Consider the following 114,278-nt stretch of genomic DNA (forward strand, 5'->3'; position numbering starts at 1 on the left):
GAACCTGTCTGAAATCTATGATATAATCTATACAAAAAAGGATGTTTCCTAATGATACATGATTATACCAGTAATATTACTCGTAAACAGTTTGAACTGATTCGTGAAGATTTAGAAAATGCACGGAAAACGACGCGCCCACGCACAGTTGATTTGTACGAGGTATTCTGCGGTGTACTATATTTGCTTACGACAGGTTGTCAATGGCGTAATCTGCCAAGGGACTTTCCAAACTGGAAAACCGTCTATTCCTACTACCAGATTTGGCGGAAAGTAGACGAGAATGGCATAAGTCTTCTTGAAAAAGTGCATAAAAAAATTGATCGAAACCTATCGTGAACAAGAGGGGCGAAAAAAACAGACAAGCTTCTGCATCGTAGATGCACAAAGTGTAAAAAACACATGGATAGCGAGTGAAAAAGGCTACGATGCGGGAAAGAAAGTATCAGGAATCAAACGACATATCGCTGTAGACACCAATGGTCTCATTCATGCGATTGAAGTAACAACTGCGAATATAACAGATCGAGAAGGTGCTATCCAAATGTGTGAAAAGCATAAAAAATCATTGGACAAAGTGACAAATATACTTTGTGATGGTGGATATACGGGCCCATCATTTGCACAATCGATAAAAGAAACGATTCATTGTTCAGTTGAAATTATCAAACGCTCGGAACTTCACAAGTTTGTTGTGTTACCCAAACGCTGGATCGTAGAGCGAACTTTTGCTTGGTTGGAAAATTACCGCAGACTGTGGAAAAACTGTGAACGAACACTTGAAAACAGTAGACAAAGTTGCTTATTGGCCGGTGTGGCAATTTTATTAAAAAGATTCTAGACAGGTTCTAAGATAATAATTATTTCTTCACTTTAGAAATTGTCATTCCATCATCAATTGGAACGAGTACAGATTGTAAATGCGGGTCGATTTCTATCATTTCATTAAACTTCTGTATAACGTTTTTGTTTCGCACGCTTATCAGCTACACTACCGCCAATTTTCCCACTTATCACGTAATTTCCTTATACCGTTTATTACGCCTTCTATTATGCCCTCAATTATAATCTCTATTACAAGATATCTCACTAAACTAATAATAGGTTTAATTACGTATCTCCCTATAAATTCAAGAATATCCTCCATCATATTTTCCTCCTTCTTTTAAAAGGAAGCTGCTACTCCTCCGCGTCCAGTTACAATTTCTGCCCTACTGCGGTATATATCAACAAAGATAATACGACAACAACATCCACGATAACGCTATTGAATTTGGAAGAAACTTCGGTAAATACTAATACTGTAGTTAACATGGCTAAGAGAATTATTTTTTCACCTATATTCGGAGATGCTCCCAAAAACTTTATAAAATCAAAGACAACTTTACTACAATTCTTCCCGTAACTAATTTATTATCGTGGTAAACCGTCTTCCACTACATCCGTAACAGTTCCATTCGGTTCAAAGATTACACGTAATGATCCTTCTCCACCATAACCAGTATAGTCATATACTGAATAAGATTTATATTTCTCAATCACATGTGGCTGTCCAATTGCAGCTTTTACCTGATTCGCGGGCATACCTTTTTTGATTTTCAAATAATGATTGTAACTTACTGCTGCCGAATTGTTATTTACATCTTTATACCACGGTACACGATCGTTTTTTTCTTCATATTCCTTTACAGGCTCTTCACTACGTTTCGTAAATACCTGATTCTCTTTATCTGTATCTTTATCTTCATCCTTTATAGCAGTACGTTCAATATTTACAACATAACCATATGTATTTAATTCAACCATAATTTCATATGTACCATCCGTATCTTTTTCAGTATAAAATACGCGTTTTTCATGGTTATTATAATGTTTTATGTTCTCACCACCATAGTCAATCGTATTAAGAATATCCGTATACGTCCTACCTTCCTCAATCTTTTGAGATTCATCATGAGAAATATAACGCTTTTGTGATGATGGTGCATCCTCATTTTTAATACTTTCACGTTTGCTCGTAGTCATAGGTGTTTTCTTCTGATCTTTTAGTACTTCACCTTCCGCCTTCGCTGGTTGCTTTGCTCCTACTTTTGTTAATACGTCTGTATCGCTAGAACAAGCTCCCAAAATCGATACTGTAGTCAACGCCACCCCTACTATAAGTACTTTCTTAAATAACTTCATTCTAATCCCCCCGGTGTTTTTTAATATCTAGTAATCAACGTATTTTAATGAATACGGAACTATTCAGTTCTATACAATTTGCTATAGCCTTCTCCCTCATACACCTTTTTTATATAAAGTGAAACTTTAATCAGCCCTCACCAATCGGGCTTTTATGGGATAAATCTACCTATTAGTAATAACCAATGCAACTACAGCTAGTCCGAACCCGATTGCCAATCATCTTCGTTACAAATATTAACATTAAATATAACTAATAAATAGTATATTTCTGCTATTTATTTACATTTCCGTTCCGAAATCTTATCTTAAAACGAGCAATATGAAAATGGAATTCACAATTTAAATCATATATCCTATATATAATAACATTTAAATCAAATTCTAAAGTAACTTTACATGCATTTTCTGTTGTAACGCCAAAAGAAAAGACCTTTCTAACGATTTTATTCCATCGCTAAAAAGGCCTTTTCTATTTCGGCTAAAAACTTAGCACTCTTCTGGTTTACCAGCATTCGATGCTGTACGGAAAGATGATCCACATCCGCATGATGCGATTGCGTTTGGATTGTCGATTGTGAATCCGCCGCCAAGCATAGATTGTTTATAGTCAATTTTTACTCCTTTAACAATTGGAGCACTTTCTGTATCGATAACAAATTCAACACCGAAAAACTCAAGAACTGTGTCGTCTTCTTTTGGTTCTACTTCAAATCCTAAGCCGTAAGAAAGACCGCTACATCCGCCGCCGTGTACAGCAAGGCGCACATACTTCTCTCCATCTTCAGCATCTTTTAACATATCTTTAATTTGAAAAGCTGCTTGTTCTGTTACTTCAATCATGAAATACACCTTCCTTTCTGTTCTTAGTCCATTATACATCTTTACGCTTCTATCTTGTACTCATACACTCCGCGGCAAATTACTTCCGCAGGTCCTTTCATCAACACGTTTCCTTCTTCAGTCCACGCAATCATTAAATCGCCGCCAGCTAAATGGACTGTAATTTCCTTACCACGTTCCATCTTTCCATTTAAAATAGCAGCTACAACTGCAGCGCACGCTCCTGTTCCGCAAGCTTGCGTTACACCAGATCCACGTTCCCAAACGCGGAAGTTCATCTCGTCATCATTCAAAATTTCGATAAACTCAACATTTACTCGCTCTGGAAACATTTCATGTGTCTCGAGAACTGGTCCAAGTGTTGTAAGAGGTGCTTTTTCTACATCATCAACAAAAATAACCGCATGTGGATTTCCCATTGAAACAGCTGTAAATGCATAACGATGATTATTGTATAAGAAGTTTTCACGAATAAATGGTGTTTCACCTTCACCAAGCATCGGTATTTCTGCACGTGTTAGACGCGGTGCTCCCATATCGATTTTCGCTAATGTCACGACACCATCTTCTACTGTTACTTCAGCCGTTACAATACCAGCCAACGTTTCAATTGTAAAAACTGTTTCTTCTACTAGTTTATGCTCATACGCATATTTCGCTACGCAGCGTAAACCGTTACCACAGCTCTTTCCTTCAGAACCATCATTATTAAACATGCGCATTTTCACCGGAGCTACGTCTGAAGGGCAAATTAAAATCATCCCGTCTGCTCCAATACCAGTATTAATATTTGAAACCTTTTCGGCCACAAGGGCTAAATCTTCTTCAGGAATTTGCTCTTCAAACATATTTACATATATATAACTATTGCCAAGACCATGCATTTTTGTAAAAGAAAATTGGCTCATTTATATTCACTCCAAAAATAATTTGTTATGTTAAGTATAAAATGCATGCTTTTAGAACACAATATGAATGTCCCCCGTTTCTCATATTTGACAACGTTTGGCGATGAGCCACTCTTACACAATTTGTGTAAGAAAAAAGCCCTTCTAAAAAGGGCCTTTTTTTATTTATTCCACTATTTTCGATTGGGGAGAGCTAATAATTAGTATTAGCCCTTCCCCACAAAATAAAGTTTTATCTAATGGAAAAGGTGCTGCTAATTCGCAACACCTTAAAACATTGGATTTTCATCCAAATACTCATATACATTATTAACAAGCTCTTCTACTGTTGCACCTTGTACAACTTCACCATTTACAAGTGCAAACGGTCCTTCAAAACAAATACCACAATATCCTAGACAACCATACTCCATTACATCTAAATTCGGATCTTTTTCTAATTTTTCTAGAGCTGCTTGTGAACCACTTGCAAGGTTACCTACACAAAATTCAATTAATGGTTTAATCAAAATTCTCCCCCCTGTACTACAAAACAAATTACCTTTTCACTTTATCTATAAGAAGAAAACTAAGCTGTTTCTTGTTGTTTTCGTTACACAGTCTAAACTATTTAGTTACTTCATTATTTCACTTCAAAGTAGATGACTTCTTCTATATAACATGCTACTTCCAATGAAATAGTAACTACAAAGGAAAAACAGTTTATTTTACTTTTCTTCTTATTGTACAACAGAGTATTCATTCATGCATTGTTATTTGTTCACAAATTCGATATAATTTGATTGAGTAAAGTCAAAATATTTTATTAATATAAAATTTTATGATTAGGGGATATTTCAACAGAAAAGGGGTAATCCATCATGAAACACCTCGTAATACTAGGTGGCGGCTACGGTGGAATGAGAATTCTGCAAAGGCTACTTCCAAGCAACCAACTTCCAGATGATGTACAAGTGACATTAATCGACAAAGTACCATATCATTGCTTCAAAACTGAATATTATGCATTAGTTGCGGGTACTATTTCAGAAACGCATATTCGTATACCGTTTCCTGAACACCCACGCCTCAATATTCAATACGGCACAGTAACAAATATTGACCTCGAAGAAAAAGCTGTTCATCTCGATGGCGGCGAAGCAATCCAATATGATGACTTAATTATCGGACTTGGCTGTGAAGATAAATATCATAACGTTCCTGGGGCTAGGGAATATACACATAGTCTACAATCAATTGAACAAACACGTAAAACATATGAACAATTAAATAGTCTAGAACCAAATGCAACAGTAGCTGTTGTTGGTGCTGGCTTAAGTGGCGTTGAAGTAGCAAGTGAACTTCGTGAAAGCCGTTCTGATTTAAAAATCTATTTATTTGATCGAAAAGATAGAATTTTATTCCCATATCCAGAGAAATTAAGTAGATATGTAGAAGAATGGTTTGTAAAGCATAAAGTTAACATTATACGAAACTCTAACATTACAAAAGTAGAACCAAATATTGTGTACAACCACGATGAACCACTTGAATGTGATGCAATCGTCTGGACAGCTGGTATTCAAGCAAATGAAGTTGTTCGAAACCTTCCAGTTGAACAAGATGGTAGCGGACGGGTTGTCTTAACGAAATATCACAATATTCCAAACAATGAGCACGTGTATGTTGTAGGAGATTGCGCAGCACTTCCACATGCACCATCTGCCCAACTTGCTGAAGGTCAAGGAGAACAAATTGTCCAAATATTATTAAAACGTTGGAATAATGAACCACTCCCGGATGAACTACCTGTTATTAAATTAAAAGGTGTTCTAGGATCTCTTGGTAAGAAGCATGGATTCGGTTTACTCGCAAACCAACCATTAATGGGACGTGTACCGAGATTATTAAAATCTGGTCTTCTTTGGATGTACAAATATCATAAAGGTTAATACTTTACAGGCTGTCTACTATGTAGGCAGCCTCTTTGCATCAGTTTTTAAAAATTATCAGACACATCTTTCTCAATATTTATAATGATTTATTTTTCATTTTTATATTAAAAAATATTGATAAACATTGTATGCTATTTGTAAGTTGTTTTATTATTTCCTTGAAGACCGAATTCATTCGGTCTTATTTTTTATGTGATAAATACTTTTGTAGGAGGCATTACATTCCACTTATGAACTTATCGAAACTAAACAATCGAATAGAAGCGAAAAAGAAAGAGTTAATCTATCTCGTTGAACGATACGGATTGACTCATGATAAAGTGATTTCTTTCAGCCAAGAATTAGATCGTTTACTTAACTTATTAATAAAACTCAAGACGAAGAAAAAACGTTGCTCTTTATAACCGTTATCTTCTCTTTTTTGATACGATATAACTAGAATCAGAAAGGAGCGATTTATGTTTATATTAAAAAACGTTATATATAAATATATACTATACATTCCTTATTTACAGATTCAAAAAGAAAAGATTACTTGCATTATCGGTGAAAGCGGAAGCGGAAAAAGCACGTTGCTTCGCATGTTAAACGATTTACAATCTCCAACATCCGGCACAATTGAATATAACGGAAAATTAATTTCTGATTATCACCCTATTCAATTACGTCGTGACGTAGTTATGCTTGGGCAAACTCCACCTATTTTTGATGGAACCGTTAAAGACAACCTATTAATGGGACTTCGTCTTTCTGAAAAACCATTACCAAATGATGATGCCCTGCGGAGTGCATTACAAACCGTTAGCTTAGACAAGCAATTAGAAAATAGCGCCTCCTCACTATCTGGCGGTGAAAAACAAAGACTTGCCTTTGCACGTATCGTACTTATGGATCCGCCTGTCTATTTATTAGATGAACCTACTTCAGCATTAGACAGTGATACAGAACGCCGCGTTATGAAACAATTTACTGAACTAGCACGAAAAAAGAAAAAAACAATTATCTTCATCACACACTCACAATAACTTCCAGAAGAAATTGCAGACGACATTATTGAGATTAGTAAAGCAAACGGTGCAACTAGAAAGGAAGTGCTCTCTGTTGAAGGGCGTTATTGAACTCCAAATTTGGCAACTTGCAGCTGCCTATATTTTCATTCTTATTTTAATTGGACTTGTAAAATTAAAAGGAATACCTCGCGAAAAACAAATCGCGCTCGCAACATTCCGTATGACGATTCAGCTCGTACTTGTTGCATATGTCCTTACATACGTATTTGAAAACAGTAATCCATTTTATACAATTGCTCTCATTACTTCTATTACTACCTTTGCAATTTTTAATATTTATAAACGAGTTAACATCCCAATGTCTAAAGAATTAAAACGAGTAGCCGCCCTTTCCATGGTCGCCGGATCAATTGGGCCACTTCTACTATTTATCTTTGTTATTATCGGACATGATCCGTGGTATGCTCCGCAATATATCGTCCCTATTACAGGAATGTTAGTTGGGAATGCCATGACTGGCGTTTCTCTCGGCGCAAATACGTTCTTAAACAATATGAAATCGCAAAGAGGTCAAATTGAAGGTGCACTTATGCTCGGCGCAACACCGAAAGAAGCAGCTGCTCCGCTCATTCGAGACGCTTTTGACTCTGCTATTTTACCGACAATCAATTCTATGGTCGGAATGGGGATTATAAGCTTACCAGGCATGATGACTGGTCAAATATTATCCGGTGTATCACCATTCACAGCCATTCAATATCAAATCGCCATCATACTCGGTATTTCTGGAAGTACTGCCTTTGCTGTCATTATCTTTTTACAGCTTGGATATAAAACGTTCTTTAATAAGCGATGTCAATTGAAAGAAATTGACTATGGTGCACGGTGAATCGTGCGTAGTTCACGATGAATGAAATTATATTAACGATTTTTTCAATATATCTATCATAACTCAGAATATATCAACGATTTTGTACGAAATATCGATTTACCGACAAAAAGTGACATAATAAAAAGAGGAGGCTATTCGCCTCCTCTTCTATTTACTTACGCCTTCTTAACGAACTGTGATTTTAACTTCATAGCTCCGAAGCCGTCGATTTTGCAATCGATATCGTGATCGCCATCAACTAGACGGATACTCTTTACTTTCGTACCAATCTTCACAACTGAAGAAGTTCCTTTTACTTTTAAATCTTTAATAACAGTAACTGCATCGCCGTCTTGAAGAACGTTTCCGTTCGCATCTTTTACAACTTTCGCACCATCATTATTTTCAGCTTCTGCTTCTTGGCCCCACTCATGAGCACATTCTGGACATACGAAAAGAACGCCATCCTCATACGTATATTCTGAATTACATTTTGGACAATTTGGTAAAGTAGCCATAAATTCATTTCCTCCGTTCATTATTTATACGTAAAAATCAAAATTGATGTTTACATCTCGATAAATAAAATTTGTATAGCATTTCTTTATAGTGCCATAGTCTCACGTTATTGACAACCCTACCTCAAATTCTCATTTTTTATTGTATTTTACAAAATTTCAATTTGTATGCCGTTTTTCTATTTGCTCTTCTACTAATTTTAAAAATCTTCGTTGTGCATTTTTATTTTTTACGAGCAATCGAACTCTTAGCTTACTTTTTAAATATGAGCGAACTTTGTAGTTCGTAATAAATAACTTTCGATACTTCTCGTCTTCATATATCATTCGAAACCATTCATACTGCTGCAAGTAACGTATGTTAGCATCAATCTTTTTCATGTGTAAACCCGTACTTAAACTAATCGATCCTATTAGAGCTTCTATTAATGCTGAAATTATTTCTCTCCCCCCTAATAAACAAAAGAAGAACCTTCACAAGATTCTTCTTTTCAAAATGAACGAGTTCCCTCTAGAAACCCAAATTATTTTCTTCAATGTAAATTTGATATTCTTCCACTTCTTCTTCACTTAACTTCTTATTATTTTCATATACCTCTTGCCACTCGAAATCATCTTCATCGAAATAAACAGCAAATTTAATTTTCACGTTTTTCTTCTCTGTATAATCATAACCAGTAAACTCTACTACGTCATAATCTTTTTCTTTCTTCACAAACTTCCAAGTTGGATTATCAGTCATAATCTCTAAAGTAACCCCTTCTCCACTTGAACGAACAACGTTTTTAATATTCGGCTCAGTTGGTAAAAAGGACAGCCCGAACGCAGCTAATCCATACACAATCCCGACTATAATCTGTAAACCAATCATACCAGCAATACTCACGCCGCCCTTTGATTGTAAGAAATACGCCTTCTCATGATCAGACGCATCTTCTCCCTTACGAAAAACACGAACAGCCTGCTTATAATATAAACGGTTTCCTTGCCATCCAGTAAATATCATCATTCCTAATTGAAGAGCTAAACTAAATGTTACATAAATCCCATCTGGAATATCTATAAAAGGGGGTATAACTATACTAGGTATAGCCAATAACGCAAATATAATAAATAACTTATACATTTTACGATAAGCTAACCAAAAAGTTGGGAAGAAAAAGGCTACCCAATTCCATGTATTCCCTTGCGCTGGATTTTCTACTTTACCCCACTTAAAGTCATAATAAGCTGTATTCTTTTGAACAACTTTATGTAATTCTTGTGGAGAAATCGTTTCTTGTAAAACCGTGTCCTTCACGTACATCATCCTTTTCTTATTTCTATATACATTTATTGTATATGGACAAAATGAAGGAATCTAACAAAAAGTACACATATTTCATAAAAGTGAACGGAAATCGAATATATTCCGACAATTATCCGTTTCTTATTTCATTTTACTTTTAAATATATTAAAATAATCGTGTATCATACCTTTAATACACTAAGTTAATTATTTTATATATTCACTAAAAAGGATGCATCAAAATCATTTTTATACATCCTTTTTAGTGAATATATATTACTATTTTAAAACAAACATCTCGACTTAAGAGCGCTCACAAATTAGCCTTCTACTATTTCAAACATATTTCCACTTACACAACTAATGAATAGTCCATTATTACCTTCCTCAATTGATACAATAAAATCTATTACAACAACATTTTTAGGGAGTTTAATTATATCTTTTACTTCACCACATTCAGCATCAAGTATTATCAATTCTAAATTTGAAGTTGCAATGTAAATTTCTCCATCTTTATATAACAGAACCTCTGTAATATCATGTAGAGTAGTATTGTTCCAAAGCACTTTACCTGTTTGAATATTAATACCACAAATTCTGCCTTCTCCTAAGGACAATACCATCATCTCTCCGATAAGAAATGGAGGCAATTCAATTTCAAAAGACATATTTACTTCATATAACTTTTGACCGCTCTTATGATCATAACATTGTATTTGTCTACTTACCCCTTCATATCCATACTCAGTTCTTGTTAATAGTATTTTTGCTTCCTTTGATTCAATGCAAGAGTACCATACCTCATCAAAAGCTTTTTCAAAAATTAAGTTACAGCCTTCTTTTCCATATTCCCACTTTTGTAATACCTCCATTGCTACACATATAAAATGTTCATTAGTTAAAGTAACTGGTTCATTTGGATTACAATCTTCCATCATTTGTTTCCATCGTGTAGAAGCATCTAATAATTGAATGGCAATTGCAACATTACTATATGCATCAACTTCCCCATCTTCATCAAAAGGATTCCCTGCTAATACATAGTAATCTGTGCCAAGATGGCACTGCAATTTTTCTCCTCCGACTCGAACATTCTTTTCCCATACTTTTACTCCACTTTCAAGCTCTAATAAAACATTGTAGCCTTCTTGTGTAATAACTAGTAAACGTGGTAACTCTTCTCCCGTAGTTTTTACATCTTGTATAATATGCCCTTCTATTTCTAAATCCCATAGAAGCTCCCCACAACTTGATGAAATAGCGTACAATTTCGCCATACTTTCTCCAAATCTATTTGCATGCCAAATAATTACGACACCATTCACAGTAATGCAATTACAATCTTCTACTATTGGAATACGGCACTGCCAAATCTCTTCTTTCGTTTCACTATCGAGTTTACGAATTCTGTGGTTATTTTCCTCTACATAAAAGATACTCTTCTTATCATGAGATAGTACCGGAGTAAATATCGGTTCAACCTCTCTCCTTTTTAAATACTTCCATTTTAATTCATACTTGTCGCTTGTAGCATGATAAGTTCGATACATAATTTCGTCATTTCCATTTACAAGTTTAGGAACAAATGGATCAATTTCTAACATTCTATGGTAAGCATCTTTGATTCGAAAAGAATCAACTCCACTCATGTAAATCTGCCCTATCTCCTTTTTAAGAAACGAAAAGAGTACTCGTAAAAATTGCTCGCTATCAACACTAGCTAACTTCTTGTCTCTCTGATTAATAATGAGAAATTCCCCATCTGTCTTCTTAAATTCCATCTTTTTTTCATATTCATTTAAGAAAATTGTAGCGTCATTATATCTAAAGACCTCGATACAAGCGTCAAACAACTGACAAATCGGGTCTATTATGTCTGTTTTTTCTTGAAACACAATACTCTCATCTATACTAAGTACTATTTCTCCGGCATTTTCTGTCGGCAGTTTATTTAGTTCGATTTGAAACTTTTTCATTATTTCCTCCCTCTTAATCACGTTGGAATACTATGTTTATTTACCCCACATTCCCCTTCACTTTCTCAATAATATCTTCTATACGCTCCGCTATACATTCCGGCTCCCATTCTCCCTCACCGTGCATAGCTGTATAAACTGGACAGTTCTCATCATTACTATCTACAAAAATCGGGTCTCCAAGATATGAATCTATGCCGATTACAATCCATCCTTCTTTCCAGTCTCCTTCTTCATCAAAACTATAACCAAGTTGCCCTTCTTCTATTTCTTCACTATTAAACAATTCTATCGTCATAGGTTCAAATTCATACTCTAGCTCAATTTCATTATCCTCAGCACGATCTACATGTGCTAAAAGTTGTTTAATTTTATTATGGTTAATCATGATATCTTCTCCATTCTATCTTTTAAAAATCTAATTTTATTCATAATGAGCTGCCGCAAGTAACATTTGAGCAATAAACTTCCATGTAATATTTTCTGGAAACTTCTCTCCTTGATTTATATAAACCGATTCACAAGAACCTAACCAACTATTTAATGCCTCTAAATAAGTCTCTACCTCTACATTCTCCCATTCATCTTTATTCACTTTAAAATCCTTTTGGAGGTATACAAGAAATTTTAATAAATCTTCTTTAGAATTTACGTGATCGAGGTATTCATACACATCCATACTCCGTCCCTCCCTCTATTGCGTGTTATCTAAACTAACTATAATATATGACATAAGATTCTTAAAACTATTATTTGAGGTGACCGAATATGAAGAGTACAATTTGGGCAGACGATGACTATTTAAAACTAGCACCCATTAACGATGAACTAATCAAAAAAGCAGAAGAAGTACTGAACGTAAAGCTTCCAGAATCATATATAACCCTTCTAAAAGAACAAAATGGGGGAACTCTTCGTCTCGATGTTCACCCTACTTCAAAGCCAAATTCTTGGGCAGACGATCACGTTAATGTATCTGGTTTATATGGTATTTCTTTTGATGAAAATGAATCTAGTATTTTAGAGAGCCGCTATTTAATTCGAGAATGGGAAATGCCTGAGAATATCGTACTTTTATCTGGTGATGGACATACATGGATTGCATTAGACTATCGAAATGTAGCTGAAAATCCTCCAGTTATATTTATCGATAATGAGTTTGAGGAAATTATTGAATTAGCACCTAACTTTGAAAGTTTCTTACAAAACTTAACTACTTATGAATATGACGAAGAATAAGCCTGGCTCTAAAAAGGAGCAAGATTTTATTACAAATTTACACGCCACTTTAAAACCACTCGGCTTTAAGAAAAAAAGACATACATTTTTCAAAGCTGAAAACGGATTTTATAAGCTCATTAACATACAAAAAAGCCAGTTTGGAGATGATTTTTATATAAATATAGGAGTTCACCCTATCGGTCTCCCGCAGCTTATTACGAACCAATTACAAATAAAAGAAAACATTTCAATATTCGCTTGCATTCTACAAACAAGAATAGAGCCTATACATATCAAACAGAACCAGCTATTGCACAATGTTTCACATGAAACTATCAACATTCCGAATTACCTTTCTACTATTTTCGACTGGTTTCAAACGTGGGCATCTTATGAAAATTTAGTGGAAATAAATATACATTCCATTACTCCGGTACTAGCTGTCGTTCCAATATTAGAAGAAAAAGCGTTTCTACTTCTTACCTGTTTTTCTTTCTACAAATTAAAACAGTACGAACAAGCTAATCGCTACTTACAGCAATATTTACATTGCACCGTGCATCTGAATACCGAGGAAAAAGAGCCCATATTCTTTCACGAAGTTGATATGTATATGAAAAAACTAGTAGAAAGTACAATGTAATTTCACATTGTACTTTCTACTAGTGCTTTATATTCCTCTTGTAACTTTTTAAATCGTTCTTCATACTTTTGCATCTTCACAGTATCCGTTTTTGAATTAAGGACTGGCCTTCTTCTCCCAGTCACCATTATATTTTTCCCATCTATTGCATCGTTCATATATACGTAAGGTTTAAAAGACTCGCATACCGTATATGACAATGCTACAGAGAGTTTTGCATACTCTTCCACTTTAAATTGATTAGATAAGCTTAACTCCTTTAAATTTTTCAATTGCATTAACGGTTCTAATAAATCATCTTTAACCTTTAAATTCATCAAAGTAAGCTTTTGCAACTGCTGTAATTCAGCGAGTGGTTTTAAAGTTTGTACTTTCATCGCTGTATTTATTCCACCACCCATATAGAAGGTATTAAGTTGTGTGCACTTACTTAAAGCACTTAAATCTTCTAACTTAGAAAAATCATCAATTAGTAAGGATTTGAGTTTTTTATTATAATCAATGTCCCATAACGTCTTCGCTTTTGTATTCCAGCACATATACAACTGTTGTAAATTGGACAATTTCTGAAGGCTACTTAAATCCTCGACCCTCATTTTGTAAACGTATAATATATCGGGACAAACATACGTAAGAATATGATCAAACTGCTTTTGATTTACTGTGAACACCCATAATTTTTTAACTTTCAAAGATGCTAGTCGTTCTATATTTTTTGTTTTCCCCTCAATCGCTACTTCTTCTAAATCACCAGCTATACTTGCTAAGTCTTTCATAATCTTCGGCTGATCACCAATCGGAAACATGTTATCCCTCCTACAACTCCCAAGTAATATTCATTTCTTCAAATGAGTCCTTACTAACTTCCAATCCTTCGCTATCTTCCGTTCCAATCATTGCTACTTCTTCTTTAGACAACTTAATTTCCTCATTTGGCCTTTGGATTTTTTTCTCATACACGAGTTGTAAAAGCTCTATTTGTTCCTCTGTCAGTTCATACTCTTCTTCTAGTCTTTCCATTGCTGATTCTGTATCAAGTAATGGAATTTCTAATAAGAATCCGCCGTGCTCTTCCATCTCTTCAAATGAATCAATTGAATACGCACCGCTATCCTCAATCCAAAATGCAGTTGTAATAAAAGGAACTGTTTCGCCTTCTACTTCTTCTAATACGTATTGAAGTGCTTCTTCTTTCGCAATATCTATTACTTCCGAAGGTGCCCCTTCAAAATAATTTTTCGCATCAATCCACTCATCAATTCTCTCGCTATTCACATCTTGAAGACATACAATCGTGTAATTCGGATGAAACGTAATTGTCCCTTGTCCCCCTTGGCTATCTTGCATACTATAGTTAAATCCATCCCATGAACTTTCATGTGAGAAATCTGGACAATGCGCTACATTAATTGCATGGGCAATCGAATTTAAAACGCAGCCTTTCCATAGTTGTTCTTTATCTATATGTAATTTATATTTACTCATCATCTTCCCCCATGCGCATATTTTTTTCTATTATCTTTCCTCTACACAATGCTTGTAAATACTTTTCTATCTACTACAAAATAAAAAAGACAATACCCCCCACTGTATTGTCCATTTTCTTTCCTACCATTTCTCTCTACACGTCTCAATTAAATGCAATAAGTACCTCTTCGTCATATCTGCTCTTCTCCACCTTGAGAGCATTCGCTTTTCTTTTGGGTTCTGCCGTATTCTCGCTACTTCTTTTAATAAAAGCTCCCATTCTTCCGCTGAACGTTCTGACAAGTATTGCAATCCTCTATCTTTTGAAACGATTGTTTTATGATCTAGTGTATATAAAATACGTCCCATCGTAACGACAGCTGATTCTACCCACTCTTCTATAAAAAATAAATATGGCTTCTTCGCCTTTTCACTCCAGTACTGTTCTACGTTATATTTCATTGTATTTACTACATCATTCCATTTTATTTGCAGCGGAAGATCTTCTGCTTCTTTTCCGGTAACTGTAATGCCTTGATTTTTCAACGTCCACCATGTGACCGCATTAATGTCCCAATGACCAACATTAGCTTTACCATCTGCACAATACACGTACTCGTTCATTTCATCATTGTATTTCCCTAAGTCAGCAAGCGGAATATACATACCGTCCATTCTTTTACCTAGCGTATTATCACTAAGTTTATTATGTAGTTCCACAAGCTGCTGTTTTTCAGCTTCATTCACGGAATCATTTATCACTGTAACAAAATCAACATCGCTCGTTTCCTTATGAAATGCACCTAGTGCGATGGATCCGTAAATATATACCCCGACTATTTTTTCATCCAAAAAAATTTCTTTTAATTCTACTGTGTACCGCTCCATTAACTGTTGTACTTCCGTTGGTAACGCATGCTTCACTCCATTTTTCATATCTATCCCTCCAATAAAAAAGCCTTTGCAAATTCGCAAAGACTTCTTGTTTTATAAATATTTCTCGATTTCTTCGTAAACATCCTTCAAACGAGGATTTCCTTCTCCAACAATTTCTCCATTTACAAGAACGACCGGATAAAATAAATCTTCTTCCACTACGCGCTCTGCGAATGCTTTTTTATCTTCATCTTCTTGTTCTTCTTGGAAATCAATATACTCGAAATTAAATTTATTTTCTTGTCCTTCATATTTACGACCAATTGCCGCTTGTAACCATTCAAACGTTTCTGTTGAAGATGGCATTCCGACGCAGCTCGCACAAATTACTTTCGTCCCATACACTTGCACATTAACCATTTCTTCTCCCCCACTTCTTGTTCCAACAGTATATTCAGATGTCTTATTACATAAGCACATCATTTTACAAACTTATTCCATACCCCTATACTGAAAAAACACGATACAATATTTCGACAATAAAACAAGAAGAGAAAAAATAGATTTTCCCCTCTATCTTGATTATAATAAAACTGATGAAAGGAGTCGATAAAAATGGAAAACCCACATATGCAAGAACAAGTATTAGAAGTATTAGATAAATTACGTCCATTCTTACTTCGCGATGGCGGAGACGTTGAATTAGTAGACATTGAAGAAGGTATCGTAAAATTACGCCTTATGGGTGCATGCGGAAGCTGCCCAAGTTCTACAATCACACTAAAAGCTGGTATCGAGCGCGCGTTACTTGAAGAAGTACCAGGCGTTATCGAAGTAGAACAAGTATTTTAATTAAAAGCGGAAGCGGCTCGTTCAGAACAGGAGGTCATTGGAGCTCCTGACGAAGAGGCGCTTTTTGCCTCACAGGAAGGCGCGAAATGGCCGACTGTTCTAGCCGCTGGAGCTGGATATTAATTAAAAGCGGAAGCGGCTCGTTCAAAATGTGAGGGGGATGGAGCTTCTGACATAGAGGCGCTTTTTGCCTCGGCGGAAGAAGCGAAGCCACCGAACATTTTAGCCGCTGGAGCTGGATATTAATCTAAAAGCAGAAGCGGCTCGTTCAGAATCGCCTTCTAAAAGGAGACCAAATTTGGTCTCCTTTTTTTATTCAAATCACATTTATCCGTTAACATCATAAAACAAAATTGGAAATCCTTCTCAAAAAATGCGATAATTAATACTATATAGTGAATCGTTCACACATATACAGTAAAAAAACATAGGGGGACGACAGATGCCAAAAATGGGGAACACTTTTGTAACAATTCAAGAACTAGAAAAGAAAAAAAAGTATTTATTAGGCCTTTCATCCGTTATACCAACATGGAATACAAGCTATCAATTTTTATTTAAAGAAATCCAGCAAGAATTATTGGGTAAAGTAAATGAAAAGCTCGAAAGGCATCAATTCGTTTTAAATATATGTACAGATCAACAGGTAGGGGCATAATGTATTACATAAAATTGTGGTATATAAAAAAGAGACCTCACTCGGTCTCTTTTTTATATTTTTAAGATAACCAATCTAATTTTCTAATCCCGAGCTTATCTACCGGTAAACGAAGTGAGCCATAAAAATGCTTCATAAATTGCTCTGAGCGGTTCACATCGTGTAAAATGGCTTCTAAGCGATCTCTATATATGCCTTTTTGTTCTTCGTTTCCAGTTTGGTAATATCGTTCGACCGTTTCAAAATAGTGAAGCGGGAACAGGAGCCTTGCAAATAATAAGCGCCAACCAAATGAGGACAGCGAGTAATTTCGTTCATAATCTGTAACAAATTGAACGATTGTTTGATCCCAGTCTTTCTTTTTTTCAATCATCATATAGCGAATCCATTCTGCTATATCTCGAGTTGGGTGATCATACACCCAATCAAAAGGAAGTTTGAGACGCTTCGTTTGATGCCATAATAAAGGTGTGAATCGTTCTTGGCAAATTGTCGCTGCATCCGTTAGTTGCGGCGTATCATCCATTTCTGTATCAACAACATATTGAATGGCATTTTCTGCAACTCCTAAGTAATACGGGAAGGATTCAATAAACAATTGATCGAATACGTCTGTAGGGTGGTTCATCACTTGTGATTGCCAAAACTTTTCTAACTGATCGAGTCTCTTTTCCCATAACGCTTTCCATTCACCAATGCGGCTTAATTGCTCGATTTCTTCTGGAAAGAATGCACCTCGTTTATGGAATATAGAAAGTTCACTTCCTAATGACGTAGCATGTCGTTCTAACGCTCGCATACCTTTTAATAAGCAGTAATTTTGTTCTTCTATCTCACTTACATAGTAGCCGTGTATAGTTGGAACGAAAGTCGCTACAGTTATATCCCCTTGCTGGTTCATATAGTCACTGAGCTTTTTCATCTCTACAAGTACTTCTTCCTCCATTTCTCCAATTGGAACAAGTACATAAATTTTGTTGCGAATCCAAAAGCTTTTATAGGGGCCAAGGGGGATTAATTCTTTAACATGCATGTGATAATGCTCATAAATATGCTGAATCATCGCAGTCGCCACCTATGGTTTTTCTTTATATATATGAGCTTGTGCTCGCCTTTCATTCCTATGCACAGGATAAAGCAACGAAACGTATACAAATACTAAAAAGAAAAAAAGGTGATAAACATGAAAGAATCAAATCAACTACAAGAAAGAGCATTACAACTATTACAAGAACGTGGTGTAACAATTGACGATATTGCTGAACTTGTTCATTTTCTTCAAAAAAAATATCATCCAAATTTAGAGATGTCAGAATGCCGTTACAATGTAGAACGTGTACTATCAAAACGTGAAGTACAAAACGCACTGATTACTGGTATCGAACTTGATGTCCTTGCTGAAAAGGGAATGCTAAGTGAACCGTTACAAGATATTGTAAAACGTGATGAAGGCTTATACGGAATTGATGAAGTTATCGCACTTTCTATCGTAAACGTGTACGGCTCTATCGGTTTCACGAACTTTGGATATATTGATAAATTAAAACCTGGTATTTTAGAATACTTAAATGATAAATCAACTGGAAAAGTGCACACATTCCTTGACGATATCGTTGGCGGAATTGCTGCCGCAGCTTCAAGCCGTTTAGCGCACCGAGCTGAGCACTCAGAATAATAATGTTTTCTAGGCCGTCAGTTTCATGCTGACGGCCTTTCGTATTCCATAAGCATAAATTCTCTTCCGCGACTCAAAAAAATAGTCCCTTGTTTAAATCCGATATTTTTATATACCGTAATCGCTCTTGTATTAAATGTTGCTACGCTTAATCGAAACATTTTTGCATTAAACTCTTTCGTGGCAAACGCTATTCCAGCTTGGAAGAATTCTTTCCCTATTCCCTTCCCAGTTAACGCCGGCTTCATGCCAAGTCCGATATCAATCACATCTTCTCCACCATATAAATTAGCATCTCTTCCACCTGGCACTTGTGCATTTGCTCCAAAACAAAAATAACCGATGAGGTCTCCTTGATCGTCACAACAGCCATAATACGTTCCATCTAATAGCTCTTCTATTACTTCTTTCTCGCCTGAAAAACTATATAAACTATAAGGTTCCTCGTACGTCCAAGTATTTATCTCATTTGCTTCTTCCTCTGTTAACTTATGTATATCCACTTTCTCTTTCCCCCTATTATATTTCTATTAACAATATTCGATATTCATCTTATAATTCATCTTTCTCAATATATTTTTTAATTTCTCGCTTTATTTTTATGGAAGATTTTTCTTATTATGTTACGATTAAACAGAATCATTACAAATAAGGTGGTGACAATTTGAATTACTTTTCTTATCTCTCCTCGGAAGAACGGCAAAATTTTTTCTATAAAGAACCCCTTAGTTTTTCAAAAAATATAGGGAAAGAACAACTAGCTTACGCACTAGGTGCCACACTATATACTCCCGGCACGAAAGAAACGATTGCGGAAGATATAATTAGAAAGAAACATGTGGATGCTACCTCAATTATTCTTTGTCTAGAGGACGCTATCAGCGATGAGGAAGTAAAACTTGCAGAGCAAAACATCGTCGTTCAAATACAGCAAATCGCTAACTTAGTCAGTGCCAACATACTAAACCAAGCAGACATCCCACTTCTTTTTATTAGAGTTCGACAGCCAAGTCAAATGAAGACAATTGTTACTGAATTAGGTAGTGCTGTTCATTGTTTATGTGGTTTTGTCTTTCCAAAATTCACACCGATTAACGGAAAGACTTATATCGATCAGCTTGCATATATAAACGAGTTATACTCATTATCGCTATATGGCATGCCGATTTTAGAATCACCCGAAATTATGTATAAGGAAACACGGGCAGAATCATTATTACAAATAAAAAATTTACTAGATTCTTATCACGATTACATCTTAAATGTACGTATTGGTGCTACTGATTTTTCAAGTATATTTAGTATTCGGCGCAATAAATACACACCTATCTATCATATTACTGTTGTCCGTGATTGTATTTCAGACATTATTAACGTTTTCTCAAGGGCAACAAATGAATATATTATTTCAGGATGTGTATGGGAATATTTTTCTAATGATCATGAAGAAGGGCTTATTCAAGAGGTATCACTTGACCATGCAAATGGCTTAATCGGAAAGACAGTTATTCACCCATCTCATATTAAAGTTGTACAGGCAATGCACATTGTCACAATGGAAGATTATTTAGATGCGAGATCAATTTTACAAAATGCAGATACGTATAATGGAGTGCTAAAAAGCAGTTTTTCTAACAAAATGAATGAAGTAAAACCTCATTATAGCTGGGCTCGCAAAACCATTTTAAAATCTAATATTTACGGGGTGCTACATGAAAACAAACAATTCACCGATCTCCTTATTACAAACGCAAAGCAACACGTATAACGTTTTAAATAATATACAAGTCCATGTAGAAGTACGTGATAATCCATATAATTTAGCGCTAGACAATCTTTTTCAAATGGCTGCGAGAATAAATAAGAAACGTAGTTTTTTATTTGTGAGTACAATCCTTGGAAAGCATCTTCCTATTAAACCTGCAGTCTCTCTATCAAGTGGAGTTGCTCTCGCTGCAAGATATATGGAAATACTACATAATATTTCTCATCCATTTCGAAAAGAAATTTTAAATCTCATTTCATTAGAAATTGATGAAATCCCAGAGGAAGTATTTCGTTATCAATATCCTCTGCAAGAAGAAGTTTTGTTCATCGGATTCGCTGAAACAGCGACAGCACTTGGTCATTCTATGTTTCAATGCTTTCAAAATGCAAAGTATGTGCATACAACTAGGGAATCGATACCCCACCTAGAATCTGTCATTACATTTGAGGAAGAACATTCTCATGCAACATCGCACCGTTGTTATGTAGATGAAAGCTTTTTTCAAAACAACAACCCGATTGTTCTCGTAGATGATGAGATGACAACAGGAAAAACAGCATTAAATATTATTAGATCTATTCAAAATAAATTCCCACGAGAAGAATATATAATTGCTTCTTTATTAGACTGGCGTTCTCATACTAATAGAAAACAATTTAAACAATTAGAAGAAGAACTTCAAATTAAGGTTCATGTTATTTCTTTATTAGAAGGCAGTATTCATACAACTGGCCAACCATTAAATATTGCAAAAAAAGAGATTCAAATTGAAGAAACAAAACCTGATTTCAAAAAACATACCCTTACCTGCCTAAAATCACCCTATACATCAAATTATATAAAATATACTGGGCGATTTGGCATTTCAGCATATGAACAAAAGCACATTCATTCTTTCGCCCAAGAAGCAGGAAAAACTTTAAAAAGAGAAAGAATGGGAAAACGAACACTCTGTCTCGGAACGGGTGAATTTATGTATATCCCAATGAAAATTGCTGATGAAATGGGTGAAAATATTTTATATCAATCTACAACAAGAAGCCCTATCCATTCTGTTTCAAATGATGTGAACTACGCCATTCATAATCATTTCTCATATCCAAGTCCTGAAGATTCTACTATTACAAATTACTTTTATAATATTTCACCTCATGATTACGATGAAGTATTTGTTTTCATTGAGCGTGATTTAGGGGAAGAAGCCCTATCTCCTCTTCTACAGCAGTTACAAACAGTTATTCCTTTTATTCATATCGTCTCATTTTCAAATAGCATAGAAAAGGAAGGTTGATAATTATGGTAAAATTAAATTCTCATATTAGTAGTTACAATCCAAATGATGCTATTTTTCTATTAAAAGATATTAGTGATTTAATGAAAGAAAGTTCCACGGAAACTAGAGAACAAGCAATTCAAGCTGGCACACATTATTCCGAAATGTTACCAATGGAATATAAACCCTCTAAAGCGTATATGGATTTATTCTTTTCTTCCCTGCAACAATACAAACACAAACTAGCCATCGCTGTTGGAGTTGTCGCCGAACAGATTATACAAACTAAAGGAACTAACCTTGTCCTCGTTTCATTAGCTCGTGCTGGTACACCTATTGGCATTCTTATCAAACGCTACATACGCTATCAATACAACCTTGATGTACCTCACTATTGTATTTCTATTGTTCGCGGACGCGGTATTGATGAAAATGCACTCCATTATATTTTGGAACATCACCCTAAAGAAACAATTCAATTCATTGATGGGTGGACTGGAAAAGGTGCAATAAAAAAAGAATTAGAATATGCCGTACACACATTTAACGAACGAAATAATACACACATTTCTCATTGTATGGCTGTGCTTGCTGATCCCGGTTACTGTACTTCAATTTACGGTACACGTGAAGATTTTCTTATTCCTAGCGCTTGCTTAAATGCAACAGTCTCTGGACTCATTAGCCGCACTGTACTAAATGACACCTATATCGGTCCAAATGATTTTCATGGTGTTAAATATTATAAAGAGCTAGAACAAGAAGACTTATCAAATTTATTCATTGATGAGGTAACAGATTTATTCCCTTCTGTTCATTCTCATATAGATAATCAATTACGTTATATTACTTCAACTTACACTGATCCCTCTTGGCAAGGATTAAAAGATATACAGTCTATCCAAAATCACTTTGAAATTGACGATATTAACTTAATCAAACCAGGAGTGGGCGAAACAACTCGTGTATTACTCCGGAGAATACCATGGAAAATTTTAATACGGAAGCAAAACAATCCCGATTTAAAGCATATTTTACTTCTTGCTAAAGAAAAGAATGTCCCTATTGAAATCTATGAGAATATGGCTTATTCATGTTGCGGGCTCATTAAGCCTCTTAAGAGGGAAACGATATGATTTTCGCCAGTGATCTTGATCAGACGCTTATTTATTCCCGGAAATCGTTTCGTGCCCCTATAGAAGATGAATCAATTCAACTCATTGAAACTTTAGATGGGAAAGAAATTTCTTTCATATCACATAAAACCATTTCACTACTAAAAAAATTGCAACTGCACTCACATTTCATCCCAGTTACAACAAGAACTATTGAGCAGTTTCAGCGTATTTCTTTATTCCAAGACGAAATCATTCCCGAATACGCCATTACAAGTAACGGCGGTAATATCCTTCATAACGGTAAACAAGATGGTACTTGGAACAGGATAGTAAAAGAAAGACTATCGTTTGAATGTATAGAGGGAAACGACATACTAAAGGAATTTGGACAAATAGCTCATAAAGATTGGGTTATATCACAAAAAACAGCTGATGATCTATTCCATTATTGCATTATTAAACGGGAGAACATTCCTTATGATGAATTATCATCCTTCACTTCCTGGTTAGACAAACAAGGCTGGAATCATTCACTTCAAGGTAGAAAGCTATACTTTGTACCAAAACCAATTAACAAATGGGACGCCGTGCAATATATAAAAGAAATTTTGCAAATAGATACGATTATTACAGCTGGGGATTCTTTACTTGATTTATGCATGCTTGAAAAGGCGAACCATGCCTTCGCACCACTTCATGGTGAGTTAGGGGCAATGCATGATAACTTACAACCTCATATTTTAAAAACAGACGCAATCGGCATATATGCCGCAGAAGAAATCGTAAATAAATCACTTCAAATTATTCACAGTTCATTACCTACCTCATGATCATCATATGCACAATTGCATACGCACCGCGGTTAAACAGATGGTACAATTTATTTGAATCGCTGTTGCTACACTTCTTGATTAGAGAAAAGGCGTTAACACGGAAATTAGCGTCTTATCAACCTCAAGCAATTGGCACATTTTGTCATCTTAAAAGACACTCCAACGAGTGTCTTTTTTTCTATATCTCACAAGGACTTACTCATTTCAAAGCATAAATACATAAAATAATGTAAATCATTACACGAATGAATCACTTTCTAAAAGTTATAAAGTAGATTCAAAATAAAAAGCACTCTTAACTAGAGTGCTTTTTACTTTCAAATAAGGAGGCTACATATATGGATAGTACCCTCGTATTTAACTTCGGTATTGGTATTGTTATCATTTTATTTGTTTTCTTTGTACTTTGTATGAGCGGGGTATAAAAAGGCGATTTTCGGGCGTCTTTTTATACATACATATGTATTACTTGACTTCTATAAAGGCAGTAACCATAATAGTTACAGAAATACAAATAGCTATTCACATATCCACAAATAGGAGGAAGAAAAATGAAACATGTAATCGTTTATGCACACCCGAATACAGAAAGCTTCAACCATGCGATTTTAGAAACGGTAAAAAGTGAATTAGAAGGAAAAGGTCACGAAGTACGCGTTCGCGATCTATACGAATTAAACTTTAATCCAGTATTAGGCGCTTCCGATTTCATCTCATTTTCTCAAGGAAATACACCAGAAGATATTAAAGAAGAACAAGAGCATATCTCTTGGGCTGATAGCATTACATTCATTTATCCAGTGTGGTGGGCGGGACTTCCTGCTATTTTAAAAGGATACGTTGACCGTGTATTTAGCCACGGATTCGCTTATGCTTACGGTGAAAACGGCATTGAAAAGTTATTAAGCGGTAAAAAAGGATTGTTATTATCTACAATGGGCAATACGAAAGAAGCATACACAGCAGGCGGCATGTTTGATGCAATGAAGAAAACAGCGGATGTTGGTATTTTTGAATTTACAGGCATTGAAACAATTGAGCATACATTCTATACAAGTGTCCCTTCTGTGGATGACAGTGTGCGTAAACAATATCTTGAAGAGGTTAAAGACGTTGTGAATCGTGCGTTCTAATAAAATTATATCAGCGATTTTCTAAATATATCAGCGCAACTCAAATTATATCGGCGATTTTTCAAATATATCGACTTACCGATAAAAATCAACACTAGTCACAGCTGAATGTTAGCCCACACCAATCGGGCTGCCAGCAAATATCAGAAAAAAAGCTGTTCCAAAGTTTGGAACAGCTTTCTTCATTACATCTTCTCAATCCACTCCGTCAAGTTATGCACAACTTGCGTTGGTTGTACTTCATATTCTGTTAACTTCTCCACAGTTGTGACTCCAGTGTGGACAAGAAGGGTATGCATACCAGCATTTATTCCTGCTAAAATGTCTGTATCGTAGTTATCCCCAACCATTAATGCTTCATTTTTTTCTATGCCAAGCACTTTTAAAGCTTGTTCCATAATGATTGATTCTGGTTTTCCGATAAAGATTGGATCCACACCTGTTGATACCGCTACAACTGATGTTAATGAGCCGTTACCTGGTAATAACCCTCGCTCAGTTGGGATGGCAATATCCCCATTTGTAGAAATAAACGTCGCGCCATTACGCACAGCAAGACACGCTTTTGCTAATTTTTCATATGTGATGTCACGATCTAAACCAACAACAACGAAATCAGGATTTTCATCCACAAGTTCAAATCCTTTTTCCACAAGTGCATCGTGTAAGCCTTCTTCACCAATCATATATACAGTTGCGTCTTGTTTACGTTCATAAATGAAGTTCGCAGTCGCCATACTCGTTGTGAATACTTGCTCCGCTTTCGCCGGAATATCGAAACGAACAAGCTTTTCTGCCACTTGTTCTGGTTTGCGAGTTGAGTTATTCGTAACGAATAAATATGGAATGTCGCGCTCTCCTAATGCTTTTACGAAGTCGCTTGCTTCTTCAATTTGTTCTTCTCCACGATACATCGTACCGTCTAAGTCAATTAAGTAACCTTTATACATCGATTATGTCTCTCCTTCTATGCTAACGTTCTCACCTTATCATACCACTCTTATATTACCCGCTTTTCCAAAAGAAAAAAACGCTTTACCTTAAAGCGCCCCATAACGTTCATTTTTTCTCTTTTATTTGATAAGAACAACTACAATCGCCCTCGCACATATTTGCTAGCGTTTTCACTTCTGCGTTCGTAAATAAACGCCTATACATTTCTTTTTCATCTTCACACACTTGCGGGAATCTCTCGGCAATTTCCTTTAACGGACAGTTTTGTTTTTCAATTACGAAAGATTTCTCTCCATCTCTCTTTATTTGAACCATATAACCATTTTTCTCTTGCATAGCTGCTATCTCTTGCATAGCTGCTATCTCTTGCACTTTATATGCTAAATTCTTTTGATTACTCACTCTCTTTTGTAACTGTTCTTCCATTCGCTTCGTTCTCTCTTTTAAAACGTAACGAAGTATTTTTTCATCGCCCATTCGAGCTAAATCTTCTAGCATATCAATCGCAAATTGCTTATACTCTTTCGGGAATGTATCTTCTCCCTTTTCGCTTAATCCATACAAATAAGTTGGTCTTCCGACATGTTGCCTTACCATCTTAGAATAAATGAGTCCGTCTTTCTCAAGATTACTTAAATGTCTTCGAATCGCCATTTCTGTAATCTCTAAAACGTCAGCTAGTTCCGCTACCGTGTGCTCTCCCTTTACTTTCAACAATTGTACAATCTCGTCTTTCGTAGTACGTGCTTCCCCCATACTTCACCCTTCTCCCTTTTCTTTCTCACATACAATATAAGATCCCCAAAAGGCATTCTCTGGGAATCTTATAAGCATAATTATTCTGGTACAAATGCAGATACAGGTCCTAATTCCTTTTCTAAATAACTGCGAATATTTGCTGGGTATTTCTCTACCACTGCAATATGTTTTTGAATCGTCTTATATAATTCATCATGATTCATTTGAATATAATCTTGCGTAAGCATTTTTCGAAGAAGGATAATTTCTTTCATCCCTTGTCCATCTTCTTCACTTATCACTCGCTCATCCATTAAAATATCAATAATATCTTCATAGCTTCCTGGATCGCGCATAATAAATCCATCAATCATCGCATTCCCGACATCTAATACAGTATCAATAATAAGATGGGCTATGCGCTCTAATGCGTAAAATTCAAACTCGGTTTCATATATCTTTTTCTCTTGAAATGTACTTGTTGCTCGTTCTAAACATACTAGCATTTGTTCTATTTTCTTTCTGTCTACAAAATACATGAATGTCACCTACCTGGAAATTAAAGCATTTACATTTTAATTGTAACGCTTTCTTCTGAAAAAATCGACAATTTTTCGAATTCACCTTTTCTCCGTTATTTGTTATAGTTATATTTGTATGATTTTTGAAATTGGAGGAATGGAATCTTGGAACGTGAACTCGCACTAGAAATTGTCCGTGTAACAGAAGCAGCAGCCTTAGCATCCGCACAGTGGATGGGCCGCGGAAAGAAAAATGAAGCAGATGATGCAGCAACTACAGCAATGCGTGATATGTTCGATTCAGTAAACATGGCAGGTACAGTTGTAATTGGTGAAGGAGAACTTGATGAAGCACCGATGTTGTATATTGGTGAAGAACTAGGAACAGGTAACGGTCCAGAAGTAGATATCGCCGTTGATCCATTAGAAGGTACAAACATCGTTGCAAAAGGTCTTGCAAATGCAATGGCAGTTATTGCAATCGCAGACAAAGGGAACCTTCTTCATGCTCCTGATATGTACATGGAAAAAATCGCGGTTGGTCCAAAAGCAGCTGGTAAAATTAGCTTAGATGATCCAATTGAAAAAACAATTGAAATTGTAGCAGAAGCTAACAATAAAAAGATTCGCGATCTAACAGTTATCGTTCAAGAACGTGAACGTCATCAAGATATTATTGACCGTGTTCGTGCAAAAGGTGCACGCGTAAAATTATTTGGTGACGGTGATGTTGGTGCGTCAATCGCAACAGCACTACCTGGAACGGGTATCGACTTATTCGTAGGTATTGGCGGAGCTCCAGAAGGTGTTATTTCTGCAGCAGCATTAAAATGCCTTGAAGGTGAAATGCAAGCTCGCTTAGTTCCAATGAACGAAGAAGAAGAAGCTCGTTGTCGTGAAATGGGATTAGAAGACCCTCGTCAACTTCTTATGTTAGATGACTTAGTATCCGGGGATGATGCAATCTTCTCAGCAACTGGTGTATCTGCTGGTGAGTTATTAGACGGTGTTAAATTCCTTGGCGGAGATTTAGCTGAAACATACTCTATCGTAATGCGTTACAAAACAAGAACAGTACGATTCATTAAAACGCATCACCATTTAGATCATAAACCACACTTAAACTTAGATATTTAATAAAGGAGCCATGTGTATGGAAGAACGTTTCTTTCTGTACGACGATACTGTCGCTACAAAAACTCGTTTCGTTAGCTTTATGGGAGAAAATGAGCGTCACGATTTAGCGCTATTATACTCCGATCGTCATTACGGTAAAACAATTGTCCTTGATATGCAGCGCAATAAATTTGCAATCATCGGTGCTGACGATTTAAACGAACCAGGCTACTTAGAGCATGCATTTTCTATGACTGAAGAAATTGCAGAAGAATTACGCTCATTTTTATTTGAACTTATATAATTTATCGTATGCACCAGCTATTTTAGCTGGTGTTTTTTCATTATAAGAGTTTTGAATTTTCAATCTTCTATGTTATAATTAAGAATAAATCTATTTGGATAGAAAGGACGTTATCTACGTATGCCGACATTTACTTTGTAATGGACCAGCAATTGGATAGCATTACTCTCAAAAAAGCTCCGTGCTTTTTACAAGGGAGTAGTCTGCCCATTCCCATTACAAAGGAGCGTAACGCATCTGTAGTATGATGTTTACGGAGCTTCCTAAGGGAAGCTCCTTTTATTTTTGTCTTTTTATCATGTCTTCATACTACAAGACATCCAAATAGCTGTATTACGTTCCTTTACCACTACTATAAGAGGTGAAGGAAAATGCAGAAAGTACAACTTTCTTGGAGTTTATATGAAAATGAGCAAAACACAATCGAAAAGTATTGTAAAAATTGCAGACGTACTACCCTATTTACCGATACAAATATTCGCAGGCATAACGCTAATGGAAAAAATATATATCGCTTTGCTATCTATAAATGTCCGAGAGATCATACGTGGAATCAAAAACTACGTATTTACAAAGCATTTACTGATCATGTAGAAACAATCGATATGACGCAGGAAGACCAAACAGAAACAAGTACTACTATTTCCATTACACAGCATAAAGAAAGTGGCATAGCCGAAATCACGGTTGTATTAGACATCGTTTTCGGTTCCCACCGAATGGATAAAGCATTATCCACATATATCTCTGATTGGAGCCGTACACTCATTGTGGATAAAATTAAAAATGGGGATATTCAATTGAACGGACGACAAATGAAACCAAATACAATACTTTCTGAAGGCGATTCTATTTCAATTTGTTTATAAGGGGGAGTTTCATGCTAAATGTGAGAAAAGGTACGATGAATTTATTAGACGAATTAGATGCAATGTATACAGAATGTAAAAAAGCACTCTTACAAAAGAAAATTTATCAATGGGATGATTCATATCCGACTCGAGAACATATTTTCTATCACTTAGAACAAGGTGAACTCTATTGCCTATTTGAGCATGATTCGCTTGTTGGTGCTGTTGTATTGAACGAATGGCAATCTCCCGAATACGCGCTTATTGATTGGTCAGAAACAGATGGATGTTTTCTTATCGTCCACTCTTTCGTCATCCATCCTTTCGCCCAAGGAAAAGGATATAGCAAAGTACTTTTATCCTTTTGGGAAAGTGAAGCGAAACGAAAAAACTATACCGGCATACGATTAGATGCTTTCACTGGCAATCCTGTCTCATTACGTTTGTATGAAAAGAATCATTATATTTGCCGAGGTGCTGTTTACTTTTCAAGTAAACAGCCTCCTCACAATTGGTATAACTGCTATGAAAAAATCCTCTTACAATTGTAAGAGGATTTTTTTATTTCTTCACTTTTCGTAATACAAAATGTGCGCAACCGAAGTTACAGTACTCGTATAAATACTCCGTTAACGTACTAATTTTCGTATCATATGTCGCACGTTGGTTACTATCATCAAAGAATCCGCGCAATCTAAGTTGCTCATATCCCCAGTCCCCAACGATGTAATCATATTTATTTAAAATTTCTGCATAGCGCTCTTTAAATGCTTCTTCACTAAAACCGTCACGAAAGTTTTTAATTACTTCGTACTGAACATTATTAATGCTCACCGTAGCATGAATCTCTTGCTTGTGCTCCATCATTAACTTCCTCTCTAAGCATTCTTCTTTTTATCGTATCACAAAGCATAACAACCAACAATTTCAAATACAAAAAATTGCAAATTAGTACATGCTATGGAGAAGGAGGTGATACATCGTGAAAAAACAAATTTTACTTTCCCTTCTCACTCTTTCCTTATTTGCAGGCTGCCAATCAGCGAACAAAGCTGAAATGGAACGTGAAGAAGGAAGCCGTGTTCTTGTTTCCAATAAAAACGACATGTATCATACGGAAAATACAAATACAAGACTCACAAGAGTCGGTTATTCTTCTAAACAAAAGCATGAAGTATCTAACAAACAAGTAGGGGCCATTAATCGCGAGAAGGTCGCTGAAATGATTACAAGCATGACAGTCAAACTTCCTGACGTTACAAACGCTGCTACACTCGTTACTGATGATGAAGTGTTCGTTGTATACCGTGCAAACACAACGGATCCAAAACTCGTAGCGGATCAAGTATATAGAGCTGCTTTGTCCATCGTTCCTCGCTATTATAAAGCATATGTATCAACAGACCAAAAGTTGATTTCTCAAATTCAAGGGCTTCAATCTGGCGCATTAAATGATACAGAATATACACAAAGCCTCGATATGTTAAAACGAGAAATGAGTAAAAATACTCATTTGAACAATACGGGAGATCAGACTTTGAATGATATGATTAAAAAGTAAAACAGGTGGAGAAAATCTCCACCTGTTTTACTTTTTATTTTTTATTACGATCCGCATAAACCTCCATCGCATCACACATAAACTGCGCTAACCCCTCACCAAACTTATCGATATTTTTCGTAAAGCGCTCATCAGCGACGTACATTTGACCGAGTCCTTTAAAAGCATCTAATGAATATTCACCGAAGTTTTGCAAGTAATCGTACCATACTTTAATAGCTGCCTGCGCCTCTTTAGAATCTGGTGCATCGTGTCTAAGCGTTGCTAAATTTCTATAAATAGTATTAAACTCTTCTTGGTTCTCTTTTGACATACCTTTTGCATATTCGTTCGCTTTATCTACAGCTGCATCTCCCCATTTTTCACGTGCTTCTTCTTCATATGGGTTATGGCTGAAATCGAATCCTTCAAATTTCTCTTTATTCGTCATTTCAATCTCTCCTTTTGTATGCTGAATTGTTTTATCAATCGTCGCAATCACCTTATCTAATCTGGCACGCTTTTCAAGAAGCATTTTCTTATGAAGCTGTAGTGCCTCTTCACGATCAAATGATGGACTCATGATAATCTCTTTAATTTTCTTCAAAGGGAAGCCAAGCTCTTTAAAAAACAAAATTTGCTGCAATGTCTCTAAATTTTCATTGGAATACAGACGATATCCAGACTCTGTCGTCTCGTCTGGGGTTAACAACCCAATTTCATCGTAATGATGCAGTGTGCGCACACTAATTCCAACTAAATCAGCTACTTCTTTTACTCTCATTGTCATTTGTATCTCCCCCTTAGTACATACGATAAAGTATGACGCAACGTTAGAGTCAATAAGTAAATTCATTTTCTTTCTAAAAGTTTCATCTCTCCCATATTTCATGCATAATAGATATGTACATATATTAGAAAGCGGTGAAAGTATGGTTTCAAATACTGTAATTGCCAGCATCATTTTTCAACTTATTGTCTCGATTCTGGTCCCAATTATCGTACTCGTTTATTTCCGTAAAAAATATAATATGAATTGGAAAGTGGTCGGCGTTGGTGTTCTTATCTTTATCGGATTCACCCAAATTCTTGAAACACCATTCCACCTATTTATGCGCGGTAATCCAACAATCGCTCCATTTTTAGAAAATCCGTTTGGCTTCGCAATTTATGGCGGATTGACTGCTGGTATTTTTGAAGAATTAGGACGCTTCGTTGCCTTCTTCTTCTTACTAAAAAAATATCTAGAATATAAAGATGGCTTCGCTTATGGAATTGGTCACGGCGGAATTGAATCTATTTTAATTGGCGGTTTTTCTGCATTACAAGCATTAATCTTTGCTAATTCTATTAACGATGGTAGCTTCGCTCGACTGATTGAACAAAAACCCGAGCTTAGCATTTTACAGGACATGTTAATTCAGCAACCTGCCTACTTATACTTCCTTGGTAGCTTAGAAAGAATTATGGCACTCGTGCTTCAAATCGCCTTTACAATGCTTGTTTTATACGCAGTCAAACAGAAGAAATATATCTTCCTAGTATACGCTATACTATTCCACGCATTTGTAGACTTTTTCGCGGCACTTTACCAAACAAAAACAATCAATATCTTTGTTGCCGAAGGAATTACCCTTCTCTTCACAATTGGGGCTGTCGTTCTTATTCGCAAGATGAAAGCGAAATTAATGAGTGTGCCGGAGTAAAAAATAACCCACCGATTGGTGGGTTATTTTTTATGGATTGTCGCAATGGTGATAGCTTTTTCCTTCTTGCAGCTCCCTCTTTGTTTCTGCATCTATAACGATGTACTTATGGAACTCTTCTACTTCATTTTGAGTAAAAGAAGCGAAAAAATAAACTTGGCGATCAGGGTGAACAAAAAAATCTTGAAGTACCACTCTACTTCGACAACCGACAGCTGTTTTTTGCAGGAAAGAAAATTCCTCATCAGCCACTTCTTTAAATGAAATTTTTTTACGAACACTATATGTTGCATTTTTGTACTCTTTATAGATTTTCTTATCTAACTGTTTATAAAAAACATCCTCACTCACAAATGACTTATTTTGATTGCTTGGATAATTTAGTTTTCGGTTGGATTCTGCATATGTTGTGGACAATTGCGCAAGAAAACAAATAATGAATACGATACATATCATTTTTTTCATCATTGCACCTCAAATGTTCATTATCCACATTACTTTTCCACATATTTAAATCAATATGCTGTTTCCAATAAAAAGGAATTATTTCTACATTTGTCGAAGTATATAGCGTCAACTTGAAAGATGGGGATGAATTATGAAGAAAATTATTGTAATACGACATTGTTCAGCAATTGGGCAAAAACGTGATGATGAATTAACGACCGATGGAAAAGACCAAGCAAACACCCTTGCTACATTCCTCTTAGAAAATCATCTACAAATCGATCATATTATTTCAAGCCCATTTGTCCGAGCTATCGATTCCATTCGGCCCTATGCGCTCCAAGCTAACTTATCTATCCAAGAAGATGAACGATTAACTGAACGCATATTGAGCAACATTCCAATGGATGATTGGATGCAAAAACTAGAATCTACTTTTACAAATATAGATATTGCCTTTTCAGGCGGAGAGTCAACAAAACAAGCAACAGACCGGGCCCTATCGCTTATTCAAGACGTTTTACAATTAAACCATACGACAACACTACTTGTTACACATGGCAATTTACTTACACTCATTTTAAAGCATTTTGATCATACGATTGGCTTTAATGAATGGAGAACTTTAACGAATCCTGATATTTACGAAATTACAATCGACGAACAATGTATCATAAAACGCTTATGGGAAGCATCGTCCAAGTAATATCCCTTTCCAAAACATTCAGTTGACGCCACGAGAAGAGACTGTTCTAACAATAGAAAGGGGTATCATTTCATATGTACGAAGACGTACTTGCTTTACTACATAAAACAAATGTTTCTTATGAAAAATTCGAACACGAACCAGTACTCGATTATGAGACCGATCGGATCGTACGTGAGAGACTTGGCTTACAAGGCACTCCAAGTAAAAGCTTATTTTTAAAATCAAAGTCTGGAGATTATTACGTATTTTTTACGTTAGAGGGCACAAGGCTCAACCGGGGCGAGATGAAAGAACTATCAGGAGAACGCTTATCTCTCTGTTCTCCTGATGAACTGCGAGACAAAACTGGTTGTACGCCGGGATGTGTGGCTCCTTTCGGATATTCACACGATGTAACAATTATTGTGGATAACGCTATTTATACGTACGATAAAATTTTAATTACACCTGGTGTTCCTGAATTTACAATTGAATTATCCACAGAAGAATTAAAAAAGATTTTATTAACATGTCCAAATACCGTTTTAGAGTACAAACAAAAAGAGAGCTAATCATTAGCTCTCTTTTTTTCATTATTTAGCTTCTGCTGTTTTTTCTTTTGCAGAACGTACTTGCTCGTCCGCATGGTAAGAAGAACGCACAAGTGGGCCAGCTTCACAGTGGCTAAATCCTTTGCTAAGTGCAATTTCTTTAAGCTCTGCAAATTCTGCTGGTGGGTAATATTTAAGAACTGGTAAATGCTTCTTAGATGGTTGTAGGTATTGCCCAAGAGTTAAAATATCCACATTGTTTGCACGTAAGTCATCCATTGCTTCAATTAAATCTTCTCTCGTTTCACCTAAGCCCACCATAATGCTCGATTTAGTTGGAATATCAGGCTGCATTTCTTTCGCTCGACGTAAAAACTCTAATGAACGTTCATATTTTGCTCTAGCGCGAACTCGGTCAGATAATCGACGTACTGTTTCAATGTTATGGTTTAAAATATCTGGTTTTGCATCCATTAACATTTTTAAGTTTTCTTCTACTCCACCCATATCAGATGGTAATACTTCGATAGACGTGAATGGGTTTTTACGACGTACTGCGCGTACTGTTTCAGCAAAAACAGCTGCTCCCCCGTCCTTTAAATCATCACGTGCAACCGCTGTTATAACAACGTGCTTTAAGCCCATTTGTACTACTGAATCTGCTACGCGTTCTGGTTCTTGTAAATCAAGCTCAGTTGGTAAGCCTGTTTTAACCGCACAAAAACGACAAGCACGTGTACAAACCGCACCTAAAATCATAAATGTTGCTGTTTTTCTTACAGCCCAGCATTCATGAATATTCGGACATTTTGCCTCTTCACAAACGGTATGAAGATTCTTAGAACGCATCATTTTCTTTAAGCCTGTATAGTTTTCATTCGTGTTTAACTTAATTTTCAACCATTCGGGCTTGCGCTTATATTCTGTTTGTTTTGTCATGGTTATCAACTCCGCACAATATGAAATAGTTTACCGTGTTCGCTTCTTTCAATGTAACATATCTATTCTAACGTATGAAAGCGATTTGCTCAAATGAAGATTCTAAGATTTTTTCCAATCGTTCCCTATAATGAAATACTCCGTATATCCCACACTAAAAAGAGTGATGTTGTGAAAGGAGTCTATTTCATGCTTCGAAAAATTTCTCTTTTGCTTTCTATTTGTTTTCTTCTCCACCAAAACATCGCTTACGGTGAAGATAATCAGCAAAGCATATACGAAAAGCGCATGGCACTATATAAAGAAACCGAGCAGTCTTCAGGCATTCCATGGTATTACTTAGCTGCAATGGATCAATATGAAAGAAATATACGGAGCGTAAGAAAAGATATTCCGAAAAAACCAGATGCCATCATTTCCCTTTATTTCAAACCAGAAATATGGGCTGGACCTATTAATAGTAACGATACTCTCCCCCATACAATTTCTCTATTTGGCGGAATAGGTTTAGATGGTGACAAAGATGGATTTGCAAATGCAAATAGCGACCGTGATCTTCTGCATACCGCAGCGACTATTTTAAGGAAACAAGGAACGTCAGAAGACCGTATTAAAATTATGCTCTGGGAATATTATAGGCGTGCAAAAACAGTTGATTTAATTAGCGAATATGCCCAAATTTATAAACATTATGGACGTATTAATTTAGAAGGAAATGCTTTTCCTCTTCCGATCCGTAGTGACCATAGCTACCGTAGTACTTTCGGCGCTGGAAGAAGTTTTGGGGGTAGAAGGATTCATGAAGGAACAGATATTTTCGCCGGATATGGCGTGCCAGTAAGATCGACTTGCTATGGCATTATTGAAACGAAAGGTTGGAACCGCCTTGGTGGATGGCGCATTGGTATTCGCGACCTTCATAACAATTACCATTATTACGCTCATTTAGGCGGGTTCTCAAAAGAAATACAGCTTGGACAAATTGTTGAGCCAGGGAAAGTAATCGGATTTGTTGGTAGCACTGGTTATGGACCTCCTGGTACAGCCGGAAAATTTCCGCCCCACTTACATTTTGGCATGTATAAAGACAATGGCTATACAGAATGGGCCTTCGATCCATACATGCATTTAAGCCTTTGGGAACGCAAAGAACGAGCAAATACAAAACGATAACCGTAGCTGCATTGCTACGGTTATTTTTTATCCATTAAAAGCCTGGCTGAGCCGGGTTTCACTTTATTTACAACTAACTATCTGTTTTCTTTTTATCAGGTACAGCAACACTTCCACTTCCATAATACGTAGGCACTTCACCTTGAACGATACGCGTCGCAATCGGAACATTTTGTTTCACCGTTATCTCTTTCGTATGAAATGGAATAATTACTTGCAATGTTACTTCCATTTCCATAACAATTTGAATTGCTGTAGTATTAATCCCATGCGGCTCAATTTTTTGTTTAATATCTGTATTCACATGCCCAATTGGCGTGAAATGAATCGGAATATCCGGTCCTATATTACCAAGAAGTGCATTATCAGTTACACGCCCAAAAGGAACTGCCATAGTCGCCCCGTTTTTTTCAGAAATACCTAGCTCCTTCAACTTCCCTTGTTCTACTTGCTGCAAATATTTTTCTATGTACGTGGTCGTTGACGTTACGATTTCATTTACTTGCTTCGTATTTAAATTAATTGTGGATACTTTTCCGTTTTTATCATTCTGTACTTTCATTAATGAATCTACATCGAATCCTTCATTAATTCGATCCTTTACTGCCTTCGTCATAATTGCCGTCGCCATTTTATGCGTCTCTACTTCCCCATATTTAATTAAGGTCGGCTGAATACTATTATTCACAATCCACAACCCTTGCGTAAGTAATATAATAAAAAGAATAAACGACATAAGCAGTATATACCGAAAGGCAATAGGTCCCCTTCGAAACCGCGAGTTTTTCGAGCGAAATATACTCATAAAAAAACCTCCTTCTTATATCATTTCTATGCAAGAAGGAGGGACGATATATGCTTATCTCATTTTTAATAATGCTTCTTTTCCAATCGTTCCTGCTGGAATGCCTAATGCTTCAGCTCCAGTCGTTACCGATTCTAGCGGCGCTTCAAGAAGTTGTTCAATCGTTCTTACACCAACCGCACGGCCAGCAATAATTCCTCGATCACCTAACTTCTCATTTAAAAGACCTACATCTAATGCACCACACATAATATATCCTTTATCGCTCATTACAGCTAGCAAATTTGTCTTTGGAAGTTTCACGCTAACCGCAATAAACGTATAATTATCAATTATAATTGGCTCCACATTAACCATAGTTCACACTCCTCTCTTTCTTATCTGTATGACAAGAGAAAAATGAGTGTTACAAGTTAACTAGCCTATAGTTTAACGGAAGATGTATAAGTTATTAACATATCTGTTAACACATCTCTAAGTAGTTCTGGCATATAATATTGTTTGTCAGAAAGTGTGGATAGCTCTGGGTATAAGTAGCCAAATGTAAACATATCAATTGTTCCTACTGTATATATACGATCTAATTCCAGCGATTCCCCGTTAATTAATACATCTTCGAGTAAAATTTTATTCCCAGGAATCGTATCTGGAATTACTTCTACACCCGCGTAAATCATTTTCCCCATCACTTTCCCACGAAATCCGAATCCTTTCACCTCAAGATTCTCCATATTCGGCTTACGTGCTTTCAAAATAACTTCTCTTAATATCTTTCCTGGAACTTTCAAAGCACACGGATTAATTGGATGTGGACAAATTCTGTGAATATCTCCGCGCGTTACGACACCCTCTTCTAACCCTTCAAGAAGTACACCAGCATTCACCATGCCAATTTCTGCACCGCACCATGTTTTCAGCGCACTTGCTAACATATGAGAAAACGGCGTCTCATGAAACCAATCAACCTGTAATGACTCTTTTAAATGAACGACAGGCTCTGCCATTATATGCTTACTTTCTTCCTGCAGTATTTCAATTGTGGATAACGGCTCGCTATAAGCACCTAACCGTTCCGTCTTAATCGCTCTACCGTCCTTTTTCAACAGCTTCTTCGTCTCTTTATCCACAGTAAGCTGCACGTGCCCAACGTAACGTCCCCACTTTTCACAGCAACAAAGTAAAGTATTATTCATTAGAACACCACGCTCAAATAAATGATGCGTATGTGCCCCTAAAATAACATCTATATCATAATGCTCTGCCATATACTCATCCATACTTTTTCCAAGGTGAGAAAGGACAACTATTATATGAGCCTCATCTCTCACTTCTTCTAAAATAGACTCTAAATGGATAAGCGGATCTTCAATATGCCAATCGAGCATTTGATAAAACTCTGGATACGCAACAGTTAACCCGATAAAAGCAATCGTAATCCCATCTGTCGTTGTATGTAATTTATAAGGCTTTGCCCATGATGGACGTACACCTTCTTTTTCAAATAAATTTGCAACAAGTACTTCAAATCCAGCATCATCATAGAGCCGATTTAAATGCTCTTTCGCTAACGTAATTCCTTCATTATTTCCGATCGTTACATAATCATATAACGCCTCATTTAAAAGCTTCGTATTCCCAAGCCCATTTGTCGCTTCCGAAATACTATGAAAACGATCCACATGATCGCCGATATCAATCGTCAAAACAGTTTCTCCCGCTTCCTGTCTTCGCTTTTTCTCCCCTAGAACAAACCGAGAAATTTGCGGCCAATTTTCAAAATGACTATGTATATCGTTTGTATGATAAAGGTGGATGATTGTTTCTTTATTTGTATTCAGAGAAAAAACCTCCTCTCAGTTCCTTACTGCCATTTACGCTATGCGCACACAATAATCCTGTAAATACTTTTCGTCTTTTCTTGCTATTTTACATTGTACTCGCATTGTGAGAAAAAGCAAAAGATTGTCCTTTTTATATGAGAAACTTTTGCTAATGCAGGAAAGAATTCCAGATAGTGGAGGTAGGGGTGGATTTGTCAAAAAGTTTAATAGAGAATTCAGTGGGTGGTTGTTCAAGTGGATTTGTCAGTATCTTTGTCTTAAAGCTAGTCGTTCTCTGTTCTTATAAAATGTTTGGGGTATGTGAGGATTTTCTTTTGTCTTATCTTGTCGACAAATCGATATTCCTTGTCGAAACGTTGATATATTGAAATAATCGTTGATATATTCCCGTTTATGATCGATATATTTGAAAAATCGTTGATATATTTAGCTGAACACCCACCCGGGTATCCTCTCCCGAGCCAAGCCAAGACAAATCCGCAAAACAAAAAAGCGCCCTGCACAGCAGGACGCTTTCTTCATACATATATTATCCAGTTCCAGCGGCTAGAATAAGCCGCTGCCACTTTTAAATATTGTCCAGCTTCGCCTCCTAGACCTTCATGTCTAAGAACCTTCCGCACGAGAAGATAAAAAGCATCTTCTGTGCGAAAGAACCTTAGCCAACGGGTCTGAACAATCGGCTCCGCATTTCTATTTAACCAATAGAACCTTCCATCTCAAACTTGATTAGGCGGTTCATTTCAACTGCGTATTCCATTGGAAGTTCGCGAGTGAATGGCTCGATGAAGCCCATTACGATCATTTCTGTGGCTTCTTGCTCAGAAATACCGCGGCTCATTAGGTAGAATAATTGTTCTTCTGATACTTTCGATACTTTCGCTTCGTGCTCAAGTGAAACGTAATCGTTTTTGATTTCGTTGTAAGGAATTGTATCAGATGTAGATTGGTTATCCATGATTAACGTGTCACACTCGATGTTAGAGCGAGAGTTTTTCGCTTTTGGTCCGAAGTGTACGATACCACGGTAAGTTACTTTACCACCATGCTTCGCAATCGATTTAGAAACGATTGTTGAAGACGTGTTTGGTGCTAAGTGAATCATTTTCGCACCAGCATCTTGGTGTTGGCCTTTACCAGCAATCGCGATAGATAATGTTAAACCACGAGCGCCTTCGCCTTTTAAGATAACTGCTGGGTATTTCATCGTTAATTTAGATCCGATGTTACCGTCAATCCATTCCATCGTTGCGTTTTCTTCACAAACCGCACGTTTTGTAACTAGGTTGTATACGTTGTTCGCCCAGTTTTGGATTGTTGTATAACGGCAATATGCATCTTTCTTAATGATGATTTCTACTACCGCACTGTGAAGTGAGTTAGTCGTGTAAACAGGTGCTGTACAACCTTCTACGTAGTGTACGTGTGCGCCTTCGTCTACGATGATAAGCGTACGCTCGAATTGTCCCATATTTTCAGAGTTAATACGGAAATACGCTTGAAGTGGTGTATCAACTTTAACACCTTTTGGAACGTAGATGAATGATCCACCAGACCAAACTGCAGAGTTTAATGCAGAGAATTTGTTGTCTGTTGGTGGGATTACTTTTCCGAAATGCTCACGGAAAATATCTTCGTTCTCTTTTAATGCGCTATCTGTATCTTTGAAGACGATTCCTAGAGCTTCTAGGTCTTCTTTCATGTTGTGGTATACAACTTCAGATTCGTACTGTGCAGATACACCAGCTAAATATTTTTGCTCAGCTTCTGGAATACCTAATTTATCAAATGTTGCTTTAATTTCATCAGGTACTTCATCCCAAGACTTCTCAGATTTCTCAGATGGTTTTACGTAGTACGTAATTTCATCGAAATCTAAGTCGTTTAAGTCGCCGCCCCATTGTGGCATTGGCATTTCGTAGAACTTATCCAGTGATTTTAAACGGAAGTCTAACATCCACTGTGGTTCTTCTTTCATACGTGAAATTTCTTCAACGATTTCTTTTGTTAAACCGCGTCCAGCACGGAAAATCGAAACGTCTTTGTCTTTGAAACCATATTTATAATCGCCGATATCTGGCAGTTGCTTCGCCATGTTGGTGTGTCCCTCCTTAGATAACCTCGTTTTTAGGAACCTTTAACATTACTTATCTTCGTTTAAGCCCTTTTCTAACGCTTTCCACGCTAATGTTGCACATTTAATACGTGCAGGGAACTTGCATACGCCTTGTAATGCTTCAATATCTCCTAAATCGATGCTGTCATCGTACTCTTTTCCTAGCATCATGTCAGAGAAAATTTTCGAAAGCTGAAGTGCTTCTTCAATTTTCTTACCTTTTACTGCTTGTGTCATCATTGAAGCTGAAGACATTGAGATTGAACATCCTTCACCTTCAAACTTCGCCTCTTGCACAATACCTTCTTCTACTTTCATCGTAAGTTGAATACGATCGCCGCAAGTTGGATTGTTCAAGTTAACGGTAACACTATCTTCTAACACGCCATGGTTACGAGGATTTTTATAATGATCCATAATAACTTGACGATATAACGTATCTAAATTATTAAATGACATTTGTGAAATACTCCTTTGTCTTGATTAGCGATTCAACAAATGTATCAATTTCTTCTTTTGTATTATATAAATAGAAGCTCGCACGTGCTGTTGAAGAAGCTTTTAGCCACTTCATAAGCGGTTGTGCACAGTGATGTCCTGCGCGAACTGCAATGCCTTCTACATCTAATACAGTCGCTACATCGTGAGGATGTACGTCTTCAATATTAAATGTAACAAGACCAGCGCGATGCTTTGGACCATAAATTGTAACGCCATCTACTTCTGATAGTCTTTCTAAAGCGTATTGCGCTAATTCATGCTCATGCTTTTCAATATTATCAAGACCGATTTCTTCTAGGAAATCAATTGCCGCACCAAGTCCGATTGCATTACCGATAATCGGTGTACCTGCTTCAAACTTCCACGGAAGCTCTTTCCACGTAGATTCTTGTAAATCTACGAAATCAATCATTTCACCGCCAAATTCAATTGGCTCCATATTGTTCAGCAATTCTTTTTTACCATATAATACGCCGATACCTGTAGGTCCGCACATCTTATGAGCAGATAATGCGTAGAAATCACAGTTTAAATCTTGTACATCCACTTTCATGTGAGGTGTACTTTGTGCACCATCAACGACCATAATTGCGCCATTTTCGTGTGCGATTGCTCCGATTTCTTTTACAGGGTTAATCGTTCCAAGTACGTTTGATACTTGCATAATAGAAACGATTTTTGTATTCGGTGTAACTGTTTGACGAACATCTTCTAAAGAAATTGTACCGTCTGGTTGAAGCGGAAGATATTTTAAAGTTGCACCAGTTTTCTTCGCAACTTGTTGCCACGGAATGATATTACTATGGTGCTCCATGTAAGAAATAACGATTTCATCGCCCTCTTTTACATTTTCAAGACCATAGCTAGCTGCTACTGTATTTAATGCAGTTGTCGTTCCGCGTGTGAAAATAATCTCTTCCATTGATTTCGCGTTAATAAACTTGCGAACTTTCTCACGTGCACCTTCATACGCGTCGGTAGCTTTCGTACCGAGCGTATGAACACCGCGATGCACGTTAGAATTATATTCTTTATAGTAACGTTCTAACGTTTCAATGACTTGAATTGGTTTTTGAGAAGTTGCTGCACTATCGAAATAAACAAGTTGTTTGCCGTTCACTTTTTGATCAAGAATTGGAAACTGTTTGCGTATTTCATGAATATTCATTAGCGAACTTTCCTTTCAATTACCTCAACAAGCTGTGCCTTTACTCCTTCAATTGGAAGCTCATTAACTACAGGTGCTAAGAATCCATGGATGACTAAACGTTCTGCTTCGCGTTTTGGAATACCACGGCTCATCAAGTAGTATAGTTGGACTGGATCTACGCGACCTACTGAAGCTGCGTGACCTGCCATTACATCATCTTCGTCGATTAAAAGAATTGGGTTTGCATCACCGCGTGCTTTTTCATCTAACATAAGAACGCGAGAAGATTGTTGTGCATTTGATTTAGATGCACCGTGTTCAATCTTACCAATTCCGTTAAAGATAGATGTTGCACTATCTTTTTGTACACCGTGTTTTAAAATCCAACCTTCAGAGTGTTTACCGAAGTGAACAACTTTAGTTGTAAAGTTTTGTGTTTGGTTACCACGGCCAATTGTTACTGTTTTCGTATCAGCATATGAACCGTCGCCCATTAAGTTCGTAACATTCTCTGAAATTGTGTTTCCGTCATTCATAAGGCCTAGAGCCCAATCAATACGGCCGTCGCGTCCTACAACGCCGCGGCGGTTAACGTAAGTTGTTACGTCTTTTGCTAATAGATCAACCGCACCGAATTTCACTTGTGCGCCTTGTTCCACGATTACTTCTGCTACGATATTTGCAATACCTTTAGCATTTTCATTTGCAACGTAGTTTTCTACATAAGTTGCAGTACTGTTCGCATCAGCTACGAATAATACGTGGTTATATACGTTAGCTTCTTCGCCGTCTACTAAGAATACAGCTTGAAGTGGAGTTTCAAGAACAACGTTTTTCGGAACATATACGAATGCACCGCCGTTGATTAATGCAGCATGAAGTGCAGTTAGACGATGCTCGTCTACTTTCACGCCGTCTTTCATTAAGTACTTTTGTACTAGTTCAGCGTGCTCAGTTGCTGCTGTTACGATGTCTGTAAAAATAACACCTTTTTCTTTTGCTTCGTCTGCTAAAGAAACGAATGCAGTTGTACCAGTACGTTGCACTAATACGCTGTTATTTTCATCGATTAAGTTTTTCACTGCTTCTGGAAGTTCAGTTAAAGAACTTACAGGCTCTTGCTTAGCAGCGTCGCCTTTTCCGATAAAGTCCCATTTGTCAATTTTCGTTTTATCAGGCGTTGGCATTGGAAGTTCAGTTGCTTGTGCAAGAGCTTGTAAGCGGAACTCAGTCAACCAAGCTGCTTCGTTTACTTCGCTTGCGCGTTGACGGATTGTTTCTTGATCGAAAGGTAATGTACCGATTGTCATGTTTATGCTCCTCTCTTACGCTTCTTGCTCTGTTGTTTCGTCTTCAATACCTAATTCTTTTTTAATCCAGTCGTAACCTTCAGCTTCTAGACGTTGTGCAAGCTCAGGGCCACCAGATTTAACGATACGACCGTTCATCATAACGTGAACGAAGTCTGGAGTGATGTAGTTTAATAAACGTTGGTAATGCGTAATCATTAGGCAACCGAACTCTTCGCCGCGCATTTCGTTAATACCTTTAGATACAACTTTTAATGCATCGATATCAAGACCTGAGTCAATTTCATCTAAGATTGCGATTTTTGGCTCAATCATCATTAATTGAAGAATTTCGTTACGTTTTTTCTCTCCACCAGAGAAACCTTCGTTTAAGTAACGTTGTGCCATTTCTGGATCCATTTCTAGGAATTCCATGTTTTTATCTAATGTACGGATAAATTTCATAAGAGAAATTTCATCGCCTTCTTCACGACGTGCATTAATTGCAGAACGTAAGAAGTCAGCGTTTGTTACTCCGCTAATTTCACTTGGATATTGCATTGCTAGGAATAGACCCGCTTGTGCGCGCTCGTCTACTTCCATTTCTAATACATCTTCACCGTCGATGATGATGCTACCTTCTGTTACTTCATACTTTGGGTGACCCATAATTGCAGAAGATAAAGTTGATTTACCTGTTCCGTTAGGTCCCATAATTGCGTGGATTTCTCCACCTTTTACTTCAAGGTTTACACCCTTTAAAATTTCTTTGCCATCAATTGATACGTGTAAGTCTTTAACCGTTAATGTAGAACCAGCCATCTCAATACCTCCATTAATCCTATATATACATTTTAAAAATTCCTAAAACGTTCATATTCTCATTTTATTCTCATTCTAATTTTATATCAAATAAAATGATATCGCAAACGACGAAAAAAAGTAACCGTTTTTTCACAAATGTATATAAGTATTTCCTTCACATCTTTCTATGATACACCTTTCTTCTTATTTATATAAAGAAAAAAGGACTGGTAATTTTCCAGCCCTTTCCTTATATTTATTCACTTACCGGAAGTACAGCACCTTTATATTCTTTATTAATAAAATCTTGAATTTCTTTTGAATGTAGCACTTCTACTAGCTCTTTAATTTCTTTTTTCTTCTCATCACCTTTACGAACTGCAATGATGTTTGCATACGGAGAGTCTGATCCTTCAATCGCAATTGCATCCTTTGTTGGATTTAATTTTGCATCAATTGCATAGTTTGAATTAATAAATAAAGCATCTCCCTCATTATTTTCATACAATTTCGGTGAAAGTCCAGGTTCAACATCTGTTTTAAATTTTAAGTTTTTCGGGTTTTCTACAACATCTTTTACTGTTGCTTTAACAACATCTACTCCGTCTTTTAATTTAATAACGCCGCCTTTTTGTAACAGCGCTAGCATGCGGCCACGCTCCGCTACGTTATTACTCATAATCACTGTCCCGCCATCTGGTAAGTCTTTTAAGCTTTTATATTTCTTAGAATAAATACCCATTGGCTCTAAATGGATTTTTCCTGCGTTTACAATTTTATATCCCTTTTCTTGAATTTCTTTATCTAAGTAAGGAATATGCTGGAAGTAGTTCGCATCAATTTCTTTATCCGCTAACGCTTTATTTGGCAGTACATAATCCTGGAACTTTTTAATCTCTAACTTAATGCCTTTTTTCTCTAATATCGGCTGTGCCTTTTCTAAAATAACAGCGTGTGGCACGTTAGAAGCTCCCACAACAAGCTTATTCTCCTCTTTGCTCCCGCAAGCAGCTAATGTAAATACAGACAACGCTGTAACAACTGACAGTAGAACCTTTTTCATATGATTTCCCCTTCTCCCCAATGGTTATGTAGTTATAAAAAGAGCCGGCATACACCAGCCCTCTTCAGCAATTATTCTTTTACAGGAACAACTGCCCCTTTATATTCTTTATTAATGAAGTCTTCAATTTCTTTAGAATGCAATACTTCTACAAGAGCTTTAATCTCTTTCTTATCTTTATCGCCTTTACGAACAGCTACTATGTTTGCGTATGGTGAATCATTTCCTTCAATTGCAATTGCATCTTTTTCCGGATTTAACTTTGCATCAATTGCATAGTTAGAGTTAATTAAAACAGCGTCGCCTTCTTTATTGTTATACACTTGTGGCAATAAACCAGGCTCGATATCCGTTTTGAATTTTAGATTTTTCGGATTATCTGCAATATCTTTTGTAGTTGCTTTAACTGGATCTATTCCGTCTTTAATTTTTAAAATACCTTCTTTTTGTAAAATTGCTAAACCACGTCCGTGGTCAGCAACTGAATTACTCATAATAATTGTCGCACCATCTGGAAGCTCTTTTAAACTCTTATACTTTTGAGAGTACACACCAATTGGTTCTAAATGAATCTTTCCTGCTACTTCAAAGTCATATTTTTTATCTTTAATTTCTTTTTCTAAATACGGAATATGCTGGAAGTAGTTTGCATCTAATTCCTTATCCGCTAACGATTTATTTGGTAATACGTAGTCTTGGAATTTTTTAATTTCTAATTCAATTCCTTTTTTCTCAAGTAACGGTTTTGCCTTTTCTAAAATAACAGCGTGCGGTACGTTAGAAGCACCAACAACAAGTTTCTTTTCATCTTTATCTTTCCCGCCACAAGCAGCTAATCCAAAAATTGAAGTTGAAATAAGTGCCGTAAGTAATAATTTTTTCATTTGAAACATCCTCCCGTTTTTCATTATCGTTTATCTATTCGAGTCGTTAAACTATCACCAATCCACTGAATTAAAAATACAACTAGTAATACACAAATTGTCGCAACGATTGTTACATCGTTATTCCCTCTTTGGAATCCTTCTAAGTAAGCAAGTGTTCCAAGGCCACCAGCACCAACAACTCCTGCCATTGCTGTATAGCCTACTAAAGCAATTGTCGTAACCGTAATACCAGATACTAATGCTGGTAACGATTCTGGAATTAACACTTTCAAAATAATTGTGCTTGTTTTTGCTCCCATTGCTTTTGAAGCTTCAATTACACCTTTATCAATTTCGCGAAGTGCGATTTCAACCATTCTCGCGTAGAATGGTGCCGCTCCAATAATTAAAGCCGGCAAAGCTGCACTTGCTCCAAGAATTGTTCCAAGAAGAATCTTTGTGAATGGGATTAATAAAATAATTAAAATGATGAATGGTATAGAACGGAATATATTTACGAATGCTCCAATCACCGTATTAATTGATTTGTTTTCCCATAAATTATCTTTTGCTGTCATGAAGAGTAACAATCCTAAAATGAGTCCTAAAACAAATGTCGCAAGAGCTGCGATTGCCGTCATATATAACGTTTCACCAGTTGCTTCTAACATTTGATTCCAATCAACATTTGTGAGTAACTTATCCATGTGCAATCACCTCCAGCTCTACTTGATCTTGATGAATTCCTTCTATTGCTTGCTGGATTGCTGTTTCCTCACCATTTAAATGAACAACTAAACTACCGTAAGAACCGTTATTCGTTTGTGCGATATTTCCTTGCAAAATGCTAACTTCTATGTCACTGCGTTGCATCAATCGTTGAAGCACTGGTCTTTCTACAGCCTCACCGATAAACTGCAAACGAATTACTTTTCCATCTGGATATTTTTCAATTAAACTTTCAATCGTTTCATTTGTATCTTCAGAATCCGTTAACTGCTGTACAAATCGTTTCGTAATATCTTTCTTCGGATTACGGAATACATCAAGTACTGGACCTGTTTCTACAATCTTTCCTTTCTCCATTACCGCAACACGATTACAAATCTTTCGAATCACGTGCATCTCATGTGTAATGAGTACAATTGTTAAACCAAGGCGCTTATTAATGTCTAATAGTAAATCCAAAATTTGATCTGTCGTTTCTGGATCAAGAGCTGACGTTGCTTCATCACATAAAAGCACTTGTGGATTGTTAGCTAATGCTCTTGCAATCCCGACGCGTTGCTTTTGTCCCCCGCTCAGCTGAGATGGGTACGCGTCTCCTCTTCCTTCTAATCCAACAAGATGAATTAATTCATCAACACGTTTTCTTCTCTTCGCTTTATCAACACCTGCAATTTCAAGTGGAAACTCTATATTTTCACGTACAGTTCGTGACCAAAGTAAGTTGAAGTGCTGAAAAATCATTCCAATTTCTTGCCTTGCCTTACGAAGTTCACTTCCTGTAATTGCTGATATAACACGATTTGCAATTGTAATTTGGCCAGAAGTCGGTTTCTCTAACTGATTAAACAATCTGATTAAAGAACTTTTCCCAGCGCCGCTATATCCAATAACACCAAATATTTCACCTTTTTCTATTTTTAAATTGGCGTTATCTACAGCAGTGACATCACCGCTTTTCGCCTTATATATTTTCTTTACGTTCTCTAATAGAATCATGATGTTCACCCCTTTTTTGTTTAGGTCGACTCCGCAATTTTTTATTTTTAATGCGTGTAGTCCACTGTTATCATTACTTTTATTATTTGAATGTCCTCCACATTCAAACAATAAAAAAACCTTTCTGCTTTAGAGAAGCAGAAAGGTTTATATGCGTATATAACAACATTATCCCTCTCTCTCATCTCTCAAAGCATTTGCTTTGCAGGAATTGGCACCATTTCAACATAAGTTGACGGTTGCCGGGCTTCACAGGGCACAGTCCCTCCACCTCTCTTGATAAGAGAAATCAGATTCAATTTTCGTCTGATTTGAAATTTATGAAATTGTCTATATTTTATGACTTGAATTGTATCAATATACACTCACCATGTCAACAGAAATTTTCGCAAAAAATGAAACTTCAGAATTTTAAGCACCTACTGACATCGGTTTACATATATGAAACATCGATTCCACTAATAACATCGTTCGGTACGTTCCCGAATATTGTACACGTCCATCATTCATTAGCATTTGCAATCGTACATTTCCATTCACCAATTGTTCTATATCCTTTTCATCTAAGCAAATGATTTGTTCCGTTCCTCTTTCCTCATGTAGTAGCTCTATATAATCTCTTGAAATTTGTAACGAACAACTTTCATCTCCAAAGCGAAAATTAACAGTTTTTTCTTCTTGTCTTAAAAGCGGTTCTAAATGATATTGACCATTAGCGTAATTTACAAATGATTGAAGCAAAGAATATAATCTCACCCTAAATCACATCCTTCATATCACTTTCTATTACATACCATTCCCTCTCACTAAAGAGCAATCCTGTTATTTTCGCTCGACAAATACTGTAGCCACCCTGCATCTCGACATATTTCCCAAGAAATATGTCGAGGCGGCAAAAATTTTGCCGCCTACTTTAATTCCGTATATAAATATTCAACCGAATGAAATGCGTATATCTTCTTCATCAGTGTCCCATTTTCAAAAACAAGTAAACAAGGTACACTTTCAATCCCATACTCTTTCGCTAAATGCGGAGCATAATTTAAATCTAACATCCCAATTTTGAGGCCTTCAATTGTCATCTCAACGACTGTTAACATCTTTTTTGCTAATTGGCATGTTCCACACATTGGAGTATATACATATAATACTGTTTTTTCTTCGTTCTCTATTAGGGCTGTAGCTTCGGCTCCTGTCCAATCAATCACTTCTATCATTCCTTACCGTAAATATTCTGTATAAACATCAATGTCGGCTCCCCATAATACATTTGCTAAGTGTGTAGATGGCGCAGTTGCCACTTCTCGGTACGAGCGATCAATATAGATATGCTCGGCTTGCGGGAATTCTTTTCGAAATTGTTTCCTTAACTTTTCTCCAGCATCATCAGCATCCACTAGCACATACACTTCCTTATCAAAAAACTGATCAACGAGCTCATCCATTTTCGACAAACCAATTGTACCATTTGTACAAACAATTTCCACCGGTTCACGAATAATAGATTCAATCTTTCTTCTATCTGATGTACCTTCTACAACAATGACTTTTTCTACATAAATCATATGTCATCACCCGATCACCATATACTATATAACCTTGAACTTAGTATATAGTATATTCGTTATTTTCATGTTGTTTCCTGTTTATTTTTGCAAAAGAAAAGCGCAAGCGGCTCGTTTAGATTGTGAAGACTTATGAAACCTTACCACAAAACAGTTTTTCTCATAATAGCTTATTTATTTACATATAACTTGAATTTCATTATTTCACAAAAAATAAAAAAGGACAGCACAAAGGCTGTCCTTTAGTCGACTATAATTAGTCTTGGTTTGTCATTTCTGCATATTTTTCTGCAGTTAATAACTTCTCAACTTGGCTTGCATCAGAAAGTTCAACTTTAACCATCCATGCACCCTCGTATGGAGATTCGTTAACAAGTTCTGGTTGGTCACTTAATTCTTCGTTTACTGCTACAACTTTACCGCTTACAGGTGCGTATAACTCAGAAACTGTTTTAACAGATTCTACGCTTCCGAATGGCTCGTTAGCTTCGATTGTTGCACCTACTTCAGGAAGTTCAACGAATACGATATCGCCTAGCTCACCTTGTGCAAAGTGAGTGATACCGATAACAACTTCATTACCTTCAGTTTTTACCCATTCGTGTTCTTCAGAGTAACGTAAATTATTTGGAATGCTCATGACTGTACCTCCAGTGAATGTATTAATTATGTAAAAATACCTTATTGGTACTTTTTCCACACACTTTCAAACTGCTCTTCGTTAAAACCAAGTGTTACATTCGTTCCATCTGTTACAATTGGACGTTTAATCAACATGCCATCAGATGCTAAAAGCTCATACATTTCGTCTTTGCTTGCATCTTTCAACTTATCTTTTAGACCAAGTTCACGGTAACGCATTCCACTTGTATTAAAGAATTTTTTTAATGGTAATTCACTTTTTTCATGTAAATTACGTAAATCTTCTTTTGATGGTGGATTTTCAACAATATGAATCATCTCATATGCTACATCGTTTGCCTCAAACCATTTCTTTGCCTTTTGACATGTGCCACACTTTGGATATGAATAAAATGTTACTGTCATAAATTCACCTACTTTTTTACTAACCTTTACCTTTATCATATAGAAAACGTTTTATTATTTCAAACCATTATTCGCTAAACTTTTACTTATTTCGTGATAATTTTTAATAATCCTGCGAATTTTTCTTATTTTTCCGCCATTTGTTAAGAAAAAAATAAATATATAAATTTTTTAGATTCTGCACCAAACATATATCTTAAACAAGCGTTTGATTAATTCTCCATTTTCTTTCTTAACCTTTGAACTACAGGAGTTTCTTTCTACCGAACATACAGCTTAAACAAACGTTTGATTAATTCTCTATTTTTCTTTGTCAACCCTTGAGTTACATCGGTTTCTTCCTACCGAACATACAGCTTAAACAAACGTTTGATTAAAAAAATAAGAAGCCTCTTTTGCAGGCTCCTTCATTATCTATTTAAATAATCTGCAATTGTTTGAAATACGACGATATACATATTATGAATACTTTCTTCTGTATTTCCACCATTCGATAAACCAATTGCCCATTGTTGTCCTTCACCACTTCCGATATTCGCAAACCCTTGCGTATACATAGCATTTACATCTTTTCGGGCACTGTTATACTCTATCCCTTTTGTAATAAAAATCGAATATGATTTATCTTGTAAACCGATAAAAAACACTGGTTTCTTTAGTGATGAAAATACATTTTTATATTGCTCTGTTGAGGCTTCTTGAAAGTGATCTTTCATTATTAGAAAACCATCTACTTCCTTAGATTTCTTTTCCAGTTCCTCTAACTTCATTTCCTCAAACTTTATATTCCTAAACGTATCTTTCGGTTTTTCTCCAACAACTCCAATTACGAGTGCTCTTCCGTTATATTCTAATTTCTCTCCTTCTTTATCCTTTGCACACCCAGCACCGACTAGGCATATCAATATAAAAAATAAGAAATACGATAAACGCTTCATTTAGCACCCTCCCCTTCTTTTTAGTCAAGTGACAAAAACGTAAGGTTAATTCAAGAAAATGTAAGTAAAATCGATAGCCCAATTCACGTTTCTATATTATAATCAATTGAATTTACTTACATTACTAAACATAGGAGATCAACATGAAGAAATTTAAACTTTCATCTTTTCTTCCGTTAAGTTATATACTTCTACTCGTGCTCGTAAGTCCCCTTTACGACGTATTAAATAAATCGACTGTTCACGCAGTAGACGTTACAACTGTAGTGGATGATTGGATTCCATTTGTAAAAGCATTTATTATTCCTTATTTACTTTGGTTTCCATACTTATACGGCGCACTTATTTATTACTGCTTCGCTGACCGAAAGCAATATTATGTTACTTTAAGTAGTGTTATTTTTGGAAAGCTTGCTTGTTTTTCTATTTATTATTTTTGGCAAACAACTGTACCACGTCCGACTGTCGTTGGAACAGATGTATTTTCTGAACTAGTTCGCTATATTTATAGTATCGACCAGCCAGTAAACTGTTTCCCTAGCATTCACGTTCTTACTACATTTGTAATTATGTTAGCTGCCTTTAAGCGTAGAGAACAGCATGTTTTTGAATATTACATCCTTACTTTCTTCGGTACACTTATTATTTTATCAACGCTATTTACGAAGCAGCATGCCTTTGTAGATGCCGTTTCTGGAATGACGCTTGCAAGCATACTTTACTTCGGCGTTCAGCTCTTATTGGCCAAAGAACCAATAAGAGTTCCAGTAAAACAAAATCATAGAATGTAGCATGACAAAAAAGCAGACTGTGGCTTCAGTCTGCTTTTATCTATTATTAAGGAGATTTTCAATTTAAGATTGCGGTACAGTCATATCACCAGAATGAATACGACCTGCTTTTTTAAGAGCAATGTAAAGTATATAAGAAACAGCTACTGGAATGACGATATAAGTAATTACCATCGCCGGGAGAACTTCCCATCCTTGGCTGGAAATTAAATTAATTGGTGCGATAAGAGAACTTAATCCAAGACCTGCAATTTCCTTTCCTGCTTCCAGTTGGAAAATTAATGCTGATACTGGACCGACTATAGCACTGGCGACGACAGTTGGGACGAGAATCATTGGATTTTTAGTGATATTTGGCAATTGTACTTTCGGAGTACAAAGTGCTTGAGCTAATATGCCACCTAAATTGTTTTCTTTCGCTGAGATGACAGAGAATCCGATAAACTGAGCAACGCAGCCGGCAAGAGCAGCACCACCTGCAACACCGTCTAAGCTAAGTGCAATTGCTAACGCAGCTGATGAAGCTGGAGAGATAAGTAATAGTCCCCAAACTACTGCAATGACGATAGAAGCGATGAATGGGCTACCAGCTGAGCTATCTTTAATAAACGCTCCAACTGCATTTAAAACAGGAGTAATATTATGAGATAACCAAATGCCTACTAAACCAGAACCTAATATGGCCGCAAATGGAACGAGCATCATATCTAACGCAGTTTTTCCACTTAAACGTTTACCAATATATACAGCTAAAGTTGCTGTTAATAATGCACCGATTGGCTCACCTGTTTTAATAATTAGACCAGCTTCAGTAATTGAAATGGATCCGGCACCAATCGCTCCGGCTACCATCGCCGAGAAGATTACAAGACCGTTTGCACCGAGCATAAAAGCAATGCCGGCACCAATTGCCGGTGCCATTAGTGATTTTGCAACAACTCCGATTGTAATAAGTAATGGTATATCAACAATTCTTCCTATATTTTCGATCAGTAAACCAATTCCGAGGGATACGAAAATACCTTGTGCGATTCCAGCAGATGCTTTAAATACACGAGACATTATATATTCCTTCATTTGTTTCACCTTCTCCTATAAGTTAGTAACCAATTGTTTTCATATAATCACGTAAAATATCGTTTGATTTTGCGAATCGAGATTCTTCATCCTCTGTTAAATTGAGTTCTACAACTTCTCTTATACCGTCTCTAGTAATAATAGCTGGTACTCCTGTACAAATATCATATTCACCATACTCACCATCTAAAATGGCTGATACAGCAATGACACGGTGATCATCATTAAAGATTGAACTCGCAATATATGCTAGAGAATTTCCAATCCCGTAATAAGTAGTTCCTTTACGTTTATAAATTTCCCAGCCAGCTTTTGCAGTCTTCTCAACAATTTCATCTAAATCTATTTCACCAAATCGTTCTTTTTGTTCTTCTAAAATTTGCAGAATTGGCTTTCCACCAACAGTTACATGAGACCAAGCAACCATTTGAGAATCACCATGTTCTCCTAATGAATACCCATGAATACTACGAGGATCTACATGTAGCATTTCAGATAAAATTGTTCTTAAGCGAGAAGAATCTAGTGATGTACCAGTACCGATTACGCGATTTCTAGGTAATCCAGATAATTTCCACACTTGATATGTAATAATATCAACTGGGTTCGATGCAAGTAAGAAAATACCATCAAATCCACTTGCCATTACACCACCAACAACACTTTCCATAATCTTCGCACTCGCTCCTAAAGTATCTAAGCGACTTTGTCCAGGTTTTGGTGCTGGCCCTGCTGTAATAATAACAATGTCCATATCTTTGCAGTCTTCATAGCTTCCTGCATATACTTTTGTTCTTGTATTTGTAAAGTTAATGCAATGTGATAAATCCATTGCTTCCCCAACTGCACGTTCATGATTTATATCAATTAATAATAGCTCTTCGCAAATACCTTGATTCACAATAGAATACGCACAACTTGATCCAACTAATCCAGTACCGATAATTGCAATTTTTCTTGTATGTCTTTTCATAGCAATCTCTCCTAATTGATCATATAATCTATTTCTTTTGTTCTTTACAATCCTAATTATAGAGGTTCTCACGATAGAAACCATGGATACTTTGTGAAATATTGAACAAAGTTTTTGTCCTTTTTGTGAATTGTCATATTCCATTTTCGTCATATTTGTTACAACTGGAAAAATATTTATTATGTATTTATTGACATATACAAAAAGAAAACGAGCGAATAAATTCGCTCGTCTTCTTTTTCCTGTTATTCCGCACTTAATTGACTTTTTAATTGCTGTACAATCATTGGATTAGCAGGTGCTGCCGGTTTGTAATAACTCTTTTGCTTTGCATACTCATACATATTACGTTGGCGCGCCTCGTCTTGATTACGAATTTGAATTAACGTTTGATGTAACTGTTCATTATCAGACTGAGCAATATAATTTGCATAGCTTGTTAAACTTGCATTTAATCCTGCTAAATAATCATTTACCATATCTTTTTCATTCATTTTCCGCTTCCTCCTATCCTAGGAAAGTCATTAATTGCTGTTTCGTATTTCGTGCATCTTGCGCATCTTTTTGTAGCATTTGTTTCAGTTGTGGATCTGTACACGTCTGTGCATACTGCTCCAACTTGTTAATAATTGTTGCGTGTCCACCAATTAAATGACGTAAATTTTCTACTTCAAGCTCTGTTAAGTTTTGCATATAACATACCCGCCTTTCTTTGTTCATTCATCATTAGTATTTGGTTCTTTTTGGATTGTATTCATCAACTTTTCCCACATATAAACAAAATAAAAGATGAATAGCTAGGCCATTCATCTTTTATGCTAAATATTCATTCAATTTTATAAAGAAACAATCATACTTATACTCACAAGTAGGTTCCATACAATATGTAAAATGATGCTAGGTAAAATAGATTGTGTTTTCTTATATAACATAGCAAATACAATCCCCATAATCATTGCCGTAACTGGAAAACCACCATGAAGAATCCCAAAGATAAAGGAAGAAATAATGATACCAACTAGAAAACTATATTTCTTTTCAAAAAATCGATACAAAATACCTCTATATAAAATTTCTTCTTTAATTGGTGTAATTATAGCAACACTTAACACATATATAATACTTTGTAGACTATTTTGAAGTCCTAAGCTCCCTAATTGATCTCGTTGCTGCTCTGCACTTTCAAAGCTAAACAACTCTAACATTACATACTGAGTTAATGCAATGATGATAAAACCTATTAATAAATACAAGTAGGTTTTCCCATTTTTTAAAATAGATACATCCCATATGTTCTTAATAAAATGAAGCACTGGTTTATACGCAAATAAAACAATAGTAACAACAGCTGCATCAAATAGAAGTAAATAATATCCCTCTAAATTAGCACGTAATACCTCTTCTCCAAAAATTCCAAGGGCTAAAGCAAGGAATAATCCCCCTAAGAGTGAGAACCCTAGAATGCTTGCAATCGTTACAACTAGATTTTTATATGTTATGTTATCTACTTCTCTTTCTGCATTATACGCGTCTAATACTGTTTTTCTCATACTATTCCTCCATTTGTTTTCATTACCTTAACAAAAATCCTTTAATACAAATATATAGATAATTTAACAAATTTTTCAAAAAGAATAATATGCAATTTTACATATCATGAAAGCTTTGTATTATATAGTTTTTGGAATTAGATTACTATAGAATAATTATTAGATGAAATTCCAAAAATTTCTTATCTATCCACCATAACCCTCGCATCATATAAATTTTATTAGTTAAAGGAGCAATGAACATGAAAACACATGACTTCCTTACAGAAATCCAGAAGGGCTCTGAGCCTAGTCCATATCAAGATCCTACCGTATTCAGTTTCGTTTGCTTTTTCTTAGCCATATACACATTTTTCAAACCTGCTAAATAATATCATGTAATGAGAAAAAGCCTACCGCTCTTTTCGAATTATATGCACTAAAAAACCTTAGAATCACTTCTAAGGTTTTTGTTTGCCTCGCTTCTTATTCACGTAACCCTTTAATAAACGTTTCCAACAATACATGTAAACTTATATCTAAATCTAACGGCAAACCAAATCCGCCCTGTTGTTCAATCGAAGCAAATCCATGACAAATACTTCTAAATCCGCGTGTCGCATGAAGTGCATTCTCTCCTTCTAAGCCATACTGTTGTAAAACTCGCAGACAAAACTTTACAATTCCGTCACCTGCTTTTCTTACTTCTTCATCTCGTAAAAAAGTTGCTTCATATAGTCCAGGATGTTTTCGGACAAATGCTACATATGCTTCTCCTAATGCATGAATTGCTTCATCCATACGTTTATCCTCGGCTGCTTCTTCCAGTTTGTTATGCAGCTGTTTTATTCCGTAAATACCAAGATGTTTCCGTACATCTTGTAACCCTTTTACATGATTATATAGTGAGGGCGAACGTATCCCTAATCTTTGCGCTAATGAAGCTAACGTTACTTCTTGTATTCCATTTGTATCTGCAATTTCTGCAGCTGTTTCTACAATTTTCTGTAATGTAAGTCCGATTCTCGGTGACATAAATTAACCCTCTTTCTTACTTTCTATATTCCGCTTCGCTTCCTTAATAGCAAGCTCTATGACAGCCCCTGGATCCTTTATCATTTTTCCGTGCCCTGCTGCAAGCAAGGAAGGCTCATATTCGCTTAGCTTCTGTGCACTTTGTAATGATATTTCTTTGCTCCACGTTGCCATCGCCGGAAACGGAAACCAAAATTTTATTTGTCCCGAAACAGCCATACCTCCTCTTGTTTGGAATGCATCCCCAACAATAAGAGCTTTATTTCTTACATCAAGAAACGACATGGAGCCCGGCGTATGTCCCGGTGTCATAATCGCAAGAAGCGATCCAACTCGGTCGCCATCTTCCAATAAAACATCAGGTACCGTTTTTAATTTTTTAGGTACACCGCCTTTTATCGGTATATTCGGTTCATCCTTTTGTAACGTCGTATCTCCTTCTAACAGCTTTGCGTCCCGCTTAGAAATATAGACTGGAACATGAGGAAGTACTTCCTTTAATGCGTCTAATGCACCAATGTGATCATCATGCGCATGTGTTAATACAATTTTAGTAATTGGTTTTCCTATTTTCTCAGCCGCCTGTAAAATACCTTTTGCGCTATATGGCAAAGCCGCATCAATTAAAGTTAAACCATCTTCTTCCTCTACAAAGTAACAATTTACAGGAAACGCTCTTGGCAAAAATGACAATTGATATAACGTTTTTTCATGTATCATCCTCATAGTCCCATCTCCCTTTTCACGAAAACTAATACCATTAGTTTTATTATACTAATGGTATTAGTTTTATGTCACTAAAAATTTCTTTTTTTCAAAAAAAGAACAGTAGCCGTATAAACGACTACTGTTCTTTAAAGATATTAAACTGTGTAACGCTCATCTTCTAAAATTTTCGCAGCGATTTCACGTTTCTTCGGAATTACGTTAAGTGGTGTGTGGCGAGTTAATTTACGTAATGATGATAACATCATGCGCAGCATGTCGCCGTTTTCAACTGCGATAAGTGTTTCTTTCGCATCTGCTTCGATTTCGTTAAATGCTTCTTGGCAGAATACTTCAGTGTATAACACTTTTTGTTTATTCTTTTTAAGACCAGTTGTTTTGATTGCTTTTTCTGTACGAAGAACAGCTGATTCCATTGCGTATAGATTGCTTACGATGTCAGCGATATTTACCAGAATTTCTTGCTCTTTATCTAATGCTTTACCGTATTTTTGAGCCGCTAATCCAGCTACCATTAAGCCGATTTTCTTCGCATTAGTTACTAAATACTTTTGAAGTGCTAATGGCTCATCGCCTACTTCTTCTGGCATCATCATCATTAACTCTTCTTGTAATTTTTGTGCTTTTTGAAGAAGTGGTAATTCACCTTTCATCGCTTTACGTAAGAACGTACCTGGTACGATTAGGCGGTTAATTTCGTTCGTTCCTTCGAAAATACGGTTAATACGAGAATCACGGTACATTCTTTCAATCTCGTACTCTGCCATAAATCCGTAACCACCGTGAATTTGAACACCTTCATCTACTGTATAGTCTAATACTTCAGAACCGAATACTTTGTTTAAAGAGCACTCGATTGCATATTCAGCGATAGAAGCTGCTACTGCTTTACCATCTTTTACTTCTTCTTCAGATAATGTGCTCATGCGGCTTTCGAATAAACCTACTGTACGATATACAGAGCTTTCAGCTGCATATGTTTTTGCTGCCATATTCGCAAGTTTCTCTTGAATTAATGGGAAGCGAGCGATTGGTTGTTTGAACTGTTGACGTTGGTTTGCATATTGTGCTGAAATTTCTACTGCACGTTTCGCAGATCCAACTGTACCAACACCTAATTTATAACGACCGATATTTAAAATGTTGAATGCGATAATATGACCTTTACCGATTTCACCAAGTAAGTTTTCTTTCGGTACTAACGCATCTTCTAAAATTAACGTACGAGTTGAAGAACATTTAATACCCATTTTCTTTTCTTCTGGGCTTGTAGATACGCCAGCGTAGTCTTTCTCTACGATAAATGCTGAGAAGTGCTCTCCATCGATTTTTGCATATACAATAAATACGTCAGCGAATGCAGAGTTTGTAATCCACTGTTTTTCACCGTTTAATACGTAATGTGTACCTTCTGCATTTAAACGTGCAGTTGTTTTTGCACCTAATGCGTCAGATCCTGAACCTGGCTCTGTTAATGCGTATGCAGCTAATTTTTCACCAGTTGCAAGTAATGGTAAATACTTTTTCTTTTGCTCTTCGTTACCGAATAACACGATTGGTAAAGATCCGATACCTACGTGAGCACCGTGAGTAATTGCAAAGCCACCAGCGCGAGAGAATTTCTCTGCGATTAACGCTGAGCTTACTTTATCAAGACCAATTCCGCCGTACTCTTCTGGTACGTCAGCGCCTAATAAACCAAGTTCCCCAGCTTCTTTTAAAAGACGAACTGAACGATCAAACTCATGTTGCTCTAAATATTCAAGCTCTGGAAGAACTTCATTTACAATAAAGTCCTCTGTCGTTTTTGCAATCATTTTATGCTCAGATGAAAAATCTTCTGGCGTAAACACTTGATCAATCGTAATCTCATCTACTAAAAAGCTACCGCCTTTAACCGCATTTCCTACTGTTTTTTCCATGAAAATTTCCTCCTTCATATTTTCATGAGCCGCTTCTCTCTTTTTGAAAGAAGCTGGCTCTCCCTTTTTTTATAAACCTTTGTTGCTTCCATTCTTTGCTTTAGCGTCGTCTCGTTCTGAGCGAACCGCTTCCACTTTTTTTATAATCCAGTTCCAGTGGCTAAAACAGTCGGTCGTTTCACCCCTTCCTGTGAGGCAAAAAGCGCCTCTTCGTCAGGGCTTCCAACGCCCTCCTGTTCTAAACGAGCCACCTGCACTTTTTATCTAATCCAGTTCCAGCGGCTAGAATGTTCGGTGGCTTCGCTTCTTCCTGCGAGGCAAAGAACGCCTCTACGTCTGAAGCTCCATCCCCCTCTCATTCTGAACGAGCCGCTTCCACTTTTTTTAAAGTAATTCAAATACTCCCGCTGCTCCCATTCCGCCGCCGATACACATTGTTACGATACCGAATTGTTCGTTGCGGCGTTTCATTTCGTGAATAAGAGATAGTGTTAGTTTTGCTCCTGTACAGCCAAGTGGATGTCCAAGTGCGATTGCACCACCGTTTACGTTTACTTTTTCTTCATCTAAACCAAGTTCACGAATAACTTGAATTGATTGAGAAGCGAATGCTTCATTTAGTTCAAATAAGCCAATATCAGATAGCTCTAAGCCAGCTAGTTTTAGCGCTTTTGGAATTGCAGCGATTGGGCCGATTCCCATTACTTCTGGTGGTACGCCAGCTACTGCAAATGAACGGAATTTCGCAAGTGGCTTCATGCCATCGCTCACTGCTTTTTCGCGATCCATTAATAGTACAGATGCTGCACCGTCACTCATTTGTGAAGAGTTACCAGCTGTTACAGAACCGCGAACGTTAAATGCTGGACGTAATTTCCCTAAAATGTCTAGCGTCGTCTCTGCTCTTACACCTTCGTCTTGTGCGAAAGTGATTGTTTCTTCTTGCAGTTTATTGTTTGATCCAACCGAGCGTAACGTCACATCTACAGGTACTGTTTCATCAGCAAAGTTTCCTGCAGCTAATGCTTTCGCAGCACGTTGATGACTTCTTACTGCAAATGCATCTTGCTCTTCACGAGAAATTCCATATTTCACAGCAACTTGCTCTGCTGTATGTCCCATACCCATATAATATTCTGGAGCCGCTTCTACAAGGCGACTATTCGGACGAACAACGTGTCCCATCATTGGAACTAAACTCATTGATTCTGCTCCGCCTGATAATACAGCTTCAGAGTGACCAAGCATAATACGCTCTGCTCCGTAAGCGATACTTTGTAAACCTGAAGAACAGTAACGGTTAATCGTAATAGCTGGAACATCGTAAGAAAGTCCTGCTAATCCGCCGATATTACGAGCCATATTTAAACCTTGCTCTGCTTCTGGCATCGCACAACCGAAAATTAAATCATCGATTGGTCCTTCATAATTCGCACGCTTTAACGTTTCCTTTACTACTAACGCCCCTAGATCGTCAGGACGAACTGTTTTTAATGAACCCCTCTTTGCCTTTCCAATTGGTGTTCTTGCTCCCGCAACAATGACAGCTTCTCTCATGAACGATATCTCCCCTCGTTATTAGTTACGTAATGGCTTTCCTTTTACAAGCATGTGCTGCATTCTTGCTTGTGATTTCATCTCACTTACTAAGCTAATAAATGCTTCACGTTCTACATCTAATAAATATTGCTCATCAACTTCTGTTCCGTACGGTACTTTTCCGCCCGCAATGACATATGCAAGTTTCTTCGCAATGTGAAGGTCATACTCTGAAATGTAACCAGATAAATGCATTGCTTCTGCACCAAGTGCAAGAGTTGCATATCCTGTTTCCCCAACAACTGGTATCTTTTTGCGGATTGGCGCTTTGTAACCAGCTTCATATAAAGCAAGTGCTTTCTGTTTCGCATCGTATAGTAAGTGATCACCATTCACACTAATACCATCTTTATCACCTAAGAAGTTATGAGAAACTGCTTCTTGTCCTGAAGTTGAAACTTTCGCCATTGCGACTGTTTCGAACACTTTATTTGCAACTTTTTGCAGATCAAACTCTACACCGTTTGCCATTTTGTTTAAGTGTTTAATGTATAGCTCTTTATTACCGCCTCCGCCAGGGATTAAGCCAACACCAACTTCTACTAAGCCCATATACGTTTCACTAGAAGCTTGAATGCTCGCTGCTGGTAAGCAAACTTCTGTACCTCCGCCAAGCGTCATACCATATGGTGCTGCTACAACTGGCTTAGAAGAGTACTTAATTTTCGTCATTGCATCTTGGAAGTTTTTCACAACTAACTCAATTTCAAAGTAGTTGTCGTCTTGTGCTTCCATTAAGATCATTGCTAGGTTCGCACCAACGCAGAAGTTCTTCGATTGGTTACCGATAACAAGACCTTTATAATTCTTTTCTACTTCATCAACAGCGTAGTTAATCATTTGCGTAATATCCATACCGATTGCATTGCTCTTCGAATGGAACTCTAAGCAAAGGATGCCGTCGCCTAAATCAATTAAGCTCGCTCCGCTATTTTTCTTTAATACACCATTTTTCGCTTTTAATTGCTTAAGAGAAATTGCTTTTTTATTACGCTCGATTAGCTTATATTCGCCATTATCGTAATAGTAGCTATCGCCGTTATCATGTTTATAGAAAGTAGTGAAACCTTTCTCTAACATTTCTTTCACCCAAGTAGGAACAACTACGCCGTTTTCTTCCATCTTTTGAACAGATTTTTCAACGCCGATTGCATCCCACACTTCAAATGGCCCTTGCTCCCATCCAAAGCCCCACTTCATCGCTTGGTCAATTGCAACGATATCGTCAGCAATTTCTTTATGAAGTTTTGCAGAGTATAAAAGAGTTGGTGTAATGATGTTCCATAGTAACTCTCCTGCACGGTCTTTCGCGTATACAAGCGCTTTCAATTTATTCGCTAATCCTTTTTCTTGTTTACTTAACTCTACGGATGCAGCTTTTAATTTTTTACGCGCTTCGTATTCCATCGTTTCAGGATTTAATTCTAAAATTTCTTTTCCTTGTTTTAAGAAGAAGCCTTGACCCGTTTTACTTCCAAGCCATTTTTTCTCAAGCATGTCATGCATGAAAGCTGGTACTTTAAATACATCACGCTCTTCTTCTTGCACATTTTCATATACGTTATTTGCAACGTGTACGAATGTATCTAAACCGACAACATCTAATGTGCGGAACGTTGCGCTCTTCGGACGACCAATAAGTGGGCCTGTTACAGAATCAACTTCCCCAATGCTATAGCCGCGTTTTACCATCTCTTGAAGAGTAACAAGTAAACCGTACGTACCGATGCGGTTTCCAATAAAGTTTGGTGTATCTTTTGCGATAACAACGCCTTTTCCAAGAACGTCTTCGCCAAATAGTTTCATGAAGCTTAATACTTGTGGATCTGTTTCTTTCGTCGGTATTACCTCTAGAAGTTTTAAATATCGTGGTGGGTTAAAAAAGTGTGTGCCTAAGAAGTGTTTCTGGAAGTCGTCTGAACGACCTTCTGCCATTTTTTCAACTGAAATACCTGACGTATTCGAGCTTACGATAGAACCCGGTTTACGAACCGCATCTACTTTTTCAAATAGTTTCTTTTTAATATCTAAGTTTTCAACTACTACTTCAATAATCCAATCTACATCAGCTAGACGCTCAAGGTCATCTTCTAAGTTACCTGCTTCAATCAGTGCTAAATTTCCTTTCACTGTCAGAGGAGCTGGTTTTTGCTTTAATAGTTTTTGCACAGCCGTATTACTAAAACGATTTCTCACACTTTTATGTTCTAATGTAAGTCCCTTTGCTTCTTCTTCTTTCGTAAGCGCAGGTGGTACAATATCAAGCAATAATGTCGGAATACCAATATTAGCTAAGTGTGCCGCAATTCCCGAACCCATTACGCCTGAACCTAGAACAGCAGCCTTTTTAATTTGGAACATCCAATTCTCCCCCTATTCTTGAATGAATGCTCATTCAATTTTTCGACATAAGTCGCAATCAATGAGTGAGCCTCTACTAATAAATATATGATACTGTTTAAATTTTCGCAATATATTTATTGATAAAATTTTCTGAAATAAATATTTTTCTTTTATTTGCCCATGCTATATATGTATTTTCTTCACTAAAATACACTTTCCCTTTTTATAATCTGACGAAACTGGAGGAATATATATGGCAAAACTTAAGAAGAACCCTTCAAAGGCTGGAATTAGTGCAGCTAGTGTAACTGGAAACGCAGGTCCGCATAACCACGGCGTGGAAAAAGGACGTCAAGGTAATAACCAACAATATAAAAAGCATAATATGGGCGAAAAATAACGCTATATTTTTGGGCAGAGAACGTGGCATAATGATTAATGGCTGCTTTTTCTGCCCAATTTATTTGTAACAAATGAGGGAATTATAATGAAACGAACAATAGTTATGATTGTAATGATTGCCACACTATTTACAGGGATGATTTTCTTCTCTTATGCACAAAGGCAACAAGCTGTAAGAGCTGATCAACCTAATATTACTGGGCAATATGGAGTTACAATCGATGCAGACACAGGTGAAGTTTTGTATGGAAAACGCGAAGACGAACGCTCTTATCCGGCTAGTATAGCCAAAATGATGACAACCCTTCTTTTACTAGAGAATGTAAAAGAGGATGAAGAAATTACAGTTACAGAAAACGCAATTAAAACAGAAAGTCAAAGTAAGAAAATTAAACTTCGTGCTGGAGAAAAATTAAAGCGTGATGAGGCATTAAAACTTATGCTTATCATTAGTGCAGATCCAATAGCTGAATCAATTGCAGAACATATTGCAGGATCAAAAAATGAATTTGTAAAAATGATGAATGCTAGAGCGAAGGAACTCGGTACAAAGCATGCGACTTTCAAGAACGCAAGTGGTGCTGATGCACTTGGAAATAAAGTATCGCCATATGACATTGCTATTATTACGAAAGAAGCATTAAAGTATCCAGTTGTTTTAGAATATATGAATTCAACACGTACAACTCTACATACTTCAGAACGCTCTCCAAACATCGCAAACTACGGACGAGAAGAACTATATGACGATCCATATGCGATTGGAAGTAAAAGCGGTCTATCAGCACTCGGAAAATATACAGTCGTAACAGTGGATGAAAAAGACGGTAAACGCGTCATTAACGTCGTATTATCTTCTACTCGCGCGCAACTATATCCTGATACGAAAAAAATGGCACATTACGCATTTCAGCAATTAAAATAACCAAGGAGTATTTTCTCCTTGGTTATTTTTTAACCATACCTTTTAATACGAACGCAACGTTTGCTGGACGCTCTGCTAGACGACGCATGAAATATCCATACCAGTCGTTTCCATAAGGTACGTAAACACGCATTTTGTAGCCTTCTTTTACTAGCTCAAGTTGACGCTCATTACGAATACCATATAACATTTGGAATTCAAATTGATCCCTTGGAATGTTGTGTTCTTCAGCAAGTTTTTTTGTATATTCAATAATCGCTTCGTCATGTGAAGCAATTGCAGTATAATTTCCATTTAATAAGTGCATTTTAATAATCTTTTTATAATTGTCATCTACATCTTTCTTGTCCGGGAACGCCACTTCTTCAGGTTCTTTATAAGCTCCTTTTACAAGACGTAAATTAGGTTTATAAGCATTTAAATCCTCAATATCTTTTTCTGTACGATATAGGTAAGCTTGAATAACAGTACCAATATTATCGTACTCAGATTTTAACTGTTTAAAGATATCAATTGTCTTTCCGCAGCGTGTATAATCTTCCATATCAATTGTAACGAACACACCATTTTCTTTTGCAGCTTCTAAAATACGGCGCATATTGTTCATTACGATTTCATCAGAGATATCTAATCCCATAGAAGTCATCTTTAAAGAAAGCTGTGAATCAAGACCTTCTCTTCCAATTGCACGGATCGCTTCAATCGATTGGTTAGCCATTTCATTTGCTTCCGCTTCATTATCAACGAATTCACCTAAATAATCGATTGTTACACAAAGACCTTGCTTATTTAATTGTTGAATGGCAGCTGTCGCTAATTCAATCGTCTCCCCTGCGACGAAGCGACCTGCACCAAAGCGTAAACCGTACTTTTTAGCCAGTTTTGTTAGCGCTTTATTTTTAGATAAGAAAAGAAACGAATTTCGCATTAATTGTTCCATGTAATTCACCCCTATGACTGTAATTTATCTGTTTTTTACCCCTCTTCAAAATTATATCATTGTTTAAAATTATTGGATACAAATAATTATTTAGATAATTTATAAAATACTATAAAAACATTTAAAAACCTATATTTCTGCTTATAAATATACCTGAAATATTTTTCGACATTTTGAAAAATGGAGTTTAATAGGCATAAAATAGGCATGTCGAAAATATTCGACATACCTATAAAATCCTTTATATTCCATGTAAATTATATAAGGATATTAATACAGAAAACTTGCGATTATATTTACCTCAAGTTTTTTTATTGCTCATTTCGCTTCTCTTCATTCAGCCTTTTAATATCTGTAATTAACTGTACCATCTCTTCTTTCGCATCTGGATAAGTTTCATTCCAATGCTTTACTAAAGCTGGCATCGTCTTAGCTATGTAAGAATACAGTGCCCACTTCTGTACCTGTTCTTTTCTCTCTTTATTGCTCTCTCCAAGTAATAATTCCGTGTATTTCTCTAACAACCCGTCAAATTGTTCATTAAACTTTTCACTCATCTTATTTACCTCCTATAAGAAAAAGCAGCGAAGATCGCTGCTTTTTCTTATAATTTTGATCGAACAGAGTTTAATTTTTTCTCCATTGTGCTTACTTTATCACGACGATCATCAATACGAATAGTTGTTGCAACACGCTGTGCACCTTTCGTATATGGAACTTCATGCATTTGTTGTATTACTTCTAGAATGACAGGAAGATCTCCTTCAATAATTGTATTCATCGGTGTTAATTGATACTTCACGCGATCCGCATTTTTCTCTAGCACCTTTTGTACTTCTGCTACATATTCACTAACACTTGGATTACCTGTTCCTACTGGAATAATCGATACATCAACAATTGCCATAGTAGTCTTCCTCCTATAATCGTTTCTTATATATCCATTGTCTATTTTACCGAAATCCTCATCATTTTACTAATATGTTACTCTTCCACTTTAAACTGCTCGACTAATCTTTCTAAATCTCTCATATGTTCTGTCAAACTTTCCATCGTGTGAGCTACCTTTTCTAAATGATTCACCTGTGATTCCGTTGCAGCATGTACCTCTTCAGAAACAGCTGCACTTTCTTGACTCGTACCAGCAATTGTATGCATTACCGCTGTAATTTCCCCTTGCTCATAACCTATGTTATGTACCTCTTCTACAATTTTTTCAACTGAAGTACTAATCGTATTTACAACTGACATAATTGTACGGAACTCCATTTCCGCCTCTGTCGTCACTTTATTTTGCACATCTGCAATGTCTTTCAATTTACTTACAACTTCTACAACCCTTTTTACTTCTAATTGTACATCACCAATCATCATTGTGATTTCTCCGGTTGCCTCTTTTGATTGTTCCGCTAATTTCCGAACCTCTTCAGCAACAACCGCAAATCCCTTACCTTGCTCACCTGCACGGGCAGCTTCAATCGATGCATTTAAAGCAAGTAAATTTGTTTGATCCGAAATACCTTTTATAAGCTCAACAACATTTTGAATCGATCCAACTCTTTGTTCTAACTTATCCGATGCTTCTTCTGTATGAACAACAATCGAAGATGATTGTCCCCTCGTACGGATTAAATTCCTCATTGTATTTAATCCTTGCTTAGATGCCTCTTCCGCTTTGCCAGCCACTCCTTTTATTTCACCAACGGAGCTATTCATTTGTTCTACTGACTCCGCCATATTCTCGAGCTGAGCTGAAACTTCATCCACACTATTCGCAAGAGTAGAAGCTCCTCCGCTCACATCATCCATCGCTCCTGAAACTTCTCTACTAGCCGCTACTGTTTCGTTCGTTAAATAATGTAAACTATTCGTTGATTGTTGCACCGTTGATACGCTGTTTTTAATTTTACTTACCATTTCATTCATTTGTTCAACCATATCATTAAAGTGCTTAGTCAACTCTCCAACTTCATCTTTACTTGTCACTTTCATTCGCAGCGTTAAATCGCCTTCTGCTACTTTTTGCACGTGATTCTTTAATAGTTGCAGTGGTCTTGCTAATCTTCTTGAGAACAAGTAGGAAGCTACGATTCCAACTAATAAACTAATACATGCCATTATAATAACTGTATTTCTCGTACTATTTAATAGCCCATCGATCGTTTCTTTCGGATAAAAGATTCCTATCGTCCATTTCATCGTGTCAAATGATTGACTATAAACAACTACATCTTCACCTTTTATTGTAGTGACCGCATATTTTGTTACCTCTTTATTTAAGCTCTGTATAAGTGGCTCTTTAGAAACATCTTTCCCTATCTTTTCTGGATAAACAAGAGCCATATTTTTATCATTTATAATAAACATTTCTCCGTCATTATTGTATTGAATATTGTGAAGCAACTTCTGAATCGTACCAAGCGATACATCCATCGCAACAACGCCTAATACAGACCCATCTTGAGCTGTAATTGCTTTAGAAACACCTACACTTAACTTTCCTGTTGCAATTTCATAAGAAGGTTGTCCCCAATGGACCTTTTTTACATCAGCCTCTGAATCTTTATACCATGGTCTTGTCGTTGGGTCATATCCTTCTGGCACTTGCCCACCTTCAGCAAGATTGGCACTTAATGTTTTTTTATCTTTCGTACCAATATATAAATCTAAAATACCAGGATGATTCTTTTTATACTCCGCAAACTCTTTCGTTAAAAACGCTTCCTCTTCTGGAGTAACCCCACCTTGAAGTATATTACGAATCATCTCACTGTTCGCGTAATACCCCATATCTTCATCCGTTCTTTGAACAAATGTCGTAAGTTGCTCTGTCACAAGATCCATCGCATTTTGAGAATACTCGTCTAAGGAACGCACTTCCTTTTCTTTCTGTAATTGATACACAGCTGTACCCAATATTACGAACATCATAGAAATAAGTACTGAAAACACTACCGCAATTTTTAAACGTAAACTTCTTAACATTTCCCCCAAAGCATCCCCTTCGCATTAAATTAAAATCTTATTAATCATTATATTAAGTATAATAGATAAAATTAAAAAATTGAAATTAATTCTCACCTTAATACAATTAGAAAAAGGACTACCACTTGTGCAAAAACAAATAGTTCATTATCCTTAAAATATAATCTCATTCGTTCGGAGGGAACTATGTTACAAAAATTCGGTTTCTCACAATATGAAAGCCAGGCTTATGAAGTTGTCGTATCAAGCAATGAACCATTAGATGCTACAACGATTGTGAAGCATTCAGGTGTTCCAAAAGCAAAAATATATGAAGTGCTAGCACGCCTAATCGATAAAGGAATGGTAATGGATTCTGTTTCAGAAAAGAAAAAATTGTATACAGCATTACCACTAAAGCTAGCAATTGAAAAATTAACGACAGAATTCCAATCAAATATTAAAGAACTGGAAACAAATATATCAAAAAAATCATTTACAGATGACCGTGTGTGGAGCTTAAAGATGCAATCTTCTATTCGAGTTCAAAGTAAAGAACTCATTGAAAGTGCACAAGAATCAATCCGTATTTCAGCTTGGAATGATACTCTTTTAGAATATCTTCCTTTACTAGAACAAAAAGCAAAACAAGGTGTTCAAATTGAGTCCCTTATTGTTGGAGAAGTAGAAACAGACTTAGAAAACATGCATTTTCTAATCCCAGCTGAAGAACCTAATGCATTAGAGCGCTACTTGCTACTCATCGTTGACGATCGTGAAATTTTATTTGCTGGCGTAGAACAAGAGTCATGGCAAGCGATGAAAACAATGTCACAACCTTTCGTAAAGTTCTTTACAGAATTTTTCTATCACGACGTTGCACTTGCAAAGATTACCCAGAAGCACCACGATCTCTTTATGGAAGATGAGGAAATTAAGAGTTTGTTGATGAAATTGAGGTACTAATTAAATAATAAAAAGGAGTCTAGTTTTTCACTTAGACTCCTTTTCGTTTTGTTCCTTTATCTCTATCAACAGCTCAATGATTTTTTCATTTTGCTCTACTTGCTTCTCTGAATTTTGATAGATGAAACGAACCCATCTAAGTGCAAGAATAATAAGAAACAACGGAAGCATTGAAATTAGAAGACTAATAATTGAAAAATTTGTATACATATACCTCACCTCGCTATATACACCTTCTCCATCTTTCTACTAAAACCTGCAATTTTTTACAAATAAAAAAAGAACCTATCAAACGATAGATTCTTCTTTCACGAACTGAGTAGAGCGTCCTCTCGTAATTGAGAAAATCGCGCAAAGCAGTGCTAATATAATAAAGCCACCGCCTACCCAAGCATTATATATAACAGATGATTTTTCAATAACAACTCCGCCTACTGTTGAACCGAGTGCAATTCCTAAATGAAGCGCAGAGTTATTTAAACCTTGCTGAATACCAGCTGATTCCGGTGCAATTTCAATTAAATAATTTTGCTGTGCTGGTGAAATCGCCCAGCTCAGCATACTCCAAAGTCCCATCATAATGATGAAGAGCGGGAATGAGAATGTCATTAATGGCAACATGAAGATTGCACATGCAAATACGATAATAATCGAGATAATACTTTTCTTCGACCCCCATTTATCAGCAAGCCATCCACCGAATCCGCCGCCAATTACTGCTGCGATTCCGAAAATAAAGTAAAACACACTAATCCAGTTTGCTTCAACATGCATGACATCTTTTAAAAACGGTGTTAAATATGCATACAATGTTAAATGCCCCGTTAAAAACAAAAATGATGTTAACTGTGCACTTACAATTTTTTTATCTTTTAAAGTAGCAAGTTGTTCTTTTATTGATAATACCGATGTCGGTGGTACTTTCGTTAAGAACAATGAAATACAAGCTATTGCCATAACTGTTAATACAGAAATTAATACAAATGGTGCACGCCATCCGTATGCATTTCCGAGCACAAGACCGAGCGGTACTCCAAGTACGAGTGATCCGCTAATTCCCATGAAAATGATTCCAATTGCACGCGCACGAAAATGCGGTTCTACAACACTAGAAGCAAGTGTTACCGATAGTGCAATAATTAATGAACCACTCGCCGCACAAATAACCCTTGAGAACATTAGCATTCCGTAATTCACACTAAATGCCGAAATAATATTTCCGATTAAGAAAATCGATAATGCTCCAACATACAATGTTTTTCTTTCAAACTTCCCTGTCACAGCTAATAAAACTGGACCTGACAAAGCAAATACTACCGAAAATATTGTTATAAGCTGACCAGCTGCGCTAATAGATACTCCTAAATCATTGGCAACTAAATCGAGCGTTCCTCCTATAATTAACTCAACCGTTCCGACTACGAAAGCCGCGATAGCTAAAATATAAACACGAAAATTCAAGTCTTTCCCCACGCTTTCTATTTTGGTTACTACGACTATAGTAACCAAAATAGAAAGTGGACGCAAGTATAATTTTTTTACAGTAAAAAAGGTAGGCGTATTATACGCCTACCCTTCCATCATTCTGTTTCTTTCTTCTTATTTAAATACCAATACACCGGAAGTCCCGTAAAGACAATTCCAATTGATAAGAAACAACTTACCGGATCATTGATAATTGCACTACCAATTACAAAGAGCGAACCTAAAATCGCTACGATTGGTACGATTGGGAATAACGGCACACTATATGCACGCTCTTTATTCTTATTACGTTTTCTTAAAATGAAGACACCAATAAACGTCATTACATAGAAAATATAAATAATGAATACGGAAATCTCAGATAGCTTATTTGGATCACTAATAATCATTAAAATAATTCCTAAAATGATTTCAACAGTAATCGCATTTGCTGGTGTTTTAAATCTCGGACTTTCCTTTGCAATAAACTTAGAAAATGGAAGTTGTCCACGCTCTGCCATAGACATTGGAATACGTGGGAATGTTAAAATCTTTCCATTTAAACAACCGAAAATAGAAACGATAATACCGATACTAATAATTTTTCCGCCATATTCTCCAAGTAACATGCCCGCAGCTGTCGCTGTTGCATTTTCTCCAAGGTCTACAATTTTCGCTGCTGGTAATACATTTAATAACGCCAAGTTAATTAATACGTAAGCAGCCGTTACGATTAAAATCCCTACTGTCATTGCTTTCGGTAATAACTTTGTTGGATTCTTCATTTCTCCACCAATCGAAGCAAGTAAAATCCAGCCGTCATAAGCAAATAACGTTGCTAAAATTGCCATACCGATACTTTGATTTTCCGATATTGGCACAACTACGTTAAAGATATCGCTATTCCCTTTCCAGAAACCTAGCACAACAATTAACACAATCGGAATCATCTTCCCAATTGTCGTGATTGTTTGAACGATACCTCCGTATTTTGTTCCCATACTATTTACAACGCCAAGGAACACAACCGTTCCAATTGCGATTGGTAAATTCCACACTTTATCTAAATAGAAAAAATTAATCATTAAAGAACTAAAGTATAAACCTAATGTTCCGATAATAGCAGGTCCATAAACAATTGTTTGCATCCAACCTGATAAATATCCCCAAAAACTTCCGTAAATCTCCTCTAAATACGTATACAACCCACCATTTTTCGGGATTTGCGCTCCAATTTCAGCTACTGTTAAACCACTTGCTAGCGTCAACAGACCACCAATTACCCAAGCAAGAATGGCCATATTAGAACTCCCCGAGTAATCTAATACGCTCCCTGGTTTCATAAACACACCAGATCCAATAATCGTTCCTACTACGATAGAAAGTGCTACTGTTAAACCAATTTTGTTCTTCTCATCATGATGCATGCTGCGTATCCTCCTTCCAATCCTAGTGTGATGCAAAAATGAAATAAAAAAACACTCCTCCCTAAAAAAGGGACGAGTGTTGTATTCGTGGTTCCACCCTTGTTTCAATTCGTAAAGTAACACACTTCACCAATTTCTCAAGTCTAAATAACGGTTTTTGCCGGCAAGCAATTACTAGATGCTCGTTCACTGCTGCAGTTCAGAGGTGGTAATCCATTTTTCCGTATTAGGAAGCTCACAGCCAAAGGCTTCCCTCTCTGAAAATCGTAAAAAATTGATCGTGTCCTCATCATCACTTCTTGATGTCGAATTTTGTAGTTATTGTTCATTATATTGAATTGTTAGAAAAAATCAATATATTTTTTATATAACATAGGAAATATTTCTCTTCTTATATTATAACAGAAGGTACGACACTTCTCCATTTCCCTAAAAATGGTATAATCCGTTTAGGAGGTGCACCAATAATGATTGCTGTCTTTTGTATCATTGCTACGTTTCTCTCTATTCTATTCGCTATCATGCATCGGCACAAGTATCCTGGTTATAGCATTTTAGCGGTAGCTATTATACCAGCTGTTTCCTTCTACGTATTGGGTAAATATCAATATACGGAAGTGTTTATCAGTTTTGCAATCTTCTACTGCATCTTCGGATACATACTAACAATGAAAAGAATTTTATTGAATCATTAAAAGGGACCGATTTCTGCTGACAGAAATCGGTCCTCGCACGTACCTTCCGGTTGCCCACACGAAAGATACATAAATCAATTATTTATCTTCTTTTTTCATAAAAAACTTATGGTGCGGTAAATCAACATTCAATGCCTCTAATTGTTTCTTTTCGTTGTCTAAAATCGCTTTTGCTTTTGTTTTTGTTGCTTCATCTAATCCAGCAAAGATGTCTTCATGCTTCTCTTTCTCTGGAAGTTTCACACCTAATTTTGTTAATTCTTCTTTTGCTTGCTCATGCGTTAATTTTCCGGATTTCTTTTGCTCTAAAATTGACTTTGCTTTCTCTTTTGTCTGTTCATCTAAGTTAGCAAACATATCTCCATGCTTACCTTTCTCCGGCATTTTCACGCCTAGCTTTGTTAATTCCTCTTTTGCTTGTTCTCGTGTTAATTTCCCGGACTTTTCTTGCTCTAAAATGGATTTCGCTTTTTCTTTCGCCTGTTCATCTAATCCCGCAAACATTTCTTTGTGCTTACCCTTTTCCGGGAACTTCACGCCTAATTTTGTTAATTCTTCTTTTGCTTGTTCTCGTGTTAATTTACCAGACTTCTCTTGCTCTAAAATTGACTTCGCTTTTTCTTTCGCCTGTTCATCTAATCCCGCAAACATTTCTTTACGTTTTTCTTTTTCTGGAAGCTTTACACCTAGCTCCTGTAACTGTTTCTTTGTATCGTCCATAATCGTTTTTACTTTTTGTTTTGTAGCGGCATCTAAATCTTTTTTCGCTGTTTTTGTCGCTTGCTCAGCTGTTGGAGTATTCGTTGCCGCGAATGCCGGAATGCCGACTCCTCCAATGATTCCGAATGATAACGCACCTGCAATCGCTAAATACCCAACTGTTTTCTTCTTCATAGGAAATTTCCTCCTTCATATTTCTAATGCATGTACACTTTCGTATACAATGCCTATAGTAATGTCGGTTTCTTAACATTTCCTTAACGACTTAACAAAAAAAACACCGCTCGTAATGAGCGGTGTTTCACTAAGCCTTTTGTAATTGTAATTCTTCACGTTCCATTATTTTTCTTAATACAATTGTTTGTGTCATTGTAAATAAGTTACCTGTTATCCAATACAACACAAGTCCTGATGGCGCCGCAAACCCCATAAATAGAATCATTGCTGGCATCATAATTTGCTGCATTTTCAGCATCTGTACTTGTTCTCCAGGTGTAATATTCGATTGGAAAACTTTCATCTGAATAAATGTCGTTAACGCTGCAATAATCGGTAATATATGATATGGATCTGCATGTCCTAGGTTCACCCATAAAAACGAAGATGTGCGAATCTCTTCAGTTCTGCTAATCGCATAATACAAAGCAGAGAAAATCGGCATTTGTATAAAAATTGGCCAGCAACCAGCAAGTGGATTCCAACCGCCTGATTTCATTAGTTCTGACATTTCTTTTTGATACTGCTTTTGTTTTTCAAGGTCTTTGCTTACATCACCGTACTTTTTCTTTAGCTTCTGCAATTCAGGTTGCATTTTCTTCATTTTCGCTTGGCTGCGATATTGCGAAACAGCTAATGGAATCATCGCTGAACGAATAACGAGCGTCATAATAATGATAGCAATCCCAAAGCTAGCTCCAGGTATATGATGAGCAACAAATTGAATCATAAACGAGATTGGATATACAAAATAATGATCCCAAATCCCAGTACTATGTGCATCAATTGGGGCCGCATTACTGCAACCAGATAAAACAAAAACAAATAATAATGATAAACTAACGAGCACAGCTCGGTATGATTTTAACATGTTCATTCCTCCAATGTTTCGTAATTATTTAGCGAAACATTGGCGTATACGGACCGACCTCGTCATTCTCTTCACTTGATTCTTGTCTGCGTACAGAACGAATCATTCCATATTTATAAAAAATAGAAAATAGCGGTACATTTCCCGCACTATCTTCACATGTATCAACTAACGCAAAAGCTCTTTGTCTACCGCTTGATGCTTGTTGACGCACAAAGCGAGAAACATTAGCAAGGAAGAAAACTTCTAATAAACAAAGTGCCGTCGTTACAAACGATATATATAGAATTGCATCCTGCAATAAAAATTCCATCGCTTCACATCCTTAATAAGGTCATTTTAGCACATCGGGCAAATATTCTCTATTTCCTTTTATTTTCAAAAAAGTATTTTGCATATTTTCTCAAGAAAACAATAATTAAGAAACGTTGTATTCGCTTTCTTTAGCATATTCACACACATCAATGAATAGGCTTGATTTATTAGAAATTTATAAAATTTTTGCATTATAATAAAACTATTGCCAGTTTTTGAAAAAACCTTTATTCTCTTCTTGTAATCAAAAATGAATATGGAGATGAAACATACTATGGGTCAACTAGGAGACGCCGATTACGTTCCCGACACCGCCTTTTTATCCTTCCCAGCAGCTAAAACATTTCACTTAGAATTTATGATACAGTTGGTTGTTATTTTTATAGCTTCTATTTTGTATGCAATTTCTATGAATATGTTTTTTATCCCGCATAATATGATTAGCGGTGGATTCGCTGGTGTAGGGATGATTATCGGTTATTTAATGCACTACAATATCGGTGCACTTATCTTTTTACTAAACATTCCTCTTCTTATTTTAAGTCACTTTTACTTAGGCAAGAAGACAACCTTTTTAACAGCTTACTTTGTAGCTGTGTCATCGTTAGCGATGAACATTATCCCGGTACACCAAGTTTCAGACGATATTTTACTTTCTTCTGTATTCGGTGGTGTTATCTGCGGAGCAGCTTCAGGAATTATATTCCGATTTGCTTCTTCAACAGGTGGTTTTGATGTTGTTGGATTGATTGTAGCGAAATATCGAGATGTTTCAATTGGAGCAATCATATTTGTATTCAACTTAATCTTACTTGTAGCAGCAGGTTTTATTTTCGGATGGGATATTACACTTTATACGTTAATTAGTCGATTTGTAGTCAGCAAAGTTATCGACGCTGTGCATACGAAACATATTAAATTAACGATAATGACTATTACAGAAAAAGGCGAGGAAATAAAAAGCGCACTACTACATCACGGCATACGCGGGGTGACAATGGTAGACGCTGTCGGCGGCTATACAAACCATAAGAAAAAAATGATTTACACTGTCGTGACTCGCTATGAGTTAGGCGAAATGAAACGTATTATCCGTCAAGTGGATAACAAAGCATTTATGAACATTACTGAAACAGTTGAAATTGTCGGCCGTTTCAAACGCATATAAAAAGGTTAATAAATTAAAGGGCATAACATATTAGTCATATATAATATGTTATGCCCTTTGTTATTCAACTAACGTACCTTTTAGCATAATAAAATCACTAAGTTTATTACTACAAATCGGAGGATAGCATTCCATATACAATACTGTCTGTCCATTCATCTTTATTCCAAAAATCTTGTATGAAATGGGCTTCCTTTCTCATACCTATTCGTTCACACAATTTTTGTGAAGCTGTATTACGTGCATCAAGATTAGCCTGTATACGATGTACATTGAATTCATTAAATAATTTCAATACCAAACTACTTACTGCTTCTGTCGCCAAACCTCTCCCAGCTACTTCATTTGAAAAACTATAACCAATCTCAACAGTGTCTTTCATATTTGTGTACCATACGGATAAATCACCAACTACTTTATTTTTGTATATAACTGCCAAACTTAATATTGTTTCTTTAGTAAGTACATGATTTGCTATCTTCTTATTAAATCTTTTCTGCATGTCTTCATGAGTCCACTTGTTATGTAATAGGAACTTACATGTATCATCACTATTATAAATAGCAAATACATCCTGTAAATCAGTACTCTTAAAAGGTCTAATTATTAATCTTTCTGTTGTGAACTCCAAGTTAGCTCTCCTCCCTTACATTCATGCTATAAAACATTTTTTATAGTATTTAGGCCTCATTCTTAGATCTCACCTTGATTACATATTTCATCATAATAAATTAAAATCCTTCTTCCACTAAACTGCACCGTTAATGGTATTTCCTTGCGCTTTTTATTTTTTACACTTATTACAAAATCAGATAATTCTATTATTATGTCCCTAAATGTGTTATAATGAAAGCAGACTCACAAAAAAAGAGTATATAGACTTGGAAGTTTCTCTTATTTTACAAGCAAAAAGAAACGAGCAGTCGGGTATATTTCAGACACCATACACGTAACGGTTTAAACAACCGATCATCTTAGTTACTCTTCAATGATCTTTTTATAAAAAGATACGTACAATTAAAACTCACTTCAATATACTATACCTACCTTTTTGACTTCCAAATCATCTTATTACATAAGGAGATGAACATATGAATCAATATATACGCTATACAATAGCTGTCCTGTTTGCTATTATCGGCGGAACAATCTGCTTCTGGACAAACACTCAGCTTGGAGAGAATATCATCTTTAATGGAATCGAAACACTTGTAAGCGCTTCAATTTTAGGCGGATACATTTACTTCCTCTTCAATCCAGAAGAAAACGCTCAAAAAACAATGTTATTAACAATGATCGGAATCGTTGGTGGATGTATTTCCTACTCAATGACAAACTATACATTACCACTTCAATTAAGCTCAGCTTTCTTCCACGGTCTATGGACTTGGTTCATTGCATTCTGCTTAGCAGACGTATTCAACCTATTACAAGACAATGAAGAAGATAGCGGTCGCCAAATTGAAAGTAACTCTTAAGCTGGAAGATACTCTTCCAGCTTTTTTATGTTGGTTTGCATACCCCGCATCACGATAAAAAGAAGTTGCCCTCACGGCAACTTCTTTTCCATATACCCCACTTCGTATTCACTAAAATATATCAACGATTTTTCAAATATATCGATCGTTTCTCCACTTATATCAACGATTTTTTCATTATATCGACGGTTCGACACAAGATATCGATTTACCGACAACCTTCGACACTCAAAACGCACAACATACCCTATCCACCAAGCAACTTACTGCCGAACTCTACGATTAAAAAGATAATTAATAAGATCGCGAGTATCTTTAATGCTACATATGCCACTTTAAAAACAACATAAATGAGCAAGACGATTAAAATAATCGTTAAAATTTCCATCTAGAATTCCTCCAAGCTTTGCTCTTCTTATCTCATTTTACTGGCCCCGGGCTATTTATGGAACGGCATAAGATGACATAGAAAAAAGAGGATACCTCACCCATCGTAAGATACCCTCTCTTTCAGCTGCTCAAACCATTCTCTTTCTAATTGTAAATATCCCATCTCACTCTTCTCGGCGCTCTCCAATTCTTTATCAGCTTTCTTCATATAAGTATGGGAAGCTTCTAGATCATTCTCTAAATATTTGATAATTCCTTGTGTACGATAATATCCGTTTAAGTCCATTTTTGTAATAGCCTTTGCATGTTCCTTTGCTTCTTGCAAAGAAAGACTATCCATCTCATAAAGGGCTTTATATAAAAGATACCAACTATGAAAACTACTAACGAAAAACTTATTTTCTTTCGTTACAGGTAGTTGAACAATTCTTTCTATATACGGTATCGCTCTTTCCATTCCCTCTTGATCTGCACGAGCAAGGAAGACAAGCATAAGTCTACTCATTATCTCTCTTATCCCTTTATTCTCTTTTATTTTCTCCTCACTCAATTCTACTAATCTTTCATCCCAATCTTTCGGTCTTTTATAACTAAATAACTCACTCGATATTTGAATCTCATATAAATGATTTCTAGCTCTTTCATCATCTTTAATTAAAATAAGAAATTGCATCCCATCACTCATAAGCATTCCTTTTATCGGCACAATTGTAACCGCAAAGATTGCAAAATGGAAAAAGGAAAAATATAAAAGATATTGATAATAACTCACCATGTATATGTAACCGGAAGTAATACCAAACAGTAAACTCGTAATCGGTCCACCTAAAGTGAGCCATGCCCACTTTTTCGAAAGATTCGGTGTCTCTATAGAAGGTGGTACTAGTGTTGCAACGCCTCCAAAGTACGCCCATAATTTATTTTCTCGAATGCGTACTTTCCCCTTCTCTTTTTGAAAAGTAATCGGCCCTACTGTCATAAATTTAAAATATAAACCACCTATTAAACCAAACACTACATGTCCTAGCTCATGAATAGCTAACACTAACAATAAAATTCCAACTATTGCCCATAGGTTCAAAATTACTTCTAATTTCCCAGTTCGGATTACTCCGTATAAAATGGACAGAATTAGCGCCACTGTCATTGAGCCAGCTGGCCTTCTTAAAATATCCACCTTTTTCTCCCCTTAATAAATCATTTTTCTTTGCATTTCGTACATGAACTTCCCGAGATGCAATATCCAAATAAATGAGATTAAGCCAATTAATACAAAATCGATATCACTAGCAGCTGTATATATAACGGCAGCCCACCATACATATGCCAATATTGTATTCGTAAATTCATACGCTTTATATCCAGCCTCATGCACAATGTGCTTTAATCCTTCATCTGCGTTTTTCGTCCACATTTTCATAGATTCCATATACGTTACACCTTGTTCAGGATATAGCTTATTATAACGATTTTTTGTTATAAGTCCGATAATTACTACAGTAGTTAAACAAACAATAGAAGCTACTAAATTCCACACCGCAAATGAAACATTTGTATCCTGCAACAGTGCACGTCTACATGTAATAACTGCATATACAAACCATGCCTGCGTAACTATATCGCCTACACGTAAATATATACTTATAATGCCTAATTTTCTGCCTTGTACGCTCTCTTCTTCATCGCGTGCCTCTGCTAACATACGTGTATTCTTCCAAGTATAGTACATCATTAAGATTCCAAAAATAGTACATATACCTATAAATGTATTGGATGATAATTTTCTCGGTTCATCCGAGAGTAAATTTAAAGCTATATAAGACGTTAAAAAGCCCCCCATCATACTTAATGCTATTTTCCCCACAGAATCAAATTGTTTTTTTCGTTTACTCTTCATCGTCCTCTTCCCCCTCTACTAACGTAAATATTTCCTCCACCGGTACATTGAAAATTTGTGCGATTTTTAACGACAATACGATAGATGGTGCATAATCCCCGCGCTCAATTAAACTAATCGTTTGCCGTGATGATCCAATCGCTTTCCCTAAATCCCCTTGTGATAAACGATGCTTTGCTCGCAATTCCCTCACTCGATTTTGAAGCTTCATGTCTTCCCTCTTTTTCATTTATTTAATTAAAATTGTAAATAATATCCTTATCTTTGTCAATTATAATTGTCATTACGACTATAATAATTGACAAGATACTTATTTTTTATCCTGTATCAAATTCCTATAAAGAATGTAAAATGTGCATTAAACATAGTCTTAAAAATAAAAAAGTCAGTGCTTTTGCACTGACTTCCTAAATTCTGACATAGAATGGATTTCATATTAACTTGCGTTTTGTAGTAATACCCGTTTTAACTGCTTACGGAAACGAATACCTAACGTAATCGCTACAATCACAATAACTCCAAAAATGATTTTACCGATATGACCTTCTAGCACTCCAAAGATATCATGTAAGTTTCCACCTAACCAGTAACCACCGATTAAGAAGAATGATACCCAAAATAGAGCGCCTGAATAAATTGTAATGGCAAAACGACGGAATGGTAAATTAATAATTCCTGCAAAGTATCCTGTGAAATGACGTACACCAGGAATAAAGAAACCAATAAAAATCAGGAAGTACCCATACTTATCAAACCACATTCTCGTTAAGTCGATTTTTCTTTGCGTTAAAAATACGTATTTCCCATACTTTTGAATGAAAGGCATACCTAATTTATTTCCTAAAAAGTATTGAATCGTCATTCCTACACTTGTCCCAATAAAGGATAGAATAATTAAAATCGGTAAACTTAAATCACCCTTATGTGCTAAAAATCCCGCATATGCTAACGTTGGCTCTCCCGGAAACGGAAGTGCAATATATTCTAACAGCAAGCCGACAAGTACAACATAGTACCCGTATTGCTGAAATAATTCATGAATCCATTCCATGTCATCTCTCCTTTCAATCACGTACAACTTCTTACTATTATTGTATAAAAAAATTGTCGAAATAACTATCACAATAGCTTACATTTTTATTACATTTTTGTAAGGGTCACACTAATGATTTTCGTTCTTTGTTAAATAGTAAAAATCATTTTTCAGGTCGAAATAGCGAAAAGGCGCATTAATAACATGCAGATTTTATCCATTTTTTAGCACTAAAAAACCTCTCTTATTTTGTTCTCAATAAAAAACCATCACAAACTCATGCTAACTTCATATTAGCTTCATATACGTATTGTAAGATTATATCGGAATTTGTTGAAAAATTTAACCAATATATGACTAAGCATTAATTTGAATAAATATAAGTCGTTTTTCGAAATTGAAAAAAGGGTGAATACGAAATGGAAGCATATAAAATGCACGATTTTATTAATACAAATGTTGAATCTCATCAAAATGAAACCGTTTTTAATTTACAAATATGTGAAACAAGTGAATTTGACGTAAGTTTAACAAAATCTACAACACTATCTTTTATCGTTTCAAAAAAGAATATTAAAATTGTCACGAAAAAATGGATTAATTCAAATCAAGAAAGCATGATTGGCAAAAGCTACATCATTCCAACAAAAGCTTTTCATTATTTCTTACCAATCATCTCTGAAAATGAAGATGAGCTAAATATTCAAGTTCAAAGTTTTGGACTACGTGGTGAGCTTTTATTAAATGAAAGATTACTTATTGATAACAACAACAAACACAATAGCAAAATCACTACATTCTTTGAAACATTAGATGAAAATGTAAATAAAGCATTACGAGGATTACAACTTCATTGTATGTAAGACTCTTACGATAGTAAAAGGAGAATAACAATGAAAAAATTATTATTAAGCGCACTATTATCATTAGGATTTTTAACTCTTCCATTCGCTAGCGCAGAGGCAGCTACAACGAAAGATCAATTAATCGTAGACACTCAGTTAAATAAAATGGATTATTATCAGGATGGAAAATTTATAAAAAGTTTTACTGTCGCTACTGGAAAAGCTACAACACCTACACCTAAAGGCACTTTTCAAATCGTAAATAAAATTAAAAATCGCCCTTATTATACAGGCAAAATTAAAGGCGGCGATCCACGTAATCCACTTGGTGACCGTTGGCTCGGATTAAATATGGCAGGAACTTACGGAACAACTTATGCGATTCACGGAACTAACAATAATCAAGCAATCGGCAAATGGACAACACTTGGTTGTATTCGTATGTATAACAATGATATACACTGGTTATTTGAGCGCGTTCAGCAGCAAGCTACTGTCACTGTAAAATAGCCTAAAAACAAGATTTATGTGTAGCCAAGAATTTTATGTCTTGGCTTATTTTATTTATTCATTTACAGTAGCAAAACAACTGTATTTACATATATAATAGGAATAGATTTGATTAGCTAATATTTAAACATTGATAAACGTAGATATTAAAATTATACAGTTATAATGTTTTATAAATTTTATAATACATACTATAATAGAACTACTGTAATTCTGAACCATTCAGTAACACTAAACTATTCCCCTTGCTACCTTCATGATTATTTTATAGCGGGGGCTTATTATATGTATAAACAATCTGAGTCACTCGAAAAATGATGAATTCGAATATTGCAGTAAAAAGCGTTATTTAGGAGGTGTTACTATGACGCATATACTGGTGATTGAAGACAACCCAGATATACAAGAACTTATTCGTGAATTTCTAATGGCACAAAACTTTACAGTTGATGTAGTTGGTGCTGGAACAGAAGGTATTCTTCTTTTCCAAAAAAATTCATACGATCTTGTCCTCCTCGATGTAATGTTACCAGATATAGATGGCTATAGTATTTGTAAAATTATGCGAGGACAATCTGATGTACCAATCATTATGTTAACAGGCTTACATAATGAAGAAAGTGAAATTAAAGGATTTGAGTTAGGTATTGATGACTATATTACGAAACCGTTCCATTACACTGTATTTATTAAGCGTGTAGAGGCTGTATTAAGAAGGGCAGCAACGAAGGAAGCAGAAGCTGCAACTATACTACAATTCCATGAGTTGATGTTAAACTCTACAGCATATGCAGCTTATGTTCATGGTAATCAAATTGAATTGACAACAAAAGAATTTGAAATTATTTATACTTTACTGCAAAATCGAGGAAAAATATTATCAAGAAGTGATTTGTTGAATAAGGTATGGGGCTATGAACATTATGGTGATGTAAGAGTTATAGATACACATATTAAAAACTTAAGAAAAAAATTAGGAATTCCTTATATCAAAACGGTGAAAGGCATTGGCTACAAAATCGAATCGTAGCAAAGACAACATCACCAAAAATATTTTCATCAAAACCTTATTATTTTGTATTCTTTTATCACTTTGCCTTTATCAAATTATTTACTTTCTAGCTTCAAACTACGATAAAGAACGTTTTGCGAAAGAAAATGGAACGCCGACTACAGAACAGGCCGATTCAGATAAGCAAAACGACGGAAGTAAAACGAAGCAAAATAAAGCTGTGTCAGAGGGGAGCATTTCTAATTTCCAATCTTCTATTATAGATTATAAATCTCTTTCTACAGCTATCAATCACCTTTTGCAGCCTAGCCAAACTGTAAAGGCAAAAGAACATACACAAAATCTTTCGGGGAAAAATAGCACTTCTAATCCGCCTACAGAAGCAGAAAAGAAAGCCGCTAATAATGATGCCTTACATACACAAAATGCAGCAAGTAAAACAAATGATACAAATGATAATCCAAAGTTAGCAGATGCGTTGCAACAATTAGCTCCACATATTGGCGCGACAATGCTTGCATTATCACTACTCGGATCATTAATTTATACAAAACTAATTGCCAAACCTTTTCAATATATGAGTGATGCTTTAAAAGATATTATGAATCTTGATTTCTCAGATAAAAAGCTACTTAACAAAAATGCAGATCAAACAGATTTTAATTTGCAAGTAGCTGCTTCACAAGTACCAAATATTGTAAAAAATTTACATGAAAGCAATCAAGATTTAAGAAATGAGCTCAAGAAGGAACAACAATTAGAACAATCTCGTAAAGAATTTATGTCTATGGTATCCCATGAATTAAAAACACCAATCGCAGCCGTTATGGGACAACTAGATGGCATGATTCACGGAATTGGAGCTTATAAAGATAGAGATAAGTATTTGAAACGTTCCTACGAGATGATGCAAGACATTAACATATTAACGGAAAAAATGTTGGAATTATCCAAAATACAAAACCCTCAATTTAAACCGAATTTAGAAGTCATTTCTTTATCTAATATTATTGAGGATGTTATGAAGAAAGTAGATTACTTTGTATCTGTAAAACAATTAAATGTACAATCTAATATTAAACACGACGTACAAATTTTAGCTGATCCTAAATTTATTCAAACTGCTATTTTTAACATTATTTCAAATGCAATTCATTATACAATTGACCATCAGCACGTATATATAAAGCTTTATGAAAAACCAAATGGTTACGCATTAGAAGTATTAAATACAGGTTCACAAATTGATGAAGATAAACTTGCTCATTTATTTGAGCCTTTCTATCGCGCAAACCCTGATAAACACGGTTTAGTACAAGGTAGTGGTCTTGGATTATATATCGTGAAACAAATATTAGATAAACATCAGTTTCCTTACGGGATACAAAACACGCCTCAAGGTGTAAAATGTTCTATTGTATTCCCAAAAGCAATGTAACATTTACTATAATTACATACCCCAAACTTATACTTCATGTGTGAGTGGCGGAATTTTGTAGAGTGTCTTACTCTGTTTCGTTCGCCCGTTATCCTTATTTGGATAGCGGGCGTTTTTTATTACTTAAAAGGAGGATTTTTTATGGAGAAGTTTAAATATTCATTGCTCGTTTTATTCGGTGCTTGCAGCTATGGCATACTTTCAACTATTTTCAAACTCGGATTCATAAATGGATTTTCAGCACATCAACTCTTAGGGGGACAATATGTCTTCGGATGGATTGGACTATTTCTACTCGTTCTTTTCTTTTCACGTCATAAAGTAACAAAAAAACAATTCTTTTCCTTACTAACCGTCGGAACAACAATGAGTATGACCGGGATTTTTTACGCTATTTCTGTAGCAGAACTACCCGCATCTATCGCTGTCGTCCTACTCTTTCAGTTCACTTGGATTGGTGTCATTATCGAAGCAATTGCAAATCGAACATTTCCAAGCCGCGATAAGATTATATCTATCCTTATTTTATTTGCTGGTACATTGTTTGCAGGTGGTGTATTTGAAGGCCTCGGACAAAGTTTTTCTACGAAAGGGATTATCTTTGGACTATTAGCTGCTGTCTCTTTTTCATTCTATGTTTTTGCAAGCGGGCGCGTCGCTACGGATGTTCCGCCTTATACGAAAAGCTTCCTTATGACAACAAGCGCTACTCTTATCGTATGCCTATTCTTTCCGCCAACCTTTTTAACAGACGGTGCTTTGCAAGCCGGTCTATGGAAATATGCTTTCTTCCTCGGATTATTCGGCGTTGTTGTACCTGTCATTTGTTTTTCAATCGGTGTACCAAAGGTTGGAACAGGGCTTGGTACGATATTAGGTGCAGCTGAATTACCAACTGCTATTATTGCTTCTATTACACTTGTACATGAAGTCGTAACGTTCATGCAGTGGATTGGTATTATTTTTATATTGGTTGGGATTTTCACTCCTCAGCTGCTTACAGCTAGGAAAGAAAGGAAACACAATCGCGTGCATAGCGCTTGAAAAAATACAGAATTTATATAAAAGATATAACTGCAATTAAAATAAGTAAATTTATCTGGAGGTATAAATGACTATTTTAAGCATCGTATTTTTTGCTATTATGTGTATCTTCTTCCTAATAAGATATATGAAAGAAAAGAAATTTTACGATTTACTTCTCATTCCCGTTTGTATATATGCAGGAGCAGTGAAAACTCCTTTCGTAGAATACTTAAACTTTAATACTACATTTAAAATAACGTATGATATCGCAGCTATTATTCTTGTAATCCTTGCCGTACTTTTCTTTTTGAAAGATAAGAAAGAGAATCATACTGCATAACAAAAGACCTTTCATTTACTTGAAAGGTCTTTTTCTATATTTCACTTTACCGCTCCATATAGCTTCCCTACCTCATGCTCAATTTGTTTTACATCGATTCGCTCAAATAGTGGCTGCACGCTATCAATTCTACTTGGCAACGTATTTTGCGGTTCCCAATTTCGTTTAATAATCGACAATGTGCTTCTAACTCTTTCACTTGAAAATGGTAAAAACGGTTCAAGGAGATTTGCAAAATTAGCGATAAGATACACACAGTTATAAATCGTTTCTTCACACGAAACTGGATCATCTTCTCTTTGTTTCCAAGGCTGCTTTTCATCAAAATATTTATTTGCAAAACGTACTGCATCAAATATTGTTTCTAACGCCACCTTAAATTTAGTTTGCTCAATCGCCTCTCCTACATGTTTATATAATCCTTCTACTTTATCTTTCAGCTCTACCTCAATACTTCCCTTCGGCACGATACCACCATAATATTTTTCAATAAACTTTAATGTCCGGTTCACAAAGTTCCCGTATGCACCTAACAATTCACTATTATGACTGTAAATAAATTCCCGCCATGAAAAATCAGTATCGCGATTTTCTGGTGCGTTGACGGTTAAAAAGTAACGAATAGAATCTGGATCATAGCGTTCTAATATGTCAGGTACCCATACTGCCCAGTTTTTACTTGTAGATAATTTTCTTTTTTCAACTGTTAAATATTCATTCGAAACGATATGACGCGGGATTGCTTCTTCCCCTATTCCAAGTAATACCGCTGGCCAAATGACGGAGTGAAATGGAATATTATCCTTGCCGTGTACATAATATGTTTGCGCATCGCTATTCCAAAACTCTTGATCATCTTTTCCTGTTTCTTCAGCCCAATGTTTACTCGCTGAATAATATCCTGCCACTGCTTCAATCCATACGTAAATTTTTTTATCTTCATACCCTTTCACTGGAATTGATACCCCGATTGGTAAATCTCTTGATACAGCCCTATCTTGTAACCCTTCCTTTACGTATCTTTCCGTTAATTGAATTGCATTATCACGCCATGTTCCTTTTTCTTTTGCGATTTCTACAACTTTTTTAATTTGCTCCTGAAATGTATGCAATGCAAAATAGAAATGCTCTGTTTCCTCTACAGATGGCGTACTACCACATAACTTACATTTCTTTTCTAACAAATCAAGAGGATCTAAAATAGCAGAACAAGCATCGCATTGATCTCCTCTTGCTGCTTCATGGCAATATGGACATATTCCTTCAACATAACGATCCGGTAAAAACTGCGTACACGTTTCACAATACGCTTGTTCCACTGTTTTTTTATAAATATAGCCTTCTTCTAATAAACGTAAAAAAACTTTTTGAACAGTTTCATGATGATGCTCGCTATCGGTACGTGTATAGCAATCATACGTAAAACCGAGATCACGAAAACATCGCTGAAATTCTTCATGATACTTATTAGCAATTTCTTTTGCTGTCACACCTTCTTGTTTTGCTCTAATTGCAATCGGTGTTCCATTACAATCACTTCCCGAAACATACAACACATTCTCACCTTTGGACCGGTAATAACGTGCTAAAATATCTCCAGGTAATAAACTCGCAATATGGCCAAGATGTAACGAACCATTCGCATACGGCCAAGCGCCCCCAATAAAAATACTCATCTTACATTCCTCCTTTAAAATATAAAAAGCCCCACCCCTATCTTAAAAAAGATAAGGGCGGGGCTGTATAAACAGTCGCGGTACCACCTTATTTCGCCAATCACTCACATAATTAGCCTTAACAAGTACGGAGCTCTATGCTCTTATACTGTGGTTTTGATAACGAGTACCAACTCTCGTCGCCGCCTACTATTATCATTTGATAAGTTCAGGACGAAGCTCAAAGGCCATTGTTCAAATGAATATTCTTGCTTCTTCTCAGCTACCGAAGCTCTCTGGAAAGAATGTGTTCATCCTACTTTTCCTTTTCAACGCTTTTACGTATAACAAGTATTTTACGACTTAATCACAGAAAAATCAAACTTTTATCCAGAACGAAAAGGAAATCCCATCCTCCCGCCGAATACCTATACGTTCACAAAAGGAGTGATAACATTGAACCAAAAACAACTAAGCATTATAAATGAAAAAAGCTGGAATACAGCTGCTTATGAAGCTTGGACGAATCGCCATGGGGCACCAGCTGATTATGCGAAAAAAATCATGGAAGATCCCACACGCGAAGTAGCACATTATTTACCTTACATACAATCTCCAAAAGGAAAACGTATTATTAACTTACTCGGCTCAAAAGGAAATAAAGCTGTCGCACTTGCCCTTTTAGGCTCTGACGTAACAGTTGTTGATATTTCAGCAAGTAATGCAAAATATGCAAATGAACTTGCGGACGCAGCAGGTGTCTCTATCCAGTATGTCGTTTCTGATGTATTAAATGTGCAGCTCTCCGAATCATTTGATATCGTATTGCTGGAACTTGGTGTACTCCATTACTTTCTAGATTTAAAACCACTCTTTCAAAAAATTGCTACTTTACTTAAGCGAGATGGAATGCTTATCCTTCGTGACTATCATCCTGTTTACACGAAATTATTAGGAGTCGACCACCCATCATTTCAGGCCAATGGAAATTATTTCGATGAAGAATTAATTGAAGATGATGTTGCTTATAGCATCCTTCTTACAGAAGCACAGAAAGAATCGCTACCTAAAACAACCATCCGTCGCTGGACGCTAGGAGAAATCATTACAACACTTGCGGAAGAACGTTTTAAAATTGAAAAACTAGCTGAAGAACATGGATCTCATCAAAGATGGGTCTTCCCTTCTACTGCACCAGAAGGAATCGAAGAACGTATCCCTGGTCTATATACAATAATTGCGACAGCATGCAAAAAAGGATCCCTTCACGGATAGGATCCTTTTTGCATGCTCACGCATATAAGTTGAGGTTGGAGATTACCATAATTCTGTAGAATAGGACACAAGATATTTCAACATTTCGTCTCTGACTTACGTCGTCAAAAAGGGGTATGACCAACATAACGAAGAGTAATGTTTTTAGTTGATACTGATAATCGTTATCAACTAATTAGAAGTATACATGATGTCATTTCAAATTTCAATAGCATTTCTAATATTTATTTATGAATTTTATGATATGCAAATGTATACATTTTAAGAACTTTTTCTAATACCAATCTGACTCCTTCCATTATCTGCTATAATTTTTATTGAACAGATTAATAACTTCATAATAATGTTTTTATTAATTTCGTTCTAAATATCTATAAATCATAATAAACAGTTTAAATGAGGGTAGGGGTAACGATGAAATATGTTAGTATTCGAAAAAAACTACTGTTCACACTCTTAAGCATTTCTTCTTTATTTAGCATTGCTCTTATTGTTATTCTTTCATTCGCCATGAATCAAGCAAGTGAAATCGAAACGTTAAAAAATGATGTATCGAAAAGAGCGACGATTTTAAAAGAACGTGGCGATTGGTTCCAAGGACAAGTTGCTGGTTTACAAGAATATTTGCTATCACATGATCAAAAAGGATTAGATAAGTTCAACCGAGAAGGGAAAAAATTAGCTGATACTAGAGAGAAAGTAACAAGTGACAAAAAGCTCCCAGAAGGAATGAAAGAAGCCATTTTAATGGGAGGAAAATGGCGTAGCGTCATAGATAATGAGGTACTCCCTCTTGCGCGTGAAGGAAAATGGGACGAAGCATCTAGAATTGCTTTAGCACAAACAGATTATGTAAATGATCTTTTAGGTCGTTTTAATAAATATACAAATGAAGAAAATGAGAAACGTGACGCATTAATTGCTGATGTCGAGTCTTCTTCATCACTTATTCAATATATTATTTTCTTCTCACTCATTACATGTACATTAACGTCTATCTTATTAGCATGGTGGTTCTCTGGTAAACTCGTTAAACCAATTCGACAAATTGATGAGAAGTTAAAAGAATTAGCTTCTCAAGATGGAGATTTAACGGCTAGATTACACGTAACAAGTAAAGATGAAATTGGTGATATTGCAAATTCCTTTAATCAAATGCTCACTAACTTACAGCATATAATAAAACAAGTTCAACAAACATCAACAAGTGTAAAAGAAGCTTCCGAAAATGTATTTATCGAAACAACCGCTTCTATGGAAAATACCGCAAGAACCCAAGAAACTATGAATGCTCTTGAACACAATATTCGTTCACAAGTTTCTAGCATTGAAGAAAGTTCAACCGCAATGGATGACATGGCAACGAGTGTTCAGCGTATCGCTGAGTCCGCCTCTTCTGTTACTAGTTTAGCTGTCACAACTTCAGAAAAAGCAGATGATGGGAATAAAGTCATTGAGAAATCTATTACACAAATGCATACAATTAACGAAGCTGTTAACGCTACATCACAAGTAGTTGAGCGACTCATTACACATACAAATCATATAGATACTGCACTTCAATCTATTTCGAATATCGCCGACCAAACAAATTTACTCGCTTTAAATGCTTCTATTGAAGCAGCTCGTGCTGGTGAACATGGAAAGGGATTCGCTGTTGTTGCCGATGAAGTTCGAAAACTTGCTGAACAATCTCAACTAGCCGCAACTGACATTAACCATTTACTTCATCAAATTCAAGCTGATACAAAAATAGCAAATGACATGATGACACAAGGTCAAACAGAAGCTTCTGAAGGAATTACGGTTATTCGTACCGCCGGATCTTCATTCTCAGAAATTGTTAACCACATTAACAAAGTCTCTACACAAATGCAAGAAATGTCTGCAACTGCTGAAGAGATGGCTGCAAGCTCTGAAGAAATGAACGCAGCTTTAAATAATATCGCTTCTATTTCAAACGAAGTTGCTGCAGAAACATCACAAACAGCGCATTCGGCTGGTGATCAAGTAAACAAAATGAGTATCGTGGCTAAAAAATCATCTGAAATGAAAACAATCGTACAAGAACTTGAAGTTCTCGTCTCTCATTTCAAAACAAACGCTTAAAGTGAAAATGACACGAGCTCAAAGGTATAGGAATGAAAGTTTTACAGGCTCTCTTTTTTCACTTTAAAATATCTCTTTCTATCTCTCATTCCGTCTGCTATAATTCCTAAAGGAAATAAGAAAGCTTTATTCCAACTGGAGTAAAGCTTTCTTTCAATTTTTTACATTTATTAATTCTAATACTAAGATTTCACAAAGGAGGCTTTTAATCATATGAATTTTGTAAGTATCAGAAAAAAACTTATGTTCATGATGGGAACGATTTGCGCTTTATTTGGTATCGCCTTAGCATTTATTTTATTTTTTGCTATTGACCAATCTCGTAAAGCTGAAACATTACAAAAAGAAATTTCTCCACTGGCAACAGAATTGAAAGAGCGTGGAGATGCTTATCAAGTACAGCTATCTGCTTTAAGAGGTTATTTACTACAACATGATCAAGTCGAATTAGACAAGTTTAATGAGATGAGTAAACGTCTTGAGGATTCAAAAGATAAACTTCTTTCTAATCCAAATCTTTCTTCGTCCGTAAAAAGCACAATGGAATTAGGGTCTACTTGGAGAAAGTTCGTTGAAGAAAAAGTATTCACTCTTGCAAAAGAACAAAAATGGGAAGAAGCTTTACAAGTAGCTTCTTCAGAAAACGGAACGGTCTATAAAGTAATTGGTGACTTCACAAATTACAGTAATGAACAAGCTAAATTACGTGAACAATCTATTGAACAAATTGATCAATCTTCACTAGGAATTGAATATGCAGTCTTTCTATCACTTGTTATTTGTATTGTCGTTGCAATTATTCTTGCATGGTGGTTCTCTGGTAAACTTGTGAAACCAATTCAACAAATTGATACAAAACTAAAAGAATTAGCCTCTCAAGAAGGTGACTTAACGGCACGTCTACAAGTAAATAGCAACGATGAAATAGGTGCTATCGCAACATCATTTAATAAAATGTTAGAAAACCTACAACATATTATTAATCGTGTTCAAAAAACATCAGTGGAAGTACAAACCGCTTCTGAAAATATGCTAGAAAAAACGAATACATCACGTGAGGCGACATTAAGAGTCCAAAGCTCGATGTCCAACTTAAATGCAAGTATTCAATCACAAACTTCTAGTATGGAAGAAAGTTCAACTGCAATGGATGATATGGCAGTAAGTGTTCAGCGCATTGCTGAATCTGCTTCATCTGTAGCGGAACTTGCTGTTGCCACATCTGAACATGCTAGCGATGGAAGTACCGTTATCCAAAAATCTGTTTCACAAATGACAACAATACACGAAGCTGTAAATGCTACGTCAGAAGTGGTTGAACGTCTAATCACTCATACGAAATATATTGATACTGCTGTACAATCTATTTCTAATATTGCTGAGCAAACAAACTTACTTGCTTTAAATGCTTCTATTGAGGCAGCTCGTGCTGGTGAGCAAGGAAAAGGATTTGCTGTCGTAGCTGACGAAGTTCGAAAGCTTGCTGAACAATCTAAAACAGCTGCAACAGACATTAATCAATTACTACATCAAATTCAAAATGATACAGAAACTGCTAGCTCTATGATGTCTCAAGGCCGTTCTGAAGCATTTGAAGGTATCAATGTTATTCGTGAAGCTGGTACTTCTTTCACAACAATTGTAGAACAAGTAAATAAAGTATCTACTCAAATGCAAGATATATCAGCAACTGCTGAAGAAATGGCTGCAAGTGCTGAAGAAATGAACGCTTCACTTAATAACATCGCTTCTATCTCTACTGAAGTATCGAGCGAAACTGCCGCAACGGCACAATCTGCTGAACAGAAAGTTATTGTTATGAATGAAATGGCAGTAACTGCTGGAAAAATGAAACAAACAGTTGAAGAGTTAGATCAACTCGTATCTCATTTTAAAACAGAATAGATGTTCAAAAAATATCCCTTCTTTGAAAGAGAGATATTTTTTTGAGCTCATTTCCTGCACATTATGCTCATTTCCGTTATAATGAGAATCGATATCATTAAAGTGTAGGAGGGGCTGCTTATGTCACAAGAAGCATTTGAAAATAAATTACTTGCCAATTTAGAGGCTGTTATTGACCCTGAACTAGGTGTTGATATCGTTAATCTTGGATTAGTTTATGATGTTACAGCAGATGAAAATAATAATGCTGTCATTACGATGACTATGACTTCTATCGGTTGTCCAATGGCTGGGCAAATCGTATCAGACGTTAAAAAAGTATTATCAACAAACGTACCTGAAGTTAATGAAATAGAAGTAAATGTCGTTTGGAATCCACCGTGGTCGAAAGAACGTATGTCACGTATGGCGAAAATCGCATTAGGTATTCGCGACTAAATAAAGTGGAAATTTCATCATTTGCGGATAGCGGGATAAAGAAAAGACCTGACTAGGATGTCAGGTCTTTTCTCTTATTATTTTACACCTACTGCATCATAAGCTTTCGTTACAGCTTGTACAGCTTTAGAGTTTTTACCATATAAATCTTCAGCTGACTGAAGAGCAGCTTGACGCATCATTTTGAAGTCAGAGTTTGCAGTTAAATATTTCGTAAGAGCACGGTAGTAAATTTTTTCTGTCGCTTCACGGCCCACTCCAGTTACTTTCACGCCGTAATGATCTCCGCCTTCAGATACTAAATATGCAGCTTTATTGTTAATACTGCTGTTAATATGAACACCACCATTATCAGCTGTTCCAGTATAACGTTTACTATAGTGATCTGGGTAACCTTCACTTGGTTTTAATGGATTTGGAATAGACGCTGGATCTTTAAGAGAGCGAAGTGCATCACCAGGTTTATCAGGTGTATAAATATCAGCACCTAAATCCCAGCTCTTCTTCTCAACCATAACACCCATAATATCAGATAACGATTCATTTAACGCCCCTGACTCATTTTTGTAAACAAGGTTTGCTGTATGTTCAGTTACAGCATGCGTTAATTCATGACCGATAACATCAAGTCCAGCAGATAATGGAATGAACGTTTTTCCATCGCCATCACCGTACATCATTTGCACACCATTCCAAGCTGCGTTATTCCAGCTCTCCCCTACGTGAACAGTTGAAATAAGCTTCGCACCTTTATCATCGAAAGAGTTACGATTAAATGTCTTTTTGTAGTAATCATATACTTTTCCTGCATTTACATGCGCATCAACTGCAGCTTTATCTTCGAAGAACTTAGATTTACTTTCAACTTCTTCTCCTGTATATCCAAGCCATTGTGAGAATAAATTAAACCAGTTCTCGTCCATATTTTCTGCATCAAATGTATGAACACCTTGTCCTCGTTTACCATCAAACAAGTTGAATTGTCCTGTTTTCGTATCTTGAGCAATTTCAAATGATTGTCTAGCACCTAATACTCCGTAACCAAATCCAGTAATGTTATCTACAGCGTTATATTTCTCAATAACATTTCCATTCGTTGCATCAACAAAATAATGCCAATATCCTGGAGCTGGTTTTGAAATCGATGCCTTAACTAAGTATGCAAGGTAGTAATTACCGTCCTTTTCATATACAAATAAATCTTTTTTCACACCGTCATAACTCTTTACTTTACCAATTTCTTTCTCAATATCTGCCTTTGCAATTGTTTCTGCTTGTTCCGCAGTAATGCTTGCAGCTGCAGGAATATTTTTATCATCTAAATTCGGAATAACTTGTCCGAAGAATGCTTTTACATTATTCTCTTTATCAAGTGTAACAGTTTGATCAGAACCGTACACAGGAATGTTATTATGTTTCTCAACTAGCTTCACATGTGTCGTATCAGATTCAGCGTCTTTTTCTTCCCCAACGATATTAAAATGCTTTTCAATATTTCCTGCTAATTTAAACATATCTTTCTTACTCTCTAAGTATTGAAAGACTGTCTCTTTTTTATCTAGTCCTTCCGGTGCTTTCCATTCTTCACCTATGTATGCAGGTGTTTTAAATTCTTGATGATATTGAATTTTTTGTTCTTCCGCTTTCGTTGTCGTTGCCCCAAACGCTCCAAATCCCCCGGCGATAACAGTTAACGCTAATGCTGATGAAATGACTTGCTTTTTCACTATAACATTCCCCATTCCCATAAAGATTTTTGACACTTTTATACAATTCTTATTTTCCCAGCCGATACCTCTACCAAAAATTTGAGAAACATTTTTCAGACAATTCCAATCAAAAAAAGAAGACATCTATCGGATGTCCTCTTTTCTATAAACCTTTTATTGTTTTTTCAATTCAATTGCTAAATAGTGTGATTGCTCTTTCGCTTGAATGTGAATATCTTCTTCTACCGCTTCTGCTGCATCCCGCATAACAAACGTTTCACCATTTATTACACTGCTTCCTTCAATTTGTACAAGGTACAATTGACGGCCTTCTTTCACTGGAAAATGAATTTCTTTTCCAGCCTCTAATGATAAAGAATATAAATTCGCATCTTGGTGAATTTGAATTGGTGCATTTCCTTCTACTGAAGATACCATATGGAACCATTCATTTTTACGCTTGCTCCAATCAAATTTAAACTCACCATAGTTTGGTTTATGATCTGCGCGGTCTGGTAAAATCCAAATTTGTAATAAACGCAGCGTTTCATCGCCTAAATTATGCTCGCTATGAAATACACCCGTGCCAGCACTCATATATTGAACATGTCCACGCTCAATCGTTCCGCGATTTCCCATGCTGTCTTCATGTGTTAAAGCACCATCCACAACGTAAGAAATAATCTCCATATCACGGTGCGGATGCATATCAAAACCAGTTTGCGCCGCTACTAGATCATCATTAATAACACGTAACGCTCCGAAGTTCATGTTATTTGGATTGTAGTAATTGGCAAAAGAAAAATGAAAATGTGTATTTAACCAACCATGATTTGCTCTGCCCATATTTTTATGATCAACTTTCCTAAACATATCCTTCACCTCATACTATCTCGAATTCGAGATTTATTTTAAAATTTTTTCTTACTGTAACTTTTTTAGTAGTGTTAATAATTGATTTTGTTCTTCTATATTTAAATTATGAAACTTCTCTGCTTGGAACGTTTCTTGAGGTGGAACAATTTCCTCATATAAAGCTCTGCCCTTTTCTGTTAACGAAATATATTTCGTAGTACCCTCTTGCTCACGATGAATCCACTCAAGCTGCTCCATTTTATTTAAAAGCTGCGTCACATTTCCTTTCGTAACAAATAGCTTATTCCCAAGTTCTTGCTGCGTTAAACGATTATGTCCTCCAACTTGAGCTAACACATCAAACTGGGCGGCAGATATATTCCATTTTTTCAAATGCTGATTCGTCTCACGAATACTCTTATTATAAAAGCGTGACAAACGAAACCATAATAGTAGCCCTAGTCTATCTTCTGTTTTCATTTCATCACCTCGCTCGTTTCATATCATTAGTTTAGAACTAAACTTAATAAAAGTCAAATACTTATTTTTAATAAGCATAAAAAGCACAGCGCTATTTCTCCACTATGCTTTACATTAACTTTCTACTCTTATATTCATCTAATTTCCTCTCCGCGAACTTCCTCGCATCTTTTTCAATCCACCGCTCTTCGTACCGTTCACTTCCCACATACAATATATCTCTCTTATGCTGCATCGCATGGCGGAATTCATGCAGTAGCGTTTTGAGAACTTGCTCATACTCTTCCCACATACAAACGAAAATTAATTGCTTTTCTTTATGATAAAAACCACCTACCGGGAATAGGAACTCTTCTTCCTCTTCCCCTAATGATAGAAGCACATCATTTGCATCACACGTATCACAAAAAATAACGGGCGTTTTACATACTTCAATAAGAGAAAACAAATCCTCTCTCAACTTTTTGACATCCCAAGGAAGCTCCGAATCCAACACATACCAATTCTCTACCTGTTGATATACATTTTGAAACTGGAGTTCCATTTCTCTTTATTCCCCTTTCCAAGCACCCTTTTTCTATATGTATGCCACAATATGGTAAATATTAAACGTATTCTTTCATCCTTGAAAAAATGCCAATAAAAAAGGAATCTACGTCGACATAGATTCCTTTTCTGTAATCACTTTTTTTTCATCATTTTTTTTAATACAAAATAACCAAGTGCACAAACAATAGCAGCAAGTGCAAAGTATTTCACATATGGCCCCGCAACTTTATTAATACTTTCCCACTCTGTTCCTAATTTAAAACCTAAATATACAAACACAATTGACCACGGAATAACAGCTAATGTAGTTAGCGTAATAAACTTAGCATGTGACATTTTCGCAATACCCGCTGGTATCGAAATAGCATGACGCACAACCGGAATAAAACGTGCGGTAAAGATAACGCCAGTTCCATAACGATTAAACCAATCTTCAGCATAATCAATATGTTTCTTCTGAATTAAAATATATTTTCCATATCGCTCAAGAACAGGTCTTCCTCCATATCGACCAATCCAATAAATGAATAGTTGTGCAATTACACCACCAATTGTACCGAACGCGACAGCGCCCCAAAATGTAATGCTTCCTGTTGATACTAAATAACCTGCATAAGACAATACGATTTCACTTGGAATAACCTCTAGCATTAATCCAAGCATAATTCCCCAATAACCAAGTCCTTCTAAAAAAACTAAAACCGAATGAATCAACTCTCCTAACATCATTTACCTCTCTTTACTGTTTTCATTACAAAAATAAAAGTACAAGCAGGAAATATCTTGTACTTTTATTTTTTTCAATTTAGTTAGTCTTCGTATCCCACTTAAAGATTTTATTTAAGAATTTATATACATTCTTCGACTCTTTTGTCAGAAGTGGGCCTAAAATGGATAGTATAAGCACGTATAGTGCTGAGAATGGTTTCAGTACTGACATTAAGCCACCGGCGATACCGATATTAGCCATAATGATGGAGAACTCTCCTCTTGAAACGATTGTTAATCCGATATTTGTTGATGCTTTATGAGATAATCCAGCTTGTCTTCCTGCAATCATTCCTGCTACAAAGTTACCGATTATCGTAAGAAGGACAGCACCTAACGTTAACCATATCGCTCCGCCTAATGAGAACGGATCAATACTTAACCCGAAGCTGAAGAAGAAAATAGCTCCGAAAAAGTCTCTAAATGGAACAACAAGATGTTCAATTCGGTCACTATGCTCTGTCTCAGAGAAAACTAATCCTAGAAGAAGTGCTCCAATTGCTTCTGCAACGTGAATTGTTTCTGAAAAACCAGCAATGAAGAATAACGAAGCAAATACTACAATAATAAAGATTTCATCTGAGCTAATATTGAGCAATTTATTTAATAACGGCGTAGCCTTTCTAGCTACTATAAAGAATAGAAGCATATATCCTAAAGCAATTCCAATTGAAGTAAGGGCACCTAAGAAGGAAGCGTGATCTCCAAGTACTAAACCAGAAACAACTGATAAATATACAGCAAGGAATATATCTTCAAACATAATAATTCCTAAAATTAATTCGGTTTCATTATTACCAGTTCTTCTTAAGTCCACTAACACTTTAGCAACGATAGCGCTAGAAGAAATCGTAATAATACCCGCAATAATTAAGATTTCTAGTAATGGGAATCCCATTATAAATCCGTATAACAAACCAAGTGAAAAGTTAATTAAAATATAAATCGTTCCGCCAATCGCAATAGAGCGTCCAGATTTAATTAGTTTTTTCATTGAAAATTCTAATCCTAGATAGAATAGAAGGAATAGAACCCCAATCCGTCCAAGGAAGGAAATTACACTTGCACTTTCAATAAATTTGAGATCGATAACACCTATTGTCGGTGCATGCGGTCCTACTAACATTCCAAGAACGATTAGAAAAGGAATTACTGAGAATTTAAATTTTCCAGCAATTACTGCTGCAATTGCCACTAAAACTAAAGCTGTACCAACTTCAAAAATTAACGTATCCATCTAATCAGTCCCCCATATTTGAAAGTAATTCATTAATGATTTTTTTTATTTCTTCTCTCTCACCTGAAACTACAAGCATATCTCCTTCTTCAATTACTGTTTCTGGTCCTGGATTAAATAGCTTCTTCATGTTCTTCTTCATAACTGCGATTATGGTTACGCTATATGTTTTTCTTATTTCAAGATCGCCAATTGTTTTTCCGATTGCTGGAGCTGTATTCTCCACTTTGAACCACTCAATCGCTAAACCTTCAAAAACCATCTCAACATTTTCTAACGCCCTAGGCTTATATACCATTCCACCTAATATTGCAGCGATTTGTCTCGCCTCTGAGTCACGTAGTGAAATACTTGAGATGCTTTCTTCATGATCTGAATCAAAATGATACATTTCTCTACGACCATCATCATGAATGACAATTACCATCTTTTCGTTACCTTTCGTAACGATTTGAAACTTATAACCAATACCTGGAAGTTCACTTTCTCTAATATTCATTTTTAGCTCCTCCATAACTTGTTTATTTTAATTTTCTGTTTTTCTGTCTTTTATTCATCCAATCAGCTTTAGAAATTCTAACCACTCAGGATATTTGTGATTTGGAAATCTTTTATTGTAATAATAAGTGAACCCTAAAAAGATACTTAAAGATGTAATGATAAAAAATATATTACTTCTCATTTTCAAACTCTCAAGGCTTACTTTCCATAAAGAATTTTCTTTCAAATTATCCCCACCTTCTCGCTTTAAATTTAGTTTTTTAAAATGTAAATAATTCTAAAAATATTACGATGTAACATAATCATAACACAAAAATGATTTAAGTAACATAATTTTTCGGAAAAATTGATTCTCGTATATTTTTTGCATATAATTTTCTTATTACGAAAAAAAGGAAGTGTATTATATGGTTGATATCTTTAGCAGATTCCTTGAGGTAACGAATAATATTTTATGGTCATATATTCTTATTGCAATGCTAATCGGCTTCGGTCTTTACTTCTCTTTTAAATTAAAATTTGTCCAAATTACTCATTTCAGTGAGATGGTCAGCTTAATTAGTAAAGGGTTTAATCGAAAAGAAAAAAAGAAAGATAGCATCTCCCCATTCCAAGCATTTTGCTTAAGTGCAGCAGCACGTATCGGTATCGGGAACTTAGCCGGTGTAGCATTAGCAATTTCAATGGGTGGACCTGGCGCAATATTTTGGATGTGGTTTATCGCCATTATCGGAGCAGCTACTAGTTTTGTAGAATGTACACTTGCGCAAATTTATAAAGTAAAAGATGGAAGTAGGTTCCGTGGTGGACCAGCATATTACATGGAAAAAGGGTTAAACAAACGCTGGATGGGCGTCTGGTTTTCACTTCTTATTACAGTTGCGTACGGATTAATTTTCAATTCAGTGCAAGCAAATACAGTAACAATAGCGTTTGAAAATGCTTTTGGACTAGAGCGAACAATCGTAGGAGCTCTATTAGCTTTATTAGTTGCAGTTATTATTTTTGGTGGCATTAAGAGCATTTCACGTATTACAGAAATGATTGTTCCGCCAATGGCAATCGTTTATATCGGCGTGGCTATTTTTGTCGTTATTAACAACTTCAGTATGTTACCAAGCATTTTCATGGAAATCTTTAACGGTGCATTCGGTTTAGACCAAGCTATCGCTGGTGGTATTGGAGCAGCAATCAAGTTCGGAATTCAGCGCGGTTTATTCGCTACGGAAGCAGGAATGGGTAGCTCTCCTAATGCAGCCGCAACATCTGATGTATCTCACCCTGTAAAACAAGGGCTTGTTCAAGCGTTAGGCGTTTTCGTAGATACATTCTTAGTATGTACATCAACAGCATTTATCGTATTATGTTCTGGGCTTTACAAAGGATCAAATTTAGAAGGTATCGAATTAACACAAAACGCATTAAGTTCACAAATTGGACCGTGGGCAAGCACTTTCTTAGCGATTATTATTTTCCTATTCGCTTTCAGTTCACTTCTAGGAAACTACTATTATGGTGAAACAAATATCGCATTCATTAAAGAAAGCAAAACATGGCTAATGATTTATCGCGTTGCAGTTGTCGGAATGGTATTCTTCGGATCAATCGCTGCTCTTAAAACAGTTTGGAGTTTAGCTGATTTATTCATGGGACTAATGGTATTCACAAACTTAATTGCCATCTCATTCCTTAGCAAATTTGCTTACGCTGCATTAGTAGACTATTTGAAGCAAAAGAAACAAGGAAAAGATCCTGTCTTCGTTGCAAACTCTATCCCTGGCTTAAAGAATACAGAGTGCTGGGATGGGCAGGATGTAGAAGAAAAACAAAAAGCCGTTTAATAAATAAAAGCGGAAGTGGCTCGTTCAGAACAGGAGTGAAACAACCGACTGGTCTAGTCACCGGAGCTGGATATTAATTAAAAGCGGAGGTGACTTGCTCAGAACAGGAGGGCATTGGAGCTCCTGACGAAGAGGCGTTCTTTGCCTCACAGGAAGGCGCGAAATGACCGACTGGTCTAGTCACCGGAGCTGGATGATATCACTAAAAGCACAAGCGGCTCGTTTAGAACAAGAGCCATATCTCAAACAAAGGCCCTATTACTTCACCGTAATAGGGCCTTTTATTTACAAGAGTTCATAATTTGTTCAAATTAATTCCAGCAAAAGGGTTGATTTATAGAGATTACTAGATTATAATTATTATAAATTAGTAATTGATATCACATAACAACTCAAAAGGAGATTGATCATAATGAACAAACAAGTAATCGAAGTATTAAACAAACAAGTAGCAGACTGGAGCGTTTTATTCACAAAACTTCACAACTTCCATTGGTACGTAAAAGGACCTCAATTCTTCACATTACACGAGAAATTCGAAGAACTTTACACAGAATCAGCTACTCACATCGATGAAATTGCAGAACGTATTTTAGCAATTGGCGGCAAACCAGTAGCAACAATGAAAGAATACTTAGAACTATCTTCTATTCAAGAAGCAGCATACGGAGAAACTGCAGAAGGGATGGTCGAAGCAATCATGAAAGACTACGAAATGATGCTAGTCGAACTGAAAAAAGGCATGGAAATCGCTCAAGACTCTGACGATGAAATGACATCTGACCTACTACTAGGCATCTACACAGAACTAGAAAAACACGCTTGGATGCTACGTGCGTTCTTGAATCAATAATAATTAAAAGCGGAAGCGGCTCGTTTAGAGTCGCTTTTTTATGTAATGGTCGCACTTAACGGTACACGAAATTATATCAACGATTTTTCAAATATATCGATCATAACTCGCAATATATCAACGATTTTTTCATTATATCGATCATTACCCGCAATATATCAACGATTTGACAAAGGATATCGATTTGCCGACAAATCACGACAATATCAGCGCCCCTCTCCCTTACTTTTATCAATATATTACAATCTCATCTATGTTAAAATATAGGAAACACCCTTTAGCTTTTCCAAATTCATCATTTACTACTTAAATGACGGGAGTGGTTCAGTTGAAAGACTACTTAATTAGAGCATTTTTTGCGTTAATAACAGTTGGGATTCTCTTACTTATAGCTAATATTTTCAATATACGTGTCGAGGTTAAGGACTATGCTTTCCTCGTTGTCGTAGCAATTGGTGGCGGCTGGGGTGGCTGGTACCTGTATAAAAAACAAAGCAATCAAAATGATAAAGGCATTCCAAAGTAATATGGAATGCCTCTTTTATTGCCTTCTGTAATAAATAATGAAATTCAGACCGCTAATACAACCAATCGCAATAAACATACAAAACGATTGTGGATCTCCACCTAGATTATAATCATCAACGATAAATCCGGACATAAACAACGTTATCGCGGAAACACCGATACACAATACCGAGATAAACCAAAGCGAAAATTCATTAATCAACTCTTTCTTCTGTCTCAAAACAATTAGCATAACAAGAATAGATGCTGCTAAAATACTTTTAAAAACCGGACGTAAATATACGAATTCCTCCATCTATTTCTCCTTTCCCAAAAACATTACATCTAAACATTAACATATTTAACCAAATTAAAAACACATGCCGTCTTACATTAAAACGACATGTGTTTCCGTATTTGCTATGATAGTTGCTTCCACTTCGTTCCCAAAACAGGACGCTCATAATTTTGGATTGCATGAATTAGTTTATCTGCTGTCTCAGCTGAAACGATCAATTCTTTATTCGATGGATTCATAAATCCTTCTTCCGCTGCACGTTCAACCATTTGCAAAATTGGTCCGTAAAAACCTTTTATGTTTAATAAACCAACCGGCTTATTATGTATACCAATTTGTGACCAACATACAACTTCAAATAGTTCTTCAAACGTTCCGTATCCGCCTGGAAGCGCGATAAAAGCATCCGCAAGCTCTGCCATTTTCGCTTTACGTTCGTGCATTGTTTCTACTTCAATTAATTCTGTTAATCCTGTATGTACAATTTCTCCTCGAAATAGACCGCGCGGCATAACACCTGTTACACGTCCACCTAAACGAAGAACCTCGTTTGCTACTTCTCCCATTAATCCGACACATGAACCACCGTATACGAGCTCATAGTCGTTCTCAACAAACATTTTACCTAACTGAATTGCCTGCTCTTTGAATTCTGGTCTCTCCCCTAAATTAGAACCTGCAAACACACAAATCTTTCTCATTCCTACACCCCGAAACTATATATTGTTATGATACAATGAACATTGTACAACATATTGAGGAGATGAGGAAGAAATGGATATCGTTGCATTTCAAAGATGGGTTGAGGAATTTTACGAAAAACGAAGCTGGTCACAGTATAATGCCTTTATTCGCTTAAATTTCTTAACCGAGGAAGTTGGGGAAGTTTCACGAGTCGTTCGTGCTATTGAAATTGGCCGCGATCGCCCTGATGAAGAGGCGAAAACAGAAGAAGAGCTAAAACAAGAACTAAAAGAAGAACTTGGCGATGTACTATCTAACCTTATTATTCTTTCGCAAAAATATGATTTAGACTTACAAGACATTATGGACGCACACGTCACAAAGCTTTCGAAAAGGTTCGAAGTATCTAAATGAGAATATTATCAATTATGGTATAATATTCTTGTCACAATACTAAGGGGGATTTTATGTTATCAAAAAAATTGCACGACGCATTAAATGAACAAATGAACTTTGAATTTTATTCTGCCCATGCTTATATGGCAATGGCTGCTTACTGTACAGCTGAGAGCTATGATGGATTCGCTAACTTTTTCCTTGTACAAGCTGAAGAAGAACGTTTCCACGCAATGAAGCTTTACAACTATATTAATGACCGCGGAGAGCGCGCTATTATTACTGGATTTGATAATCCGAATAACGAATACGAATCTGTATTAAACGCTTTTGAAGTCGCACTTGAGCACGAGCGTGAAGTAACGAAACGTATTTATAACTTATCTGATATCGCTTGGGACGAGCGTGAACATGCAACAATTACATTCTTAAAATGGTTCGTTGACGAACAAGTTGAAGAAGAAGCTTCATTCGATAGCATCATTCAAAAATTAAAACGTATTACAAGCGATTCAAACGCACTGTTTATGCTAGATGCTGAATTAGAGAAACGTACATTTACGCCTCCAGCTGAATAATACTTTTAATCACCTTAATGAATGGATTAAGGTGATTTTTTAATTTGTTCTTTTCTAAGCTCAATAACCTTAGCCATATCCTTCTTATAAAGCCCTGCAACCTTTTCAACAAAATCACTATGAGTAAAAGTACCCTCTCCCTCTTCTACTATGTTTAAGTACCCATGTGTAAATTTCAAAAATGCTCTAGCATCTTCTCCAGTTAAATGATTAATGTTATCTATAACCTCATCAAGTTCCTTTAAAATACCCTGTTCTTTCAACCTAATTCCTCCTCTCTATATTATTTATCATACAAAAACAAAAAAGTCGTTCATCCCTCTAAGCGAGAGATAAACGACTTCTTTATTATTTATTAAAGCATAACCCCAACGATAATCGCTGATAATATACTTACTAACGTTGCACCGTATACAAGTTTTAAACCGAATGATGATACAACGTTTGCTTGTTTGCCATCGATACTCTTCGTTGCACCTGCGATAATTCCGATAGATGAGAAGTTCGCAAATGATACAAGGAAGATAGATAAAATACCTACTGTACGAGCTGATAAATCACCAGCTACTTTACCAAGATCAAGCATTGCAACGAATTCGTTCGTTACTAATTTTGTTGCCATAATTTGTCCTGCTTGTAGCATCTCTGATGTTGGAATACCCATTACAAATGCTAATGGTGAGAAGATGTATCCTAAAATGCTTTGGAATGTGATTCCGAAAATTGAATCAAATACACCGTTAATTGCTGTAATTAATGCTACGAAACCGATTAACATCGCCGCTACTGTTACAGCGATTGAAAAACCAAGCATAATATATTCGCCTAACATTTCAAAGAATGTTTGTTTCTTGTCTTCTTGTAATTCTAAAATATCGTCTTCTTCTTTTACTTCATATGGATTAATGATATGAACGATAATGAATCCACTGAATAAGTTTAATACAAGTGCTGTTACTACATATTTTGGATCAATCATTTTCATATAAGAACCGACGATTGACATCGATACTGTAGACATTGAAGATGCACAAAGTGTGTATAAACGATTTTTCGGTAATTTGCTTAGTTGATCTTTTACTGTAATGAACACTTCCCCTTGACCAACGATTGCAGCTGCTACCGCATTATATGATTCTAGTTTTCCTAAACCGTTAACTTTACTTAATAGGAAACCGACTGCACGAATGATAATCGGTAAAACTTTAATATGTTGCAGGATCCCGATTAATACTGCTAAGAAAATAATCGGTAATAATACTGTTAAGAAGAATGGTGCTTGTCCATCGTTTGCTAGACCACCAAATACGAAATTAACCCCAGCTTCCGCAAATTTTAAAATAGCGCCAAATCCATCTGCGATCCCTTTTACTAATACGAATCCGACCTTTGTATTTAGTAAGAAATACGCAAGTACCAATTGAATGACAAGCATAAGTGCAATTGGTTTATATTTAATTTTCTTACGATCTGAACTAATAAGGAAACCTAGTACAAACACTACAAGTAAACCGACTAGAAACATTACGAACTTCATATGTGAATCCTCCACTTCTCCCACGAGTTATTGGTCGTATAACGTATAACGAATGACGTCTGACCATTGTTGTTAAAAAAATTTAAAACCCCTAAAACTATTCAACTGTCATCTAAAATCAGTAAGCGTTTACATAAATTGCAATTTATAAAAGGTAGCTTCTTCTCTCCTACCATACTTGAAAGTCTGAAATTGATACCACCTACAAATCAAATTGTAAGCGTTATCTAGATGAAATGCAATATAAATTTTAAAAGATTTTCATATGTTAATATATTCCTAATTAATTGGTTTTTTCATGTAAATTTACCATAAAAATAGCCCTAGCTATGAGCTAGGACTATCCTTTTTTACCCCGATTGGTGAGGGCTAATAATGAGCGGGGATAAAGCCACCCCATTCATTAAAGTTTCACTTTATAACATAACACCAACGATAATCGCTGATAGAATACTTACTAATGTCGCACCGTACACAAGGCGTAGACCGAATGATGATACAACATTTGATTGATTTTCATCGATACCTTTTGTTGCACCTGCAATAATTCCGATAGATGAGAAGTTCGCAAATGATACAAGGAATACAGAAAGAATACCAACTGTACGAGCCGATAAATCACCAGCTACTTTTCCAAGATCAAGCATCGCAACAAACTCGTTTGATACTAATTTTGTTGCCATAATTTGTCCCGCTGTGACCATCTCAGCTTGTGGGATTCCCATTACGAATGCTAATGGTGAGAAAATATATCCTAAAATAGCTTGGAATGTAATACCGAACATGGAATCAAACAAGCTATTGATTGCTGTAATTAATGCTACGAAACCGAGTAACATAGCTGCTACTGTAATCGCAATCGTGAAACCAAGTATAATGTACTCGCTCAGCATTTCAAAGAATGATTGTTTTTTCTTATTTTCTAATTTCAGTGTATCTTCTTCTTCTGTAATATCGTACGGGTTAATAATATGAATAATAATGAAACCACTAAATAAATTTAATACAAGTGCTGTTACTACATATTTCGGTTCGATCATTTTCATATAAGAACCAACGATTGACATCGACACTGTCGACATAGAAGATGCACATAATGTATATAAACGATGTTTTGGGATTTTACTTAATTGATCTTTTACTGTAATAAATACTTCTGCTTGTCCAACAATGGCAGCTGCTACTGCGTTATATGATTCTAGTTTTCCTAGACCATTCACTTTACTTAACAACGTACCAATAGCACGAATAAATATCGGTAAAATTTTAAAGTGTTGCAGAATTCCGATTAAAACCGCAAAGAATACGATTGGTAATAACGCTGTTAAGAAGAATGAAACCTCTCCTTTATTAACAAGACCACCAAATACGAAAACGATTCCAGCTTCCGCATATCCAAGAAGTGCGCCAAATCCATCTGAAATTCCTTTTACTAAAATATAACCAACTTGCGTATTTAATAAGAAATAAGATAATGCTAGCTGAATAATAAGCATAATTGCGATTGGTTTATACTTAATCTTCTTTCGATCGGCACTTATAAGAAAACCGAGTACAAATACAACGAGTAATCCTACAAGGAACATAACAAACTTCATTAATAAAATCCTCCATTTAACTCTTCATTAACGTTGAACGTCTGACCATTCAAAACAAGAAATAATCCGAACTTTCCATTTCCCCTCCAAAATCTTCAATCGGATAGGAAAGATCATAAAACCTCTTATTTCAAAGGCATTTTCCATTCTAACACAAATCACAAATCATATCCGCACTTTTCTTTAAAAAATTACATTTTATTATAAAACGTCTATGAATGTTCGTCTTTTACTATCTGCAAATAGTTGAATAAAACAAAAAAGAGCATCAAGTTTCACTTGATGCCCTTTTCATTATACCGCTTTTTCTTTATCAGCTACCGCTGACTCATCCCAACACTCTGTATTGTTCAAACCTGGAATAGACTCCGCATAAAAGACTGGATCTTTCCCTTGTTTCTTTTGCTTAATATAATCTGATAACGCTGCGAAAGCATACTTAGAAAGGAATACAATTGCTACTAAGTTAATAACAGCCATAATTCCCATAAATAAATCTGCTAAATCCCAAACGATTTGAATTGTCGCTACAGATCCTAGCATAACCATACCAAGTACAGCAATGCGGTATGCATTTAATAGCACTTTACTTCCATTTAAGAATTCAATATTTGTTTCACCATAGTAGTAGTTACCTACTAATGAACTGAACGCAAACAAGAAGATTGCCACTGCTACAAATATAGAAGCCCATGGACCGATATGTTGACTTAACGCCTGCTGCGTTAATTGAATTCCGTTTAAATCAGCTGCATTATGCACATCTGATAAAAGAATAATAAATGCTGTACAACTACAAATTAATAATGTATCAGTAAATACCCCTAAAGTTTGAATGAAACCTTGTTTAACTGGGTGCGTTACGTTTGCAGTCGCTGCTGCGTTCGGCGCACTACCCATACCTGCTTCATTTGAGAATAACCCACGTTTTACCCCTAATAAAATCGCAGCTCCTAATCCTCCGCCTACTACTTCTTTAATTCCGAAAGCATGTAAGAAAATTTCTTTAAATACATATGGAATTGCCGTAATGTTTGTTACAACAACGAATAATGCCACTGCTACATAAATAATTGCCATTACTGGAACAATCATTTCAACCGCGCGAGCAATTCGTTTTACTCCGCCGAAAATAATAACTGCAAGTAAACCAGCCATAACAAGACCTACTAATCTACTATCTGTTTTGAACGCCCCATCAAAGGCAGCCGCTACAGTATTAGACTGTACAGCGTTAAAAATCAATCCGAAACTTACTGTTATTAGAACAGAGAACACAACACCTAACCAGCGTTTCTTTAAACCCTTTTCCATATAATACGCTGGGCCCCCACGGAATGCATTCCCATCTTTTACTTTATAAATTTGCGCTAATGTGCTCTCTACAAATGCAGAAGCACCCCCAATTACCGCGATTAACCACATCCAAAATACTGCTCCTGGACCACCTGCTGAGATCGCAATAGCTACACCAGCTAAGTTACCAGTACCTACACGAGAAGCTGTACTCATACAAAATGCTTGAAATGATGATACACCGCTCTTCTCTTTTTGCGCTTTCCTCGTTTTCGAGCTTGCCCCGTCCCCAAGCAAACGAATCATTTCACCGAAGTAACGAACTTGGACAAATTTCACACGAAATGAAAAATAGAGCCCTAACCCAATTAACATCGCAATAATGATATATGACCAAAGGATATTATTTACATCCCCAATTACCCTAGCTAAAAAATCCATACTTGCATTGCCCCCTCTTCCTAACAATAAGAAAATTATATTCTAAAAACTTTAAGTAATCAAGAACTTTATGTAAGGTTTTATTACATGAGAACGTTATTTTTTTTAACATACGTGTTTTTTTACATGAAAATATAGCCATTACATGCATTTATCCAATACTTAATAACTTATCCTATTCGACCAGCCATACTTTTAAAACAGTACGTTCCCCACAAATAACGAGAGAAACAAACAAAAAAAGTTATATTAATAATTATCTCTCACCCTTTTCATCATTTACTACAACAAAAAAGGCGAGCATCGAATTTACCTCGATGCTCGCCTTTTCAATTACACTGCTTTTTCTTTATCTGTTACCACTGGCTTATCCCAGCACTCTGTATTCGTTAAACCAGGAATAGAATCTGCACTGAAGACTGGATCTTTCCCTTGTTTCTTTTGCCTTACATAGTCTGTTAATGCCGCGTACGCAAATCGGCCAAGAAGTGTAATCGCAATTAAGTTCGTGATTACCATTAGACCCATAAATAAGTCTGCCATATTCCATACAACTTGAAGCGTCGCAACAGAACCGAATAATACCATTCCAACTACCGCAATACGGTAAATTGTTAACCACGCTTTGCTTTGTTTAATGAATTCAATATTTGTTTCACCATAATAGTAGTTTCCTAAAAGAGAACTAAATGCAAATAAGAAAATAATAATCGCTAAGAAGCTACTTGCCCACGGGCCGATTTGTGAGCTTAATGCATTTTGCGTTAATTCAATACCTTCTAAATTCGTTGCTTTATATGCACCAGAACATAGTACGATAAATGCTGTTGATGTACATACTAAGAATGTATCTACTAAAACGCCGATCGTTTGAATAAAACCTTGTTTTGCTGGATGCGTTACATCAGCTGTTGCTGCCGCGTTCGGCGCACTACCCATACCTGCTTCGTTCGCAAATAATCCGCGCTGAATACCATATTTCATCGCAGCACCGATACCGCCACCTACAGCTGAATCTAAACCGAATGCACCTTTAAAGATTTCCGTAAACACATCTGGTATTAAATAGAAGTTTTTAATGACAACAAAAATAGCTACCGCAATATAAACAAGCGCCATTGGCGGAACAATCATTTCCGACATACGTGCAATACTTTTTACACCACCAAAAATAATAACCGCAACTAATGCAGCTAATACAATACCAACAATATAACGCTCTAAACCAAATGCATTTTCAAACGCTAATGTTACTGTATTCGCTTGTACTGAGTTAAAAATTAAACCGTAACTAACTGTAATAAGGATAGAAAACCAAATTCCCATCCAACGTTTATTTAAACCTTTTTCCATATAATAAGCAGGACCACCACGGAAGCCACTGCCATCTTTTACTTTATAAATTTGGGCAAGCGTACTTTCTACGAAACTTGAAGAAGCCCCGATAATCGCAATAACCCACATCCAAAATACAGCTCCAGGTCCTCCCATAGATATAGCTAATGCTACACCAGCTAAGTTACCGATACCAATACGAGCTGCTGAACTCATACAAAACGCTTGGAAAGAAGATACACTACCTTTTTTACGCGTCTTTCCAGTTAATCCATCACTCATTAGTCGAACCATTTCCCCTAAATGAGTAATTTGTACGAATTTCAATTTAATAGAAAAATAAAGACCTAAACCAATTAACATTGCAATAAGAATATATGACCAAAGAATTGTATTTGTTGATGAAATAAATTGCTCTAAAATATTCATACAATTAACCCCTCCTTTTCTCCATAAAACGAATTATATTTAAAAAACATTCAAAAATCAACATTTTTCGACAATTTGCAATTTCCAAATATTAGCCAGGTTCACAGTAACAATATCTTTATGACTGACTACCCTCCCTCTAACTGTGCATACTAAAACAAAAAATAAATTCACAAACAACCCTATTGACAAAAATGCCAACCTGTAACTATAATGATTACAACAGGTTGTAACAAACCTAATTACAACAAATCCATTTACTTTCAGATATACACTTTAACAAAACACTTTGGAGGGATTTATTATGAAAATCGGAATTATCGGAGCAACTGGTAAAGCAGGAAGTCGTATTTTAAAAGAAGCATTAGATCGTGGACATGAAGTAACTGCAATCGTAAGAAACGCTGCAAAAATTACAGAAGAAAACGTAAAAGTTTTAGAAAAAGACGTATTTTCTCTTACATCTAACGACCTACAAGCATTCGACGTAGTTGTAAATGCATTTGGCGCTCCAGCAGGACAAGAACACCTTCACGTAGATGCAGGAAACGTACTAATTGAAGCTATGAAAGGTGCACCAAATACAAAATTACTTGTAGTTGGTGGCGCTGGAAGCTTATTTGTAGACGAAGAGAAAACAACACGTGTATTTGAGACACCAGGTTTCCCGAAAGAATACCTTGCAACAGCTCAAAACCAAGGTAAAAACTTAGAAATTCTGCAACAAACAAATGACATCACTTGGACATTCATCAGCCCTTCTGCACTATTTGCATTAGGAAAACGTACTGGTTCTTACAAAGCTGGCAAAGACAATCTTCTTGTGAACGCAAAAGGTGATAGCTACGTAAGTTACGAAGACTTCGCAGTTGCAGCACTTGATGAAATCGAAAATCCAAAACACGTAAACGAACGCTTCACAGTAGTTTCTGAAGCTGAATAATAAAAAAAGCTTTTATTTCTTTCATACCTTCTGTTCTTTCAAAACCTTTTTCTGTAATTTTAAAGAATACATCATTCACACCATACTGTGCATTCACTTCTACATTCTTTTTGTACACTTTAAATCGATCGAATTCCGCTTGATATACTTTTACTACATCACCATATTCAAACGTCATACCATTAAATTGTTCCGCAAATGCTTTTGTATTTTCCATTCCTTCTAAGATCATTTGCTTCTTCTCTTTTCCATCTTTACCAAACACAGAGAGACCCATATATTGTTCACCCTTAAATTGAGTATGAACCGGCCCATCTGAACCTACTGTACTTAATTTTTTATCTTCATGATTTAATGTGATAATTGATTTAATATTCGTTCCACCATGCCATGTACCAAAGAACATAATACTATCTCCATAAATCACTTCTACTGGCACTTCTGTTACTTTCTTATTTCCGAAACGATCTTTCGTTTCTACTTTTACTGTTCGCTTTCCAAGTGTAGTTGTATTTGGTTTTTCTACAAAACCGATTACTTCTCCACCTTTTACTTCAACAAAGTTTTTTGCATCTAGCTTTTCTACTTCCGTTCCGACTACTACTTGTTGCGGTTTTGCTGTTACTTCTTGTTGAGCTTCCATTCTCTCGAAACCTTGTTTAGTTACCTTGAACAGTAATTCTTTTTCTATCTTCGCTTTACCTTGACCGACAAAGTTATTATTTTGATACCAA

130 protein-coding genes, 2 pseudogenes, 1 riboswitch and 2 other annotated features (1 of these 135 running past the window's edge) are annotated in these 114,278 nt (G+C 36.1%); of the genes and pseudogenes, 47 read left to right on the top strand and 85 right to left on the bottom strand.

Going from position 1 to position 114,278, the window contains the following annotated elements; genetic code table 11:
- Positions 1-51: 51 nt before the first annotated feature.
- Positions 52-841, top strand: a protein-coding gene (locus V6946_RS26395) for an IS5 family transposase (protein WP_372584424.1) whose coding sequence is annotated in 2 segments (ribosomal slippage) — positions 52-309 and positions 311-841 — 789 coding nt in all. Because the reading frame shifts where the segments join, the coding sequence is not laid out codon by codon here.
- A 19-nt stretch (positions 842-860) separates the two neighbouring features.
- On the opposite strand, the gene V6946_RS26400 is transcribed toward V6946_RS26395, so the two are convergent.
- The 5 genes from V6946_RS26400 to V6946_RS26420 form a co-directional block, all read right to left on the bottom strand.
- Positions 861-977: a methyltransferase gene (locus V6946_RS26400; protein WP_002025038.1), complete on the bottom strand. Its 117-nt coding sequence runs from the start codon at positions 975-977 to the stop codon at positions 861-863.
- A gap of 436 nt (positions 978-1,413) precedes the next feature.
- Positions 1,414-2,184, bottom strand: coding sequence for a hypothetical protein (locus tag V6946_RS26405; RefSeq protein WP_406622149.1), 771 nt, complete (start codon positions 2,182-2,184; stop codon positions 1,414-1,416).
- A 489-nt stretch (positions 2,185-2,673) separates the two neighbouring features.
- On the bottom strand, positions 2,674-3,027 hold the full coding sequence (locus tag V6946_RS26410) for an iron-sulfur cluster assembly accessory protein (RefSeq protein ID WP_000573825.1): 354 nt from the start codon (positions 3,025-3,027) through the stop codon (positions 2,674-2,676).
- Between the two features lie 41 nt (positions 3,028-3,068).
- On the bottom strand, positions 3,069-3,935 hold the full coding sequence (gene dapF, locus V6946_RS26415; protein WP_000077396.1) for a diaminopimelate epimerase: 867 nt from the start codon (positions 3,933-3,935) through the stop codon (positions 3,069-3,071).
- 269 nt (positions 3,936-4,204) lie between these two features.
- On the bottom strand, positions 4,205-4,444 hold the full coding sequence (locus V6946_RS26420; RefSeq protein WP_000595026.1) for a YuzB family protein: 240 nt from the start codon (positions 4,442-4,444) through the stop codon (positions 4,205-4,207).
- Between the two features lie 351 nt (positions 4,445-4,795).
- Here V6946_RS26420 and V6946_RS26425 point away from each other — a divergent pair, with 351 nt between their 5' ends.
- From V6946_RS26425 to V6946_RS26440, 4 genes and pseudogenes are all read left to right on the top strand, one after another.
- Positions 4,796-5,866 (top strand): NAD(P)/FAD-dependent oxidoreductase, encoded by a 1,071-nt coding sequence (locus tag V6946_RS26425; RefSeq protein ID WP_000682079.1) that lies wholly within the window; start codon positions 4,796-4,798, stop codon positions 5,864-5,866.
- A gap of 233 nt (positions 5,867-6,099) precedes the next feature.
- Positions 6,100-6,273: an aspartyl-phosphate phosphatase Spo0E family protein gene (locus tag V6946_RS26430; RefSeq protein WP_001054091.1), complete on the top strand. Its 174-nt coding sequence runs from the start codon at positions 6,100-6,102 to the stop codon at positions 6,271-6,273.
- 54 nt (positions 6,274-6,327) lie between these two features.
- A pseudogene (locus V6946_RS26435) lies at positions 6,328-6,987 on the top strand (ATP-binding cassette domain-containing protein).
- The gene (locus V6946_RS26440; protein WP_000679254.1) at positions 6,971-7,768 is read left to right on the top strand and encodes an ABC transporter permease; all 798 of its coding nucleotides are present in this window, start codon (positions 6,971-6,973) and stop codon (positions 7,766-7,768) included. The pseudogene V6946_RS26435 and the gene V6946_RS26440 overlap by 17 nt, the downstream one beginning before the upstream one ends.
- A 158-nt stretch (positions 7,769-7,926) precedes the next feature.
- On the opposite strand, the gene phnA is transcribed toward V6946_RS26440, so the two are convergent.
- From phnA to V6946_RS26470, 6 genes are all read right to left on the bottom strand, one after another.
- Positions 7,927-8,268 (bottom strand): alkylphosphonate utilization operon protein PhnA, encoded by a 342-nt coding sequence (gene phnA / locus V6946_RS26445; RefSeq protein WP_000212737.1) that lies wholly within the window; start codon positions 8,266-8,268, stop codon positions 7,927-7,929.
- 159 nt (positions 8,269-8,427) lie between these two features.
- Positions 8,428-8,709, bottom strand: a complete 282-nt coding sequence (locus tag V6946_RS26450) for a hypothetical protein (protein ID WP_033692727.1) — start codon at positions 8,707-8,709, stop codon at positions 8,428-8,430.
- Positions 8,710-8,779: 70 nt separating this feature from the next.
- A complete protein-coding gene (locus V6946_RS26455; protein ID WP_114555937.1) occupies positions 8,780-9,577 on the bottom strand; it encodes a DUF2628 domain-containing protein in 798 nt (265 codons plus the stop codon).
- A gap of 299 nt (positions 9,578-9,876) precedes the next feature.
- Positions 9,877-11,535 carry a PQQ-binding-like beta-propeller repeat protein gene (locus V6946_RS26460; protein WP_006925907.1) on the bottom strand — a complete coding sequence of 553 codons (1,659 nt, stop codon included), beginning with the start codon at positions 11,533-11,535 and terminating at the stop codon, positions 9,877-9,879.
- A 40-nt stretch (positions 11,536-11,575) separates the two neighbouring features.
- Positions 11,576-11,923 (bottom strand): hypothetical protein, encoded by a 348-nt coding sequence (locus V6946_RS26465; RefSeq protein WP_086411701.1) that lies wholly within the window; start codon positions 11,921-11,923, stop codon positions 11,576-11,578.
- 36 nt (positions 11,924-11,959) lie between these two features.
- Positions 11,960-12,214: a hypothetical protein gene (locus tag V6946_RS26470; RefSeq protein ID WP_006918885.1), complete on the bottom strand. Its 255-nt coding sequence runs from the start codon at positions 12,212-12,214 to the stop codon at positions 11,960-11,962.
- A gap of 89 nt (positions 12,215-12,303) precedes the next feature.
- On the opposite strand from V6946_RS26470, the gene V6946_RS26475 reads away from it, so the two are divergent.
- Both V6946_RS26475 and V6946_RS26480 read left to right on the top strand, forming a co-directional pair.
- Positions 12,304-12,774, top strand: coding sequence for an SMI1/KNR4 family protein (locus tag V6946_RS26475; RefSeq protein WP_006918876.1), 471 nt, complete (start codon positions 12,304-12,306; stop codon positions 12,772-12,774).
- Complete coding sequence (locus tag V6946_RS26480; protein WP_006918875.1) at positions 12,761-13,399, top strand: DUF4304 domain-containing protein; 639 nt, start codon at positions 12,761-12,763, stop codon at positions 13,397-13,399. Before V6946_RS26475 ends, V6946_RS26480 begins: the two co-directional genes overlap by 14 nt.
- A 2-nt stretch (positions 13,400-13,401) precedes the next feature.
- Here V6946_RS26480 and V6946_RS26485 read toward each other — a convergent pair whose 3' ends face one another.
- The 4 genes from V6946_RS26485 to V6946_RS26500 form a co-directional block, all read right to left on the bottom strand.
- Positions 13,402-14,205: a hypothetical protein gene (locus tag V6946_RS26485; RefSeq protein WP_006918874.1), complete on the bottom strand. Its 804-nt coding sequence runs from the start codon at positions 14,203-14,205 to the stop codon at positions 13,402-13,404.
- Between the two features lie 10 nt (positions 14,206-14,215).
- Entirely contained in the window at positions 14,216-14,884 is a 669-nt protein-coding gene (locus V6946_RS26490; protein WP_000049690.1) for a hypothetical protein, read from the bottom strand.
- A gap of 123 nt (positions 14,885-15,007) precedes the next feature.
- Positions 15,008-15,802, bottom strand: coding sequence for a nucleotidyltransferase domain-containing protein (locus V6946_RS26495; protein WP_006918873.1), 795 nt, complete (start codon positions 15,800-15,802; stop codon positions 15,008-15,010).
- Positions 15,803-15,853: 51 nt separating this feature from the next.
- The gene (locus tag V6946_RS26500) at positions 15,854-16,162 is read right to left on the bottom strand and encodes a YuzD family protein (RefSeq protein WP_000248590.1); all 309 of its coding nucleotides are present in this window, start codon (positions 16,160-16,162) and stop codon (positions 15,854-15,856) included.
- Positions 16,163-16,357: 195 nt separating this feature from the next.
- On the opposite strand from V6946_RS26500, the gene V6946_RS26505 reads away from it, so the two are divergent.
- On the top strand, positions 16,358-16,594 hold the full coding sequence (locus tag V6946_RS26505; protein WP_000431159.1) for a NifU family protein: 237 nt from the start codon (positions 16,358-16,360) through the stop codon (positions 16,592-16,594).
- 442 nt (positions 16,595-17,036) lie between these two features.
- On the top strand, positions 17,037-17,252 hold the full coding sequence (locus V6946_RS26510) for a hypothetical protein (RefSeq protein ID WP_006918866.1): 216 nt from the start codon (positions 17,037-17,039) through the stop codon (positions 17,250-17,252).
- Positions 17,253-17,313: 61 nt separating this feature from the next.
- On the opposite strand, the gene yutH is transcribed toward V6946_RS26510, so the two are convergent.
- On the bottom strand, positions 17,314-18,315 hold the full coding sequence (gene yutH, locus V6946_RS26515; RefSeq protein ID WP_006918865.1) for a spore coat putative kinase YutH: 1,002 nt from the start codon (positions 18,313-18,315) through the stop codon (positions 17,314-17,316).
- Positions 18,316-18,435: 120 nt separating this feature from the next.
- Here yutH and V6946_RS26520 point away from each other — a divergent pair, with 120 nt between their 5' ends.
- Positions 18,436-18,927 (top strand): phosphatidylglycerophosphatase A, encoded by a 492-nt coding sequence (locus V6946_RS26520; RefSeq protein WP_000665103.1) that lies wholly within the window; start codon positions 18,436-18,438, stop codon positions 18,925-18,927.
- A 23-nt stretch (positions 18,928-18,950) separates the two neighbouring features.
- Here the strand turns inward: V6946_RS26520 and V6946_RS26525 are convergent, their stop codons facing one another.
- Positions 18,951-19,430, bottom strand: coding sequence for a GNAT family N-acetyltransferase (locus tag V6946_RS26525; RefSeq protein WP_006918864.1), 480 nt, complete (start codon positions 19,428-19,430; stop codon positions 18,951-18,953).
- 161 nt (positions 19,431-19,591) lie between these two features.
- Between V6946_RS26525 and V6946_RS26530 the strand changes: the two genes are divergently transcribed.
- From V6946_RS26530 to V6946_RS26550, 5 genes are all read left to right on the top strand, one after another.
- Complete coding sequence (locus V6946_RS26530) at positions 19,592-20,695, top strand: HpcH/HpaI aldolase/citrate lyase family protein (protein ID WP_001106087.1); 1,104 nt, start codon at positions 19,592-19,594, stop codon at positions 20,693-20,695.
- Complete coding sequence (locus V6946_RS26535) at positions 20,640-21,986, top strand: phosphoribosyltransferase family protein (RefSeq protein ID WP_033692011.1); 1,347 nt, start codon at positions 20,640-20,642, stop codon at positions 21,984-21,986. Before V6946_RS26530 ends, V6946_RS26535 begins: the two co-directional genes overlap by 56 nt.
- A 5-nt stretch (positions 21,987-21,991) precedes the next feature.
- Complete coding sequence (locus tag V6946_RS26540; protein WP_000239908.1) at positions 21,992-23,104, top strand: cysteine protease StiP family protein; 1,113 nt, start codon at positions 21,992-21,994, stop codon at positions 23,102-23,104.
- Positions 23,101-23,916, top strand: coding sequence for an HAD family hydrolase (locus V6946_RS26545; RefSeq protein WP_000575383.1), 816 nt, complete (start codon positions 23,101-23,103; stop codon positions 23,914-23,916). Before V6946_RS26540 ends, V6946_RS26545 begins: the two co-directional genes overlap by 4 nt.
- A 554-nt stretch (positions 23,917-24,470) precedes the next feature.
- Positions 24,471-25,052, top strand: a complete 582-nt coding sequence (locus V6946_RS26550; protein WP_000683439.1) for an NAD(P)H-dependent oxidoreductase — start codon at positions 24,471-24,473, stop codon at positions 25,050-25,052.
- 185 nt (positions 25,053-25,237) lie between these two features.
- Here the strand turns inward: V6946_RS26550 and V6946_RS26555 are convergent, their stop codons facing one another.
- The 3 genes from V6946_RS26555 to V6946_RS26565 all read right to left on the bottom strand — a co-directional run bounded on the left by V6946_RS26555 (position 25,238) and on the right by V6946_RS26565 (position 27,283).
- On the bottom strand, positions 25,238-26,002 hold the full coding sequence (locus tag V6946_RS26555) for a TIGR01457 family HAD-type hydrolase (protein WP_006918861.1): 765 nt from the start codon (positions 26,000-26,002) through the stop codon (positions 25,238-25,240).
- A gap of 109 nt (positions 26,003-26,111) precedes the next feature.
- Positions 26,112-26,762, bottom strand: a complete 651-nt coding sequence (locus V6946_RS26560) for an ArsR family transcriptional regulator (RefSeq protein ID WP_366981486.1) — start codon at positions 26,760-26,762, stop codon at positions 26,112-26,114.
- 80 nt (positions 26,763-26,842) lie between these two features.
- A complete protein-coding gene (locus tag V6946_RS26565) occupies positions 26,843-27,283 on the bottom strand; it encodes a DUF86 domain-containing protein (RefSeq protein WP_000274010.1) in 441 nt (146 codons plus the stop codon).
- A gap of 147 nt (positions 27,284-27,430) precedes the next feature.
- Between V6946_RS26565 and glpX the strand changes: the two genes are divergently transcribed.
- From glpX to V6946_RS26585, 4 genes are all read left to right on the top strand, one after another.
- Positions 27,431-28,402: a class II fructose-bisphosphatase gene (glpX, locus tag V6946_RS26570; protein WP_000439090.1), complete on the top strand. Its 972-nt coding sequence runs from the start codon at positions 27,431-27,433 to the stop codon at positions 28,400-28,402.
- A 16-nt stretch (positions 28,403-28,418) separates the two neighbouring features.
- The gene (locus tag V6946_RS26575; RefSeq protein ID WP_000392606.1) at positions 28,419-28,685 is read left to right on the top strand and encodes a DUF3055 domain-containing protein; all 267 of its coding nucleotides are present in this window, start codon (positions 28,419-28,421) and stop codon (positions 28,683-28,685) included.
- Between the two features lie 371 nt (positions 28,686-29,056).
- Complete coding sequence (locus V6946_RS26580) at positions 29,057-29,554, top strand: hypothetical protein (protein WP_001174580.1); 498 nt, start codon at positions 29,057-29,059, stop codon at positions 29,552-29,554.
- Positions 29,555-29,565: 11 nt separating this feature from the next.
- Positions 29,566-30,087 carry a GNAT family N-acetyltransferase gene (locus tag V6946_RS26585; protein WP_366981485.1) on the top strand — a complete coding sequence of 174 codons (522 nt, stop codon included), beginning with the start codon at positions 29,566-29,568 and terminating at the stop codon, positions 30,085-30,087.
- A gap of 10 nt (positions 30,088-30,097) precedes the next feature.
- Here V6946_RS26585 and V6946_RS26590 read toward each other — a convergent pair whose 3' ends face one another.
- Positions 30,098-30,400, bottom strand: a complete 303-nt coding sequence (locus V6946_RS26590; protein ID WP_366981490.1) for a YutD family protein — start codon at positions 30,398-30,400, stop codon at positions 30,098-30,100.
- 118 nt (positions 30,401-30,518) lie between these two features.
- Here V6946_RS26590 and V6946_RS26595 point away from each other — a divergent pair, with 118 nt between their 5' ends.
- Positions 30,519-31,097, top strand: coding sequence for a YhcN/YlaJ family sporulation lipoprotein (locus V6946_RS26595; RefSeq protein WP_006918853.1), 579 nt, complete (start codon positions 30,519-30,521; stop codon positions 31,095-31,097).
- Positions 31,098-31,131: 34 nt separating this feature from the next.
- Here V6946_RS26595 and V6946_RS26600 read toward each other — a convergent pair whose 3' ends face one another.
- The gene (locus V6946_RS26600; protein ID WP_006918851.1) at positions 31,132-31,866 is read right to left on the bottom strand and encodes a MerR family transcriptional regulator; all 735 of its coding nucleotides are present in this window, start codon (positions 31,864-31,866) and stop codon (positions 31,132-31,134) included.
- A gap of 100 nt (positions 31,867-31,966) precedes the next feature.
- On the opposite strand from V6946_RS26600, the gene V6946_RS26605 reads away from it, so the two are divergent.
- Entirely contained in the window at positions 31,967-32,782 is an 816-nt protein-coding gene (locus tag V6946_RS26605) for a YhfC family intramembrane metalloprotease (protein ID WP_033692009.1), read from the top strand.
- Positions 32,783-32,812: 30 nt separating this feature from the next.
- Here V6946_RS26605 and V6946_RS26610 read toward each other — a convergent pair whose 3' ends face one another.
- Positions 32,813-33,247, bottom strand: a complete 435-nt coding sequence (locus V6946_RS26610) for a hypothetical protein (protein ID WP_006918847.1) — start codon at positions 33,245-33,247, stop codon at positions 32,813-32,815.
- A gap of 133 nt (positions 33,248-33,380) precedes the next feature.
- Between V6946_RS26610 and V6946_RS26615 the strand changes: the two genes are divergently transcribed.
- Complete coding sequence (locus V6946_RS26615; RefSeq protein WP_000721022.1) at positions 33,381-33,935, top strand: histidine phosphatase family protein; 555 nt, start codon at positions 33,381-33,383, stop codon at positions 33,933-33,935.
- 74 nt (positions 33,936-34,009) lie between these two features.
- Positions 34,010-34,489 (top strand): YbaK/EbsC family protein, encoded by a 480-nt coding sequence (locus V6946_RS26620; RefSeq protein WP_000272746.1) that lies wholly within the window; start codon positions 34,010-34,012, stop codon positions 34,487-34,489.
- Positions 34,490-34,510: 21 nt separating this feature from the next.
- Here the strand turns inward: V6946_RS26620 and lipA are convergent, their stop codons facing one another.
- A complete protein-coding gene (gene lipA / locus V6946_RS26625; protein ID WP_000166372.1) occupies positions 34,511-35,407 on the bottom strand; it encodes a lipoyl synthase in 897 nt (298 codons plus the stop codon).
- Positions 35,408-35,596: 189 nt separating this feature from the next.
- Here lipA and V6946_RS26630 point away from each other — a divergent pair, with 189 nt between their 5' ends.
- A complete protein-coding gene (locus V6946_RS26630; RefSeq protein ID WP_000944665.1) occupies positions 35,597-36,580 on the top strand; it encodes a M23 family metallopeptidase in 984 nt (327 codons plus the stop codon).
- Positions 36,581-36,653: 73 nt separating this feature from the next.
- Here V6946_RS26630 and yunB read toward each other — a convergent pair whose 3' ends face one another.
- From yunB to V6946_RS26720, 18 genes are all read right to left on the bottom strand, one after another.
- Positions 36,654-37,385, bottom strand: a complete 732-nt coding sequence (yunB, locus tag V6946_RS26635) for a sporulation protein YunB (RefSeq protein WP_063537942.1) — start codon at positions 37,383-37,385, stop codon at positions 36,654-36,656.
- Between the two features lie 54 nt (positions 37,386-37,439).
- Positions 37,440-37,742, bottom strand: a complete 303-nt coding sequence (locus tag V6946_RS26640; protein ID WP_000248466.1) for a YunC family protein — start codon at positions 37,740-37,742, stop codon at positions 37,440-37,442.
- A gap of 65 nt (positions 37,743-37,807) precedes the next feature.
- Complete coding sequence (locus V6946_RS26645; protein ID WP_206704762.1) at positions 37,808-39,223, bottom strand: bifunctional UDP-sugar hydrolase/5'-nucleotidase; 1,416 nt, start codon at positions 39,221-39,223, stop codon at positions 37,808-37,810.
- A 700-nt stretch (positions 39,224-39,923) separates the two neighbouring features.
- A complete protein-coding gene (sufB, locus tag V6946_RS26650; protein ID WP_001118827.1) occupies positions 39,924-41,321 on the bottom strand; it encodes a Fe-S cluster assembly protein SufB in 1,398 nt (465 codons plus the stop codon).
- A 48-nt stretch (positions 41,322-41,369) separates the two neighbouring features.
- Complete coding sequence (gene sufU, locus V6946_RS26655) at positions 41,370-41,801, bottom strand: Fe-S cluster assembly sulfur transfer protein SufU (RefSeq protein WP_000009523.1); 432 nt, start codon at positions 41,799-41,801, stop codon at positions 41,370-41,372.
- A complete protein-coding gene (gene sufS, locus V6946_RS26660; protein WP_001020767.1) occupies positions 41,791-43,011 on the bottom strand; it encodes a cysteine desulfurase SufS in 1,221 nt (406 codons plus the stop codon). Before sufS ends, sufU begins: the two co-directional genes overlap by 11 nt.
- A complete protein-coding gene (gene sufD, locus V6946_RS26665; RefSeq protein ID WP_000152167.1) occupies positions 43,011-44,303 on the bottom strand; it encodes a Fe-S cluster assembly protein SufD in 1,293 nt (430 codons plus the stop codon). Before sufD ends, sufS begins: the two co-directional genes overlap by 1 nt.
- Before the next feature lie 15 nt (positions 44,304-44,318).
- Positions 44,319-45,104 (bottom strand): Fe-S cluster assembly ATPase SufC, encoded by a 786-nt coding sequence (sufC, locus tag V6946_RS26670; RefSeq protein WP_000929160.1) that lies wholly within the window; start codon positions 45,102-45,104, stop codon positions 44,319-44,321.
- Between the two features lie 238 nt (positions 45,105-45,342).
- Positions 45,343-46,149 (bottom strand): methionine ABC transporter substrate-binding lipoprotein MetQ, encoded by an 807-nt coding sequence (gene metQ / locus V6946_RS26675; protein ID WP_006918828.1) that lies wholly within the window; start codon positions 46,147-46,149, stop codon positions 45,343-45,345.
- A gap of 71 nt (positions 46,150-46,220) precedes the next feature.
- On the bottom strand, positions 46,221-47,033 hold the full coding sequence (gene metQ / locus V6946_RS26680; RefSeq protein ID WP_000735102.1) for a methionine ABC transporter substrate-binding lipoprotein MetQ: 813 nt from the start codon (positions 47,031-47,033) through the stop codon (positions 46,221-46,223).
- A 23-nt stretch (positions 47,034-47,056) separates the two neighbouring features.
- Positions 47,057-47,722: a methionine ABC transporter permease gene (locus V6946_RS26685; protein WP_000359557.1), complete on the bottom strand. Its 666-nt coding sequence runs from the start codon at positions 47,720-47,722 to the stop codon at positions 47,057-47,059.
- On the bottom strand, positions 47,715-48,740 hold the full coding sequence (locus V6946_RS26690; protein ID WP_006918825.1) for a methionine ABC transporter ATP-binding protein: 1,026 nt from the start codon (positions 48,738-48,740) through the stop codon (positions 47,715-47,717). Before V6946_RS26690 ends, V6946_RS26685 begins: the two co-directional genes overlap by 8 nt.
- A 178-nt stretch (positions 48,741-48,918) precedes the next feature.
- Positions 48,919-49,026, bottom strand: a riboswitch (SAM riboswitch).
- Between the two features lie 125 nt (positions 49,027-49,151).
- The gene (locus V6946_RS26695; protein ID WP_001242138.1) at positions 49,152-49,496 is read right to left on the bottom strand and encodes a hypothetical protein; all 345 of its coding nucleotides are present in this window, start codon (positions 49,494-49,496) and stop codon (positions 49,152-49,154) included.
- A gap of 152 nt (positions 49,497-49,648) precedes the next feature.
- Positions 49,649-49,957, bottom strand: coding sequence for a thioredoxin family protein (locus V6946_RS26700; protein ID WP_002025020.1), 309 nt, complete (start codon positions 49,955-49,957; stop codon positions 49,649-49,651).
- A gap of 3 nt (positions 49,958-49,960) precedes the next feature.
- Complete coding sequence (locus V6946_RS26705; protein ID WP_366981483.1) at positions 49,961-50,305, bottom strand: toprim domain-containing protein; 345 nt, start codon at positions 50,303-50,305, stop codon at positions 49,961-49,963.
- Between the two features lie 256 nt (positions 50,306-50,561).
- The gene (gene gcvH / locus V6946_RS26710) at positions 50,562-50,945 is read right to left on the bottom strand and encodes a glycine cleavage system protein GcvH (protein WP_000026897.1); all 384 of its coding nucleotides are present in this window, start codon (positions 50,943-50,945) and stop codon (positions 50,562-50,564) included.
- A gap of 41 nt (positions 50,946-50,986) precedes the next feature.
- Positions 50,987-51,352, bottom strand: a complete 366-nt coding sequence (locus tag V6946_RS26715) for an arsenate reductase family protein (RefSeq protein ID WP_006918822.1) — start codon at positions 51,350-51,352, stop codon at positions 50,987-50,989.
- 410 nt (positions 51,353-51,762) lie between these two features.
- Positions 51,763-52,290 (bottom strand): hypothetical protein, encoded by a 528-nt coding sequence (locus tag V6946_RS26720; RefSeq protein ID WP_000826873.1) that lies wholly within the window; start codon positions 52,288-52,290, stop codon positions 51,763-51,765.
- A 143-nt stretch (positions 52,291-52,433) separates the two neighbouring features.
- Here V6946_RS26720 and V6946_RS26725 point away from each other — a divergent pair, with 143 nt between their 5' ends.
- Entirely contained in the window at positions 52,434-53,081 is a 648-nt protein-coding gene (locus V6946_RS26725; RefSeq protein ID WP_000713775.1) for a phosphatase PAP2 family protein, read from the top strand.
- Positions 53,082-53,144: 63 nt separating this feature from the next.
- Here the strand turns inward: V6946_RS26725 and V6946_RS26730 are convergent, their stop codons facing one another.
- From V6946_RS26730 to V6946_RS26775, 10 genes are all read right to left on the bottom strand, one after another.
- Positions 53,145-54,158 (bottom strand): PTS transporter subunit IIC, encoded by a 1,014-nt coding sequence (locus V6946_RS26730; RefSeq protein WP_000666172.1) that lies wholly within the window; start codon positions 54,156-54,158, stop codon positions 53,145-53,147.
- Between the two features lie 22 nt (positions 54,159-54,180).
- Positions 54,181-55,131, bottom strand: coding sequence for an L-lactate dehydrogenase (locus V6946_RS26735; protein WP_000820649.1), 951 nt, complete (start codon positions 55,129-55,131; stop codon positions 54,181-54,183).
- Between the two features lie 245 nt (positions 55,132-55,376).
- Positions 55,377-55,625 (bottom strand): spore coat protein, encoded by a 249-nt coding sequence (locus V6946_RS26740; protein ID WP_001002981.1) that lies wholly within the window; start codon positions 55,623-55,625, stop codon positions 55,377-55,379.
- Positions 55,626-55,638: 13 nt separating this feature from the next.
- Positions 55,639-55,824: a hypothetical protein gene (locus V6946_RS26745; RefSeq protein WP_001180555.1), complete on the bottom strand. Its 186-nt coding sequence runs from the start codon at positions 55,822-55,824 to the stop codon at positions 55,639-55,641.
- A gap of 143 nt (positions 55,825-55,967) precedes the next feature.
- Entirely contained in the window at positions 55,968-56,681 is a 714-nt protein-coding gene (locus V6946_RS26750) for a CPBP family intramembrane glutamic endopeptidase (RefSeq protein WP_001232991.1), read from the bottom strand.
- 465 nt (positions 56,682-57,146) lie between these two features.
- A complete protein-coding gene (locus V6946_RS26755; protein ID WP_006918817.1) occupies positions 57,147-57,695 on the bottom strand; it encodes a TetR/AcrR family transcriptional regulator in 549 nt (182 codons plus the stop codon).
- Positions 57,696-57,698: 3 nt separating this feature from the next.
- A complete protein-coding gene (locus V6946_RS26760) occupies positions 57,699-58,421 on the bottom strand; it encodes an MBL fold metallo-hydrolase (RefSeq protein ID WP_001242322.1) in 723 nt (240 codons plus the stop codon).
- A 137-nt stretch (positions 58,422-58,558) separates the two neighbouring features.
- Complete coding sequence (locus V6946_RS26765; RefSeq protein WP_366981482.1) at positions 58,559-60,361, bottom strand: acyl-CoA dehydrogenase family protein; 1,803 nt, start codon at positions 60,359-60,361, stop codon at positions 58,559-58,561.
- Positions 60,362-60,727: 366 nt separating this feature from the next.
- A complete protein-coding gene (locus V6946_RS26770; protein ID WP_001206324.1) occupies positions 60,728-61,900 on the bottom strand; it encodes an acetyl-CoA C-acetyltransferase in 1,173 nt (390 codons plus the stop codon).
- 21 nt (positions 61,901-61,921) lie between these two features.
- Positions 61,922-64,303, bottom strand: coding sequence for a 3-hydroxyacyl-CoA dehydrogenase/enoyl-CoA hydratase family protein (locus V6946_RS26775; RefSeq protein WP_000486377.1), 2,382 nt, complete (start codon positions 64,301-64,303; stop codon positions 61,922-61,924).
- Between the two features lie 235 nt (positions 64,304-64,538).
- Here V6946_RS26775 and V6946_RS26780 point away from each other — a divergent pair, with 235 nt between their 5' ends.
- Positions 64,539-64,685 (top strand): YuzL family protein, encoded by a 147-nt coding sequence (locus V6946_RS26780; protein WP_001096344.1) that lies wholly within the window; start codon positions 64,539-64,541, stop codon positions 64,683-64,685.
- A gap of 87 nt (positions 64,686-64,772) precedes the next feature.
- Positions 64,773-65,612 (top strand): D-alanyl-D-alanine carboxypeptidase family protein, encoded by an 840-nt coding sequence (locus V6946_RS26785; protein WP_000831462.1) that lies wholly within the window; start codon positions 64,773-64,775, stop codon positions 65,610-65,612.
- Between the two features lie 22 nt (positions 65,613-65,634).
- On the opposite strand, the gene V6946_RS26790 is transcribed toward V6946_RS26785, so the two are convergent.
- The 5 genes and pseudogenes from V6946_RS26790 to V6946_RS26810 form a co-directional block, all read right to left on the bottom strand.
- Entirely contained in the window at positions 65,635-66,552 is a 918-nt protein-coding gene (locus tag V6946_RS26790; RefSeq protein ID WP_000436783.1) for a proline dehydrogenase family protein, read from the bottom strand.
- A gap of 311 nt (positions 66,553-66,863) precedes the next feature.
- Complete coding sequence (locus V6946_RS26795; RefSeq protein WP_006918816.1) at positions 66,864-67,109, bottom strand: YusU family protein; 246 nt, start codon at positions 67,107-67,109, stop codon at positions 66,864-66,866.
- A gap of 47 nt (positions 67,110-67,156) precedes the next feature.
- Positions 67,157-67,459: an MTH1187 family thiamine-binding protein gene (locus V6946_RS26800; protein ID WP_001018860.1), complete on the bottom strand. Its 303-nt coding sequence runs from the start codon at positions 67,457-67,459 to the stop codon at positions 67,157-67,159.
- A gap of 77 nt (positions 67,460-67,536) precedes the next feature.
- A complete protein-coding gene (locus V6946_RS26805; RefSeq protein WP_376747975.1) occupies positions 67,537-68,490 on the bottom strand; it encodes a methyl-accepting chemotaxis protein in 954 nt (317 codons plus the stop codon).
- Positions 68,485-69,537, bottom strand: a pseudogene (locus tag V6946_RS26810) (cache domain-containing protein); the annotation flags it as partial. The gene V6946_RS26805 and the pseudogene V6946_RS26810, both read right to left, overlap by 6 nt.
- A gap of 186 nt (positions 69,538-69,723) precedes the next feature.
- Here V6946_RS26810 and V6946_RS26815 point away from each other — a divergent pair.
- Positions 69,724-70,482, top strand: a complete 759-nt coding sequence (locus V6946_RS26815) for a TrmB family transcriptional regulator (RefSeq protein WP_000939481.1) — start codon at positions 69,724-69,726, stop codon at positions 70,480-70,482.
- A 27-nt stretch (positions 70,483-70,509) separates the two neighbouring features.
- On the opposite strand, the gene V6946_RS26820 is transcribed toward V6946_RS26815, so the two are convergent.
- From V6946_RS26820 to V6946_RS26830, 3 genes are all read right to left on the bottom strand, one after another.
- Positions 70,510-70,692, bottom strand: coding sequence for a hypothetical protein (locus V6946_RS26820; RefSeq protein WP_366981478.1), 183 nt, complete (start codon positions 70,690-70,692; stop codon positions 70,510-70,512).
- 78 nt (positions 70,693-70,770) lie between these two features.
- On the bottom strand, positions 70,771-72,009 hold the full coding sequence (locus V6946_RS26825) for an MFS transporter (protein ID WP_105559664.1): 1,239 nt from the start codon (positions 72,007-72,009) through the stop codon (positions 70,771-70,773).
- A gap of 53 nt (positions 72,010-72,062) precedes the next feature.
- Complete coding sequence (locus V6946_RS26830; protein ID WP_000546312.1) at positions 72,063-73,373, bottom strand: APC family permease; 1,311 nt, start codon at positions 73,371-73,373, stop codon at positions 72,063-72,065.
- Positions 73,374-73,438: 65 nt separating this feature from the next.
- Positions 73,439-73,675 (bottom strand) — a binding site (T-box leader).
- Positions 73,676-73,840: 165 nt separating this feature from the next.
- Between V6946_RS26830 and V6946_RS26835 the strand changes: the two genes are divergently transcribed.
- Entirely contained in the window at positions 73,841-74,068 is a 228-nt protein-coding gene (locus V6946_RS26835) for a hypothetical protein (protein WP_025709833.1), read from the top strand.
- 78 nt (positions 74,069-74,146) lie between these two features.
- On the opposite strand, the gene V6946_RS26840 is transcribed toward V6946_RS26835, so the two are convergent.
- From V6946_RS26840 to V6946_RS26850, 3 genes are all read right to left on the bottom strand, one after another.
- A complete protein-coding gene (locus V6946_RS26840; protein WP_006918812.1) occupies positions 74,147-74,962 on the bottom strand; it encodes a hypothetical protein in 816 nt (271 codons plus the stop codon).
- 130 nt (positions 74,963-75,092) lie between these two features.
- A complete protein-coding gene (gene yidC / locus V6946_RS26845) occupies positions 75,093-75,875 on the bottom strand; it encodes a membrane protein insertase YidC (protein ID WP_000920522.1) in 783 nt (260 codons plus the stop codon).
- A gap of 28 nt (positions 75,876-75,903) precedes the next feature.
- Complete coding sequence (locus tag V6946_RS26850; protein ID WP_000394930.1) at positions 75,904-76,188, bottom strand: hypothetical protein; 285 nt, start codon at positions 76,186-76,188, stop codon at positions 75,904-75,906.
- A 276-nt stretch (positions 76,189-76,464) separates the two neighbouring features.
- Here V6946_RS26850 and V6946_RS26855 point away from each other — a divergent pair, with 276 nt between their 5' ends.
- A complete protein-coding gene (locus tag V6946_RS26855) occupies positions 76,465-77,358 on the top strand; it encodes a YitT family protein (protein WP_000530044.1) in 894 nt (297 codons plus the stop codon).
- A 109-nt stretch (positions 77,359-77,467) separates the two neighbouring features.
- Here V6946_RS26855 and V6946_RS26860 read toward each other — a convergent pair whose 3' ends face one another.
- Positions 77,468-77,989, bottom strand: a complete 522-nt coding sequence (locus tag V6946_RS26860) for a GNAT family N-acetyltransferase (RefSeq protein ID WP_006918810.1) — start codon at positions 77,987-77,989, stop codon at positions 77,468-77,470.
- A 460-nt stretch (positions 77,990-78,449) separates the two neighbouring features.
- Between V6946_RS26860 and V6946_RS26865 the strand changes: the two genes are divergently transcribed.
- A complete protein-coding gene (locus tag V6946_RS26865) occupies positions 78,450-78,836 on the top strand; it encodes a DUF3938 domain-containing protein (RefSeq protein ID WP_001077773.1) in 387 nt (128 codons plus the stop codon).
- Between the two features lie 247 nt (positions 78,837-79,083).
- Here V6946_RS26865 and V6946_RS26870 read toward each other — a convergent pair whose 3' ends face one another.
- The 5 genes from V6946_RS26870 to V6946_RS26890 form a co-directional block, all read right to left on the bottom strand.
- Positions 79,084-79,224 (bottom strand): DUF3985 family protein, encoded by a 141-nt coding sequence (locus V6946_RS26870; protein WP_000404784.1) that lies wholly within the window; start codon positions 79,222-79,224, stop codon positions 79,084-79,086.
- Positions 79,225-79,320: 96 nt separating this feature from the next.
- Complete coding sequence (locus tag V6946_RS26875) at positions 79,321-80,373, bottom strand: site-2 protease family protein (RefSeq protein ID WP_033692016.1); 1,053 nt, start codon at positions 80,371-80,373, stop codon at positions 79,321-79,323.
- Positions 80,374-80,415: 42 nt separating this feature from the next.
- Positions 80,416-81,123 carry a DUF3169 family protein gene (locus V6946_RS26880; RefSeq protein WP_000837717.1) on the bottom strand — a complete coding sequence of 236 codons (708 nt, stop codon included), beginning with the start codon at positions 81,121-81,123 and terminating at the stop codon, positions 80,416-80,418.
- Complete coding sequence (locus tag V6946_RS26885) at positions 81,113-81,334, bottom strand: helix-turn-helix transcriptional regulator (RefSeq protein ID WP_000776168.1); 222 nt, start codon at positions 81,332-81,334, stop codon at positions 81,113-81,115. The genes V6946_RS26880 and V6946_RS26885 overlap by 11 nt, the downstream gene beginning before the upstream one ends.
- Positions 81,335-81,559: 225 nt before the next feature.
- Positions 81,560-82,174, bottom strand: coding sequence for a DedA family protein (locus V6946_RS26890; RefSeq protein WP_006918798.1), 615 nt, complete (start codon positions 82,172-82,174; stop codon positions 81,560-81,562).
- Between the two features lie 401 nt (positions 82,175-82,575).
- On the opposite strand from V6946_RS26890, the gene V6946_RS26895 reads away from it, so the two are divergent.
- From V6946_RS26895 to V6946_RS26920, 6 genes are all read left to right on the top strand, one after another.
- Positions 82,576-83,019 (top strand): DUF3978 family protein, encoded by a 444-nt coding sequence (locus V6946_RS26895; RefSeq protein ID WP_000388769.1) that lies wholly within the window; start codon positions 82,576-82,578, stop codon positions 83,017-83,019.
- Positions 83,020-83,049: 30 nt separating this feature from the next.
- Complete coding sequence (locus V6946_RS26900) at positions 83,050-83,511, top strand: L,D-transpeptidase (protein WP_000735059.1); 462 nt, start codon at positions 83,050-83,052, stop codon at positions 83,509-83,511.
- A 364-nt stretch (positions 83,512-83,875) separates the two neighbouring features.
- Positions 83,876-84,541, top strand: a complete 666-nt coding sequence (locus V6946_RS26905) for a response regulator transcription factor (RefSeq protein WP_366981475.1) — start codon at positions 83,876-83,878, stop codon at positions 84,539-84,541.
- Positions 84,519-85,961: a sensor histidine kinase gene (locus V6946_RS26910; RefSeq protein WP_406622150.1), complete on the top strand. Its 1,443-nt coding sequence runs from the start codon at positions 84,519-84,521 to the stop codon at positions 85,959-85,961. The genes V6946_RS26905 and V6946_RS26910 overlap by 23 nt, the downstream gene beginning before the upstream one ends.
- A 141-nt stretch (positions 85,962-86,102) precedes the next feature.
- Positions 86,103-87,005 (top strand): DMT family transporter, encoded by a 903-nt coding sequence (locus V6946_RS26915; RefSeq protein ID WP_006918793.1) that lies wholly within the window; start codon positions 86,103-86,105, stop codon positions 87,003-87,005.
- 67 nt (positions 87,006-87,072) lie between these two features.
- Positions 87,073-87,327 (top strand): hypothetical protein, encoded by a 255-nt coding sequence (locus V6946_RS26920; RefSeq protein ID WP_000154129.1) that lies wholly within the window; start codon positions 87,073-87,075, stop codon positions 87,325-87,327.
- Between the two features lie 41 nt (positions 87,328-87,368).
- On the opposite strand, the gene metG is transcribed toward V6946_RS26920, so the two are convergent.
- Positions 87,369-89,003 (bottom strand): methionine--tRNA ligase, encoded by a 1,635-nt coding sequence (gene metG, locus V6946_RS26925; protein ID WP_366981473.1) that lies wholly within the window; start codon positions 89,001-89,003, stop codon positions 87,369-87,371.
- 50 nt (positions 89,004-89,053) lie between these two features.
- Positions 89,054-89,324 (bottom strand) — a binding site (T-box leader).
- A gap of 114 nt (positions 89,325-89,438) precedes the next feature.
- Here metG and V6946_RS26930 point away from each other — a divergent pair.
- The 4 genes from V6946_RS26930 to V6946_RS26945 all read left to right on the top strand — a co-directional run bounded on the left by V6946_RS26930 (position 89,439) and on the right by V6946_RS26945 (position 94,709).
- Positions 89,439-90,257, top strand: coding sequence for a bifunctional 2-polyprenyl-6-hydroxyphenol methylase/3-demethylubiquinol 3-O-methyltransferase UbiG (locus V6946_RS26930; protein WP_006918790.1), 819 nt, complete (start codon positions 89,439-89,441; stop codon positions 90,255-90,257).
- A gap of 414 nt (positions 90,258-90,671) precedes the next feature.
- Positions 90,672-92,366: a methyl-accepting chemotaxis protein gene (locus tag V6946_RS26935; protein WP_006918789.1), complete on the top strand. Its 1,695-nt coding sequence runs from the start codon at positions 90,672-90,674 to the stop codon at positions 92,364-92,366.
- A gap of 213 nt (positions 92,367-92,579) precedes the next feature.
- Positions 92,580-94,271 (top strand): methyl-accepting chemotaxis protein, encoded by a 1,692-nt coding sequence (locus tag V6946_RS26940; RefSeq protein ID WP_006918787.1) that lies wholly within the window; start codon positions 92,580-92,582, stop codon positions 94,269-94,271.
- Positions 94,272-94,391: 120 nt separating this feature from the next.
- Positions 94,392-94,709, top strand: coding sequence for a metal-sulfur cluster assembly factor (locus V6946_RS26945; RefSeq protein ID WP_000076422.1), 318 nt, complete (start codon positions 94,392-94,394; stop codon positions 94,707-94,709).
- Between the two features lie 77 nt (positions 94,710-94,786).
- On the opposite strand, the gene nprB is transcribed toward V6946_RS26945, so the two are convergent.
- From nprB to V6946_RS26980, 7 genes are all read right to left on the bottom strand, one after another.
- Complete coding sequence (nprB, locus tag V6946_RS26950; protein WP_000745123.1) at positions 94,787-96,436, bottom strand: neutral protease NprB; 1,650 nt, start codon at positions 96,434-96,436, stop codon at positions 94,787-94,789.
- A gap of 156 nt (positions 96,437-96,592) precedes the next feature.
- Complete coding sequence (locus tag V6946_RS26955) at positions 96,593-97,291, bottom strand: pirin family protein (RefSeq protein WP_006918782.1); 699 nt, start codon at positions 97,289-97,291, stop codon at positions 96,593-96,595.
- Between the two features lie 51 nt (positions 97,292-97,342).
- Complete coding sequence (locus tag V6946_RS26960) at positions 97,343-97,753, bottom strand: MarR family winged helix-turn-helix transcriptional regulator (RefSeq protein WP_000845466.1); 411 nt, start codon at positions 97,751-97,753, stop codon at positions 97,343-97,345.
- Between the two features lie 109 nt (positions 97,754-97,862).
- Positions 97,863-98,297 carry a DUF3920 family protein gene (locus V6946_RS26965; RefSeq protein ID WP_000422801.1) on the bottom strand — a complete coding sequence of 145 codons (435 nt, stop codon included), beginning with the start codon at positions 98,295-98,297 and terminating at the stop codon, positions 97,863-97,865.
- Between the two features lie 137 nt (positions 98,298-98,434).
- Positions 98,435-99,028, bottom strand: coding sequence for a DedA family protein (locus V6946_RS26970; protein WP_000900219.1), 594 nt, complete (start codon positions 99,026-99,028; stop codon positions 98,435-98,437).
- A gap of 79 nt (positions 99,029-99,107) precedes the next feature.
- Positions 99,108-100,307 carry a cation:proton antiporter gene (locus V6946_RS26975; protein WP_000380223.1) on the bottom strand — a complete coding sequence of 400 codons (1,200 nt, stop codon included), beginning with the start codon at positions 100,305-100,307 and terminating at the stop codon, positions 99,108-99,110.
- 4 nt (positions 100,308-100,311) lie between these two features.
- Positions 100,312-100,806, bottom strand: coding sequence for a cation:proton antiporter regulatory subunit (locus V6946_RS26980; RefSeq protein ID WP_006918781.1), 495 nt, complete (start codon positions 100,804-100,806; stop codon positions 100,312-100,314).
- Between the two features lie 409 nt (positions 100,807-101,215).
- On the opposite strand from V6946_RS26980, the gene V6946_RS26985 reads away from it, so the two are divergent.
- From V6946_RS26985 to V6946_RS26995, 3 genes are all read left to right on the top strand, one after another.
- Entirely contained in the window at positions 101,216-102,649 is a 1,434-nt protein-coding gene (locus V6946_RS26985) for a sodium:alanine symporter family protein (protein WP_000227591.1), read from the top strand.
- 412 nt (positions 102,650-103,061) lie between these two features.
- Positions 103,062-103,502 carry a Dps family protein gene (locus tag V6946_RS26990; protein WP_001041895.1) on the top strand — a complete coding sequence of 147 codons (441 nt, stop codon included), beginning with the start codon at positions 103,062-103,064 and terminating at the stop codon, positions 103,500-103,502.
- Positions 103,503-103,830: 328 nt separating this feature from the next.
- Positions 103,831-104,028 carry a hypothetical protein gene (locus V6946_RS26995; protein ID WP_000656312.1) on the top strand — a complete coding sequence of 66 codons (198 nt, stop codon included), beginning with the start codon at positions 103,831-103,833 and terminating at the stop codon, positions 104,026-104,028.
- 15 nt (positions 104,029-104,043) lie between these two features.
- Here the strand turns inward: V6946_RS26995 and V6946_RS27000 are convergent, their stop codons facing one another.
- Positions 104,044-104,325 (bottom strand): hypothetical protein, encoded by a 282-nt coding sequence (locus tag V6946_RS27000; protein WP_000390909.1) that lies wholly within the window; start codon positions 104,323-104,325, stop codon positions 104,044-104,046.
- 104 nt (positions 104,326-104,429) lie between these two features.
- On the bottom strand, positions 104,430-104,993 hold the full coding sequence (locus V6946_RS27005; protein WP_002062664.1) for a TIGR00730 family Rossman fold protein: 564 nt from the start codon (positions 104,991-104,993) through the stop codon (positions 104,430-104,432).
- A gap of 88 nt (positions 104,994-105,081) precedes the next feature.
- Between V6946_RS27005 and V6946_RS27010 the strand changes: the two genes are divergently transcribed.
- Together V6946_RS27010 and V6946_RS27015 are read left to right on the top strand one after the other, a co-directional pair.
- Positions 105,082-105,405, top strand: a complete 324-nt coding sequence (locus V6946_RS27010; RefSeq protein WP_000355758.1) for a MazG nucleotide pyrophosphohydrolase domain-containing protein — start codon at positions 105,082-105,084, stop codon at positions 105,403-105,405.
- 53 nt (positions 105,406-105,458) lie between these two features.
- On the top strand, positions 105,459-105,965 hold the full coding sequence (locus V6946_RS27015) for a ferritin (protein WP_000949403.1): 507 nt from the start codon (positions 105,459-105,461) through the stop codon (positions 105,963-105,965).
- A gap of 26 nt (positions 105,966-105,991) precedes the next feature.
- Here V6946_RS27015 and V6946_RS27020 read toward each other — a convergent pair whose 3' ends face one another.
- From V6946_RS27020 to V6946_RS27040, 5 genes are all read right to left on the bottom strand, one after another.
- Positions 105,992-106,228 carry a hypothetical protein gene (locus V6946_RS27020; protein WP_000662911.1) on the bottom strand — a complete coding sequence of 79 codons (237 nt, stop codon included), beginning with the start codon at positions 106,226-106,228 and terminating at the stop codon, positions 105,992-105,994.
- Between the two features lie 92 nt (positions 106,229-106,320).
- Positions 106,321-107,502, bottom strand: a complete 1,182-nt coding sequence (locus V6946_RS27025) for a NupC/NupG family nucleoside CNT transporter (RefSeq protein ID WP_000673874.1) — start codon at positions 107,500-107,502, stop codon at positions 106,321-106,323.
- Between the two features lie 416 nt (positions 107,503-107,918).
- Positions 107,919-109,100: a NupC/NupG family nucleoside CNT transporter gene (locus tag V6946_RS27030; RefSeq protein WP_006918779.1), complete on the bottom strand. Its 1,182-nt coding sequence runs from the start codon at positions 109,098-109,100 to the stop codon at positions 107,919-107,921.
- A 294-nt stretch (positions 109,101-109,394) separates the two neighbouring features.
- Positions 109,395-110,837 (bottom strand): sodium:alanine symporter family protein, encoded by a 1,443-nt coding sequence (locus tag V6946_RS27035; RefSeq protein WP_006918777.1) that lies wholly within the window; start codon positions 110,835-110,837, stop codon positions 109,395-109,397.
- Positions 110,838-111,170: 333 nt separating this feature from the next.
- Complete coding sequence (locus tag V6946_RS27040) at positions 111,171-112,601, bottom strand: sodium:alanine symporter family protein (RefSeq protein ID WP_006918775.1); 1,431 nt, start codon at positions 112,599-112,601, stop codon at positions 111,171-111,173.
- A 304-nt stretch (positions 112,602-112,905) separates the two neighbouring features.
- On the opposite strand from V6946_RS27040, the gene V6946_RS27045 reads away from it, so the two are divergent.
- The gene (locus tag V6946_RS27045) at positions 112,906-113,544 is read left to right on the top strand and encodes an NAD(P)-dependent oxidoreductase (protein WP_000689907.1); all 639 of its coding nucleotides are present in this window, start codon (positions 112,906-112,908) and stop codon (positions 113,542-113,544) included.
- Here the strand turns inward: V6946_RS27045 and V6946_RS27050 are convergent.
- Positions 113,519-114,278: the final stretch of a putative mucin/carbohydrate-binding domain-containing protein gene (locus V6946_RS27050; protein WP_406622151.1), read on the bottom strand. Its footprint extends 3,692 nt past the window's final position; 760 of the gene's 4,452 nt are visible here — the last part of the coding sequence; its start codon lies beyond the right edge, outside the window; its stop codon occupies positions 113,519-113,521. The genes V6946_RS27045 and V6946_RS27050 overlap by 26 nt on opposite strands.

Source organism: Bacillus sp. PPSBB_2 (genome assembly GCF_045291115.1).
In the GTDB taxonomy this organism is placed as follows: Bacteria; Bacillota; Bacilli; order Bacillales; family Bacillaceae_G; genus Bacillus_A; species Bacillus_A cereus.

What these genes read in the sequence shown, in the direction of transcription:
- V6946_RS26935 (WP_006918789.1), top strand. Translation starts at nt 90,672, where the DNA reads ATGAAATATGTTAGTATTCGAAAAAAACTACTGTTCACACTCTTAAGC.
- V6946_RS26430 (WP_001054091.1), top strand. Translation starts at nt 6,100, where the DNA reads ATGAACTTATCGAAACTAAACAATCGAATAGAAGCGAAAAAGAAAGAG.
- V6946_RS26630 (WP_000944665.1), top strand. Translation starts at nt 35,597, where the DNA reads ATGCTTCGAAAAATTTCTCTTTTGCTTTCTATTTGTTTTCTTCTCCAC.
- V6946_RS26425 (WP_000682079.1), top strand. Translation starts at nt 4,796, where the DNA reads ATGAAACACCTCGTAATACTAGGTGGCGGCTACGGTGGAATGAGAATT.
- V6946_RS26920 (WP_000154129.1), top strand. Translation starts at nt 87,073, where the DNA reads ATGACTATTTTAAGCATCGTATTTTTTGCTATTATGTGTATCTTCTTC.
- V6946_RS26640 (WP_000248466.1), bottom strand. Translation starts at nt 37,742, where the DNA reads ATGGTTAATGTGGAGCCAATTATAATTGATAATTATACGTTTATTGCG.
- sufB (WP_001118827.1), bottom strand. Translation starts at nt 41,321, where the DNA reads ATGGCGAAGCAACTGCCAGATATCGGCGATTATAAATATGGTTTCAAA.
- V6946_RS26465 (WP_086411701.1), bottom strand. Translation starts at nt 11,923, where the DNA reads ATGATTAACCATAATAAAATTAAACAACTTTTAGCACATGTAGATCGT.
- V6946_RS26705 (WP_366981483.1), bottom strand. Translation starts at nt 50,305, where the DNA reads ATGATTTATGTAGAAAAAGTCATTGTTGTAGAAGGTACATCAGATAGA.
- V6946_RS26960 (WP_000845466.1), bottom strand. Translation starts at nt 97,753, where the DNA reads ATGAAAACAGAAGATAGACTAGGGCTACTATTATGGTTTCGTTTGTCA.
- V6946_RS26685 (WP_000359557.1), bottom strand. Translation starts at nt 47,722, where the DNA reads ATGGATAAGTTACTCACAAATGTTGATTGGAATCAAATGTTAGAAGCA.
- V6946_RS26985 (WP_000227591.1), top strand. Translation starts at nt 101,216, where the DNA reads ATGGTTGATATCTTTAGCAGATTCCTTGAGGTAACGAATAATATTTTA.
- V6946_RS26455 (WP_114555937.1), bottom strand. Translation starts at nt 9,577, where the DNA reads ATGATGTACGTGAAGGACACGGTTTTACAAGAAACGATTTCTCCACAA.
- V6946_RS26605 (WP_033692009.1), top strand. Translation starts at nt 31,967, where the DNA reads ATGCATAATAGATATGTACATATATTAGAAAGCGGTGAAAGTATGGTT.
- V6946_RS26945 (WP_000076422.1), top strand. Translation starts at nt 94,392, where the DNA reads ATGTCACAAGAAGCATTTGAAAATAAATTACTTGCCAATTTAGAGGCT.
- V6946_RS26715 (WP_006918822.1), bottom strand. Translation starts at nt 51,352, where the DNA reads ATGACAGTAACATTTTATTCATATCCAAAGTGTGGCACATGTCAAAAG.
- V6946_RS27010 (WP_000355758.1), top strand. Translation starts at nt 105,082, where the DNA reads ATGGATATCGTTGCATTTCAAAGATGGGTTGAGGAATTTTACGAAAAA.
- V6946_RS26955 (WP_006918782.1), bottom strand. Translation starts at nt 97,291, where the DNA reads ATGTTTAGGAAAGTTGATCATAAAAATATGGGCAGAGCAAATCATGGT.
- V6946_RS26965 (WP_000422801.1), bottom strand. Translation starts at nt 98,297, where the DNA reads ATGGAACTCCAGTTTCAAAATGTATATCAACAGGTAGAGAATTGGTAT.
- V6946_RS26500 (WP_000248590.1), bottom strand. Translation starts at nt 16,162, where the DNA reads ATGGTTAATGTGCAAGTGTATGGGACGAAAGTAATTTGTGCGAGCTGC.
- V6946_RS26475 (WP_006918876.1), top strand. Translation starts at nt 12,304, where the DNA reads ATGAAGAGTACAATTTGGGCAGACGATGACTATTTAAAACTAGCACCC.
- metQ (WP_000735102.1), bottom strand. Translation starts at nt 47,033, where the DNA reads ATGAAAAAATTATTACTTACGGCACTTATTTCAACTTCAATTTTTGGA.
- V6946_RS26905 (WP_366981475.1), top strand. Translation starts at nt 83,876, where the DNA reads ATGACGCATATACTGGTGATTGAAGACAACCCAGATATACAAGAACTT.
- V6946_RS26470 (WP_006918885.1), bottom strand. Translation starts at nt 12,214, where the DNA reads ATGGATGTGTATGAATACCTCGATCACGTAAATTCTAAAGAAGATTTA.
- V6946_RS26770 (WP_001206324.1), bottom strand. Translation starts at nt 61,900, where the DNA reads ATGAGAGAAGCTGTCATTGTTGCGGGAGCAAGAACACCAATTGGAAAG.
- yunB (WP_063537942.1), bottom strand. Translation starts at nt 37,385, where the DNA reads ATGAGTATATTTCGCTCGAAAAACTCGCGGTTTCGAAGGGGACCTATT.
- yidC (WP_000920522.1), bottom strand. Translation starts at nt 75,875, where the DNA reads ATGTTAAAATCATACCGAGCTGTGCTCGTTAGTTTATCATTATTATTT.
- gcvH (WP_000026897.1), bottom strand. Translation starts at nt 50,945, where the DNA reads ATGAGCATTCCAAATAATTTACGTTACTCTGAAGAACACGAATGGGTA.
- V6946_RS26820 (WP_366981478.1), bottom strand. Translation starts at nt 70,692, where the DNA reads ATGTATACAAATTTTTCAATTATTAGTCTTCTAATTTCAATGCTTCCG.
- V6946_RS26915 (WP_006918793.1), top strand. Translation starts at nt 86,103, where the DNA reads ATGGAGAAGTTTAAATATTCATTGCTCGTTTTATTCGGTGCTTGCAGC.
- V6946_RS26755 (WP_006918817.1), bottom strand. Translation starts at nt 57,695, where the DNA reads ATGTCACCGAGAATCGGACTTACATTACAGAAAATTGTAGAAACAGCT.
- sufU (WP_000009523.1), bottom strand. Translation starts at nt 41,801, where the DNA reads ATGTCATTTAATAATTTAGATACGTTATATCGTCAAGTTATTATGGAT.
- V6946_RS26585 (WP_366981485.1), top strand. Translation starts at nt 29,566, where the DNA reads ATGCTAAATGTGAGAAAAGGTACGATGAATTTATTAGACGAATTAGAT.
- V6946_RS26580 (WP_001174580.1), top strand. Translation starts at nt 29,057, where the DNA reads ATGCAGAAAGTACAACTTTCTTGGAGTTTATATGAAAATGAGCAAAAC.
- V6946_RS26460 (WP_006925907.1), bottom strand. Translation starts at nt 11,535, where the DNA reads ATGAAAAAGTTTCAAATCGAACTAAATAAACTGCCGACAGAAAATGCC.
- V6946_RS26855 (WP_000530044.1), top strand. Translation starts at nt 76,465, where the DNA reads ATGGGTCAACTAGGAGACGCCGATTACGTTCCCGACACCGCCTTTTTA.
- sufC (WP_000929160.1), bottom strand. Translation starts at nt 45,104, where the DNA reads ATGGCTGGTTCTACATTAACGGTTAAAGACTTACACGTATCAATTGAT.
- V6946_RS26615 (WP_000721022.1), top strand. Translation starts at nt 33,381, where the DNA reads ATGAAGAAAATTATTGTAATACGACATTGTTCAGCAATTGGGCAAAAA.
- V6946_RS26735 (WP_000820649.1), bottom strand. Translation starts at nt 55,131, where the DNA reads ATGAAAAGACATACAAGAAAAATTGCAATTATCGGTACTGGATTAGTT.
- V6946_RS26780 (WP_001096344.1), top strand. Translation starts at nt 64,539, where the DNA reads ATGGCAAAACTTAAGAAGAACCCTTCAAAGGCTGGAATTAGTGCAGCT.
- V6946_RS26590 (WP_366981490.1), bottom strand. Translation starts at nt 30,400, where the DNA reads ATGGAGCACAAGCAAGAGATTCATGCTACGGTGAGCATTAATAATGTT.
- V6946_RS26870 (WP_000404784.1), bottom strand. Translation starts at nt 79,224, where the DNA reads ATGGAAATTTTAACGATTATTTTAATCGTCTTGCTCATTTATGTTGTT.
- metQ (WP_006918828.1), bottom strand. Translation starts at nt 46,149, where the DNA reads ATGAAAAAGGTTCTACTGTCAGTTGTTACAGCGTTGTCTGTATTTACA.
- V6946_RS26900 (WP_000735059.1), top strand. Translation starts at nt 83,050, where the DNA reads ATGAAAAAATTATTATTAAGCGCACTATTATCATTAGGATTTTTAACT.
- V6946_RS27035 (WP_006918777.1), bottom strand. Translation starts at nt 110,837, where the DNA reads ATGGATTTTTTAGCTAGGGTAATTGGGGATGTAAATAATATCCTTTGG.
- V6946_RS26555 (WP_006918861.1), bottom strand. Translation starts at nt 26,002, where the DNA reads ATGTATAAAGGTTACTTAATTGACTTAGACGGTACGATGTATCGTGGA.
- V6946_RS26940 (WP_006918787.1), top strand. Translation starts at nt 92,580, where the DNA reads ATGAATTTTGTAAGTATCAGAAAAAAACTTATGTTCATGATGGGAACG.
- V6946_RS26760 (WP_001242322.1), bottom strand. Translation starts at nt 58,421, where the DNA reads ATGAGGATGATACATGAAAAAACGTTATATCAATTGTCATTTTTGCCA.
- V6946_RS26970 (WP_000900219.1), bottom strand. Translation starts at nt 99,028, where the DNA reads ATGTTAGGAGAGTTGATTCATTCGGTTTTAGTTTTTTTAGAAGGACTT.
- V6946_RS26740 (WP_001002981.1), bottom strand. Translation starts at nt 55,625, where the DNA reads ATGAATGAAAAAGATATGGTAAATGATTATTTAGCAGGATTAAATGCA.
- V6946_RS26690 (WP_006918825.1), bottom strand. Translation starts at nt 48,740, where the DNA reads ATGATTCTATTAGAGAACGTAAAGAAAATATATAAGGCGAAAAGCGGT.
- V6946_RS26885 (WP_000776168.1), bottom strand. Translation starts at nt 81,334, where the DNA reads ATGAAGCTTCAAAATCGAGTGAGGGAATTGCGAGCAAAGCATCGTTTA.
- V6946_RS26865 (WP_001077773.1), top strand. Translation starts at nt 78,450, where the DNA reads ATGAATCAATATATACGCTATACAATAGCTGTCCTGTTTGCTATTATC.
- V6946_RS26505 (WP_000431159.1), top strand. Translation starts at nt 16,358, where the DNA reads ATGGAAAACCCACATATGCAAGAACAAGTATTAGAAGTATTAGATAAA.
- V6946_RS26535 (WP_033692011.1), top strand. Translation starts at nt 20,640, where the DNA reads ATGAAAACAAACAATTCACCGATCTCCTTATTACAAACGCAAAGCAAC.
- V6946_RS26805 (WP_376747975.1), bottom strand. Translation starts at nt 68,490, where the DNA reads ATGGTTGAACAAATGAATGAAATGGTAAGTAAAATTAAAAACAGCGTA.
- V6946_RS26720 (WP_000826873.1), bottom strand. Translation starts at nt 52,290, where the DNA reads ATGAAGCGTTTATCGTATTTCTTATTTTTTATATTGATATGCCTAGTC.
- phnA (WP_000212737.1), bottom strand. Translation starts at nt 8,268, where the DNA reads ATGGCTACTTTACCAAATTGTCCAAAATGTAATTCAGAATATACGTAT.
- V6946_RS26565 (WP_000274010.1), bottom strand. Translation starts at nt 27,283, where the DNA reads ATGTATTTTGTAGACAGAAAGAAAATAGAACAAATGCTAGTATGTTTA.
- V6946_RS26890 (WP_006918798.1), bottom strand. Translation starts at nt 82,174, where the DNA reads ATGGAATGGATTCATGAATTATTTCAGCAATACGGGTACTATGTTGTA.
- V6946_RS26545 (WP_000575383.1), top strand. Translation starts at nt 23,101, where the DNA reads ATGATTTTCGCCAGTGATCTTGATCAGACGCTTATTTATTCCCGGAAA.
- V6946_RS26725 (WP_000713775.1), top strand. Translation starts at nt 52,434, where the DNA reads ATGAAGAAATTTAAACTTTCATCTTTTCTTCCGTTAAGTTATATACTT.
- V6946_RS27040 (WP_006918775.1), bottom strand. Translation starts at nt 112,601, where the DNA reads ATGAATATTTTAGAGCAATTTATTTCATCAACAAATACAATTCTTTGG.
- V6946_RS27045 (WP_000689907.1), top strand. Translation starts at nt 112,906, where the DNA reads ATGAAAATCGGAATTATCGGAGCAACTGGTAAAGCAGGAAGTCGTATT.
- V6946_RS26610 (WP_006918847.1), bottom strand. Translation starts at nt 33,247, where the DNA reads ATGAAAAAAATGATATGTATCGTATTCATTATTTGTTTTCTTGCGCAA.
- sufD (WP_000152167.1), bottom strand. Translation starts at nt 44,303, where the DNA reads ATGACAATCGGTACATTACCTTTCGATCAAGAAACAATCCGTCAACGC.
- V6946_RS26800 (WP_001018860.1), bottom strand. Translation starts at nt 67,459, where the DNA reads ATGGCAATTGTTGATGTATCGATTATTCCAGTAGGAACAGGTAATCCA.
- V6946_RS26730 (WP_000666172.1), bottom strand. Translation starts at nt 54,158, where the DNA reads ATGAAGGAATATATAATGTCTCGTGTATTTAAAGCATCTGCTGGAATC.
- yutH (WP_006918865.1), bottom strand. Translation starts at nt 18,315, where the DNA reads ATGATTCAGCATATTTATGAGCATTATCACATGCATGTTAAAGAATTA.
- V6946_RS26560 (WP_366981486.1), bottom strand. Translation starts at nt 26,762, where the DNA reads ATGGGGGAAGCACGTACTACGAAAGACGAGATTGTACAATTGTTGAAA.
- V6946_RS26700 (WP_002025020.1), bottom strand. Translation starts at nt 49,957, where the DNA reads ATGATAGAAGTGATTGATTGGACAGGAGCCGAAGCTACAGCCCTAATA.
- V6946_RS26550 (WP_000683439.1), top strand. Translation starts at nt 24,471, where the DNA reads ATGAAACATGTAATCGTTTATGCACACCCGAATACAGAAAGCTTCAAC.
- V6946_RS27015 (WP_000949403.1), top strand. Translation starts at nt 105,459, where the DNA reads ATGTTATCAAAAAAATTGCACGACGCATTAAATGAACAAATGAACTTT.
- V6946_RS26490 (WP_000049690.1), bottom strand. Translation starts at nt 14,884, where the DNA reads ATGAGTAAATATAAATTACATATAGATAAAGAACAACTATGGAAAGGC.
- dapF (WP_000077396.1), bottom strand. Translation starts at nt 3,935, where the DNA reads ATGAGCCAATTTTCTTTTACAAAAATGCATGGTCTTGGCAATAGTTAT.
- V6946_RS26575 (WP_000392606.1), top strand. Translation starts at nt 28,419, where the DNA reads ATGGAAGAACGTTTCTTTCTGTACGACGATACTGTCGCTACAAAAACT.
- V6946_RS26875 (WP_033692016.1), bottom strand. Translation starts at nt 80,373, where the DNA reads ATGACAGTGGCGCTAATTCTGTCCATTTTATACGGAGTAATCCGAACT.
- V6946_RS26765 (WP_366981482.1), bottom strand. Translation starts at nt 60,361, where the DNA reads ATGAAGGAGGAAATTTTCATGGAAAAAACAGTAGGAAATGCGGTTAAA.
- V6946_RS26835 (WP_025709833.1), top strand. Translation starts at nt 73,841, where the DNA reads ATGATTGCTGTCTTTTGTATCATTGCTACGTTTCTCTCTATTCTATTC.
- V6946_RS26790 (WP_000436783.1), bottom strand. Translation starts at nt 66,552, where the DNA reads ATGGAACAATTAATGCGAAATTCGTTTCTTTTCTTATCTAAAAATAAA.
- V6946_RS26975 (WP_000380223.1), bottom strand. Translation starts at nt 100,307, where the DNA reads ATGGATACGTTAATTTTTGAAGTTGGTACAGCTTTAGTTTTAGTGGCA.
- metG (WP_366981473.1), bottom strand. Translation starts at nt 89,003, where the DNA reads ATGAGTATTTTTATTGGGGGCGCTTGGCCGTATGCGAATGGTTCGTTA.
- V6946_RS26520 (WP_000665103.1), top strand. Translation starts at nt 18,436, where the DNA reads ATGAAAGAATCAAATCAACTACAAGAAAGAGCATTACAACTATTACAA.
- V6946_RS26480 (WP_006918875.1), top strand. Translation starts at nt 12,761, where the DNA reads ATGACGAAGAATAAGCCTGGCTCTAAAAAGGAGCAAGATTTTATTACA.
- V6946_RS27030 (WP_006918779.1), bottom strand. Translation starts at nt 109,100, where the DNA reads ATGAAGTTTGTTATGTTCCTTGTAGGATTACTCGTTGTATTTGTACTC.
- V6946_RS26830 (WP_000546312.1), bottom strand. Translation starts at nt 73,373, where the DNA reads ATGCATCATGATGAGAAGAACAAAATTGGTTTAACAGTAGCACTTTCT.
- V6946_RS26785 (WP_000831462.1), top strand. Translation starts at nt 64,773, where the DNA reads ATGAAACGAACAATAGTTATGATTGTAATGATTGCCACACTATTTACA.
- lipA (WP_000166372.1), bottom strand. Translation starts at nt 35,407, where the DNA reads ATGACAAAACAAACAGAATATAAGCGCAAGCCCGAATGGTTGAAAATT.
- V6946_RS27025 (WP_000673874.1), bottom strand. Translation starts at nt 107,502, where the DNA reads ATGAAGTTCGTAATGTTTCTAGTCGGTTTACTTGTAGTGTTTGTACTA.
- V6946_RS26815 (WP_000939481.1), top strand. Translation starts at nt 69,724, where the DNA reads ATGTTACAAAAATTCGGTTTCTCACAATATGAAAGCCAGGCTTATGAA.
- V6946_RS26410 (WP_000573825.1), bottom strand. Translation starts at nt 3,027, where the DNA reads ATGATTGAAGTAACAGAACAAGCAGCTTTTCAAATTAAAGATATGTTA.
- V6946_RS26750 (WP_001232991.1), bottom strand. Translation starts at nt 56,681, where the DNA reads ATGAGAAAAACAGTATTAGACGCGTATAATGCAGAAAGAGAAGTAGAT.
- sufS (WP_001020767.1), bottom strand. Translation starts at nt 43,011, where the DNA reads ATGAATATTCATGAAATACGCAAACAGTTTCCAATTCTTGATCAAAAA.
- V6946_RS26840 (WP_006918812.1), bottom strand. Translation starts at nt 74,962, where the DNA reads ATGAAGAAGAAAACAGTTGGGTATTTAGCGATTGCAGGTGCGTTATCA.
- V6946_RS26600 (WP_006918851.1), bottom strand. Translation starts at nt 31,866, where the DNA reads ATGACAATGAGAGTAAAAGAAGTAGCTGATTTAGTTGGAATTAGTGTG.
- V6946_RS26540 (WP_000239908.1), top strand. Translation starts at nt 21,992, where the DNA reads ATGGTAAAATTAAATTCTCATATTAGTAGTTACAATCCAAATGATGCT.
- V6946_RS26795 (WP_006918816.1), bottom strand. Translation starts at nt 67,109, where the DNA reads ATGAGTGAAAAGTTTAATGAACAATTTGACGGGTTGTTAGAGAAATAC.
- V6946_RS26990 (WP_001041895.1), top strand. Translation starts at nt 103,062, where the DNA reads ATGAACAAACAAGTAATCGAAGTATTAAACAAACAAGTAGCAGACTGG.
- V6946_RS26895 (WP_000388769.1), top strand. Translation starts at nt 82,576, where the DNA reads ATGGAAGCATATAAAATGCACGATTTTATTAATACAAATGTTGAATCT.
- V6946_RS26405 (WP_406622149.1), bottom strand. Translation starts at nt 2,184, where the DNA reads ATGAAGTTATTTAAGAAAGTACTTATAGTAGGGGTGGCGTTGACTACA.
- V6946_RS26980 (WP_006918781.1), bottom strand. Translation starts at nt 100,806, where the DNA reads ATGAATATTAGAGAAAGTGAACTTCCAGGTATTGGTTATAAGTTTCAA.
- V6946_RS27000 (WP_000390909.1), bottom strand. Translation starts at nt 104,325, where the DNA reads ATGGAGGAATTCGTATATTTACGTCCGGTTTTTAAAAGTATTTTAGCA.
- V6946_RS26620 (WP_000272746.1), top strand. Translation starts at nt 34,010, where the DNA reads ATGTACGAAGACGTACTTGCTTTACTACATAAAACAAATGTTTCTTAT.
- V6946_RS26495 (WP_006918873.1), bottom strand. Translation starts at nt 15,802, where the DNA reads ATGAAAAATGGAGTGAAGCATGCGTTACCAACGGAAGTACAACAGTTA.
- V6946_RS26745 (WP_001180555.1), bottom strand. Translation starts at nt 55,824, where the DNA reads ATGCAAAACTTAACAGAGCTTGAAGTAGAAAATTTACGTCATTTAATT.
- V6946_RS26485 (WP_006918874.1), bottom strand. Translation starts at nt 14,205, where the DNA reads ATGTTTCCGATTGGTGATCAGCCGAAGATTATGAAAGACTTAGCAAGT.
- V6946_RS26880 (WP_000837717.1), bottom strand. Translation starts at nt 81,123, where the DNA reads ATGAAGAGTAAACGAAAAAAACAATTTGATTCTGTGGGGAAAATAGCA.
- V6946_RS26850 (WP_000394930.1), bottom strand. Translation starts at nt 76,188, where the DNA reads ATGGAATTTTTATTGCAGGATGCAATTCTATATATATCGTTTGTAACG.
- V6946_RS26510 (WP_006918866.1), top strand. Translation starts at nt 17,037, where the DNA reads ATGCCAAAAATGGGGAACACTTTTGTAACAATTCAAGAACTAGAAAAG.
- V6946_RS26775 (WP_000486377.1), bottom strand. Translation starts at nt 64,303, where the DNA reads ATGTTCCAAATTAAAAAGGCTGCTGTTCTAGGTTCAGGCGTAATGGGT.